Here is a 115,343-nt window from a genome sequence, read left to right on the forward strand (position 1 = left end):
TGTGCGCCCGTGTGCGTACGCTGCTGCGGCGGGTGCAGAAATTCTCTGCTCCTTCATCGACGACGCGTTGCGGCGATTTTGAACTTAATGAGCTGGCCGCGCAGATTACCTGGTTAGGCAGGCCGTTAAACCTGACGCGCTATGAATTTCTGTTACTGAAAACGTTGCTGTTGTCGCCGGGGCGCATTTACTCACGCCAGCAGTTGATGGATTTAGTCTGGGCCGATGCACAGGACACCTTTGACAGAACGGTCGATACTCACATCAAAACGCTGCGCGCCAAGTTGAGGGCGATCAACCCTGAGCTTTCCCCCATCAATACGCATCGCGGTATGGGATATAGCCTGAGGAGCGTCTGATGCGCATTGGCATGCGTTTGTTGCTCGGCTATTTTCTGATTGTTGCCGTCGCCGCCTGGTTCGTTTTGTCGATCTTTGTACAGGAAATTAAACCAGGCGTCCGCCGGGCAACCGAAGGCACTTTGATTGATACCGCCACGCTGCTGGCTGCGCTGGCGCGCGATGACTTGCTCTCTGACTCTCCCGCCAACGGCAAGCTGGCGCAGGCATTTTCGCAACTGCATAACCGCCCATTCAGCGCCAATATCAGCGGCATTAACAAAGTCCGTAATGAATACCATGTCTACATGACGGACGCGCAGGGTAAAGTGTTGTTTGATTCCGCAAACCAGGCTGTCGGTCAGGACTATTCTCGCTGGAACGACGTGTGGTTAACCCTGCGTGGGCAATATGGCGCCCGCAGCACGCCGCAAAACCCGAACGATCCGGAAAGTTCAGTGATGTACGTGGCCGCGCCGATCGTAGACGGCGGACGTATTATCGGAGTGCTTAGCGTCGGTAAACCGAACGCGGCGATGGCGCCGGTGATTAAACGCAGTGAACGGCGGATGCTGTGGGCCAGCGCCGTATTGCTGGGCATTGCCTTAGTGATTGGCATCGGGATGGTATGGTGGATAAACCGCTCCATCGCCCGGCTGGCGCGCTATGCCGACTCCGTTACCGAGAATCGTCCTGTCCCACTGCCTGATTTAGGCAGCAGCGAGCTACGTAAACTGGCGCAGGCGCTGGAAAGTATGCGACTGAAGCTGGAGGGCAAAAACTACATTGAGCAGTATGTTTATGCGTTAACGCATGAACTGAAAAGTCCGCTGGCGGCCATTCGCGGCGCGGCTGAGATTTTGCGCGAAGGTCCGCCGCCGAACGTGGTTGCGCGCTTTACCGATAATATTCTGACGCAAAATGCGCGTATGCAGGCGCTGGTCGAAACCCTGTTACGCCAGGCGCGACTGGAGAATCGACAGGACATTACGTTGACGGCAGTGGCGGTAGATGCGCTGTTTGCTCAGCTCAAAGAGGCGCGTAGCGTGCAACTGGCGGCAAAAAACATCACGCTTACCATTATGCCTTCATCGCTTAGCGTCGCCGCCGATCCTGCGTTACTGGAGCAGGCAGTGGGGAATTTGCTCGACAACGCTATCGACTTCACGCCACAGGACGGGACGATTACGCTGAGCGCGCATCAGCAGGATGAACTGGTCACGTTGCAGATAATCGACAGCGGCAGCGGGATCCCCGACTTCGCGTTGCCGCGTATTTTTGAGCGTTTCTATTCGCTGCCCCGTGAAAATGGGCATAAGAGCAGCGGTTTAGGGCTGGCGTTTGTCAGTGAGGTTGCGCGACTGCACGAGGGGACGGTGACATTGTGCAACCGACCACAAGGCGGCGCACAGGCCTCGTTTACGCTTCACGCTCACTTCACATAACTTCAAATTCTCCGCACATAGCTGTTCTACCTTGCTGATATTGCAAAGGAGAACGCTATGTTTAAATCCCCCCTGTTTTGGAAAATAGTCACCTTAGGTGGCGCAATACTGCTGCTGTTAATCCCGCTGACGATGGTCAGGCAGATCATCGTGGAGCGATCGGATTACCGCGATGAAGTCGAAGATGCTATCCGACAGAGCACCAGCGGGCCGCAAAAGATGGTAGGACCGTTGATAGCCATTCCGGTAACGGAACTTTACACCTCACTGGAGGATGGCAAAGAAATCCAGCGTAAGCGTAGCTATATCCATTTCTGGCTGCCGGAGTCGTTGGTAGTTGAGGGGAATCAGAACGTTGAAGCGCGTAAAATCGGTATTTATGAGGGCCAGGTCTGGCACAATGATGTTTCGGTGAAGGCTGAGTTTAACGCCGAACGCTTGAGTGATTTAAATCATCCTAATATCAGCATCGGCAAACCGTTTATTGTGGTTGGCGTGGGGGACGCGCGCGGGATTGGCGTGGTAAAAGCGCCGCAGGTCAATGGAACGTCGCTGGCCGTTGAGCCTGGGACGGGGCTGGATGGACGTGCGCAGGGGATCCACATTCCGCTACCCGATGCGAGCTGGGCTGAGCAAAATCTGAGCATGGCGTTGTCGCTTAATTTGAGCGGAACCGGCGATTTCTCCGTCGTTCCGGTTGGGCGTAACAGTGAAATGACCTTAACCAGCAACTGGCCGCATCCCAACTTTCTTGGGGACTTCCTCCCGGCTAAGCGTGAAATTAGCGAATCAGGATTCAAGGCTCAGTGGCAAAGCAGCTGGTTTGCGAACAACCTCGGCGAGCGCTTTAACGACGAAAAGATTGGTTGGCTGGGCATGCCAGCGTTTAGCGTCGCCGTCGCCACGCCAGCAGATCAGTATCAGTTAACGGACAGGGCGACAAAGTATGCCATCCTGCTGATTGTGCTGACCTTTATGTCTTTCTTCGTCCTTGAAAGTATGACCAATCTGCGCCTGCACCCGATGCAGTATCTGCTGGTGGGGCTATCGCTGGTAATGTTTTATCTGCTGCTGCTGGCACTGTCGGAACACATTGGTTTTACGGCGGCGTGGATTACGGCAAGTCTGGTGGGGGCGTTGATGAACGGTGTGTATCTGCAGGCGATATTGCAGGGCTGGCGGAACAGTATTTTGTTCACCGTGGCGCTGCTGGGGTTGGATGGTGTGATGTGGGTGCTGCTACGTTCACAGGATAGCTCTTTACTGCTGGGAACCGGCGTGCTGTTGTTCGCGCTGTGTGGGGTAATGTTCCTGACGCGTCATCTTGACTGGCACTCGCTGGCACAGCCAAAAACAAAGCCAAAATCTACAGAACTTCCAGAGCTTCAGCCTGCGCAGAGCGAGGAATTTCGCTTGTGGAAATAGGGCAGTAGGGGAAATGAAAAACGGCGCATAAAGCGCCGTTTTTATACCAGTGAGGATTGAATTAATCCTGCAGGTCGCCGCAGAAACGGTAGCCTTCACCGTGAATGGTGGCGATGATTTCTGGCGTATCCGGCGTTGATTCGAAATGCTTACGAATGCGGCGGATCGTCACGTCAACGGTACGGTCATGCGGCTTCAGTTCGCGACCGGTCATTTTTTTCAACAGTTCTGCGCGAGACTGGATTTTGCCCGGATTCTCACAGAAGTGAAGCATGGCGCGGAATTCGCTGCGTGGCAGTTTATACTGCTCACCGTCAGGACCAATCAGAGAGCGGCTGTTGATGTCCAGCTCCCAGCCATTGAACTTGTAGCTTTCAACGCTACGGCGTTCTTCGCTGACAGTACCCAGGTTCATGGTACGGGACAGCAGGTTACGAGCACGGATAGTCAGTTCGCGCGGGTTAAACGGCTTGGTGATGTAATCGTCTGCGCCGATTTCGAGGCCGAGAATTTTATCGACTTCGTTATCACGGCCCGTCAGGAACATCAGCGCAACGTTAGCTTGTTCGCGAAGTTCGCGCGCTAACAGCAGGCCATTTTTCCCAGGCAGATTGATATCCATAATCACAAGGTTGATATCATATTCAGAGAGAATCTGATGCATTTCCGCGCCATCTGTCGCTTCGAATACATCATAGCCTTCTGCTTCGAAAATGCTTTTCAACGTGTTGCGTGTTACTAACTCGTCTTCAACGATAAGAATGTGCGGGGTCTGCATGTTTGCTACCTAAATTGCCAACTAAATCGAAACAGGAAGTACAAAAGTCCCTGACCTGCCTGATGCATGCCGTAAATTAACATGATCGGCGTAACATGACTAAAGTACGTAATTGCGTTCTTGATGCACTTTCCATCAACGTCAACAACATCATTAGCTTGGTCGTGGGTAGTTTCCCTCTGGACCCGACAGTGTCAAAAACGGCTGTCATCCTAACCATTTTAACAGCAACATAACAGGCTAAGACATGCCGGACACCCAATAAAACTACGCTTCGTTGACATATATCAAGTTCAATTGTAGCACGTTAACAGTTTGATGAAATCAACGTATCCAAATGTTTGCTTTCATCACAAAATTGCAATATTACAACTAGTTGCACGAGCAAATTAATAAATGTAATGAATCCAACCGGTGCGATCCATTTTAAATTAAATTATCATGGATAAACAGAGGGATATGCAACTTTTGTTAACATAAAAAGCAATAGTACACCCGGGAAATAGTTTAGCATTTTTTAATGGATGCGAAATGCTTTTTCAGTGATTTCTGTTAAAAATATGTAAATTCGCACTGCGTAATATGTTGAAGCACGTCACATTTTTCCTTGCAGACTGGCCAAAAAGAGTATCGAAATGCGTTTAACAATTATTCTGGTTGCCCCCGCCAGAGCGGAAAATATTGGTGCGGCTGCCCGCGCTATGAAGACCATGGGGTTCACCCAATTACGCATCGTTGACAGCGAAGCCCACCTGGAACCCGCCACGCGATGGGTCGCGCATGGTTCTGGCGATATTATTGATAATATTAGCGTTTTTTCAACATTGGCGGAGGCGCTGCATGACGTAGATTTTACCGTCGCGACCACTGCGCGTAGTCGGGCGAAGTTCCATTACTACGCTACCCCGGTCGAACTGGTTCCGCTGCTGCAGGAAAAATCAACGTGGATGGATCACGCCGCGCTGGTTTTTGGTCGTGAAGATTCAGGGCTGACCAACGAAGAATTGGCCCTGGCGGATGTACTCACCGGTGTACCTATGGTGGCTGACTATCCTTCACTCAATTTGGGGCAGGCGGTGATGGTGTATTGCTATCAATTAGCAGGTTTAATACAACAACCCGTCAAAAACATTGAGGTGACGGATGAGCTTCAGCTACAGGCATTGCGCGCGCGCGTTTTGCGTTTATTAGCCACGCTGAACGTTTCTGACGACATCAAGTTGACGGACTGGTTGCAACAGCGAATGGGTCTGTTAGGGCAGCGAGATACAGCAATGTTGCACCGTTTTTTACATGATATAGAAAAAAGCATCACGAAATAAAGTATTGAACTGTTTTTATTGTGTGGTGTTTTATTCTGGATTCAAGTAGGGGTGACATACTGAATTGGTCGAAACTAAAAGGGCAAGCAGTCGCTCGTGAACAAGTTTCGGAATGTGACCAATTTAAAAATTTATTGACTTAGATCAGCAGATACTTTAACCCTAAAAGAATACAGGGCAGATAATAAATAATTACAGAGCACACAACATCATGAAACGCATCAGCATCACCATTACCACAACCATCACCATTACCACAGGTAACGGTGCGGGCTGACGCGTACAGGAAACACAAGAAAAAGCCCGCACCTAAACAGTGCGGGCTTTTTTTTCGACCAAAGGCAATGAGGTAAACCATGCGAGTGTTGAAGTTCGGCGGTACATCAGTGGCAAATGCAGAGCGCTTTCTGCGGGTTGCCGATATTCTGGAAAGCAATGCCAGACAGGGGCAGGTCGCGACCGTTCTTTCTGCCCCCGCAAAAATTACCAACCATCTGGTGGCGATGATTGAGAAGACCATCGGTGGTCAGGATGCTTTAGCCAATATCAGCGACGCCGAACGCATTTTCTCTGAGCTGTTGGTGGGTCTTGCCGCCGCGCAACCGGGTTTCCCGCAGGCTCCGCTCAAAGCCTTTGTTGAACAAGAGTTTGCACAGATTAAGCACGTCCTGCACGGTATCAGCCTGCTGGGTCAGTGCCCGGACAGCATCAATGCTGCGCTTATTTGCCGTGGTGAAAAAATGTCGATCGCCATCATGGCTGGCCTGCTGGAAGCGCGCGGGCACAACGTGACGGTCATCGACCCGGTAGAGAAATTGCTGGCGGTAGGCCATTACCTCGAATCTACCGTTGATATTGCCGAATCTACGCGCCGCATTGCCGCCAGCCGTATTCCTGCGGACCATATGGTTCTGATGGCAGGATTTACCGCCGGGAATGAGAAAGGAGAGTTAGTGGTGCTGGGGCGTAATGGCTCTGACTACTCTGCCGCCGTACTGGCCGCCTGTTTGCGCGCCGATTGTTGTGAGATCTGGACCGATGTCGATGGCGTATATACCTGCGATCCGCGCCAGGTACCCGACGCCCGACTGCTGAAGTCGATGTCTTATCAGGAAGCGATGGAGCTTTCTTACTTCGGCGCTAAAGTGCTGCACCCGCGCACCATTACCCCTATTGCCCAGTTCCAGATCCCGTGCCTGATTAAAAATACCGGCAATCCACAAGCGCCCGGCACGCTTATCGGTGCCTGCAGTGATGATGACGATTTGCCGGTAAAAGGGATTTCTAACCTCAATAACATGGCGATGTTTAGCGTCTCCGGCCCTAGGATGAAAGGCATGGTGGGGATGGCGGCGCGAGTTTTTGCCGTGATGTCGCGCGCGGGCATCTCGGTGGTGCTGATCACCCAATCCTCTTCTGAATACAGCATCAGCTTCTGCGTCCCGCAGGGCGACTGCGCGCGTGCGCAACGCGCCATGCAGGATGAATTCTATCTCGAACTGAAAGAAGGCTTGCTGGAGCCGCTGGCGGTGACTGAGCGTCTGGCGATCATCTCGGTCGTTGGCGATGGTATGCGCACGTTGCGTGGCATCTCGGCGAAATTTTTTGCCGCGCTGGCTCGCGCGAACATTAATATCGTGGCAATCGCCCAGGGCTCGTCTGAGCGTTCCATTTCGGTAGTGGTGAACAACGACGACGCGACCACTGGCGTGCGTGTGACCCATCAGATGCTGTTCAACACCGATCAGGTGATTGAAGTATTTGTCATTGGTGTTGGCGGCGTGGGCGGTGCGCTGCTGGAGCAGCTTAAACGTCAGCAAACCTGGCTTAAAAAGAAGCATATCGATTTGCGCGTGTGCGGTGTGGCGAACTCGAAGGCCCTGCTGACCAACGTCCATGGTCTGAATCTGGAAAACTGGCAGTCGGAGCTGGAAAGCGCGAAAGAGCCTTTCAACCTGGGGCGCTTAATTCGTCTGGTGAAAGAATATCATCTGCTCAATCCGGTGATTGTCGACTGTACGTCAAGTCAGGCGGTCGCGGATCAGTATGCGGATTTCCTGCGCGAAGGCTTCCATGTGGTCACGCCGAACAAAAAGGCCAACACGTCGTCGATGGATTACTACCATCAGCTGCGTTTTGCTGCGGCGAAGTCTCGTCGTAAATTCCTGTACGACACCAACGTAGGCGCGGGCTTGCCGGTAATTGAGAACCTGCAAAATCTGCTCAGCGCGGGCGATGAACTGCAACGTTTCTCCGGTATTCTTTCTGGTTCGCTGTCGTTTATTTTCGGCAAGCTGGATGAAGGCATGAGCTTCTCCGAGGCCACCACCATGGCGCGTGAGCTGGGCTATACCGAACCCGATCCGCGTGACGATCTATCCGGTACGGACGTGGCGCGTAAGCTGCTGATCCTGGCCCGTGAAACCGGTCGTGAGCTGGAGCTTTCTGACATTGTCATTGAGCCGGTCCTGCCAAAAGAGTTTGATGATTCCGGTGATGTTTCCGCGTTTATGGCGAAATTGTCGCAGCTGGATGACGCCTTTGCCGCGCGTGTGGCGAAAGCCCGTGATGAGGGGAAAGTATTACGCTATGTTGGCAATATTGAAGAGGATGGCGTCTGTCGCGTGAAAATAGAGGCAGTAGACGGCAACGATCCGCTGTTCAAAGTGAAAAACGGTGAAAACGCGTTGGCGTTTTACAGCCACTATTATCAGCCGCTACCGTTGGTTCTGCGCGGATACGGCGCGGGTAACGACGTGACGGCGGCGGGCGTATTTGCTGACCTGCTACGCACCCTTTCATGGAAGTTAGGAGTCTGACATGGTGAGAGTTTATGCCCCGGCTTCCAGCGCCAATATGAGCGTCGGGTTTGATGTGCTCGGAGCGGCGGTAACCCCGGTGGACGGTTCGCTGTTAGGCGATGTGGTATCCGTTGAGGCGGCTGACCATTTCAGCCTTAACAACCTTGGTCGCTTTGCCAATAAGCTGCCGCCTGAGCCGCGAGAAAATATTGTCTACCAGTGCTGGGAGCGATTCTGTCAGGAGCTGGGTAAAAGCGTTCCGGTGGCGATGACGCTGGAAAAAAATATGCCGATTGGCTCCGGGTTAGGCTCCAGCGCGTGTTCCGTTGTAGCGGCGCTGGTCGCCATGAACGAGCATTGCGGTAAACCGCTCAACGATACGCGCCTGTTGGCGATAATGGGTGAGCTGGAAGGGCGTATCTCCGGCAGTATTCATTACGATAACGTCGCCCCGTGCTTTTTGGGCGGCATGCAGTTAATGATCGAAGAAAACGGCATTATCAGCCAGCAGGTGCCAGGCTTTGATGAGTGGCTGTGGGTCCTCGCGTATCCGGGGATTAAAGTGTCGACGGCAGAAGCGCGGGCGATTTTACCTGCGCAGTATCGCCGTCAGGACTGTATCGCCCACGGGCGGCATCTGGCTGGGTTTATCCATGCCTGCTATTCCCGTCAGCCAGGGCTTGCCGCGAAGCTGATGAAAGATGTCATTGCTGAGCCGTACCGTACCCGCCTGCTGCCAGGCTTTAGCCAGGCGCGTCAGGCGGTAGCGGAAATCGGGGCGCTGGCCAGCGGCATCTCCGGTTCGGGGCCGACGCTGTTCGCTTTGTGCGACAAGCCGGATACGGCGCAGCGTGTAGCAGACTGGCTGGGTAAAAATTATCTGCAAAATCAGGAAGGCTTTGTTCATATTTGCCGGTTGGACACGGCGGGCGCACGGGTACTGGGATAATCAATGAAACTGTATAATCTGAAAGATCATAACGAACAGGTCAGCTTTGCACAGGCCGTCACACAAGGGCTTGGCAAGAATCAGGGATTGTTTTTTCCGCACGATTTGCCGGAATTCAATCTGTCAGAAGTCGATGAGATGTTGAACCAGGATTTCGTTAGCCGCAGCGCGAAGATCCTTTCCGCATTTATCGGTGATGAAATCCCACAGGAGATTCTGGAACAGCGCGTGCGTGCGGCGTTTGCCTTCCCGGCGCCGGTTGCTCAGGTTGCCGCGGATATCGGCTGTCTGGAGCTGTTCCACGGCCCAACGCTTGCATTTAAAGACTTTGGCGGGCGCTTTATGGCGCAGATGCTGACGCATATCAGCGGCGACAAACCGGTCACCATTCTGACGGCGACCTCTGGAGACACTGGTGCGGCAGTCGCACATGCCTTTTATGGCCTGAAAAATGTGCGCGTGGTGATCCTTTATCCGAACGGCAAGATTAGCCCATTACAGGAAAAACTGTTCTGTACACTGGGTGGCAATATTGAAACCGTGGCGATTGATGGCGATTTTGATGCCTGTCAGGCGCTGGTGAAACAGGCGTTTGATGACGAAGAGCTGAAGGTAGCTTTGGGGCTGAATTCGGCTAACTCAATCAACATCAGCCGTCTGCTGGCGCAAATCTGTTACTACTTTGAGGCCGTGGCTCAACTGCCGCAAGAGGCGCGTAATCAACTGGTTATTTCCGTTCCTAGCGGCAACTTTGGCGATCTGACTGCCGGGCTGCTGGCAAAATCACTGGGCTTGCCGGTGAAGCGTTTTATCGCAGCGACCAACGTCAACGATACGGTTCCACGCTTTCTTGCACAAGGTGAATGGGTGCCGAAAGCGACACAGGCGACGTTGTCGAATGCGATGGATGTCAGCCAGCCAAATAACTGGCCGCGGGTGGAAGAACTGTTCCGCCGTAAGATCTGGCGTCTGAATGAGCTGGGTTATGCCGCTGTTGACGATGCCACTACTCAGGACACGATGCGTGAGCTGCATGAGATGGGGTACACCTCAGAACCGCATGCGGCGGTGGCTTACCGTGCGCTGCGTGACCAACTGAACCCTGGCGAGTACGGCCTGTTCCTCGGCACTGCGCATCCGGCCAAGTTTAAAGAAAGCGTTGAAGAGATTCTTGACCTGACGCTGGCTCTGCCAAAAGCGCTGGCGGAACGCGCGGACCTGCCGCTGCTTTCTCATCACCTGCCTGCTGATTTTGCTGAATTGCGCAAGCTGATGATGACCCGCGGTTAACGGTTGTGCCCGCTGGCGCTTTGCTTAGCGGGCCTACAAAACCTGTCGGCCGGATCGGGCGTTCGCCGCCATCCGGCCTTTTTACTACTGCTCCTGGCGTTTAAACACCAGTTCGCCATTTCCTGACGCTTCTTCATCAAAGAAATAGCCTTCGCTGTTAAAGGCGGTCAGCTGTTCTGGCTGCGTTAAGCGGTTCTCAATAATGTAGCGACTCATCAGGCCGCGCGCTTTTTTGGCATAGAAGCTGATGACTTTGAACTTGCCGTTCTTCTCGTCGAGGAAGACCGGTTTGATAAGCTCCGCATTGAGCTTTTTCGGCTTCACGGATTTAAAATACTCATCCGAGGCGAGGTTAATCACTACGCTGTCGCCTTGCGCTTCCAGCGCTTCGTTGAGTTTATCGGTGATGGTATCTCCCCAGAACTGGTAGAGATCTTTACCTTTCGCATTGGCCAGACGAATACCCATCTCCAGACGGTAAGGCTGCATCAAATCCAGCGGACGCAAAACGCCGTACAGCCCGGACAACATCCGTAAGTGTTGCTGAGCGAAGTCGAAATCCGCTTCGCTGAAGGTTTCAGCCTGCAGTCCGGTATACACGTCGCCTTTAAATGCCAGAATGGCCTGGCGCGCGTTTTCCGGCGTGAAGTCAGGCTGCCAGTCATGAAAACGCGTGGCGTTCAGATCCGCCAGCTTGTCGCTAATTCCCATCAGCTTGCCAATTTGCGGAGCAGAGAGTTGGCGCGCCACGTGAATAAGCTGCTGAGAGTGATCCAGCAGTTCGGGCAATGTATGACGTGTCGTTGCCAGCGGACTTTGGTAGTCGAGCGTTTTTGCAGGTGAAATCAGAATCAGCATATCCAGTCCTTGCAGGAAATTTACTGCGACTTTAGCAAAAAAAACGACAGAATTGATCGATGGTTGCGATTGCCGCGCTATCCGCGCGGCGTCTCATCCCAGCTTTCGGGCGCAAGTTGTTGTCTGATATCAGGATAACGGCGCGGATCGAATTCTGGGCGCACCCCGAGTTTGCGTTGGCGTAGATAGTCGCAGGCGATAGTCTGCACAACCGGTGAAAGCAGCAGAATCGCCGTCAGGTTAGTGATGGCCATACACGCCATAATGATGTCCGCCAACTGCCAGACCAGCGGAACGCTGACTAACGTTCCGCCGATAACGGTGCTAACGGTGGCGATCCTTAATAGCCAGATGACGCGGATATTGTCCAGCTTCAGGAAAACGAGGTTATTTTCCGCATAGATGTAGTTGGCTACGATAGAGCTAAAGGCAAACAGAATCACAATTAACGCCACGAATCCGGCACCCCATTCTCCCGTTACTGAAACCATCGCTTTCTGGAGTAACTGGATGCCTTCCATCGGTACATAGCTGGCGTCATTACCCGCCAACAGAACAATCATCGCGCTGGCCGTACAGAGAATCAGCGTATCAACTAATACTCCGATCATTTGCACAATGCCTTGTGCCGCAGGATGCGGAGGCCAGGATGCTGCCGACGCGGCCGCGTTCGGAGTTGATCCCATTCCGGCCTCATTAGAAAACATACCGCGTTGAAAGCCGCTGGCAATGGCCTGGCTTAGTGTATACCCGGCGGCACCGGCTGCGGCTTCCTGCCAGCCAAAGGCACTTTTTATAATGGTCATGATAATGCCGGGGAGCTGTCCGAAATGCCACAGACAGATGACGATGCTGCAACCGACCCACAACAGCGCCATCATCGGAACGAACCATTGCATCAGGCGGGCAACGCCTTTAATGCCGCCAATGATTGCCAATAATGACACTATTGCCAGTGCGATACCGGTAAAGAGGGGAGGGATATCAAAAGCAAAGGTCAGCGCATGAGAGACCGAATTTGCCTGAACGCTGTTAAAAATCAGACCATAAGCAATGAGTAAAAAGATGGCAAAAAGAACGCCCATCCAGCGCATGCCCAGCCCACGCTCCATATACCACGCAGGACCGCCGCGAAACTGTCCCTTGCTGTCGCGCTCTTTATACAGTTGGGCAAGAGAGCTCTCGGCAAATGACGTCGCCATACCAATGATCGCCGAGACCCACATCCAGAACACGGCTCCCGCGCCGCCAGCGGCAATCGCCAACGCCACGCCCGCCAGATTTCCGCTACCGATACGTGCGGCAAGACTGGTGCATAAAGCCTGAAAGGAAGTTAAACCGCCCGGCTGCGGGCTGATGCTGTTTTTAAGACTTTTGCCAAACTGGCGAATATAGCGAAACTGAATAAACCCTGTACGCCAGGTGAACCAACATCCTGCGCCAAGCAGGAGGTAGATCATCACCGATCCCCAGAGTATTTCATTAATAAATGAGAAAAAATCAGGCATTAACATCCCTCTTGTTGATGCCGGTAAGCGCGAATATTCCCGTGTAAGCGCTACCAATAATCGACCAGTATATACCTTATAAGGTGATTGATTGCGGGAGTTTATCATAACAATCGTTATATCCCTTAATTGCGCATCACAGGCTTGGCGATGCGTAATCAGGGCTGAGCGGCTGGTCGGACAATCCAGGCGGTTGCGCTGAGAGTGCGTCGTGCTATCATCAGGGAAGATCGGTTACATCCCCCTAACAAGCTGTTTAAAGAGAATCGCTATCATGACGGACAAATTGACCTCCCTTCGTCAGTTCACCACAGTAGTGGCCGACACCGGAGACATCGCGGCAATGAAGCTGTATCAGCCTCAGGATGCCACAACTAACCCTTCTCTCATTCTTAACGCAGCGCAGATCCCGGAATACCGCAAGCTGATTGATGACGCTGTAGCCTGGGCTAAGCAGCAGAGCAACGACCGTGCGCAGCAGGTCGTCGACGCGACCGACAAGCTGGCAGTAAATATCGGTCTGGAGATCCTGAAACTGGTCCCAGGTCGTATCTCCACTGAAGTTGACGCTCGTCTGTCCTACGACACCGACGCGTCCATCGCTAAAGCAAAACGCCTGATCAAAATGTACAACGATGCTGGCATCAGCAACGATCGCATCCTGATTAAACTGGCTTCAACCTGGCAGGGCATCCGTGCCGCTGAGCAGCTGGAAAAAGAAGGCATCAACTGTAACCTGACTCTGCTGTTCTCCTTCGCGCAGGCACGTGCATGTGCAGAAGCTGGCGTATATCTGATTTCTCCGTTCGTTGGCCGTATTCTTGACTGGTACAAAGCCAATACCGACAAGAAAGAGTATGCACCGGCAGAAGATCCGGGAGTGGTTTCCGTAACGGAAATCTACGAGTACTACAAACAGCACGGTTACGAAACCGTAGTTATGGGTGCGAGCTTCCGTAACATCGGCGAAATCATTGAGCTGGCAGGCTGCGATCGTCTGACGATTGCTCCGGCACTGCTGAAAGAACTGGCGGAAAGCGAAGGTGCTATCGAACGTAAACTGTCTTTCTCCGGCGAAGTGAAAGCGCGCCCTGCACGCATCACCGAAGCTGAGTTTCTGTGGCAGCATAACCAGGATCCGATGGCTGTAGACAAACTGGCGGACGGTATCCGTAAGTTTGCTGTAGACCAGGGTAAACTGGAAAAAATGATCGGCGATCTGCTGTAATCATTAGTGCGTGGCCCTGATATGGGTCACGCTACCTCTTCTGAAACCTGTCTGTCCTTCCCTTCGCAGTGTATCATTCTGTTTAACGAGACTGTTTAAACGGAATAATCATGAATACTTTACGCATTGGCCTGGTTTCCATTTCTGACCGTGCTTCCAGCGGCGTTTACCAGGATAAAGGTATCCCGGCCCTTGAAGAGTGGCTGGCGTCTGCCCTTACCACCCCTTTTGAGCTGCAAACGCGGTTGATCCCGGATGAACAGGCGATCATCGAACAGACCTTATGCGAGCTGGTAGACGAAATGAGTTGTCATCTGGTGCTGACTACCGGCGGAACGGGTCCGGCCCGTCGTGACGTAACGCCTGATGCGACGCTTGCCGTAGCCGACCGTCAGATGCCGGGCTTTGGTGAACAGATGCGCCAGATAAGCCTGCACTTTGTGCCAACGGCGATTCTTTCCCGTCAGGTTGGCGTGATTCGCAAGCAGGCGTTGATCCTGAATCTGCCTGGGCAGCCAAAATCGATCAAAGAGACGCTGGAAGGCGTGAAAGATGCCGACGGTAAGGTTATCGTGCCGGGTATTTTTGCAAGTGTACCGTATTGTATACAGCTATTGGATGGGCCGTATGTGGAAACCGCACCGACTGTTGTAGCATCTTTTCGTCCTAAAAGCGCAATACGCGAAACAAATACCTGAAAGTAGCCCGATCGTGGCATAAGTACCAATGACAGTGGAGTATTGAATTGTTTACGATATAGTAATTTTTTCTTTACATATATCAACGAACAGATTCAATTACTTCACTGACTCATGGTTTGCTATGTCACAACACACTCGACCGCTGAATCGCCAGGATTATAAAACCCTTACGCTTGCTGCCCTTGGTGGTGCGCTTGAGTTTTATGATTTCATTATCTTTGTCTTCTTTGCCGCTGTTGTTGGCGAGCTCTTCTTCCCTGCAGACATCCCTGAATGGCTACGTCAGGTGCAAACCTTCGGCATTTTTGCCGCCGGCTATCTGGCGCGTCCGCTGGGGGGCATCATCATGGCGCACTTTGGCGATCTGGTCGGGCGCAAGAAAATGTTCACCCTGAGCATTTTGCTGATGGCGATACCGACGCTGGCGATTGGCCTGTTGCCTACTTACGCCTCAATGGGGATCCTCGCGCCGCTGCTGTTGCTGCTGATGCGTATTTTGCAAGGCGCTGCCATCGGCGGAGAAGTTCCGGGCGCGTGGGTGTTCGTGGCGGAGCATGTACCGGAGCGTCGCATCGGCATTGCCTGCGGAACGCTGACTGCCGGCCTGACGGTGGGAATTCTGCTGGGGTCGGTGGTTGCGACGCTGGTGAACACCAGCCTGACGCAGCAGGCGGTGCATGATTACGGCTGGCGTATTCCTTTCCTGCTGGGGGGCGTGTTTGGGCTGGTGGCGATGTACCTGCGTCGCTGGCTGCAGGAGACACCCATATTTCTCGAAATGCAGCAGCGTAAAGCGTTGGCGCAAGAGCTACCGGTGAAGTCAGTGGTGAGCAAACATAAAAAAGCGGTGGTTATTTCAATGCTGCTGACCTGGCTGCTTTCAGCCGGGATTGTGGTGGTGATCCTGATGTCACCAGTCTGGTTGCAGAAGCAGTATGGCTTTGCGCCGGCGCTAACGTTGCAAGCCAACAGTGTCGCTACCATTATGCTGTGCGTCGGTTGTCTGCTGGCCGGGTTTATTGTCGACCGGGTCGGCGCCAGCAAAACCTTTATTGTCGGCAGCCTGATGCTGGCCTGTTCAAGCTGGTTTTTCTATCACCTGACCGGCAGCCATCCCCAGCATTTGTTCCTGTTATACGGGCTGGTGGGGTTATGCGTTGGCGTGGTGGGTGCTGTGCCTTATGTGATGGTGCGGGCGTTTCCGGCGGAAGTCCGCTTTACCGGAATATCCTTTTCTTACAACGTGTCGTACGCCATTTTTGGTGGTCTGACGCCAATCGCCGTCACGATGTTAATGAGCGTGTCGCCAATGGCTCCGGCCTGGTATGTGCTGGCGTTATCGCTGGTAGGGCTAGGTTTGGGGATTTGGCTGCGACAGGATCTTTATCATCGCGATTCGAGCGTACAGGCAGAGTTACAGCGCTTGTAAGGAATATCCCCCCGTCAGGGGGGATAGCATCAGATTAGTGCGCTTCACCAATCGGCAGGATGGTACGGCCAAACTGTTCGTTCAGCACTTCACCCATCGCCAGGTAAATGGCGCTTGCGCCACACACTAAGCCTACCCAGCCAGCAACGTGAATGATCGCTTCGTTACCCGCAATGTTGCCCACGGCCAGCAGGGCGAACAGCACTGTCAGGCTCAGGAACACGAACTGCAGCATGCGCGCGGCTTTCAGCGTACCGAAGAACATGAACAGAGTGAACACGCCCCACAGACCGAGGTAAGCGCCCAGGAACTGACCATTGGTTGCATCCGCCAGGCCCATTTTCGGCATCAGCAGGATCGCAACCAGCGTCAGCCAGAACGAACCGTAGGAGGTAAAGGCGGTTAAACCGAAGGTGTTGCCTTTTTTATATTCCAGCAGTCCGGCAAAAATTTGCGCGATACCGCCGTAGAAAATGCCCATCGCCAGAATAATAACGTCCAGAGCGAAGAAACCCGCGTTGTGCAGGTTAAGCAGAATGGTGGTCATGCCAAAGCCCATCAGGCCCAGCGGTGCCGGATTAGCCAACTTAGTGTTGCCCATAATTCCTCAAAATCATCATTGATTGAATGGTGAAATAGTTTCCCCGAATAACGATCGCTGTCTTCGGGGCGCGGCATGATAATCAGGGGAGAAGGCACTGTCTATGATCTAACGAAGGGAAAATGAATTATTTTCCCTGTGATGGGCATCACGCTTGCCAGTTACGGCGGTGCTGCTCAGCAGAAGGCCCATAAGCAGGCTGGCGGAAAGGGTTAACACAGATTTCATGGAGTTTCTCTTTGACGGCTGCAAAAGTGTGTGACTTCAGACCATATTACCGTCGTCATAAAAACGATTCATGCTCGTAATCTTTTCTTTTTATTACAATTTTTATGTGAATAACTTTCCTGATTTAATTGCTTGTATGAATTAATTCTGGTTGGCGACTATTCATTTTTATCTCTTTTTGCCTTTTTTCTGCGAATTTATTGCCACAAGGCTAAAAAAATTTTTCATGCCCCCCTTGATGACGTGGGTTACGACCCCATCTTGTAGACAACCGCAGTGGTGAGTCTGAAAAAAAACGATTCAGGGTAGTTGAAACCGCACGTTTCGCCCTTATTACAGATTCACAACCACATGATGACCGAATTTTTAGTGGAGACGTTTAGATGGGTAAAATTATTGGTATCGACCTGGGTACTACCAACTCTTGTGTAGCGATTATGGATGGCACTACTGCACGTGTGCTGGAGAACGCCGAGGGCGATCGCACCACGCCTTCTATCATTGCTTATACCCAGGATGGTGAAACTCTGGTTGGTCAGCCGGCTAAACGTCAGGCAGTGACAAACCCGCAAAACACCCTGTTTGCGATTAAACGCCTGATTGGCCGCCGCTTCCAGGACGAAGAAGTGCAGCGTGATGAAGCCATCATGCCGTACAAAATCATCGGTGCTGACAACGGTGATGCATGGATTGATGTAAAAGGTCAGAAAATGGCACCGCCGCAGATTTCTGCTGAAGTGCTGAAAAAAATGAAGAAAACGGCTGAAGATTACTTGGGTGAACCGGTAACTGAAGCAGTTATCACCGTACCTGCATATTTTAACGATGCTCAGCGTCAGGCAACCAAAGACGCCGGCCGTATCGCAGGTCTGGAAGTAAAACGTATCATCAACGAACCAACCGCAGCTGCACTGGCTTACGGTCTGGATAAAGAAGTCGGCAACCGTACTATCGCGGTTTATGACCTGGGTGGTGGTACTTTCGATATCTCTATTATCGAAATCGACGAAGTTGACGGTGAAAAAACCTTCGAAGTTCTGGCAACCAACGGTGATACCCACCTGGGTGGTGAAGACTTCGATAGCCGTATGATCAACTACCTGGTTGACGAATTTAAGAAAGATCAGGGTATCGACCTGCGTAACGACCCGCTGGCGATGCAGCGTCTGAAAGAAGCCGCTGAGAAAGCGAAGATCGAACTGTCTTCCGCTCAGCAGACCGACGTGAACCTGCCGTACATCACTGCAGACGCGACTGGTCCGAAACACATGAACATCAAGGTGACCCGTGCGAAACTGGAAAGCCTGGTTGAAGACCTGGTTAACCGTTCTATCGAGCCGCTGAAAGTTGCTCTGCAGGATGCTGGTCTGTCTGTTTCCGACGTTCAGGACGTTATCCTGGTTGGTGGTCAGACTCGTATGCCGATGGTACAGAAGAAAGTTGCTGAGTTCTTCGGTAAAGAGCCGCGTAAAGACGTTAACCCGGACGAAGCTGTGGCAATCGGTGCTGCCGTTCAGGGTGGTGTATTGACCGGTGATGTGAAAGACGTGCTGCTGCTGGACGTTACCCCGCTGTCTCTGGGTATCGAAACCATGGGTGGCGTGATGACTGCACTGATCGCGAAAAACACCACTATCCCGACCAAGCACAGCCAGGTGTTCTCTACCGCTGAAGACAACCAGTCTGCGGTAACCATCCACGTGCTGCAGGGTGAACGTAAACGTGCCGCTGATAACAAAGATCTGGGTCAATTTAACCTGGATGGCATCAGCCCGGCTCCGCGCGGTATGCCGCAGATCGAAGTTACTTTTGACATCGATGCCGACGGTATCCTGCACGTTTCCGCGAAAGACAAAAATAGCGGTAAAGAGCAGAAGATCACCATCAAGGCTTCTTCTGGTCTGAACGAAGAAGAAATTCAGAAAATGGTTCGCGAAGCAGAAGCGAACGCAGAATCTGACCGTAAGTTTGAAGAGCTGGTTCAGACCCGTAACCAGGGTGACCATCTGCTGCACAGCACTCGCAAGCAGGTTGAAGAAGCAGGCGACAAACTGCCGGCTGATGACAAAACTGCCATCGAGTCTGCACTGACCGCGTTGGAAACTTCTCTGAAAGGCGAAGACAAAGCGGATATCGAAGCGAAAATGCAGGCGCTGGCACAGGTTTCCCAGAAACTGATGGAAATCGCTCAGCAGCAGCACGCACAGCAGCAGGCTGGCGCAGCAGGTGCTGATGCTTCTGCAAACAACGCGAAAGATGACGACGTTGTCGACGCTGAGTTTGAAGAAGTGAAAGACAAAAAATAATCGCCCTTTGAACGGGTAATTACTGGCACGGGCGAAGAGGTTTCCTCTCCGCCCGTGCACGCATGTTAGGGGCAGATAAAAAGAGATGGCTAAGCAAGACTATTACGAGATTTTAGGCGTTTCCAAATCAGCGGAAGAGCGTGAAATCAAAAAGGCCTACAAGCGCCTGGCCATGAAATATCACCCGGACCGCAACCAGGGTGATAAAGAGGCCGAAGCCAAGTTTAAAGAGATCAAAGAAGCGTACGAGATCCTCACCGATGCGCAAAAACGTGCGGCTTATGATCAGTACGGCCATGCAGCGTTTGAGCAAGGCGGTATGGGCGGTGGCGGCGGTTTTGGCGGCGGGGCCGACTTCAGCGATATCTTTGGTGACGTGTTTGGCGATATCTTTGGCGGCGGTCGCGGTCGTCAGCGCGCCTCACGTGGTGCTGATTTACGTTACAACATGGATCTCACTCTGGAAGAAGCCGTGCGTGGCGTCACCAAAGAGATCCGTATTCCGACGCTGGAAGAGTGTGATGTTTGCCACGGCAGCGGTGCGAAGGCGGGCACGCAACCCCAGACCTGTCCAACCTGTCACGGTTCTGGTCAGGTGCAGATGCGTCAGGGCTTTTTTGCCGTACAGCAGACCTGTCCACACTGTCAGGGCCGCGGTACGTTGATTAAAGACCCGTGCAACAAATGCCATGGTCATGGTCGCGTTGAGAAGAGCAAAACGCTGTCCGTTAAGATCCCGGCTGGGGTTGATACTGGCGACCGTATTCGTTTAGCGGGTGAAGGTGAAGCCGGTGAACATGGCGCGCCAGCAGGCGATTTGTACGTTCAGGTGCAGGTAAAACAGCACCCAATTTTCGAACGTGAAGGCAATAACCTGTACTGCGAAGTGCCGATTAACTTTGCGATGGCAGCGCTGGGCGGCGAGATTGAAGTGCCGACGCTGGATGGTCGCGTGAAGTTAAAAATCCCGGGCGAAACGCAAACCGGCAAACTGTTCCGCATGCGTGGTAAAGGCGTTAAGTCAGTACGCGGCGGCGCACAGGGCGATCTGCTGTGCCGTGTTGTGGTTGAAACCCCGGTAGGCCTCAACGACAAGCAGAAGCAGTTGCTGAAAGATTTGCAGGACAGCTTTGGCGGCCCGACCGGCGAGCAAAACAGTCCGCGCTCTAAAAGCTTCTTCGACGGTGTGAAGAAATTTTTTGACGATTTGACGCGCTAATTCTCGACTCAATTATCTTTGATAAAAAGCCTGGGACTGAAAAGTTTCAGGCTTTTTTATTTCTGTTTTCCGTTCGGAAAATCCTGAACGACTTTATTTTAATAGCTCGTTAAAACCGATTTATTCATCATGAATAATCTAATTTTAACGAGCTTTCTGAAGGTGTAAGATAGTATTTACGAAGTATTCACCCAATAGAGAGAATAAAAGTGAAACATCTGCATCGTTTTTTTAGTAGTGACGCCTCGGGGGGCATCATTCTGATCATCGCTGCCGTGGTTGCTATGCTGATGGCAAATATCGGGGTTACCAGTGGATGGTACCACGCCTTTCTGGAAACGCCCGTTCAACTGCGGGTTGGCGCGCTTGAGATCAACAAAAATATGCTGCTGTGGATCAATGACGCGTTGATGGCGGTGTTCTTCCTGTTGATCGGTTTGGAAGTGAAGCGTGAGTTAATGCAAGGTTCGCTGGCCAGTCTGCGCCAGGCTGCGTTTCCGATCATTGCCGCTATCGGGGGCATGATTGTCCCGGCGCTGCTGTATCTGGCATTCAACTATGCTGACCCTATCACCCGTGAGGGTTGGGCGATCCCGGCGGCAACGGATATCGCTTTTGCATTAGGCGTGCTGGCGCTGTTGGGCAGTCGTGTCCCGCTGGCGTTGAAAATCTTCCTGATGGCGCTGGCGATAATCGATGACCTCGGCGCTATTGTGATCATCGCGTTGTTCTACACCAGCGATCTCTCGCTGTTGTCGCTGGGCGTTGCCGCGTGCGCGATCCTTGTCCTGGCAGCATTGAATCTGTGCGGTGTAAGACGCACCGGTATTTATATTCTGGTTGGCGTAGTGCTGTGGACGGCCGTACTGAAGTCTGGCGTGCATGCAACTCTGGCGGGCGTGATCGTCGGTTTCTTCATTCCGCTGAAGGAAAAACACGGGCGTTCACCGGCGAAGCGTCTGGAGCATGTTCTGCACCCGTGGGTGGCATACCTGATCCTACCGTTGTTTGCCTTCGCTAACGCGGGTGTCTCACTGCAGGGCGTCACCATTGATGGACTGACCTCGGTGTTACCGCTGGGGATCATTGCTGGCCTGTTAATCGGGAAACCACTGGGTATCAGCCTCTTTTGCTGGCTGGCGTTACGCTTCAGGATGGCGCAATTGCCGGAGGGAACGAATTTCCAGCAAATTATGGCGGTCGGCATTCTGTGCGGCATTGGCTTTACGATGTCGATTTTCATCGCCAGCCTGGCGTTTGGGACCGTCGATCCTGAGCTGATTAACTGGGCGAAACTGGGGATCCTGATCGGTTCTTTGCTGTCGGCGGTAATAGGTTACTGCTGGTTACGCACCCGGTTGAACGCAGCAGCCTGACGGAATAACCCTTTCGTGACAATTTTCAGGGAGAGTGTATGTCTCATATAAACTACAACCACCTGTACTACTTTTGGCATGTATATAAAGAAGGATCGGTGGTTGGTGCAGCAGAGGCGCTTTATCTGACACCGCAAACCATTACCGGGCAGATTAAAGCGCTTGAGGAACGCTTACAGGGAAAGTTGTTCAAGCGGAAGGGGCGTGGACTGGAGCCCACTGAATTAGGCGAATTGGTTTTTCGTTATGCGGATAAGATGTTCACGTTAAGCCAGGAAATGCTGGATATCGTGAACTATCGCAAAGAGTCGAATTTACTGTTCGATGTCGGCGTAGCGGATGCGTTGTCCAAACAGCTGGTCAGCAGCGTGCTGAATGCCGCAGTCGTTGAAGATGAACAAATCCATCTGCGTTGTTTTGAATCAACGCACGAGATGCTGCTTGATCAGCTCAGCCAGCATAAACTGGATATGATTATCTCCGACTGCCCGATCGATTCTACGCAGCAGGAAGGGTTGTTCTCAGTGCGGATTGGCGAATGCAGCGTGAGCTTTTGGTGCACCCAGCCATTGCCTGAGAAACCATTTCCGGCCTGCCTCGAAGAGCGTCGATTGCTGATCCCTGGGCGCCGTTCGATGCTCGGGCGTAAGCTGCTGAACTGGATTAACTCACAAGGGCTGAACGTTGAAATCCTTGGCGAGTTTGATGACGCCGCGCTGATGAAAGCGTTCGGCGCAACGCATAATGCTATTTTTGTTGCGCCTACGCTTTATTCCCACAATTTCTATGCCGATGATTCAATTGTTGAAATTGGACGCGTAGAGAATGTAATGGAGGAGTATCACGCCATATTTGCGGAAAGAATGATCCAGCATCCAGCGGTGCAGCGTATTTGCAATGCGGACTACTCGGCATTATTTAAGCTGCAATCAACCTGATCGTCGTAATGCTTCCGGCTGCGGTGGTTGCCTACAGCCGGAAGGATTCTACAGCTTTAATAAATTCCGGTATTTACCACTTTCGCGGATAAATACCGGAATTCTGTTCCGTGGCCAGCCGTTTTCACGCATCTCCCGATATCTCTTGGGGCGGTTATCCACCTTCGGCCAGACAGAGACTATTAGCTCAATGCCTAGTGAATGACGGTTGCTGTCGAATCCGGCTGCAAACGACGGGCATAAAAAAACCCGCTTACGCGGGTTTTTTCACAAAGCGACAACAAGCAGGCGATTAAGCCAGTTTGTTGATCTGTGCAGTCAGGTTTGCTTTATGACGTGCAGCTTTGTTTTTGTGGATCAGACCTTTAGCAGCCTGACGGTCCACGATCGGTTGCATTTCGTTAAATGCTTTCAGTGCAGTAGCTTTGTCGCCAGCTTCGATAGCTGCGTATACTTTCTTGATGAAAGTACGCATCATAGAGCGACGGCTAGCGTTGTGCTTGCGGGCCTTTTCAGACTGAACGGCGCGCTTCTTAGCTGATTTGATATTAGCCAAGGTCCAACTCCCAAATGTGTTCTATATGGACAATTCAAAGGCCGAGGAATATGCCCTTTTAGCCTTCTTTTGTCAATGGATTTGTGCAAATAAGCGCCGTTTAAATTGCAGCACTCGTTGCGTAGTGATGGCGCAGGATTCTACCAGCTTGCGGGGCGTGAATACAGCCTTTCCACGAGAAAAATTGCATTGGTGTGCCCGTGAAGGGCGTCAATTTGTTTCATAACGATGAAAACCATCCTCTTTCTGTTTCGTAGAAACAATCGCCGGTTAACGTTGAACGCGGTACAGGGTATACTTTCACGATTTTCACTGTTTTGAGCCAGACATGAAGCTGATACGAGGCATACATAATCTCAGTCAGGCCCCGCATGGGTGTGTGCTGACTATTGGTAATTTCGACGGCGTGCACCGTGGCCATCGTGCGTTGCTGCAGGGCTTACGGGAAGAAGGGCGCAAACGCAATTTACCGGTGATGGTGATGATTTTCGAGCCGCAGCCGCTGGAGCTGTTTGCGACGGACAAGTCACCTGCGCGCCTCACCCGTCTGCGGGAAAAACTGCGTTATCTGGCGGAGTGCGGCGTTGATTACGTGCTGTGCGTGCGTTTTGACAGGCGCTTCGCGGCATTAACGGCGCAGACCTTCATCAGCGATCTGCTGGTGAAGCGCCTTGGTGTACAATTTCTTGCCGTTGGTGATGATTTCCGCTTTGGCGCTAGCCGTGCGGGCGATTTCTTGTTATTACAGGAAGCGGGCGCTGAGTATGGTTTTGATATCACCAGCACCCAAACCTTCTGTGAAGGCGGTGTGCGCATCAGCAGCACCGCGGTACGTCAGGCGCTGGCGGAAGATAACCTGCAACTGGCCGAAAGCCTGCTTGGGCATCCTTTTACTATCTCAGGACGCGTAGTTCACGGTGACGAGTTAGGGCGCACTATCGGTTTTCCGACGGCAAACTTACCGCTTCGTCGCCAGGTTTCTCCGGTGAAAGGGGTTTATGCGGTTGAAGTAATGGGGCTGGGTGACAAACCTTTACCCGGCGTCGCCAACATCGGCACACGCCCGACGGTAGCAGGCGTACGCCAACAGTTGGAAGTGCATCTATTGGACGTTGTAATGGACCTGTATGGTCGCCATATAGATGTAGTACTGCGTAAAAAAATACGCAGCGAACAGCGATTTGCCTCGCTGGATGAACTAAAAGCGCAGATTGCGCGTGATGAGTTGACTGCCCGTGAATTTTTTGGGCTAACAAAACCGGCTTAATGCCTATACGAGTTTTAAATACGGAACCGAGAATCTGATGAGTGACTATAAATCAACCCTGAATTTGCCGGAAACAGGGTTCCCGATGCGCGGCGATCTCGCCAAGCGTGAACCGGGAATGCTGGCGCGTTGGACTGATGATGACCTGTACGGCATCATTCGTGCGGCCAAAAAAGGCAAAAAAACCTTCATTCTGCATGATGGCCCTCCTTATGCGAATGGCAGCATTCATATTGGTCACTCGGTTAACAAGATTCTGAAAGACATTATCGTGAAGTCCAAAGGACTCACGGGATTCGACTCGCCTTACGTTCCGGGCTGGGACTGCCACGGTCTGCCTATCGAGCTGAAAGTAGAGCAGGAATACGGCAAGCCGGGCGAGAAGTTCACCGCCGCTGAGTTCCGCGCCAAATGCCGTGAATACGCAGCGACGCAGGTTGACGGTCAGCGTAAAGACTTTATCCGTCTTGGCGTGCTGGGCGACTGGTCGCATCCGTACCTGACCATGGACTTCAAAACTGAAGCCAACATCATTCGTGCGCTGGGTAAAATCATCGGTAACGGTCACCTGCACAAAGGTGCGAAGCCGGTGCACTGGTGCGTTGATTGCCGTTCCGCGCTGGCGGAAGCGGAAGTTGAGTATTATGACAAAACCTCCCCGTCCATCGACGTTGCGTTCCACGCCGTCGATCAGGACGCGGTAAAAGCGAAATTTGGCGTTTCTGACGTCAATGGCCCGATCTCACTGGTTATCTGGACTACCACCCCGTGGACGTTACCGGCGAACCGCGCAATCTCTCTGGCGCCTGATTTTGACTATGCGCTGGTGCAGATTGACGGGCAGGCTGTGATTCTGGCGAAGGATCTGGTTGAAAGCGTCATGCAGCGTATTGGTGCGGCTGAATACACTATTCTGGGCACCGTAAAAGGCGCCGAGCTGGAACTGCTGCGCTTTACCCATCCGTTTATGGGCTTTGACGTGCCGGCTATTCTTGGCGATCACGTTACGCTGGATGCGGGTACCGGTGCGGTCCATACCGCCGGCGGCCACGGTCCGGATGACTACGTCATTAGCCAGAAATACGGTCTGGAAATCGCTAACCCGGTTGGCCCGGACGGCGCATATCTGGCGGGTACCTATCCGGATCTGGACGGTGTGAACGTCTTTAAAGCCAACGACAAAATCGTTGCGCTGCTGAGCGATAAAGGCGCTCTGCTGCACGTTGAGAAGATGCAGCACAGCTACCCGTGCTGCTGGCGCCACAAATCGCCGATCATCTTCCGTGCGACTCCGCAGTGGTTCGTCAGCATGGATCAGAAAGGTCTGCGCGCGCAGTCGCTTAAAGAGATCAAAGGCGTGCAATGGATCCCGGATTGGGGCCAGGCACGTATTGAATCGATGGTTGCCAACCGTCCTGACTGGTGTATCTCCCGTCAGCGTACGTGGGGTGTGCCGATGTCTCTGTTTGTTCACAAAGACACCGAAGAGCTGCATCCGCGTGCTATCGAACTGATGGAAGAAGTGGCCAAACGCGTTGAAGTTGACGGCATCCAGGCGTGGTGGGATCTCGACCCGAAAGATATCCTTGGCGATGAAGCTGACCAGTATGTCAAAGTCCCGGATACGCTGGACGTGTGGTTCGACTCCGGTTCAACCCACTCATCCGTCGTGGACGTGCGTCCTGAGTTTGCAGGCCATGCGGCAGATATGTATCTGGAAGGTTCTGACCAGCACCGCGGCTGGTTCATGTCTTCTCTGATGATCTCCACTGCAATGAAGGGCAAAGCGCCATACCGTCAGGTACTGACCCACGGTTTCACCGTTGATGGTCAGGGTCGCAAAATGTCCAAGTCTATCGGTAACACCGTAAGCCCGCAGGACGTAATGAACAAACTGGGCGCGGATATTCTGCGTCTGTGGGTCGCTTCTACCGACTATACCGGCGAAATGGCCGTTTCTGACGAAATCCTGAAACGTGCTGCCGACAGCTATCGTCGTATCCGTAACACCGCACGCTTCCTGCTGGCGAACCTGAATGGGTTCGATCCGGTAAAAGATATGGTGAAACCGGAAGAGATGGTGGTGCTGGATCGCTGGGCGGTAGGTTGTGCACAAGCGGCGCAGGAAGAGATCCTGAAAGCTTATGAAGCCTATGACTTCCACGAAGTAGTACAGCGCCTGATGCGCTTCTGCTCCGTAGAAATGGGATCGTTCTACCTCGACATCATCAAAGACCGTCAGTACACCGCGAAAGCGGACAGTGTGGCGCGTCGTAGTTGCCAGACTGCGCTGTTCCATATTGCAGAAGCGCTGGTACGCTGGATGGCGCCGATCATGTCCTTCACCGCCGATGAAATCTGGGGTTACCTGCCGGGCGAGCGTGAGAAGTACGTCTTTACCGGTGAATGGTACGAAGGTCTGTTTGGCTTAGGCGAAACCGAAGCGATGAATGACGCCTACTGGGACGAGTTGCTGAAAGTGCGCGGCGAAGTGAACAAGGTCATCGAGCAGGCGCGTGCGGATAAGAAAGTCGGTGGTTCGCTGGAAGCGGCGGTTACCCTGTACTCTGAACCAGGGCTGGCGGCGAAACTGACCGCTCTGGGCGAAGAGTTGCGCTTTGTTCTGCTGACCTCCGGTGCGACGGTTGCGGATTATGCAGCGGCTCCTGCTGACGCTCAGCAGAGCGAACTGCTCAAAGGTCTGAAAATCGTACTGAGCAAAGCCGAAGGTGAGAAATGTCCGCGCTGCTGGCATTACACTACCGATGTCGGCCAGGTGGCGGAACATGCAGATATCTGCGGACGCTGTGTCAGCAACATCGCCGGTGATGGCGAACAACGTAAGTTTGCCTGATGAGTAAGCCTCTATGTTCAACAGGACTACGCTGGCTGTGGCTGGTGGTAGTCGTGCTGATTATCGATTTAGGCAGCAAATACCTGATCCTCCAGAATTTTGCTCTGGGGGATACGGTGTCGCTGTTCCCGTCGCTTAATCTGCACTATGCGCGTAACTATGGTGCGGCGTTTAGCTTCTTAGCCGACAGCGGTGGCTGGCAACGTTGGTTCTTTGCCGGTATCGCCATTGGTATCTGCGTTATCCTGATGGTGATGATGTATCGCTCGAAGGCGACGCAGAAGCTAAACAACATCGCGTATGCGTTAATCATTGGCGGTGCGCTGGGCAACCTGTTCGACCGCCTGTGGCACGGCTTCGTGGTTGATATGATTGACTTTTACGTCGGTGACTGGCATTTCGCGACATTCAACCTTGCTGATACGGCGATCTGTATCGGTGCGGCATTGATTGTCCTCGAAGGCTTCTTACCGTCGAAAGAGAAAAAAGCCGCATAAAAAAATGCCGGATGGCGCTATGCTAATCCGGCTTACAATATACTGCGATTCTTGTGGGCCCGGTAAGCGTAGCGCTATCGGGCAAACAGGCGGCAGCAATTTTAAAGAGCAACCTGCATGTCTAAATCAGTACAGAGTAACAGTGCGGTGCTGGTGCACTTCACCCTTAAGCTCGACGATGGCTCCACCGCGGAGTCAACCCGCAATAACGGCAAGCCTGCGCTGTTTCGCCTGGGCGACGGTTCTCTGTCTGAAGGACTGGAACAACACCTGCTGGGGTTAAAAGAAGGTGATAAAACCACTTTTGCTCTGGAGCCGGATGCCGCCTTCGGCGTGTCCAGCCCGGACTTAATTCAGTATTTCTCGCGTCGGGAATTTATGGACGCGGGCGAGCCAGAAATTGGCGCTATCATGCTCTTTACCGCAATGGACGGCAGTGAGATGCCTGGTGTGATCCGCGAAATCAACGGTGACTCGATCACGGTTGATTTCAACCATCCGCTGGCCGGGCATACCGTTCATTTTGATATTGAAGTGCTGGAAGTCGAACCGGCACTGGAGGCGTAAAATGCAGATCCTGTTGGCCAACCCGCGCGGTTTTTGCGCTGGCGTAGACCGCGCTATCAGCATTGTGGAAAACGCGCTGGCTATTTACGGCGCACCGATTTATGTCCGTCATGAAGTGGTGCATAACCGCTATGTGGTGGATAGCCTGCGCGAGCGCGGCGCTATTTTTATTGAGCAAATCAGCGAAGTACCGGATGGCGCGATCCTGATTTTCTCCGCTCATGGCGTGTCTCAGGCGGTGCGTAACGAAGCCAAAGGCCGCGACCTCACGGTTTTTGATGCGACCTGCCCGCTGGTAACGAAAGTGCATATGGAAGTTGCCCGCGCCAGCCGTCGCGGTGAAGAGTCAATTTTAATTGGTCACGCCGGGCATCCGGAAGTTGAAGGCACGATGGGCCAGTACAGTAACCCGCAGGGGGGAATGTATCTGGTCGAATCACCTGAAGATGTGCTGAAACTGAATGTAAAAAATGAAGGCAAATTGTCCTTCATGACGCAGACTACTCTCTCCGTTGATGACACCTCTGACGTCATTGACGCGCTGCGAAGCCGTTTCCCGAAAATTGTCGGGCCGCGCAAAGACGATATTTGTTATGCCACGACCAACCGCCAGGAAGCGGTCCGTGCGCTGGCAGAGCAGGCCGATGTTGTGCTGGTGGTCGGCTCGAAAAACTCTTCTAACTCCAACCGTCTTGCTGAACTGGCCCAACGAATGGGGAAAGCGGCGTATCTGATTGACGATGCGACCGATATCCAGGAAGCGTGGGTGAAAGAAGCCAGGTGCGTGGGCGTGACGGCCGGTGCCTCGGCGCCTGATATCCTGGTGCAAAATGTGATTGCTCGCCTGCAGGAGCTTGGCGGTGGGGAAGCTATTCCGCTGGAAGGGCGTGAAGAAAACATCGTTTTCGAAGTACCGAAAGAGCTGCGTGTGGATGTTCGTGAAGTAGAGTAAGTCTTTCCGGTTACGATTATGAGAAGATGCCAGACTTAACGTCTGGCATTTTTTTATGGAGAAACCATGCGCTTACCGATCATTCTTGATACCGATCCCGGCATTGATGATGCTGCCGCTATTGCCGCCGCGCTGTTTGCCCCTGAGCTGGATCTACAACTGATGACCACGGTAGCAGGTAATGTGTCGGTGGAAAAAACCACCCGTAATGCATTGCAACTGCTGCACTTCTGGAATGCGGATATTCCACTGGCGCAGGGGGCATCGATGCCGCTGGTGAGACCGCTACGAGATGCCGCTTCCGTACACGGTGAATCAGGTATGGAAGGGTATGAATTTGTCGAACACGACCGCCAGGTGATGGCAAAACCTGCCTTCCAGGCCATTCGCGATGCGTTGATGCATGCCCCGCAGCCTGTGACGCTGGTGGCAATTGGCCCCCTGACCAACATTGCGCTGCTGCTGACTCATTATCCTGAATGCATATTCAACATTCACCGTCTGGTGATTATGGGCGGTTCTGCCGGGCGCGGGAACTTCACGCCAAACGCCGAGTTTAATATTGCTATTGATCCCGAGGCCGCCGCAAAAGTCTTCCAGAGCGGGCTGGAGATTGTGATGTGCGGGCTGGATGTCACTAATCAGGCCATGCTCACCCCTGACTACCTGGCGACGTTGCCGCAGCTTAACCAGACGGGAAAAATGCTGCACGCGCTGTTTAGCCATTACCGTAGCGGCAGTATGAATACGGGGCTACGAATGCACGACCTGTGCGCTATTGCCTGGCTGGTGCGCCCGGAACTGTTTACCCTGCAGCCGTGCTTCGTGGCGGTTGAAACCCAGGGGGAATATACCTCGGGTACGACGGTGGTGGACATTGAAGGACGTTTAGGGCATCCGGCAAATGCCCAGGTCGCGCTGGGGCTGGACGTTGAGGGGTTCCAGCAGTGGGTGGCAGAAGTACTGACGCTGGCACCTTGAGGCTGTGATCTGGCCCGCAATATGCAGATAGCGATAGCAGGTTAATCGATTAATCTGCTAATCTGATCCTGTTGTTCTCCTCGGGCCGGAGACACATATGAACCTTTCTTTTATCCAGCCACCGCAGGTGGCGTGGGCAAGCGGCGCTTTAGCTGATGGCCTGTTATTGCGTAAATCCACCCGTATTGAGGATCTTCCAGACGTTTTTGCCGATGAACACGCCCGTCAACAGCTGGTTGGCGAGCAGGTCGTGTATGACGTCGAGATGCTGGATACCTCTCCCGCTGAAGGTGAACTCTACACCGGTGTTACCCATCTTTACCCTGGCCGGGTCGGCTGTGAGTATTTTATGACCCGCGGGCATTTCCATGCGCGCCGCGAACAGGGGGAAGTCTATTTTGGTCTGCGTGGCACCGGTTTGCTGCTGTTGCAAACTGAGCAGGGCGACGCGAGGCTGGAAAAAGTATTTGCGGGATCTGTCCACATTATCCCCGGCTTTACCGCGCATCGGTTAATCAACACCGGGGAAGAGGTTCTGTCGGCGCTCGCCGTATGGCCAGGGATTGCGGGTCATGATTATGCAGCGCTCGCCAGCGGCTTCAGAATAAGGGTCTTTGAGGAAAATAAGACGGTTCAGGCGAAGGAGGTACAGAATGGGTGACTTAGCGCATTCTTACGGCCTGGATATGACGGTCCATCATCACCCGCTTGGTTTTAGCTATGGGGATGAGGTTACCGGGCCGATGCCGGAGATTCGTCAACTCGACCAGATTCGCGCCTCGCTGCGCGATCCGCACTGTGAAGGGCCGCAAGAAGTGTATGCCATAGCGATGGATGTGGCGCGAATGCAGGATCGCGAAGAGTTGAAAAAGCGGATGCTGTTGTTTGGCGTGGTGACCTATGCGGCGGGACGGCTGGGAGAAGAGCCGGTGCGTAGTCAGGGACATATTCATCGTATTAGTCAGCACAGCGGCTGGTCTCCGCCAGAGCTTTATGAAATCTGGCAGGGAAAAGCGATCATTTATATGCAGGAATATGTTGAGGATGACCCAGGCCGCTGTTTTGCTGTAATTGCCGGACCCGGTGAGAAAGTGTTGGTACCACCCGGTTGGGGGCATGCGACTATATCCGCAGACCCGGATGTACCGTTAACCTTTGGCGCGTGGTGCGATCGTGAATATGGTTTTGAGTACGACGCCGTGCGTGCGCATAAAGGACTGGCATGGTATCCGCTGCTGCAGGGCAACAACGTTATCTGGCAGCATAATCCGCGTTACATCCCTGGACGACTGCAGGCCGTTACGCCCAGACAATATACGGAATTCTCGATTACCTCCGCACCTGTTTATCAACAATTCATCGAGGACCCGGCGCGTTTCCAATTTATCTCACGCCCGGACAAGCACCCCGAGATATGGCAAAACTTTCATCCATAAAAAAACCGGGGCATAGCCCCGGTTCTACCGTTTTCTGTGTGTTATCCCGCAAACAGGCCCGTGGCAACGCCGAGGGCGGCCAGTATCAACAGTAAAATCATCGCTTTCACTGGTGATACACCGCGCTTGGCCATCAGATACCAGGTACCAAGCACCACAATCAGCGGCAGTAACTGCGGGAAGATACCGTCCAGCATCTGTTGAACATGGATATTCACCCCATCTTTGGTAATAAACTCCAGCCCGGTGCCAAGCTTAACGTAGCTGGCCGCCACGCCCCCCATGACAAACACACCCAGCAGCGATAACGCTTCACGCAGACGGGCAGACTTGCTGCTCACCAGCATTTCCACCGAGCCAGAACCCATTTTGTAGCCTTTCAGGAACAAGAACCACGAACCGGGAATGATGATGGCCAACCAGGCAACGGTATAAAACAGCGGCCCCAGAATGTTACCGCCGGCCGCCAGGGCCATGCCGATGCTGAGCAGGATAGGGATCAGCATGCCTGGGATCATTGAATCGCCGATCCCGGCAATAGGGCCCATCAGGCCAACCTTCAGGGTATTGATGGTCTCCCCATCGATCGGTTCACCGTTCGCTTTTTTCTCCTCCAGCCCCAGCACCATGCCGTTTACGATCGCGCCTATCTGGGGTTCCGTATTATAGAATGAGGCATGACGGCGCAGCATTTCAGTACGTTGGGCTGCGTCGGGATAGAGCTTTTTCGCCACCGGAAGCATACTCAGACAAAAGCCAAAAGATTCCAGACGTTCAAAACTCATCGATGACAAGTTGTGCATCATCCATGCGCGCCAGCAGCGGCGAAGATCTTTACGCGTAAGTGTACGTTCTTCCATCAGAATTCATCCTCATCATCATCGGCTACCGACTTTGCATTCGCGGCCTGCGGCGGTTCCGGTTTGTAGTTGTAATGGATCAACGCCAACAGCGAACCGACGATCACCAGCGCGACCATGTTGAGTTTTAAAAATACGATGCAGACAAAACCGACGAGGAAGTAGATCAGCATGGTGTAGTTTTTGATGATCTGCTTCAGCAAAATCGCGATCCCGACGGCGGGTAAAATGCCGCCCAGTACGTTCATCGTTGACAGAACTATTTTCGGCAAGCTGTCCATAAAACCGCTGATGTATTGCGCGCCGAAGTAAACCGCAATAAAAGTTGGCACAAAACGCAGGACAAAGTTTGTCACCTGTGGCCAGATGGCGCTGTTCAGGTAAATACCGCGTTCGTCACCCCGTTCCAGCGCCACATCTGCCCGGTGATTCCAGAAAGAGTTCAGTACCATCATCGCGTTAAACAAAATGGTTCCGGCGATACCGATGGTCGCAGCCAGCGCGACCGCGACCTCGGGGCCTTTTCCTGAAAGGATCCCTAGGGCGATTGCGGGGTAAGCAACAAAGTTGAGATCGGCCGGCATCGAACCGCCAGGCGTTACCATCGCGATATACACCGCCTGAACCGCGACGCCAATCATGATCCCGGTTTTAATGTCGCCGAGAATAATCCCGACCAGCATTCCAGAAATCAGCGGGCGGGTGATCAGATACCAGCCGCCGGTCAGCCCCAGAAGCCAGGGACTGCTGAGGGCGCCGAGATAGCAAAGTATGCCAATCAACGTAGCTTCGATAATCATCGTGCGCTCCTTATTTCAGCTTCTGACGTGCGTCCTGCCAGCTGTAGCAACTGGCATCAGGAACCAGGCGAAACTCAACCAGGTGCCCATGTTGCGTCAGCCAGTCAAAGGCGGCAATTTCATCCCCGTTGACCGACTGATTCGGGCCGATGGTGGTGGTATCAGCACGCGCGCTCATCGGACCTACATTAATCTTGCCGTTGGCATTTTTCAGGCTGATACCTGCTTCTTCAATGCGTTTGAGCGTGACGGGGGATTTGCCAATGACGAAATAACGTTTCTCGCTGGCAATGACTTTTGGCAATTTTTCAATCGCGGTGGCCGTATCAAACAACCAAACTTTGGTGTCCTGTACGGCGCCTTTCATCACCGAAGAGAGCAAAGGGTCGGCCGCGACGGCGTCGTCTATAGCGACGATCCCATCACAGGGCAGCTCTTTGGCCCAACGTGTCACGAGCTGCCCATGGATTACGCGGTCATCGATACGTACAAAAGAAATACTCATAGTGGTTTCCTTTAAAAATCGTCGGACTGAACGGATAAAACCGGGGCGGCTTTAATCAGCGTGGGTATCGTCAGCGCCAACAGCTCGACGGCTGCGGCGTGAACATCCGTTAAATGGCAAATCTCCTCGCTTTGTAACAGCATCGGGAAATTGACCCCCGCTACGACGGCAACGGGAGGAACCGTTTGTGAAGAAAAAGCATGATGGCAGGCGACATTCCACGGCGTACCGCTTTGTATGTCACACAGCACCAGTACGCCGTCAGCGTCTTTTCCGGCACTGGTGAGAACCTGAGAGAACGTCTCTTTAAACCCTTCGATACCTGCCTGTTCACTCAGCGTGACGGGGTAAACATGCGGTAATTCTCCATAAACCATACGACCGCTGGCGAGAAGCGCGTCCGCCAGGGGACCATGGGTGGCAACAATTACGTTAATCATGCGCTTATCCTCTAACCCAGGCTTTAATCGTGGCGAGCTGTTGACCGACGCCTTTGCCAAACGGTGAAATACGATATTCTCCGACGGCGGCAGGGATGATAAAGGTCTCTGCATAGTTGACGACAAACGGGGGAAACGCGCCGCTCGGGCTTTCAACAACGGCCTGCGCACCTTCGACCAGGTTCAGGACGTTGACGCCGCCATGGGTATGGTGAGTGACCGGTGCCGTAAACCAATGGCGACGCGTTTCGATAAATTCGCGTTCGTGCATTCCGGTTCTTTCTTCCCGCCAACCCTCTCCTTCAGCCAGGGGTTCAATACGGTTGACGAGGTTGTCGTGCACCCATTGCGTGTCGCGCTGCCAGTCAATAACCTGCTGACCGTGATCCAGATGCACCGGACGCGGTAAGCCGTCTAACCCTAAGCGGCCCCAATCCCACAGCTTGAAGGTGAAGATATAGGGCGTTGCGCTGATCTCCAGCACCATGGTTCCTGCACCCGAGCAGTGTACGGTTCCGGCGGGGATCAGGAAGTGATCGTGTTTATGTGCGGGGATCTGGTTAACGAATCGTTCATCATCAAAGGTTTTTTCGCCACGACCCGCGGCCCGGAGGTCGTCGAGCATATCCTGCGGTGCGATCCCGGTTTTGGTCCCGAGATACACCACGGCGTCCGGCTCGGCTTCGAGAATGTAGTAACTCTCATCCTGGGTATAGTGCATACCAAACTGCTGTTGAATGTACTCAGTGAGCGGATGAACCTGAAAGCTCAAATTCTGGCCGCCAATAGTGTCGAGGAAGTCAAAACGGATCGGGAATTCCGCGCCAAAGCGTGCGTGAACTTTTTCACCCAGCAGGGGGCGGGGACAGGTCAGCACCAGATCCTGAGAGGGGATCTCGATCCGCACGTTGCCAAAACGCAGTAACAGGCTGTTTTCCTCGGGCACGCAATCAAAACACCACGCGTAATTGGGGGCTGAGGGATCGAGATCGAAGCGTTGTTTCATCCATTGCCCGCCCCAGACGCCTGGGTCAAAGAAAGGGGCAACGCGAAACGGTTGTTCGGTGGTTTGTTGCAGACCGGCGCGTAACGCGTCGCCGCTGACCATCGCGGGACTATTTTCTACCGTGGTATCGAGCAAATAATCGGCGCGTTTGAGTAACGGCGTTTTGTGTTTGTCGAATACCCGCCATTCAATGAAAAAAGCACGTTTGTAACGACGAAGAATATCTTCATCCTGGTTTTCTGCACCCCAGTTACCCAGCCCGTTATGACGCATACGCTGTTGAATTTCCCAGCGCGGAAGATCGGCATAAACCAGTACGTCACCAGGGTGTGCCAGCGCAGCGCCCGAGCCGTACACGACAACCAGCCCTGTGGTAACGGCATCAATCTGTTGGCGGAGTTGGCTGAGTTTGTCGCTATCAAAAAATTCATCCAGGTGATGACAGGAGAGAACGCCGAATACGCGATCGTCGGTAAGGTTACGCGCCAGTAAATCATGCAGGGCCTGCTCATCGCGGCGGGCGGATTCAATATTCAGCACCAGTGCGGTATCTAATGTCGTAACAAGCTGTTGCTCCAGCTCGTCAAGCCGCACGCCCGGATAGCAATCCACGATCAATACGGTTTTGGCGGCGGTAGAAACCCTGGTGTTAAGCACTGAATGAATTGACGACCAACCCTGCCAGGCGTGGTTGTCATAGCCCTGAACGTTAACCTCAGGGAATTTATTATAGGTTGTACGCATATTCTGTCTCCGTGTTGGCTTATTTAAGATTAATCGATTAACCTTATTTTCATAGTGTGGTTAACGCGATTAACCCGCCATAATCAGAATCCAGTGCGGTGAAATGCACGTTAGCGTGATGTGAATCACACGTAAAAAGGCAATATTTCGGTTATTCGATTAACCTTCGAAATAAACAGGAGAGGTCATGACTACAGTCACGCTGGCGCAGGTTGCTGAACGCGCGGGAGTCTCCACGGCAACCGTTTCAATGGTGTTGCGTAACCGGGGGCGCATTTCTCAGGCCACACGTGACAGGGTGCTCAAAGCGCTGGATGATGCCGGCTACGTTTATAATCAAACCGCCGCCAACCTGCGTAACCGGAGCAGTAATCAGGTCGGATTGTTGTTACACGATATCACTAACCCTTTTTACGGTGAGATGACTGCAGGGCTAAGCCATGAGATGGAGCGGCATGACCTGCTTCTGTTTCTGGCAAACAGTGAAGAGTCAGGAGAAAGGCAGCAAAAATTTGTCGACTCGTTGATGCGCAATAATGCCTGCGGCATGGTGCTCTGCGCGGCGCGCGAAACACCGACCTCCTTCTTCGAGGCGCTGAAAAGGCGCAATATTCCCGCCATCATGGTGGTTCGCCCTCTTAGCGACCCTGATTTTGATTTTGTGGGAACCGACAACTTTCTCGGTACGCAAATGGCCACCACCCATTTAGTCAAAATGGGGCATAAGAATATTGCGTTTATCGGTGGTAGCCCAAGTTCCGGGAGCCGGGCACAGCGTATCGGTGGATTCACCAGCACGTTGCTGGAGCAGGGAATATCGCCGAATCCGCAATGGATAGTGGCGACACAGGCCAGCCAAATTGACGGCGCAAAAGTGGCAGAGTCGCTTCTTATGCGGTTCCCGGAAATTACCGCCGCCGTTTGTTATCAGGATATTGTGGCGCTTGGGGTTATGCAGGCATTACGTAAAATGGGGCGTGAACCAGGGCGCGATTTTGCGCTGGTGGGGTTCGATGACATCACTGAAGCGGCGCTGGTACAACCTGCGCTCACCACCGTGTCGGTGGCCGCAAAAGAGATAGGTCGCAAGGCTGGAGAGCTACTTTATAGTCGCATTCAGGGAAATGACGAACCTCCGAAACGCATTATTCTGCCGCCTGCGCTGGTGGTCAGAGAATCATGTGGTTTTCGCTGATCGTCATGCCTTTTACTGATATCTCTCCCTGTTTATCATTAAATTCTAATTATCGACGTTTTCGGCTGGCGGCGCAGCGATGTGCTGGTTAATCTGAAAACGATTTACGTAAAATTAACAAAAGAGAATAGCTATGCATGATGCACAAATCCGCGTTGCCATCGCGGGAGCCGGAGGGCGCATGGGGCGTCAGTTGATTCAGGCCACTCTTGGCATGGATGGCGTACAGCTCGGCGCGGCGCTGGAGCGCGAAGGTTCTTCTTTGCTGGGAAGCGATGCCGGAGAATTAGCGGGAGCCGGTAAAACGGGCGTTACCGTGCAAAGTAGTCTTGAGGCGGTGAAAGATGATTTTGATGTTTTCATCGATTTTACTCGCCCGGAAGGCACGCTGGCGCATCTGGCGTTTTGCCGCCAGCACGGTAAAGGGATGGTGATTGGCACCACTGGCTTTGATGACGCGGGCAAACAGGCTATTCGTGATGCTGCGCAGGACATTGCTATCGTTTTCGCCGCGAACTTTAGCGTTGGCGTTAACGTTATGCTTAAGCTGCTGGAGAAGGCGGCGAAAGTGATGGGTGATTACACCGATATTGAGATTATTGAAGCCCATCACCGTCATAAAGTGGATGCGCCGTCAGGCACTGCGCTGGCGATGGGGGAGGCGATTGCCGGGGCGCTGGATAAAGATTTAAAAGAGTGTGCCGTCTATTCGCGTGAAGGTTACACCGGTGAGCGCGTACCCGGTACGATCGGTTTTGCCACGGTGCGGGCGGGAGATATCGTTGGTGAGCATACCGCGATGTTTGCCGATATTGGCGAGCGCATTGAGATCACGCATAAAGCCTCCAGCCGCATGACCTTTGCCAATGGCGCAGTACGATCGGCAATTTGGCTGAAATCAAAGTCAAACGGTCTTTTTGATATGAAAGATGTGCTTGATTTACGCAGTTTATAACTTTTATTACCCTTCGTGATGTGGTTATTGTAATCATAACTATTTGATTACATAGGGCAATATTTTATTGCCCTTTTATTTTTCGCTTTTTAATTTGATTTTTTATTTAATGGCCTGTTTATTGGTGTTTTACTGGATTATTTTGTTATCTCAATGTAAATTTTGACCAAATGGTCCACTTTTATCTATCGCGCTTCCTGTTTTTACACTCTTTATCTTCCGCAAGCGTTTTCCACCCCAAGTTAGCTGATCTTTTTGCCTGTTAAATCGTGTGTTTTATCCCAGTGGCGTAAAATAATAATAAAAAATGCCCTTTTGGGTAGACTTTTACGTGGGCTATCTCTAGAATGCCGCCGTTTGCCAGAAATCCATAGGTAAGCAAATTTGCATTGATTCATGAGGTGTTAATGAATTAATATGCAAATAAAGTGAGTGAATATTCTCTGGAGGGTGTTTTGATTAAGTCAGCGCTATTGGTTCTGGAAGACGGAACCCAGTTTCACGGTCGGGCCATAGGGGCAACAGGTTCGGCGGTTGGGGAAGTCGTTTTCAATACTTCAATGACCGGTTATCAAGAAATCCTCACTGATCCTTCCTATTCCCGCCAAATCGTCACTCTTACTTATCCTCATATCGGTAATGTCGGCACTAATGAAGCCGATGCAGAATCTTCTCAAGTACATGCGCAAGGCCTGGTCATCCGCGACCTGCCGCTGATTGCCAGCAACTTCCGCGATACCGAAGATCTCTCTTCTTACCTCAAACGCCATAATATTGTGGCAATTGCCGATATCGATACCCGTAAGCTGACGCGTTTGCTGCGTGAAAAGGGCGCACAGAACGGCTGCATTATCGCGGGTGATAACCCGGATGCGGCGCTGGCGCTGGAAAAAGCGAAAGCCTTCCCGGGTCTGAACGGCATGGATCTGGCGAAAGAAGTGACCACCGCGGAGCCTTATAGCTGGACGCAAGGTAGCTGGACGCTGGCCGGTGACCTGCCGGAAGCTAAATCCGCCGATGAACTGCCGTTCCACGTAGTGGCCTACGATTTCGGCGCTAAACGTAACATTCTGCGTATGTTAGCGGATCGCGGCTGCCGCCTGACGGTTGTGCCGGCGAAAACCTCTGCTGAAGATGTTCTGAAGATGAATCCGGACGGTATCTTCCTGTCCAACGGTCCTGGCGATCCGGCGCCGTGCGACTACGCGATTACCGCGATTCAGAAATTCCTCGAAACCGATATTCCGGTATTTGGCATCTGCCTCGGCCATCAACTGCTGGCGCTGGCAAGCGGTGCGAAGACCATTAAGATGAAGTTTGGCCACCACGGCGGCAACCATCCGGTAAAAGATATTGATAACAACACCGTGATGATCACCGCTCAGAACCACGGTTTTGCGGTCGATGAGGCCTCCATGCCTGCCAACCTGCGCGTGACCCACAAGTCGCTGTTTGACGGCACCCTGCAGGGGATTCATCGTACCGACAAACCGGCGTTCAGCTTCCAGGGGCACCCTGAAGCAAGCCCGGGTCCACACGACGCTGCGCCGCTGTTCGACCACTTTATCGAGTTAATTGAGCAATACCGTCAGTCCGCGAAATAATCAGGAGTAAAAGAGCCATGCCAAAACGTACAGACATAAAAAGTATCCTGATTCTGGGCGCGGGTCCGATCGTTATCGGTCAGGCGTGTGAGTTTGACTATTCCGGCGCGCAGGCGTGTAAAGCCCTGCGCGAAGAGGGTTATCGCGTTATTCTGGTGAACTCCAACCCGGCGACCATCATGACCGACCCGGAAATGGCCGATGCCACCTACATCGAGCCGATTCACTGGGAAGTGGTACGCAAAATCATTGAGAAAGAGCGCCCGGATGCGGTGCTGCCAACCATGGGCGGTCAGACGGCGTTGAACTGTGCGCTGGAGCTGGAACGTCAGGGCGTACTGGCTGAGTTCGGCGTGACCATGATTGGCGCGACGGCGGATGCTATTGATAAAGCGGAAGACCGTCGTCGCTTCGACATCGCGATGAAAAAAATCGGTCTCGATACCGCACGTTCAGGCATCGCTCACACCATGGAAGAAGCGCTGGCGGTTGCCGCTGACGTCGGCTTCCCGTGCATTATCCGTCCGTCTTTCACCATGGGTGGCACCGGCGGCGGTATCGCCTACAACCGCGAAGAGTTTGAAGAAATTTGCGAACGCGGTCTGGATCTTTCCCCAACTAACGAACTGCTGATTGATGAATCGCTGATTGGCTGGAAAGAGTACGAGATGGAAGTGGTGCGTGATAAAAACGACAACTGCATCATCGTCTGCTCCATCGAAAACTTCGACGCGATGGGCATCCATACCGGTGACTCCATCACCGTTGCGCCAGCCCAGACGCTGACTGACAAAGAATATCAAATCATGCGTAACGCCTCGATGGCGGTGCTGCGTGAAATCGGCGTTGAAACCGGTGGTTCTAACGTCCAGTTTGCGGTAAACCCGAAAAACGGCCGACTGATTGTTATCGAGATGAACCCGCGCGTCTCCCGCTCCTCGGCGCTGGCGTCCAAAGCAACCGGCTTCCCGATTGCTAAAGTCGCAGCCAAGCTGGCGGTAGGTTACACCCTCGACGAACTGATGAACGACATCACCGGCGGGCGGACTCCGGCTTCGTTTGAGCCGTCCATCGACTACGTTGTGACGAAAATTCCACGCTTCAATTTCGAGAAATTTGTTGGCGCTAACGACCGTCTGACCACCCAGATGAAATCTGTCGGTGAAGTGATGGCGATTGGCCGCACCCAGCAGGAGTCTCTGCAAAAAGCGCTGCGCGGTCTGGAAGTGGGCGCGACCGGCTTCGACCCGAAAGTAAGTCTGGATGACCCGGAAGCGCTGACCAAAATCCGCCGCGAGCTGAAAGACGCGGGCGCCGAGCGTATCTGGTACATCGCCGATGCTTTCCGTGCTGGTCTGTCCGTCGATGGCGTGTTCAACCTGACCAACATCGACCGCTGGTTCCTGGTGCAGATTGAAGAACTGGTGCGCCTGGAAGAAAAAGTCACAGACCTTGGCATCAACGGCCTCGACGCTGACTTCTTGCGCGTACTGAAGCGCAAAGGTTTCGCCGATGCGCGTTTGGCGAAACTGGCCGGCGTACGCGAAGCGGAAATCCGCAAGCTGCGTGACCAATATAACCTGCACCCGGTCTACAAGCGCGTGGATACCTGCGCGGCAGAATTTGCCACCGACACCGCTTACATGTACTCCACTTATGAAGACGAGTGCGAAGCGAATCCAACTCAGGATCGCGACAAGATTATGGTGCTGGGCGGTGGTCCAAACCGTATCGGTCAGGGCATTGAATTCGACTACTGCTGCGTACACGCCTCGCTGGCGCTGCGCGAAGACGGTTACGAGACCATCATGGTCAACTGTAACCCAGAAACCGTTTCTACCGACTACGATACCTCCGACCGTCTGTACTTCGAGCCGGTAACGCTGGAAGACGTGCTGGAAATCGTGCGCATCGAGAAGCCGAAAGGCGTTATCGTGCAGTACGGCGGCCAGACTCCGCTGAAGCTGGCGCGTGCGCTGGAAGCGGCAGGCGTGCCGGTTATCGGCACCAGCCCGGATGCTATCGACCGTGCGGAAGACCGTGAACGCTTCCAGCAGGCGGTTGACCGTCTGAAGCTGAAACAACCGGCGAACGCCACCGTGACCGCCATTGAAATGGCGGTTGAGAAGGCGAAAGAGATTGGTTACCCGCTGGTGGTGCGTCCGTCCTACGTTCTCGGCGGCCGCGCGATGGAAATCGTCTACGACGAAGCCGACCTGCGTCGCTACTTCCAGACCGCGGTCAGCGTTTCTAACGATGCGCCGGTACTGCTGGACCGTTTCCTTGATGACGCGGTAGAAGTGGACGTGGACGCCATCTGCGACGGCGAAATGGTGCTGATTGGCGGTATCATGGAGCACATCGAACAGGCGGGCGTGCACTCCGGTGACTCCGCATGTTCTCTGCCTGCGTATACCCTGAGCCAGGAAATTCAGGATGTGATGCGCCAGCAGGTGCAGAAACTGGCCTTCGAACTGCAGGTTCGCGGTCTGATGAACGTCCAGTTTGCGGTGAAGAATAACGAAGTTTACCTGATTGAAGTGAACCCGCGTGCGGCGCGTACCGTTCCGTTCGTCTCCAAGGCAACGGGCGTACCGCTGGCGAAAGTCGCGGCGCGCGTGATGGCCGGGAAAACGCTGGCACAGCAGGGCGTCACCAAAGAAGTTATCCCGCCGTACTACTCGGTAAAAGAAGTGGTGCTGCCGTTCAACAAGTTCCCGGGCGTTGATCCGCTGTTAGGGCCAGAAATGCGCTCTACTGGTGAGGTGATGGGCGTGGGCCGTACCTTCGCGGAAGCGTTCGCCAAGGCACAGCTCGGCAGCAGCTCCACCATGAAAAAACAGGGGCGTGCGCTGCTCTCCGTTCGCGAAGGCGATAAAGAGCGCGTGGTTGACCTGGCGGCGAAGCTGCTGAAGTTTGGTTTCGAGTTGGATGCGACGCACGGCACCGCGATTGTGCTGGGCGAAGCGGGTATCAATCCACGTCTGGTGAACAAGGTGCATGAAGGCCGTCCGCACATTCAGGACCGTATCAAGAATGGTGAGTACACTTACATCATCAACACTACAGAAGGCCGTCAGGCGATTGAAGACTCCAAGCTGATTCGCCGCAGCGCACTGCAGTACAAAGTGCATTATGACACCACCCTGAACGGTGGTTTCGCAACGGCGATGGCGCTGAATGCCGATGCTACCGAGAAGGTGACCTCGGTTCAGGAAATGCACGCGCAGATCAAAAAGTCATAAAAAAAAGGCCCGGTGATAATTGCGCTAACCGGGCCTGCAATATAATTGGGAAAGGGTTTCTGTAAAGAAACCCTTTTTTATCTCTCATAAGGTCATTCCTGGCCAACCGCGCTTTCATAACCACATTTTCAATGTAATAAGCACGATATTGCTCACACTAATCAACATTCAAGTCGCATACTATCCATTATATCCACAATTTTAATATGGCTTAGTTTTTATTAATTTGGACAGGCCGTAGCCAGATTTTTAATTTGTGAAATGGTGTGCTTATGTGTGAAAAATATGTTGAAAGACCGCTTTATTTGTTAATTGCTGACTGGATGATGGCTGAAGATCGTTGGATCACAGCAAAGGAAATTTCCCGCCATTTTGATATTGAACACTGCAAAGCAATTAATACGCTCTCTTATATTCTGTCGGAAGTGGGAGAAATTGTTTGTGAAGTTAAGATGATCCCTAATCAAATTGCAGGCCGCGGCTGCCAGTGCCAGCGTTTGGTGAAAGTCATTAGTATTGATTCTCATCTCTACAGACGATTGAATCACAATTTGCAGGAAAAAAAGGTGAGTGTGGCGAAAACGCCGCGACTGCCAGCGGTTCCCCCAACAGAGCTTAACCGTGAGCAGAAATGGCAGATGATGCTCTCCAAGAGCATGCGTCGATAATGGTGATTTGCCGGATCGGCGTGAGCGCTTCTCCGGCATAAATTACCGTGCTGATTTTGGCTTTACGTCCGTCGTGCCTTTCAGGCGCGGCCGGTTTTTTTCGACCTGCGTTAATGGCAAGGTTTCGTGTAGTCCTGTTTGGCAGCGGATTGCAAGGTCCTGATATTCTTTGGTGTTCAGCCGTTTCCAGTCCAGCTCCTGGTCCGTGACTTCACGCAGTACGCGAACCGGTGAACCAACCAGCATCTGCCTTGCCTCTCCCTGAAATCCGGCTTTGACAAAGCTCATGGCAGCGACAATGCTCTCTTCGCCAATCACCGCGCCGTCCATAATCACGCTGTTCATGCCAATCAGCGCATCTCTGCCCACCACGCAGCCGTGCAGAATTGCGCCATGGCCGATGTGTCCATTCTCATGCACGATAGTGTCGGTGTCGCAGTAGCCGTGCATGATGCAGCCATCCTGCAGGTTAGAACCGGCTTCCAGAATCAGGCGACCATAGTCACCGCGCAATGAGGCGTGTGGACCAATATAAACCCCGGCCCCCACAATGACATCGCCAATCAGCACAGCGCTGGGATGGACATAGGCATCCGGATGTACCACCGGAATCAGGCCCTCAAAGGCGTAATAGCTCATTGTCTTATCTCGGTTTTATTGCCGGATTGCGGCGTAAATACCTTATCCGGCATAGGCACATTAACGACCTTTCCATACCGGATCGCGTTTTTCCGCAAATGCCTGTGGTCCTTCGAGTGCATCTTCCGAGTGCAGCACCGATGGATAGTGCTTCAGCACACCGCTGCGGATGTACCGGTAGCCTTCTTCCACCGGCATTTCGCTGGTTGCACGGTAAATCTCTTTCAGCGCGGCGATAGCCAGCGGGGCGCTATTCACCAACTGCTGTGCCAGTTCGCGCGCGCTATCCATCAGTTCACTCTGGCTGACAACGCGGTTGACGATGCCCCAGCGCAGTGCTTCTTCGGCGCTCATTCGTCTGCCGGTCATCACCATTTCGTTGACGATAGCTGGTGGCAGCAGTTTAGGTAGACGCAGTACGCCGCCGCTGTCAGGCACGATCCCGAGTTTTGCTTCCGGCAGCGCGAAGCTGGCATTTTCCGCACAGACGATAAAATCCGCCGCCAGCGCCAGCTCAAAACCGCCGCCAAACGCGTAGCCGTTTACCGCGGCGATGACCGGCTTATCGAGGTCGAAAATTTCGGTTAAACCGGCGAAGCCGCCTGGGCCAAAATCGGCATCTGGCGCTTCACCTTCGGCCGCCGCTTTTAAGTCCCAGCCCGCAGAAAAGAATTTCTCTCCGCCGCCGGTGATAATTGCTACGCGTAATTCCGGGTCATCACGAAAATTAAGAAAAGCTTCCCCCATTGCAAAGCTGGTTTTAGCGTCAATGGCATTGGCTTTAGGCCGGTCAAGGGTAATTTCCAGGATCGGGCCGTTACGGGTCAGATGTAATGATTCACTCATAGTTCATCTCCAGATAATTAGGTTTCCCGGCCGGAGGAATTCCGACCGGAAGGGTTATTTCAGATTTTTTTTGATTATTTTTCCTGAACAATTGCGCGGCAGGTCGGTTCTTATCTCCATAAAAGAAGGAACCTTGAATTTCGCCATATTGTTTTCGCAGAAGCTAAAGAACTCAGCTTCGCTTAATGTTTCACCCTCATTAAGGACGATAAAAGCTTTAATGGCTTCATCACGGATCGAGTCTTTAATACCGACAATCACAATGTCCTGAATTTTCGGATGCGCAGAAATAATATTTTCCAGCTCGACGCAGGAGACATTTTCCCCACCGCGTTTAATCATGTTGCAGCGTCTGTCGACGAAATAAAAAAAACCGTCCGCATCCTGGTAACCCGAATCACCGGTATGTAACCACCCTTCAGGTTCCAGCGCTTTGGCAGTAGCGTCGGGTTGCGCGTAGTACTCTTTGAAGATTGTTTTTCCCGGCACGCCTTTAATGCAGATTTCGCCAATTTCTCCGGCGGGCAGGGGACGGTTGTGATCGTCACGGATTTCGGCTTCATAGCTAAAACCCACGCGACCAATAGAAGGCCAGCGCCGTTTGTCTCCAGGGCGATCGCCAATAATGCCCACGATGGTTTCGGTCATGCCGTAGGAGGTCAGCAGTCTGACGCCAAAGCGGTCGATAAAGGCATCTTTTTCCTGTTCGGATAAATTGAGATAGAACATCACTTCGCGTAGGTGATGCTGTCTGTCCGTTGGGGCTGCGGGTTGGACCATCAGCGTTCTGATCATCATCGGGATGCATTCGGTGACCGTCGCCTGATATCTACGCACCTGATCCCAGAACGCCCTGGCGCTGTACTTCTCCACCAGCACAAAGGTGCTGCCTGCGGAGAATGCGGCCATGGCAGCCGTACACTGACAGTCGATATGAAAAGCGGGCATCACCGTCATATAGACGTCATCATCGCGCAGAGCGATTTGCCAGGAGGTGTAGTAGCCCGCAAAGCGCAGGTTGTAGTGGGTAATCACCACCCCTTTAGGCCGTGAGGTGGTGCCTGAGGTAAACAGAATTTCCGCCGTATCGTCAGTGGATAACGCAGGCGTATAGCACAGATTAGTCGACTGGCGGGCTTGCAGTTGGGTAAAGTGGCTCACGCCGTCGTCAACCGGAAGCTGCTCGCCAATCAGACAGATATGATTAAGCGGAGTGGTATTTTCCAGCCGTATCTGGCGGTACATAGGATAAAACTCGGCACTGGTGACCAGCAGGCTCACATGGCTGTTTTGCAGGATCCAGGCGCTCTCTTCGCCCAGCAAGCGGGCATTAATCGGCACCATAATGGCGCCAATTTTTGCCAGTCCAAACCAGCAAAAGATAAATTCCGGACAGTTATCCAGATGCAATGCGACCTTGTCGCCCTTGCGGATCCCTAAGGAATGGAAAAGGTTCGCCGTGCGGTTTATCTCTTCATTGAGCGAGGCATAGCTATACTGCCGAACGATTCCTTCGCAGGATTCGAAAATTAACGCCGTTTTATCTCCGTACACCCCGGCCAGGTCGTCCCACATCTGACGTAAGTTTTGTCCGCCAACGATATCCATAATGCTTTATCCACTGAAATCAGGCGTGAGCGCTAACCAACCAGCGGGTCAGCGCGTCGCGTTTATTCCTCAACTCTGGCCAGGCCTTTGCCGACCAGCTCATTTATGTCTGCTTCGCTATAACCAATGTTTTTCAGAATGGCGGTGGTATCCATGCCGTGTGACGGCATGCCACGCCAGATTTTCCCCGGGTTGTTTTTAAATTTCGGCATGATGTTCGGCCCTTTGCAGGTGCGGCCGTCCATCGTTTGCCACTGAGTAATGGATTCACGGGCAACGTACTGCGGGTTGCCTTCCAGTTCAGGAATGGTCAGTACCTTCGCGCAGGCGATATTCAGCTCAGCAAAGCGCGCCTGGACTTCGGCGATGGTGTGCGTTGCCAGCCAGGCGTCCAGTTTCTCTTCCACAAGCGGGCCGTAAGGGCATTCCACGCGATGGATAAGCTGGGTACCTTCCGGGACTTCCGGTGTGCCAAGAATGTGGGCGAGGCCAATATCATTGAAGCACTCGTTGATTTGCGTGATGCCGACCAGCTCCATGACGATATAGCCATCGGCGCATTTATAGAGACCGCAGCCAGCGTAATACGGGTCTTTGCCTTTGGTCATGCGTGGACAAATTTCGCCGCCGTTGAAGTAGTCCATCATGAAGTACTGACCCATACGCAGCATCACTTCGTACATGGCGATATCAATGCTTTCACCCTTACCCGTTTCGCGTACTTTGTGCAGGGCTGCCAGCGCTGCTGTCGTTGCGGTCATCCCGGAGAAGTAATCGGCGGTGTACGGGAAGGCCGGCATCGGCTGATCAACATCACCGTTTTGGATCAAATAGCCGCTGAACGCCTGCGCGATGGTGTTATATGCCGGAAGATTGGTGTACTCCTCGGTACCAAACTGGCCGAAGCCGGAAAGGTGGGCGATAACCAGTTTCGGGTTATGTTCCCACAGCACGTCATCGGTAATGCCGCGGCGAGCAAAGGCGGGGCCTTTACTGGCTTCAATGAAAATATCGGTGGTTTCCATGAGCTTCAGAAACGCTTCCCGGCCTTCATCTTTGAAAATATTCAGCGACAGGGCGTGCAGGTTGCGGCGTGAGAGCTGTGGATAGTTAGGTTGCACGCGGATGGTATCGGCCCATGCGACGTTTTCAATCCAGATAACCTCAGCACCCCATTCGGCGAACATCTGTCCGGCGAACGGGCCGGCAATTTCGATCCCTGAAAAAACCACGCGTAACCCGGCAAGTGGGCCAAAGGTGGGCATTGGTAAATGATTCATAATTTTGCTCCTGGCATTTTTTGTAGGCCCGGTAAGCGCAGCGCCACCGGGCATGTTGCCGGATGGCGGCGTAAACGCCTTATCCGGCCTACGAATCGTGCTGAATTAGCGGTATTGCTTGAGTACCGCACGACCCAACGTCAGGATCTGCATTTCATCAGAGCCACCAGAAACACGGTCAACGCGCAGATCGCGCCAGAAACGCGTGATGCGATGGTTACCCGCGATACCTACACCGCCCAGCACCTGCATGGCGGTATCGACCACTTCAAACGCGGCGTTGGCGCAGAAGTATTTGCACATTGCCGCATCGCCCGAAGTGATGGTGCCGTTATCCGCTTTCCATGCCGCTTCAAGCAGCATGTTTTTCATGGAATTCAGTTTGATCGCCATATGCGCGAACTTCTCCTGAATCAGCTGGAAGCGGCCGATCGTTTCGCCAAACTGCACGCGCTGATTGGCGTAGCGCGCGGCGTCTTCAAAAGCGCACATTGCCGTACCGTAGTTGGTCAGCGCGACGAGGAAACGTTCGTGATCGAACTCTTCTTTCACGCGGTTGAAACCATTACCTTCCCGACCGAACATGTCTTTCTCGTCCAGTTCAACGTCGTCAAAGGTGATTTCACAGCAGCTATCCATGCGCAGACCGAGTTTCTCCAGCTTGTTGACCTTGATACCCGCTTTGCTCATGTCAACGAACCACTCGGTGTAAACAGGTTTATCCGGCGATGCACCATCTCTCGCCATAACCACGATGTACGGGGTATAGGCGCTACTGGTGATAAAGCACTTACTGCCATTAAGATAAACCTTACCATTTTTACGTGTATAAGTGGTTTTCAGGCTGCCAACATCCGATCCCGCTCCCGGTTCGGTGATGGCAGAGTTCCACATCTGCTTACCGGTGCCCTGGAACGCCATGATTTTATCGATTTGTTCCTGAGTCCCTTCACGCAGGAACGTGTTAAAACCGCCCGGTAACTGGTACAGCACGTAGGTTGGTGCGCCCAGGCGTCCGAGTTCCATCCAGACTGCAGCGACGGTAACAAAACCCGCTTCCAGTCCACCGTGTTCTTCAGGAATCAACAGGCTATCGATGCCCATATCCGCCAGTGCTTTAACAAAACGCTCAGGGTAGACGCTGTCGCGATCGCACTCGGCAAAATAAGCTTCCCAGTTCTCACTGGCCATCAGTTCACGAATACCGGCGACAAACAGCTCCTGCTCGTCATTTAAGTTGAAATCCATCTTTCAGCCTCTTGATCAATTGGGTTAATAAGAATTACTTGTCTTTCCAGTGCACTTTGGCGTCTTTAATAAAGGACAGCGTCACCATGATGTTGACGAAGAACAGCGGACATCCTCCGGCGATAATCGCGGTCTGAATCGGCTTCAGCCCACCCAGCGCCAACAGAACGATACCGATGATGCCGACCAGAACGGACCAGCCGATACGCACTAACAGCGGCGGTTCTTCACCATCGCGGACTTCACGACAGGTGGACATCGCCAGGGTGTAAGAGCAGGCGTTAATCAGCGTCACGGTGGCAATAAAGCAGAGGATGAAGAATCCCCACATGGTGGCGGTGCTGAGCGGTAGAGCAGCCCAAGTTTCGATAATGGCGCGCGCCACACCGTGTTGTTCAATCAGCTGCGGGATATTGAGAACGTTTTTATCCATCAGCAGCAGCGTGTTGCTGCCAAGGACTGTCCACAGGATCCAGGTCGACGCGGTCAGGCCCAGCACCATCCCGAAGCACAGTTCACGGACGGTACGACCACGCGAAATACGGGCCAGGAAGATACTCATCTGGATGGCGTAAATGACCCACCACGCCCAGTAGAAGACGGTCCAGCCCTGTGGGAAGCCGCCTTTACCGATGGCATCGGTATAGAACAGCATGCGCGGCAGATACATCAACAGCATGCCGACGGAGTCGGTGAAGTAGTTCATGATGAAGCTGGCGCCGCTGACGATAAACACCCAGCCCAGCATCAGGAAGCTCAGATAGCTACGCACGTCGCTGGCGATCTTGACCCCTTTTTGCAGGCCGCAGGCCACGCAAATGGCGTTCAATATGATCCAGCAGGTAATGATGATTGCGTCTAGTTGCAGCGTATGCGGAATACCGAACAGATACTGCATGCACTCGGTTACCAGCGGAGTGGCCAGACCGAGGCTGGTACCCATCGCGAAGATCAGCGCCACCAGATAGAAGTTATCGACGATGGTGCCGAACAGCCCTTTCGCATGCTTCTCGCCCACTAACGGTACCAGCGTGGAGCTGGGACGGATGACGTCCATCTTGCGCACAAAGAAGAAGTAGGCGAAAGCCACAGAAAGGAAACTGTAGGTTGCCCACGGCAACGGTCCCCAGTGGAACAGGCTGTACGCCAGGCCCAGCTCTTTCGCAGCCGTAGAGTTAGGCGCGAGAGCAAACGGCGGGGTGGAAATGTAGTAGTAGATCTCGATGGAACCCCAGAACAGCACCGCGGCGGATGTACAGGAAGCGAACATCATAAAAATCCAGCTGGTGGTACTAAACTCTGGTTTTTCGTCGCCTAATTTCTTTTTGGCATACGGGCCAAAGACCAACCAGAACCAGCCGAAGAGCATGACGACCATATACCATTCAAATGCCCAGCCCCAGACATTGGTGACATAACTGAATACCGCATTAATAACGACGTTAGCGGCATCAAGATCTCTTACAGTTAGCCAACAAAGTATCCCAACTATTATTAATGGCGGAAAAAAAACCTTCGGTTCAATTCCCGATTTTCTCTTTTCATTTTTCATAAGTGAATTCCAGTGTGAAAACGAAACTTATTTAGCGTGCCCGTGCATGATCGTTTGTTTATTTATTATTAATGATTTGTTGATAACTTTTTAACCTCTGGGAGCGCCTCAGTGAGTAACCCATAATGAGTATTCATATCGGGTGGTTCTGTTATCTTCGTCACACTTTTTTATGCTGAGTAATTAGCTCAAAAATTTGATATTTTTTGTTTATAATCAATTTGTTGTCTGTGGTTTTTTAACTTTTTTAAGTGACTGGCGTTCAATATTGTTGAACCCGCAGACAATATTGAAAATTTTCATATTTGACGTGATTCTTTCAATATTGGTGAGGTGCATAACACTATTGAAAGTTACGAATTTCAATGTGTGACATTTTCAATATTGGTGATTAAGGTTTTATTTCCGAATTAAAGAGCGTGATATCTGTATTTAACACTGCCGATATAAATACGTTTCCTTCATGATTTCTGGAGATGCAATGAAGATAATTACTTGCTACAAATGCGTACCTGATGAACAGGATATTGCGATTAATAATGCTGACGGTTCACTCGATTTCAGCAAAGCGGATGGCAAAATAAGCCAGTATGATCTGAATGCGATCGAAGCTGCTTGTCAGTTGAAACAACAGTCAGGAGAGGCCCAGGTTGTGGCCATGAGCGTCGGCGGCAAAGCGCTGACCAATGCAAAAGGGCGAAAAGATGTGCTTTCCCGTGGCCCAGATGAACTGATTGTTGTTATTGACGATCAATTTGAGCAGGCGCTGCCGCAACAAACTGCCAGCGCGCTGGCTGCCGCCGCGCAAAAAGCAGGTTTCGATCTGCTTATTTGCGGTGACGGTTCTTCCGATCTTTATGCTCAGCAGGTTGGTCTGCTGGTGGGAGAAGCGCTGAACATTCCGGCGATTAACGGCGTGAGTAAAATCCTCTCTCTTACCGACAGCACTCTGACGGTAGAGCGTGAACTGGAAGATGAAGTCGAAACTCTGAGCATTCCGCTTCCGGCGGTGATCGCGGTCTCAACGGACATCAACACCCCACAAATCCCTTCCATGAAAGCCATTCTTGGCGCAGCGAAAAAACCGGTTCAGGTCTGGTCGCCGGCAGATATTGGCCTTAACAGCGCGCAGGCATATTCCGAACAACACGTTGCTGCACCGAAGCAGCGCGAGCGTCAGCGCGTTGTAATTGAAGGTGACGGTGAAGAACAGATTGCCGCGTTTGTCGAGAATCTTCGCAAAATCATTTAATTATCAGGGGATGTTATGAACAAATTTTCCAGTATCTGGGTATTCAGCGATACCCCTTCTCGTCTGCCGGAACTGATGAATGGTGCGCAGGCTTTAGGTGAAAAAGTTAACACGTTTGTGCTGAGTGAAGCGGACTGCGCGACGGCATGCCATTTAGGCGCAGATGATGTCTGGTTACTCAGCGGTAAACCAGAAGAGCGTATGGTCGAAGACTACGCTGATGTGATGGCCGAAACTATTCGTCAGCACAGCGAGGGCGGGGCGGTGCTGCTGCCAAATACGCGTCGCGGCAAGCTGTTAGCGGCAAAACTGGGTTTTCGCTTGTCGGCAGCGGTCTCCAACGACGCCAGTGCAGTCGCCGTGCAGGACGGAAAAGCGGCGGTAAAACATATGGTCTACGGCGGCCTGGCGATGGGGGCAGAAACAATCGCTTCGCCGTTCGCCGTGATAACGCTCAGCAGTGGAACGTTTGACGCGCAGCAACCGGATACCGCCCGCAGCGGCGAGGTGCACACTGTGTCATGGCAGGCTCCGGCTGTAGCCGTTACTCGTACGGCAACTCAGGCACGTCAGAGCAATAGCGTCGATCTCGACAAAGCCCGTCTGGTGGTTAGCGTGGGACGCGGGATCGGCAGCAAAGAAAATATCTCGCTGGCGGAGGCGCTGTGCCAGACGATTGGTGCCGAGCTGGCGTGCTCCCGTCCGGTGGCGGAAAACGAGAAGTGGATGGAACACGAACGCTACGTCGGCATCTCCAACCTGATGCTCAAGCCTGAACTGTATCTGGCCGTGGGGATCTCCGGGCAGATCCAACATATGGTCGGCGCCAACGGTGCGCAGACGATTTTCGCCATCAACAAAGATAAAAATGCGCCGATTTTCCAGTATGCGGATTTTGGCATCGTTGGCGATGCACTGAAGATCCTGCCTGCGCTGACGGCTGCTTTAGCGCGTTAAACCATTTCGGGCAGGATGCGAAGGTGTCCTGCCGCTGACAGGAGTACGTATGTCCGAAGATATCTTTGATGCCATCATCGTGGGTGCAGGTCTGGCGGGTTCGGTTGCGGCGCTGGTGCTGGCTCGGGAGGGCGCACAGGTGCTGGTTATCGAGCGCGGCAATTCTGCTGGCGCGAAGAATGTCACCGGTGGGCGCATGTATGCGCATAGCCTGGAGAACATCATTCCCGGTTTTGCTGAGCAGGCCCCCATTGAACGCATCATCACCCACGAAAAACTCGCCTTTATGACCGACAAAGGGGCGATGACCATCGACTATTGCAACGGCGAAGACGCCAAATCGTCGCAGGTTTCTTACTCTGTCTTACGCAGTAAATTTGACGCCTGGCTGATGGAACAGGCCGAAGAAGCTGGCGCTCAGCTCATCACTGGTATCCGCGTGGATAACGTTGTGCAGCGCGAGGGCAAAGTCGTGGGCGTGGAAGCCGATGGCGATATTCTGGAAGCCAAAGTGGTGATCCTTGCCGACGGAGTGAATTCTCTGTTGGCTGAAAAGTTGGGTATGGCAAAGCGCGTCGAGGCATCGCATGTTGCTGTCGGCGTAAAAGAGCTGATCGAGTTGCCGAAATCGGTAATTGAAGATCGTTTCCAGTTACAAGGGAACGAAGGGGCTGCCTGTCTGTTTGCCGGATCGCCCACCGATGGGTTGATGGGCGGTGGCTTTCTCTATACGAATGAAACGACCCTTTCTCTGGGACTGGTCTGCGGCCTTCATCATCTGAAAGATGCGAAAAAATCGGTTCCGCAAATGCTGGAAGATTTCAAACAACATCCGGCGGTTGCCCCGCTGATCGCCGGTGGCAAGCTGGTGGAATATGCCGCGCACGTCGTACCGGAAGCCGGTATCAACATGCAGCCAGAACTGGTGGGGGACGGCGTACTGATTGCTGGTGACGCTGCCGGAATGTGTATGAACCTCGGCTTTACCATTCGCGGTATGGATCTCGCCATATCCGCAGGTGAAGCGGCGGCGAAAACGGTACTTTCCGCAATGAAGCGCGACGATTTTAGCAAGCAGTCGCTGGAGGAATACCGTCAGCATCTGGACGAAGGCCCGATGCGCGATATGCGCATGTATCAAAAGCTACCCGCTTTTCTTGATAACCCACGCATGTTTACCGCTTATCCGGAAATGGCGGTCAGTATTGCGCGCGACCTGTTCACCGTGGATGGTTCGGCACCGGTGCCAATGCGTAAAAAAATCCTGCGCCATGCGAAGAAAGTGGGCTTCATCAACCTGATGAAAGATGGCCTGAAAGGAGTGACCGTATTATGACATCTCCCGTCAACGTGGACGTCAAACTGGGCGTCAATAAGTTCAATGTGGATGAAGACAGTCCGCATATCATTCTCAAAACCGATCCTGATAAACAGGCGCTGGAGGTGCTGATTAAGGCCTGTCCGGCTGGCCTGTATAAAAAGCAGGATGACGGTAGCGTACGTTTTGATTATGCCGGATGCCTGGAATGCGGAACGTGCCGCATTCTCGGACTGGATACAGCGCTGGAAAAATGGGAATACCCGCGTGGGACGTTTGGCGTGGAGTTCCGCTACGGCTAAACCTGGTGCCGGATGGCGGCTTCGCCTTATCCGGCCTACAGGAACAATGCGTAGGCCTGATAAGCGTAACGTCATCAGGCATTAAGTTAAAATAAAACAGGACATAACCATGCAGCAGCCCAGGAACTTTGATGACATCAAATTCACCTCTATTCACCGCCGGATAATGCTGTGGGGAAGCGGTGGGCCGTTTCTGGATGGTTATGTGCTGGTGATGATTGGCGTGGCATTGGAACAGCTCACGCCAGCATTGAAACTGGATGCGCAGTGGATTGGTCTGCTGGGCGCCGGTACGCTCGCGGGGCTGTTTGTGGGGACGTCGCTGTTTGGCTACATTTCCGACAAGGTCGGGCGGCGCAAAATGTTCATTATCGATATTATCGCCATTGGCGTGATATCGGCGGCAACCATGTTTGTCTCCTCGCCCGTTGAGTTGTTGGTAATGCGCGTGCTGATCGGCATTGTGATTGGTGCCGACTACCCGATCGCCACCTCGATGATCACCGAGTTCTCCAATACCCGCCAGCGCGCTTTCTCCATCGGTTTTATCGCCGCTATGTGGTATGTCGGCGCCACCTGTGCCGATCTGGTCGGCTACTGGTTGTATGATGTTGAGGGCGGATGGCGCTGGATGTTGGGCAGCGCGGTGATCCCCTGCATTTTGATCCTGATTGGGCGTTTCGATCTTCCTGAATCGCCGCGCTGGCTGCTGCGTAAAGGTCGGGTGAAAGAGTGTGAGGAGATGATGATCAAACTGTTCGGCGAACCGGTGGTGTTCGACGAAGAAGCGCCGCAGGAGACGCGCTTTCTTCAGCTATTTAATCGCCGTCATTTCCCGTTTGTACTGTTTGTCGCCGCTATCTGGACTTGTCAGGTGATCCCGATGTTTGCCATTTATACCTTTGGTCCGCAGATTGTGGGGCTGCTGGGGCTTGGTGCCGGGAAAAGCGCCGCGTTAGGAAATGTGGTAATCAGCTTATGCTTTATGTTGGGGTGCATTCCTCCCATGTTCTGGCTTAATAGCGCGGGCCGACGACCGCTGTTAATTGGCAGCTTCATTATGATGACGCTGGCGCTGGCCGTGCTGGGGTTAATCCCTGATATGGGCGCGTGGCTGGTGGTGCTGGCGTTTGCCGTATACGCGTTTTTCTCTGGGGGACCAGGAAACCTGCAATGGCTATACCCTAACGAACTGTTTCCCACCGATATTCGTGCGTCTGCCGTCGGGGTGATTATGTCCTTAAGCCGTATCGGCACCATTGTTTCAACCTGGGCGCTGCCGGTGTTCATCACCAAATACGGGATCAGTAATGTCATGCTGATGGGGGCGGGCATTTCGCTGATTGGCCTGCTCGTGTCCATCGCTTTCGCCCCGGAAACGCGAGGTCTGACGCTGGCGCAAACCAGCCAAATGACGATCCGCAGTAAGCCCGTGACCAAGGCGGGTTATTAGGAGTGTTCTGTATTTTCCCTGCAACTCAGTCAGTTAGCCTACAGTTAACGGGTATATCACTGAAAACGACTGAAAAGCAGGGAGAACACCATGCAAAAACATATTCTGATCACCTCTATTTTTACCGCAGCAGCACTGTTCACCGTAGCCGGTTGCTCCTCGAACCAGGCGGTTAAAACGACCGATGGCAAAACAATCGTGACCGACGGCAAACCGCAAGTTGATGATGATACAGGCCTGGTGTCGTACAAAAATGCGCAAACGGGTAAGACGGAACAAATTAACCGCGATCAGGTTAAAGATATGAGCGAACTGGATAACTAGTTCAGTTTTCTCCATTCAACCACTCAATAATATTGACTGTTAGCCTGCGGATTAACTGACTAAACTCACTGTTATTACAATAATGCAGTGAAACAGGCTAATCATGATCCTCATCATTTATGCGCATCCCTATCCGCAGCACTCGCATGCGAATAAGCGGATGCTTGAACAGGCAAGGACGCTGGAGGGCGTGGAGATCCGCTCGCTCTACCAGCTTTACCCCGACTTCAATATCGATATTGCCGCTGAACAGGATGCGCTGGCGCGCGCTGATTTGATTATCTGGCAGCATCCTATGCAATGGTATAGCACACCTCCCTTACTCAAGCTGTGGATGGACAAGGTCCTTTCGCACGGTTGGGCATATGGCCACGGCGGGACTGCGCTCCACGGTAAACATCTGCTGTGGGCAGTGACGACCGGCGGCGGCGAAAACCACTTTGATATTGGCTCCCACCCCGGATTTGATGTGCTTTCCCAGCCCTTACAGGCAACGGCGCTCTACTGTGGGCTCAAATGGCTGCCGCCGTTTGCGATGCACTGTACGTTTATCTGTGATGATGAAACTCTGCAGGCGCAGGCGCGTCATTACAAACAGCGTCTGTTGGAGTGGCAGGAGGTTCATCATGGATAACCATACGCTAATACAGGCGCTGATTTATCTCGGATCGGCGGCGCTGATTGTCCCCATTGCCGTGCGACTGGGACTAGGGTCAGTGCTGGGGTATCTCATCGCAGGGTGCATTATTGGACCCTGGGGCCTGAGGATGGTGACCGACGCTGAATCAATCCTGCATTTTGCCGAGATCGGCGTGGTGCTGATGCTGTTTGTCATCGGTCTGGAGCTGGATCCGCAACGTTTGTGGAAACTGCGGGCCTCGGTGTTCGGTGGTGGTGCGCTGCAGATGGTGGTATGCGGCGGTCTGATTGGTTTGTTCTGTATGTTCCTCGGCCTGCGCTGGCAGGTAGCGGAACTGATCGGCATGACGCTGGCGCTTTCCTCCACGGCTATTGCTATGCAGGCGATGAATGAACGGAACCTGATGGTTTCGCAAATGGGACGCAGCGCGTTTGCCGTGCTGCTGTTCCAGGATATCGCCGCTATTCCTCTGGTGGCGATGATCCCATTACTTGCGGCGAGCGGCGCATCGACAACGCTTGGGGCGTTTGCGCTCTCCGCCCTTAAGGTGGCGAGCGCCCTGGTGCTGGTGGTGTTGCTGGGGCGTTATGTGACGCGTCCAGCCTTGCGTTTTGTCGCTCGCTCTGGCCTGCGGGAAGTATTCAGTGCCGTTGCGCTGTTCCTCGTTTTTGGCTTCGGTCTGTTGTTGGAAGAGGTTGGACTGTCGATGGCGATGGGGGCGTTCCTGGCCGGTGTGCTGCTGGCAAGCTCTGAGTATCGTCACGCGCTGGAAAGCGATATTGAGCCATTTAAAGGGCTGCTGCTGGGACTGTTTTTCATCGGTGTCGGGATGTCTATCGACTTTGGTACGCTGATTGATAATCCCTTGCGCATTATCATTCTGTTGGTCGGTTTCCTGGTTATCAAAACCGTCATGCTGTGGCTGATAGCGAAACCCTTACAGGTGCCGAACAAGCAGCGCAGATGGTTTGCCGTGTTATTAGGGCAGGGCAGTGAGTTTGCCTTCGTGGTGTTTGGCGCGGCGCAAATGGCAAACGTGCTTGATCCTGATTGGGCGAAATCTCTGACGCTGGCGGTGGCGCTGTCGATGGCGGCGACGCCGATTTTACTGGTAATTCTGACGCGTCTGGAAAAATCGGCGACCGGTGAAGAGCGGGAAGCAGATGAAATCGACGAGGAACAACCTCGGGTGATCATCGCCGGGTTTGGGCGATTTGGTCAGATAACCGGTCGTCTGTTGTTGTCGAGCGGGGTCAAAATGGTGGTTCTTGATCATGACCCGGACCATATCGAAACGCTGCGTAAATTCGGCATGAAGGTTTTCTATGGCGATGCGACGCGGATGGATCTGCTGGAGTCTGCCGGGGCGGCTAAAGCTGAAGTTATTATTAACGCCATTGACGATCCGCAAACCAGCCTGCAACTGACCGAAATGGTGAAACAGTATTTCCCGCATCTGCAAATTATTGCCCGTGCGCGCGACGTGGATCATTACATCCGCTTGCGCCAGGCTGGCGTGGAGATGCCGGAACGTGAAACCTTTGAGGGCGCGCTGAAGACCGGACGTTTGGCACTGGAAGGTCTTGGGCTTGGACGCTATGAAGCGCGTGAGCGGGCCGATGTATTCCGCCGCTTCAACACGCTGATGGTTGAGGAGATGGTGAAAGGGGAAAATGACGCAACGTCCCGCGCGGCGGTATATAAACGCACCAGCGAAATGCTGAGTGAAATTATTGCGGAAGATCGTCAGCACTTATCATTAATTCAACGCCATGGCTGGCAAGGCACGGATGAAGGTAAGCATACGGGCGACGTCGCCGATGAGCCGGAAGTGAAACCGTCAGCATAGGGTAAAAAATGTGATGTTCTGCAAACTTTACTGCTAATTGGCTGTTTTTGAACTACTGTAATGCTGGCGTACCACCTTAAATAGGTCGGTTCGCCAGCAGAACGGAAAATTTTCATGCTCATCCTCTTTCCGCCAGTCGACGAAAGATTGCGCTTTCCGTATAGTGGCGACAATTTTTTTGTATCCGGGAAACATTCAATGATCAGTCTGATTGCGGCGTTAGCGGTAGATCGCGTCATCGGTATGGAAAATGCCATGCCATGGAACCTACCTGCCGATCTCGCCTGGTTTAAACGTAACACCTTAAACAAGCCGGTTGTTATGGGACGCCACACGTGGGAATCCATCGGGCGACCGTTGCCAGGGCGTAAAAATATCGTCATCAGCAGCAAGCCTGGCACCGACGATCGCGTGCAGTGGGTGAAGTCTGTTGAGGAAGCGATCGCGGCCTGTGGCGATGAACCTGAAATCATGGTTATTGGCGGTGGGCGTGTGTATGAGCAGTTCCTGCCGAAAGCGCAGAAACTGTATCTGACACACATTGATGCGGAAGTTGAAGGGGATACGCATTTCCCGGACTACGAACCGGATGACTGGGAATCGGTGTTCAGTGAATTCCACGATGCTGACGCGCAAAACTCCCACAGCTACTGCTTCGAGATTTTGGAACGTCGTTAATGTGGATGCCTGATGGCGTTGCGCTAATCAGGCCTACAGATTGCACATTCGTCTGCCGGATTAGGTGTAAGCACCGCCATCCGGCAGACGGCTATCAGGCGTTGACGGCCTCGCCGGGATCCAGATTCAGATGGCGATTTGATGGCTGTACAAAGTACTGTTTGTCTTCCCAGCGCAGACAGGTGAGATCCCCGCCCCAGCAACACCCCGTATCTAACGCGTAAATACCTTCTGGCGTGCCTTTGCCCTCCAGCGATGCCCAGTGCCCGAATGCAATGCTATAGGCTTCACTGACCGGTCCGGGAATGGCAAACCACGGCTTCAGCGGGGCAGGCGCATCTTCTGGCGACTCTTTGCTGTACATGTCCAACTGACCGTTGGGGAAGCAGTAACGCATGCGGGTAAACGCGTTGGTAATAAAACGCAGGCGCGCCAGCCCCGTCAGTTCCGGGGTCCAGTTATTTGGCATGTCGCCGTACATGGCATCAAGGAAGAATGGATAAGAATCGCTCGACAGCACGGCTTCAACATCGCGAGCACAGTCCTTCGCCGTCTGCAGATCCCACTGTGGGGTAATCCCTGCATGCGCCATGACCAGTTTCTTCTCTTCATCAACCTGCAACAGCGGCTGGCGACGTAGCCAGTTAAGCAGCGTGTCAGCATCCGGTGCCTCAAGCAGCGGCGTGAGCCGGTCTTTTGGTTTATTACGGCTGATGCCAGCAAACACGGCCAGCAGGTGTAAATCGTGATTACCGAGGACTAACCGTACGCTGTCGCCCAGCGATTTAACGTAGCGCAAAACGTCTAACGACCCTGGCCCACGCGCGACCAGATCGCCGGTGAGCCATAAGGTGTCTTGTTCTGGATTAAAGTCAACCTGGTGCAGCAAGGCTACCAGTTCATCGTAACAACCGTGAACGTCGCCAATGAGGTATGTTGCCATAGCTATTGTTTTAATGAATGAGTGTAGGAACGGCGAGTCGGAACACGGGAATGTCGATAGTAAAGGCGATCCCTTGTTCATCGATCATTTCGTAATGACCCTGCATGGTGCCCAGCGGTGTTTCAATCACCGCACCGCTGGTGTACTGGTACTCTTCGCCAGGTTCAATGTGGGGCTGAACGCCAACCACGCCTTCGCCCTGAACTTCGGTTTCACGGCCATGACCATTGGTGATCAACCAATAACGCCCCAACAGCTGCACAGGCGCTCGCCCCAAATTGCGGATAGTCACGGTATAAGCAAAAACGTAACGTTCATCATCAGGTGAGGATTGCGCCTCAATGTAGACGCTTTGTACCTGAATGCACACTCGGGGCGAATTGATCATGTTTAACTCTCCTTCGATGGCGCGTTTTCTGACAGATAGTTAGCCATCCGGCAGTATTGCGCGACAGAGATATTTTCCGCTCGCATCGCCGGATCAACGCCCAGCTCTGTTAGTACTTCAACGCTAAACAGGTTACCGAGACTATTACGTACCGTTTTGCGACGCTGATTAAACGCTTCAGTGGTAATACGGCTCAGCACACGAACATCTTTAACGGGGTACGGCATTGTCGCGTGAGGGACCAGACGTACCACGGCGGAATCGACTTTAGGCGCAGGCGTAAATGCGGATGGCGGCACTTCAAGTACCGGGATCACATTGCAGTAATACTGCGCCATGACGCTTAATCGACCATACGCTTTACTGTTTGGCCCTGCAACCAGACGGTTGACCACCTCTTTTTGCAACATGAAATGCATGTCGGCGATGGCATCAGTATAGAAAAAAAGATGGAACATGAGCGGCGTGGAGATGTTGTACGGCAGGTTGCCGAATACGCGCAGCGGCTGACCCATCGTTTGTGCGAGTTCGCCGAAGTTCATGGTCATGGCATCTTGCTGATAAATCGTCAGCTTCGGCCCTAAAAACGGGTGTGTTTGCAGGCGGGCGGCGAGATCGCGGTCCAGCTCAATGACCGTGAGCTTGTCCAGGCGTTCGCCTACAGGTTCGGTCAACGCTGCCAGGCCCGGGCCGATTTCGACCATAGCCTGACCTTTCTGCGGGTTGATAGCAGAGACAATACTTTCGATCACAAACTGATCGTTGAGGAAGTTTTGCCCGAAACGTTTACGGGCTAAGTGGCCCTGATGGACTCGATTATTCATTGGTATTAACAATCATTTTGATGGCGAGATTAAGCGCCGTAATAAAACTGCCGACATCTGCTTGCCCACGACCCGCAAGTTCAAGCGCGGTGCCGTGATCGACGGATGTGCGAATAAAGGGCAGGCCCAGCGTGATATTCACACCGCGACCAAATCCCTGGTATTTTAGCACGGGGAGACCCTGATCGTGGTACATTGCCAGCACGGCATCCGCGTGGTCGAGATATTTGGGCTGAAACAGCGTATCTGCGGGCAGCGGGCCGTTTAATTTCATCCCCTGCGCACGCAGTTCATCAAGGACCGGAATGAGGGTGTCTATCTCTTCCGTTCCCATATGACCACCTTCACCGGCATGCGGGTTAAGACCGCACACCAGAATATGCGGATCGGCAATGCCAAACTTGGTGCGCAAATCATGATGCAAAATACCGATCACTTCCTTAAGCAGAGCAGGCGTAATGGCGTCGGCAACGGCTCTGAGCGGCAAATGAGTGGTTGCCAGGGCAACGCGCAGCGCTTCAGTCGCCAGCATCATGACGACTTTCTTCGCCTGTGAGCGCTCTTCAAAAAACTCGGTATGTCCGGTAAACGGGACGCCTGCGTCATTGATTACGCCCTTGTGTACCGGACCGGTAATCAGCGCCGCAAACTCACCTTGCAGACAACCATCGCAGGCGCGAGCCAGCGTATCCACCACATATTGTCCGTTCTCTACCGCCAACTGACCCGCGATAACAGGCGCCCGCAGAGCAATCGGCAACAGCGTCAACGTACCTGCTGATTGCGGTCTGGCTGGGGTATCTGGAGAGTATGGGAGGAGTGAAAGCGGTAAACCGAGCATTGCTGCCCGGTCACTGAGGAGTGCGGCATCCGCACAGACAACGAGTTCTACAGGCCACTCACGCTGGGCGAGCTGAACCACCAGGTCCGGGCCAATCCCGGCGGGTTCGCCGGGAGTGATCACAACGCGTTGAATACGAGTCATTAGTTGCTCAGAACTTTAACGTAGGCGCTGGCGCGCTGTTCCTGCATCCAGGTCGCAGCTTCTTCCGAGAATTTACGGTTCATCAGCATACGATAAGCTCTGTCTTTCTGCGCCGCGTCAGTTTTATCAACGTTACGCGTGTCCAGCAGCTCGATCAGATGCCACCCGAAAGAGGAGTGCACCGGGGTACTCATCTGGCCTTTCTGAAGTTTGGTCAGCGCATCGCGGAAAGCGGGATCGAAAATATCCGCTGCAGCCCAGCCCAGATCGCCGCCCTGGTTGGCAGAACCCGGATCCTGAGAAAACTCTTTAGCCGCTGCCGCGAAGGTTGTTTTACCGCTCTTAATATCAGCTGCGATTTGTTCCAGCTTCAGACGCGCCTGTTGATCGGTCATGATCGGCGATGGCTTGAGCAGAATATGGCGGGCATGAACTTCAGTCACGGAGATGCTCTGGCTTTGACCACGCATATCGTTAACTTTCAGGATGTGGAAGCCGACACCAGAACGAATTGGGCCGATGATATCGCCTTTTTTCGCGGTGCTTAGCGCCTGGGCAAAGATGCCCGGCAGCTCCTGAATACGTCCCCAACCCATCTGGCCGCCTTTCAGCGCCTGCTGGTCAGCGGAATAGGTGATAGCCAGTTTGCCGAAATCACTACCGTTACGCGCTTCATCAACAACAGAGCGCGCCTGACTTTCAGCCGCGTTAACCTGGTCAGAAGTTGGGTTTTCCGGTAATGGGATCAGAATGTGGCTCAGGTTCAGCTCGGTGCTGGCATCGTTTTGGTTGCCGACCTGCTGCGCCAGGGCATCCACTTCCTGAGGCAGGATAGTAACGCGACGGCGAACTTCGTTGTTACGCACTTCAGAGATGGTCATCTCTTTGCGGATCTGGTTACGATAGGTCGAATAGCTTAAGCCATCCTGTGCCAGACGGCTGCGCATCTGATCCAGCGTCATGTTGTTTTGCTTGGCGATGTTGGCAATCGCCTGATCCAGTTGCTCGTCAGAGATTTTAACACCCATCTTCTGACCCATCTGCAGGAGGATTTGATCCATGATCAAACGTTCCAGGATCTGATGACGCAGCGTGGCGTCGTCCGGTAATTGTTGACCAGCCTGACCCGCATTAAGTTTTACTGACTGCATTAAGCCATCGACGTCGCTTTCCAGTACGACGCCGTTATTGACGACGGCTGCGACTTTATCGACTACCTGCGGGGCAGCGAAACTGGTATTCGCGATCATGGCGATACCGAGAAGCAGCGTTTTCCAGTTCTTCATACTTTTTCCATTTCAATTAACCGCAAAGCGGATTACGTTGTAAATCAATCAGATCATAAAGAGCTTTGATACGGTAAAATGTTCGAACGTAACATTTGGTTGGTGCCGAGACCGTAGTTGGAACTCAGGCCGCGTAGTTCGATATTAAAGCCGATCGTGTTGTCATAAACTGCATGTTTCTGAGTGTCATCCCAGCCGTTCAGCTTACGTTCGTAGCCGAAGCGAATGGCGTAACAGCAGGAGTTGTACTGCAGACCCAGCATGGAATCCGCTTCTTTGTTCACGTTGGTATCAAAGTAGTAAGCCCCGACAATCGACCAGCGGTCGGCGATCGGGAAGCTTGCTACCGCACCCACCTGTGAAATCCCGTTTTTATACTGCTCTGCTGTAGAGTAGTAAGACGGCAGGGTTGCCTGGATATATTCAGAGCTGGCATAACGGTAGTTCAGCTGCAGCATACGGTTTTCGTCGCGGCGGTATTCGATACTGCTGCTGCTGGTTGCAACGCTGTCCAGACGCGTGTCGTACTGGATCCCACTGCGTAAACCCCAGCGATCGGAGATGCGCCAGTAGGTGTCACCAGCCCATACCAGTGAGCCCGTTTTGTCGTCATTCTCCCATTTAATGTTGTCATCGCCAGTGCGAGACTCGGTGAAATAGTAGATTTGACCCACAGAAATATTAAAACGTTCAACGGCCGCGTCATCATAAACGCGAGATGTGACCCCGGTCGTGACCTGGTTGGCAGATGCGATGCGGTCCAGACCGCCATAGGTGCGATCGCGGAACAGGCCGCTGTAGTCAGATTGCAGCAGGGACGAGTCATAGTTAAAAATATTACTTTGATCGCGATACGGTACGTACAGGTACTGCGCTCGCGGCTCCAGCGTCTGGGTATATCCCGGGGCCAGCATTTCCATATCGCGTTCGAAGACCAGTTTACCGTCAACTTTAAACTGCGGCATGACGCGGTTGACGGAATCTTCCAGGGAATTCGCCGCGTTAAGGGTATTTAAATTATCCGGATTAGGATTGTTACGATAATTATTTCTTGCGAATGCTTGATACTCGCTGATGTTGTTTTGCTGATAGTGCGTTGCCAACAGCTTCAGCTCAGTGTTGATACTTCCCCAATTATTCGACAATGGTAGATTGATGGTCGGTTCAAGGTGTAAACGAGTTGCTTCCGGCCTGTTGTCGTTGGTATTAACGAAATGGACTGCCTGACCATAAATCCGGGTGTCAAACGGACCCACATCATTCTGGTAGTAGTTGACGTCTAACTGCGGCTGCGCAGAGTAACTGTTACTGTTTTGTGCGTCGAAGACCTGGAACTGCTTGGTCGAAACCGTCGCGTCAAAGTTTTGTACCGCATAGCCGACGCTGAATTTTTGCGTGGCGTAGCCGTCGGTACTGGAACCGTACTTGTTGTCAAAGTCGTTAAAGTAGCTGGTGTCGCTGACCTTGGTGTAGTCAACGTTGAAACGCCACACCTGATCCATCACACCAGAGTGTTGCCAGTAGAACAGCCAGCGGCGGGAATTGTCATCCTTCGGATGTTCATCCTCGTACACTTTATCGGAATTCAGATAGTCGAACTCCATCAGACCTGCACCCGCCTGGGTGAGGTAGCGGAATTCGTTCTCCCACATGATACCGCCACGACGGTGCATATAATGCGGCGTGATGGTGGCGTCCATATTGGGCGCAATGTTCCAATAATACGGGAGATAGAACTCAAAATAGTTGTTGGTAGAGTATTTTGCGTTCGGGATCAGGAAACCAGAGCGACGCTTATCGCCGACGGGTAACTGTAAATAAGGACTGTAAAAGACCGGAACCGGACCCAGTTTAAAACGGGCGTTCCAGATCTCTGCGACCTGTTCTTCACGGTCGTGAATGACTTCGCTACCGACGACGCTCCAGGTATTGGAACCTGGCAGACAGGAGGTGAAGCTACCGTTTTCCAGAATGGTATAGCGGTTTTCCCCACGCTGCTTCATCAGATCGGCTTTTCCGCGCCCCTGACGGCCTACCATCTGATAATCACCTTCCCAGATGTTGGTATCTTTGGTATTCAGATTAGACCAGCCCTTCGGCCCCTTCAGAATAACCTGATTGTCATCATAATGGACATTGCCCAGCGCATCGACGGTACGAACTGGCTCCGGCTGGCCTTCTGCCTGCTTCTGATGAAGCTGCACTTCGTCGGCCTGCAGGCGGCTGTTACCCTGTGCGATGTCCACATTGCCGGTAAACACCGCGTCATCCGGGTAATTCCCTTTCGCGTTGTCAGCAGTGATGGTGACGGGTAATTCATTAGTCTCGCCCTGTACCAGAGGACGGTCATAGCTTGGCACGCCCAGCATACACTGTGAGGCGAGATCGGCTGCCAGACCCTGATGGCTATAGAGGGCGCTGGCAATCATGGTGGCCAGAAGAGTGGGAATACGTTTTTTCATACGTTGTATTTATTGTTCCATCATCAGTAGCGTCGCGCGTGACAAACGGTCACAGCCTAACTTATCTCATCTTCACTTCGCTAGTATTAATCCTGCCCATTTTATCCCGCCACCTTTCAAGCTGCATCTTCGTTCCAGACGAATTGGTCACTGCGTTGCCGCCTTGTTGCAACTCGAAATCCAACGGGTATAGCGTTTGTGGTGTTAGGCACGGCATAGAATGACAGGTATGATAATGCAAATTATAGGCGATGTCCCACAATTGACCGCAGCCGTAAATCGGTAAAAGCACCTTATATTGTGGGACATATCCTGGCTGAGAGCAGAAAGATTTGGGGAGTCTATGCAGTATTGGGGAAAGATAATTGGTGTCGCCGTGGCCTTAATGATGGGCGGCGGCTTCTGGGGTGTGGTTCTGGGCCTGTTAGTTGGCCACATGTTCGACAAAGCCCGCATGCGCAAAATGGCGTGGTTTGCCAACCAGCGTGAACGCCAGGCGCTGTTTTTTGCCACCACTTTTGAGGTGATGGGGCATCTGACCAAATCCAAAGGTCGCGTCACGGAAGCCGATATCCATATCGCCAGTCAATTGATGGATCGAATGAATTTGCACGGTGACTCGCGTACCGCCGCGCAACATGCCTTCCGGGTGGGAAAATCGGACAATTACCCATTACGTGAAAAAATGCGTCAGTTTCGCAGCGTCTGTTTTGGTCGCTTCGATCTGATCCGCATGTTTCTGGAGATTCAGATCCAGGCGGCTTTTGCCGATGGGTCGTTGCATCCGAACGAGCGTGAAGTGCTGTATGTGATTGCTGAAGAGTTGGGGATCTCACGTACCCAGTTTGATCAGTTTCTGCGCATGATGCAGGGCGGCGCCCAGTTTGGCGGCGGATATCAGCAGCAGTCCGGCGGCGGTGGCTGGCAGCAGACGCAACGCGGTCCGACGCTGGAAGACGCCTGCAATGTGCTGGGTGTGAAAGCGACCGATGATGCGACCACTATTAAGCGTGCATACCGTAAGCTGATGAGCGAGCACCATCCGGACAAACTGGTGGCGAAAGGCCTGCCGCCAGAAATGATGGAAATGGCGAAGCAAAAAGCGCAGGAAATTCAAAAAGCTTACGAGCTAATTAAAGAACAGAAAGGTTTTAAATAATTGTTATGCCGGGTGGCAGCTAGCGCCTTATCCGGCCTACGTTAATGAATGTAGGCCGGGCAAGCGAAGCACCCGGCCTAAATGGGTCCTGCGTTTAAAAATCTGCTGGAACTTTAAACGTCATACTGTTGCCGTATTCGGGATGCGTGATAGTTAACATCTCTGCATGCAGCAGCAGGCGCGGCGCTAACGCCAGGGCCTGTGGCGGGGCGTAGAAGCGGTCGCCCAGGATCGGATGCCCTAATGCCAGCATATGCACACGTAACTGGTGGGAGCGTCCGGTAATGGGTTTGAGCACGACCCGGGCGGTGTTATCTTCCGCGAACTCCACCACTTCATACTCGGTCTGCGCCGATTTTCCGGTCTCATAACACACTTTCTGCTTTGGCCGATTCGGCCAGTCGCAAATCAGCGGTAAATCAACCAGCCCCTCGGCCGGAGCGGGATGTCCCCAGACGCGTGCGACATACTGTTTCTTCGGCTCGCGTTCGCGAAACTGGCGCTTTAGCTCGCGCTCTGCCGCTTTAGTTAGCGCCACTACAATCACGCCGCTGGTTGCCATATCCAGACGATGTACGGATTCAGCCTGAGGATAATCGCGCTGAATACGCGTCATCACGCTGTCTTTGTGTTCATCCAGACGACCCGGCACGGACAACAAGCCGCTCGGCTTGTTGACCACCATAATGTGCTCATCCTGATACAGGATAACCAGCCAGGGTTCTTGCGGCGGATTATAGTTTTCCATCCCCATGTCAGGCTCCGTTACTGATGCGTCACGACGATCAGGCGCAGGGCATCCAGACGCCATCCCGCCTGATCCAGGCTTTCCATCACCTGCTGACGATTGCTTTCAATGGCGCTGAGTTCGTCATCACGGATGTTCGGGTTAACGGCACGCAGCGCTTCCAGACGGGAGAGTTCAGCCGTCAGCTTCTCGTCCGCTTCTTTGCGCGCCGCGTCGATCAGCGCGCGGGCCGATTTTTCTACCTGCGCTTCACCGAGTTGCAGAATGGCATGCACATCCTGCTGTACGGCGTTGACCAGTTTACTGCCGGTGTGGCGGTTAACGGCGCTGAGCTGACGGTTAAAGGTTTCGAATTCAACCTGCGCGGCAAGGTTGTTGCCGTTTTTGTCCAGCAGCATGCGTACCGGGGTTGGCGGCAGGAAGCGGTTTAACTGCAGCTGTTTTGGCGCTTGCGCTTCAACGACGTAGACCAGTTCAACCAGCAGAGTACCGACTGGTAATGCTTTGTTTTTCAGCAAAGAAATGGTGCTGCTTCCGGTGTCGCCGGAGAGGATCAGATCCAGACCATTACGGATCAGCGGATGCTCCCAGGTAATAAACTGCGCGTCTTCACGCGACAGGGCAACATCACGCTCAAACGTAATGGTGCAGCCATCTTCCGGCAGCCCAGGGAAATCCGGCACCAGCATATGATCGGACGGTGTCAGCACGATCAAATTGTCGCCACGGTCATCCTGATTAATACCAACGATATCAAACAGGTTCATGGCGAAGGCGATCAGGCTGGTATCGTCGTCCTGTTCTTCAATACTCTCAGCCAGCGCCAGCGCTTTTTCGCCGCCGTTAGAGTGGATCTCCAGCAGGCGATCGCGACCTTGCTCCAGCTGTGCTTTCAGCGCGTCATGCTGTTCGCGACAGGTTTTGATCAGATCGTCAAAGCCATCGGTGTTTTCTGGCTCAGCCAGGTAGCCGATCAGATTGTTATATACCGTGTCATAGATGGTACGTCCGGTCGGGCAAGTGTGTTCGAACGCATCCAGACCTTCGTGGTACCAACGCACCAGCACGGATTGCGCGGTTTTTTCCAGGTATGGAACGTGGATCTGGATATCATGCACCTGACCAATACGGTCCAGACGGCCAATACGCTGTTCCAGCAGGTCCGGATTGAACGGCAGATCAAACATCACCAGATGGCTGGCGAACTGGAAGTTACGCCCTTCGGAGCCGATTTCAGAGCACAGCATCACCTGGGCGCCGCTATCTTCTTCGCTAAACCAGGCCGCAGCGCGGTCACGTTCAATGATCGACATCCCTTCATGGAACACGGCGGCGCGGATACCTTCGCGCTCGCGCAGAACCTGCTCCAGCTGAAGCGCAGTGGTGGCTTTCGCGCAGATGACCAGAACTTTTTGCGAGCGGTGGCTGGTCAGGTAGCCCATCAGCCATTCCACGCGCGGGTCAAAGTTCCACCAGGTGCCGGTGTCGCCTTCGAATTCCTGATAAATCTGCTCCGGGTAGAGCATGTCGCGCGCGCGGTCTTCCGCACTCTTACGCGCGCCCATAATGCCGGAGACTTTAATGGCCGTCTGGTATTGGGTTGGCAACGGCAATTTGATGGTATGCAGCTCGCGTTTAGGGAAGCCTTTCACACCGTTACGGGTATTTCGGAACAGCACGCGGCTGGTGCCGTGGCGGTCCATCAGCATTGAAACCAGCTCCTGACGCGCGCTCTGGGCGTCTTCGCTGTCGCTGTTTGCCGCCTGCAATAACGGCTCAATGTCCTGTTCGCCAATCATGTCACCTAACATGTTCAGCTCATTGTTACTCAGCTTGTTGCCAGCCAGTAACATGGCGACGGCGTCGGCGACCGGACGGTAATTTTTCTGTTCTTCAACAAACTGGGCGAAATCGTGGAAGCGGCTTGGATCCAGTAGACGCAGGCGCGCAAAGTGGCTTTCCAGGCCCAGCTGTTCCGGCGTTGCGGTCAGCAGCAGGATGCCTGGTACGCGCTCTGCCAGCTGTTCAACGGCCATATATTCACGGCTGGGCGCGTCTTCGCTCCACACCAGGTGATGGGCTTCATCGACAATCAGCAGATCCCATTCGGCATCACACAGGTGCTCCAGACGCTGTTTACTGCGACGGGCAAAGTCCAGCGAACAGATAACCAACTGTTCGGTTTCAAACGGGTTGTAGGCATCGTGCTGCGCTTCGGCATAACGCTCATCATCAAACAGCGCAAAGCGCAGGTTGAAACGACGCAGCATTTCGACCAGCCACTGGTGCTGTAACGTCTCCGGGACGATGATCAGCACGCGCTCCGCGGCGCCTGACAGCAGCTGTTGATGCAGGATCATCCCAGCTTCAATGGTTTTACCTAAACCCACTTCGTCTGCCAGCAACACGCGAGGGGCATGACGACGGCCGACATCATGGGCAATGTTGAGCTGGTGGGGGATCAAGCTGGTACGTTGGCCACGCAAACCACTCCACGGCATACGGTACTGTTCGCTCTGAAATTTACGTGCGCGATAGCGCAGCGCAAAGCGGTCCATACGGTCAATCTGGCCGGCAAACAGGCGATCCTGGGGTTTACTGAAAACCAGTTTGCTGTCGAGCAGCACTTCACGCAGCGTTACATCGGTTTCTTCGGTATCAAGGCGGGTTCCGATATAGGCAAGCAGGCCATTTTCTTCTTTTACTTCATCGACATGCAGTTGCCAGCCTTCATGGCTCGTGATCGTGTCGCCAGGGTTGAACATCACGCGGGTCACGGGGGAATCACTGCGCGCATACAGACGGTTTTCACCCGTCGATGAGAAAAGTAAAGTGACGGTTCGCGCATCCATGGCGACAACAGTACCAAGTCCCAATTCGCTTTCTGTATCGCTGATCCAGCGTTGACCAAGTGTAAAAGGCATATATGTTCGGCTCTATATCTTTAATTGCAGGCAATACTCGTCATTTTCCGGGCTAGTCCCCGTTATTGAGAGCATACGACCCCGCTACCAGGCTAATAAATCAGTGGTAGGGGTGTTAAATAGGTCCAGGAATGGAAAGGGCGCTATGGTACTGGATGGCGGCGGTTTCGTCACGCGTCAAAATAACCCCAGTTGTCCTGTGAGTAGTGTAGCAAAATTATCGTCAATAAAGGGAAGAATTCCCTCGGCAACCGGCTGGATCTGGCGGGTCAGATAATGCTCGTAATCAAGTGCAGATAGCTGATAATCAACAGGTTCAGGTCCATTTATCGTCCAGACATATTTAATCGTGCCACGATTCTGATACTGCTGCGGACGCCCCAGTTTGACGTTCTGCTCATCGGCGAGCCGCGCGGCGCGAACGTGCGGCGGAACATTCCGCTGGTATTCGCTCAACGGGCGGCGCAGGCGTTTGCGGTACACCAGGTGTTCATCCAGTTCACCCGCCATCAGACGGTCGATAGTCTCGCGAACAAACTCTTGATAAGGCTCGTTACGAAAAATTCGCAGGTACAGCTCCTGCTGAAACTGCTGGGCCAGCGGCGTCCAGTCGGTGCGTACCGTTTCCAGACCTTTAAATACCATGCGTTGCTCAGCACCTGACTGAATCATTCCGGCGTAGCGTTTTTTGCTGCCGGTATCTGCACCGCGAATGGTCGGCATCAGAAAGCGACAAAAGTGGGTTTCAAATTCCAGCTCCAGCGCGCTGGTCAGGTTTTGCTGCTGCAGCGATTGCGCCCACCAGTTGTTGACATAGCTCACCAGCTCCCGACCAATCCGGGCCGCATCGTCTTCCGAGTGCGCCTTTTTAAGCCAGACAAAGGTGGAGTCGGTGTCGCCATAGATGACGTCGTAACCCTGAGCCTCAATCAGCGCTTTGGTCTGACGCATGATCGCGTGACCGCGCATGGTGATAGACGAAGCCAGCCTCGGGTCGAAAAAGCGGCAGGCGGTGGTGCCAAGCACGCCGTAAAACGCGTTCATGATGATTTTCAGCGCCTGTGAGAGCGGCTTATTGCCGCGGCGTTTGGCTTCATCGCGCCCATGCCAGATCTGGGTAACAATTTCCGGCAGACAGTGCTTTTCGCGTGAGAACCAGGCGTCAAGGAACCCCTCGGTACTGTGTTCCCGATCCGGCTGTGCCATCCCTTCGATAAGTCCCACTGGATCGATCAAAAAAGTACGAATGATTGACGGGTACAGGCTTTTGTAATCCAGCACCAGCACGGAGTCGTACAAACCCGGGCGCGAGTCCATCACGTAGCCACCGGGGCTGGCGTGCGCGGGAACTTCCCCCAGATTCGGTGCCACATAGCCCGCCCGGTGCATTCGCGGTAGGTAGAGATGGCCGAAGGCGGCAACGGAACCGCCGTGCCGGTCGACCGGCAGGCCGTTTACCGTTGATCGTTCCAGCAAAAATGGCATGATCTCGGTTTTATGAAAAATACGCGTGACCAGCTCACAGTCTTTGAGATTGTAGGTGGCAAGCGCGGGCTTATCCTGGGCAAACCGGCGATCTATTTCGTCCATCCTGTCCCAGGGATTATCTATCGACTTCCCTTCGCCCAGCAGCTCCTGTGACACCGTTTCCAGCGAAAAGGATGAGAAATTCCAGAATGCGGATTTAAGCGCCTCAATGCCGTCGATAATCAGGCGACCTTTAGCCTGCGCGAAGAATACGCCGTTTTTGAAGCCATGTTCGCGCCACTCCAGCTCGCTATTGTCACGGCCAAAACGCAGGGGAATGCGGTAACGTTCAGCATGCTTTTGCAGGACGCGTAAATCGAATTGCACGACGTTCCAGCCGATTACCACATCAGGATCGTGACGGGCAATCCAGTCGTTGAGCTTTTCCAGTAACTGCGGGCGGCTTGCGACGTATTCAAGTTCAAAATCCAGCGCTGAGGCATCGCCGTTTGCCGGGCCGAGCATGTAGACAATACGCTGCCCACAGCCTTCAAGGCCGATACAGTAGAGTTCGCCGTGGCGCGTGGTTTCGATATCCAGCGAGACCCATTTCAGCGGCGGTCGATAGTCAGGGTTCGGCTTCAACCGGGCATTAACCAGCGTACCGTTATGTCTGTCGCCTTCAACCCAAACAGGTGAGGTGATAAAACGCTCCATCAGATACCGTTCCGGCGGACGCACGTCGGCCTCGTAGACGGTAATTGCGTTTTCACGCAGCAGCTTTTCAAGCCGCATAAGCTGGCGATGTGAGCGGCAATACAGGCCGGAAACAGGCTGGCGGTGGAAGTCTTGCAATTGCAGCGGCGTCAGACGATAGCCGTTTTCATTGCGTAATAATGACGCTACGCGAGGAACCTGACTGACAGGAATAAACGCGACCGACTCCTGAGGCGCGAGCGTGACCTGTAGCGGCCCGTCGTCCGTAGCCAGCCAGAATGTGACCTCAGTTCCCTGCGGGGTGTCCCGCCAGTGCCGGGTTAAAATAAAGCCTGCCTGCGCCACGCTGCGTACCCATTAAAAAACCAGGCATTATTATAGCCTGGTTTACACGATTGTACTGTTATTTTGTACAGTTAAAAATGAGAGCTGCGGGCAGTTATTGTGACAGTAACAGTAAAATGCCCTCCGCAGTAAAAGTGTTACAGGATAGAGTTTGGTATTTAATAAATGAATGCCTTAATTGAAAACTCTTCCTTGAATTATTTTATTGGCCTGTCATGGCTATTTGTATCTATTATTCTTTTGTAATTATATTTGTTTCATAAATTGGAAGTCCGTTTCAGGATTTTTATGTCATTTTCGGAATCGTGCTCGTACGGTTTTGTTACTCATCCCTCGGTTCAGGAAAAATGGTTATTTTTTTTATTTGTTTTTATTCATGGTTAGTGTAACTATTTTAATCAAACACTCGGGTTACCAGGTTGAATATAATATATTTTTATGGCTTGCTATTGTCTGGATAAAAACGGATTTTCGGTTCGATTTCGTCGGGAATATCTCTCTGTATAATTTGATTTTTATCGCTGAATATAATTTTATTCATCAGATAGCTCGGGTGTTTTATATCAATAGCTTGGGTGCGTAGTGTTATGGAGGCCTATTATGGATATTTATACTCAGGCGTTACAGGTAGGATATGATCACTATTTATTTGTTAATACTCAGGTATCTAACCCTACAATTAAATCAGTAAGTCAATATATTGAGTATAGAACATGGTCAGGTCAAATTTGGCGTACTGAGATTATTGAACGTGGGAATGCTTTCTTTCACTGGCAAGGGCATGACAGAATAAATGGTCATCGTGATACGGTGATTAATTATCTGTTGAATGGACAGCGCTGGCAGTCAACGATTACAGATTACATTTTCTTTCATTCACTGGATGGTGAAGAGGCGCAGGGACATTATGACAACGTGATTAAATACGTTTGTGCTAATAACTGTGTGTATCGAAGTGCGTTTGCGGAATATATAAAGGAATAACCAGAGAGCGCGCCACCGAGATTTCGGGCGCGCTCAGATTGTTTTCACTGGCCGTAGTAGGCTTTTGCGCCGTGTTTACGCAGGTAGTGTTTATCTAACAGGGTTTGCTGCATATCCGGCAATTGCGGCGCGAGCTGGCGACAGAAGATCCCCATGTAGGCGACTTCTTCCAGCACGATGGCGTTGTGTACCGCATCTTCGGCGTTTTTTCCCCAGGCAAACGGACCGTGAGAGTGCACCAGCACGCCAGGCATCTGCGAAGCGTCAATGCCTTGTTTCTCAAAGGTTTCAACGATCACGTTACCGGTTTCCCACTCATATTCGCCGTTGATTTCTTCCTCGGTCATTTTCCGTGTGCAGGGAATCGATCCGTAGAAATAGTCCGCATGAGTGGTACCCGTGGCTGGAATCGACTGGCCCGCCTGCGCCCAGATGGTTGCATGACGCGAATGGGTATGAACAATGCCGCCAATGGTCGGGAATGCCTGATACAGCAGACGGTGCGTTGGGGTATCGGAGGAGGGTTTCTTCGCACCTTCTACAACCTCACCGGTGGCGATACTGACTACGACCATATCTTCTGCGGTCATAACGCTGTAATCGACCCCGGATGGTTTAATCACAAACACGCCGCGCTCGCGATCGACGGCACTCACGTTCCCCCAGGTCAAGGTGACCAGGTGGTGCTTAGGCAACGCCAGATTGGCTTCCAGCACCTGACGTTTGAGATCTTCTAACATGTTGATTCCTCTGTGCCGGATGGCGGGCAAGCGCAGAGCCATCCGGCAACAACATAATTAACGTTTAAAACCGTAATAGACGTCGTTCCAGCGCAGCGCGTCCTTAAAGGCCGGCAGGCGGGTATCGTTGTCGATCACGGCGATCTCGATATCGTGCATTTCAGCGAACTGGCGCATATCGTTTAGATCCAGCGCGTGGCTGAAGACGGTGTGGTGCGCGCCACCGGCCAGGATCCAAGCTTCAGAGGCGGTTGGCAGATCAGGCTGGGCTTTCCACAATGCGTTAGCCACCGGCAGTTTCGGCAGGGAGTGCGGTGTTTGAACCGTGTCGATGCAGTTAACCAGCAGGCGATAGCGATCGCCAAGATCGATCAGGCTGGCAACGACTGCCGAACCAGTTTTGGTGTTGAAGATCAGACGAGCGGGATCGTCTTTACCACCAATGCCGAGATGCTGAACGTCGAGGATCGGTTTATCTTCCACCGCGATAGACGGGCACACTTCCAGCATGTGCGAGCCGAGCACCAGATCGTTGCCTTTCTCGAAGTGGTAGGTGTAATCCTCCATAAATGAGGTGCCGCCCTGCAGACCGGTTGACATCACCTTCATGATGCGAAGCAGAGCGGCGGTTTTCCAGTCGCCTTCGCCCGCAAAGCCGTAGCCTTGCTGCATCAGACGCTGTACGGCCAGACCCGGGAGCTGTTTCAGGCCGTGTAAATCTTCAAATGTCGTGGTAAAGGCGTGGAATCCGCCCTGTTCCAGGAAACGCTTCATCCCCAGTTCAATACGGGCCGCTTCCAGTACGTTCTGACGTTTCTCACCGTGGACTTGCGTTGCCGCCGTCATGGTGTAGGTGCTTTCATACTCATCGATTAGCGCGTTGATTTCGCCGTCGCTAATGGAGTTCACTACCTGCACCAGATCGCCTACGGCCCAGGTATTTACCGAGAAGCCGAATTTGATCTGCGCAGCGACTTTATCGCCATCGGTGACCGCGACTTCACGCATGTTGTCGCCAAAACGGCAGACTTTCAGATGGCGGGTATCCTGTTTGGACACGGCCTGGCGCATCCAGGAGCCGATGCGTTCGTGCGCTTGTTTGTCCTGCCAGTGACCGGTGACCACGGCGTGCTGCTGACGCATACGTGCGCCGATGAAGCCGAATTCACGGCCGCCGTGCGCGGTCTGGTTCAGGTTCATAAAGTCCATATCAATGCTGTCCCACGGCAGGGCGGCGTTGAACTGGGTATGGAATTGCATCAGCGGCTTGTTGAGGATAGTCAGACCGTTAATCCACATTTTGGCCGGAGAGAAAGTGTGCAGCCAGACCACCAGACCTGCGCAGCGATCGTCGTAGTTAGCGTCACGACAAATAGCGGTAATCTCGTCAGGTGAAGTACCCAGCGGTTTTAAAACCAGTTTGCAGGGCAGTTTAGCTTCAGTATTCAGCGCGTTAACGACGTGCTCGGCATGTTGGGTTACCTGACGCAGGGTTTCAGGGCCATACAGATGCTGGCTACCAATTACAAACCACACTTCATAGTTATCAAAAATCGTCATTGTCGTGTCCTTAATGTGTCAGGGTTGCCTGGTCTACCGGGGTTTGTTGCGCCGGAGCGGCAGTCGGAAGATATTGTTGTTCAGCGCTAACCGCCCACTGCTGGTAGCGGCGGTAAAGCTGTTCAAAACGTTGAGCCTGCTCTGGTCGAGGTTGCAGCGTGTTTTCCACGGCGCTTGCCATCTGTTGCTGAGCGGCTGGGATATCGGTGTGTACTTTCGCGGCAACGGCGGCAAAGATAGCCGCACCGAGTGCGCAGCACTGGTCTGAAGCGACAATCTGTAGCGGACGGTTGAGCACGTCACAACAGGCCTGCATGATGACCGGGTTTTTACGGGCGATGCCGCCTAGCGCCATTACGTTGTTAACCGCAATGCCTTGTTCGGTGAAGCATTCCATGATGGCGCGTGCACCAAAGGCGGTGGCGGCAATCAGACCGCCGAACAGCGCTGGCGCGTCGGTTGCCAGATTCAGATCGGTAATCACTCCTTTCAGACGCTGGTTGGCATTGGGCGTACGGCGACCGTTGAACCAGTCGAGCACCACCGGCAGGTGATCCAGCGACGGATTTCTCGCCCAGGCTTCGGTTAGCGCTGGAAGCAGCTGTTTTTGGCTGGCTTTAATCTGGGTCTTCAGCTCCGGGTGTTGCGTGGCAAGCTGCTCCAGCGGCCAGCTCAGCACACGGCTAAACCAGGCATAGATATCGCCGAACGCGGACTGGCCTGCCTCGAGGCCAATAAAATGCGGCACCACGCTGCCATCAACCTGGCCGCAAATGCCTTTCACCGCGCGCTCGCCGACGCTGTGTTTGTCAGCAATCAGAATGTCGCAGGTCGACGTGCCAATGACTTTCACCAGCGTATTGGGCTGTGCGCCCGCGCCGACCGCGCCCATATGGCAGTCAAAAGCGCCGCCTGCAATCACCACGCTTTCAGGTAGCCCCAGACGCTGCGCCCACTCGGCGCACAGGGTGCCAACCGGCAGGTCGGCTGTGAAGGTATCGGTAAACATCGGGTATTGCAGATGGCGGTTGAGGATGGGGTCGAGTTCGTCAAAGAAACTGGCTGGCGGTAGACCACCCCAGCTTTCATGCCACAGGGATTTATGCCCGGCGCTGCAGCGACCGCGACGAATATCCTGTGGACGTACGGTATTAGAGAGCAGGGCCGGAATCCAGTCACACAGTTCAATCCACGAAACCGCGGCCTCGGCAACCGCGTGGTCCTGACGGGTCACATGCAGGATTTTGGCCCAGAACCATTCGCTGGAATAAATACCGCCGATATAGCGGGAGTAATCGATCTTGCCCGGTGTGTGGCACAGACGGGTAATTTCTTCAGCTTCTTCTACTGAGGTGTGATCTTTCCACAGGACAAACATTGCATTTGGGTTTTCAGCGAACTCCGGACGCAACGCCAGTACGTTGCCGTCGGCATCGATGGGGGCCGGGGTTGAACCGGTGCTGTCAACGCCAATCCCGACCACTTCCGCACGCTGTTTAACGCTCAGTTCGGCCAGCACGGTTTTCAGCGCCGCTTCCATTGATTCAATGTAGTCGCGTGGATGATGGCGAAACTGGTTGTTTGGGCCATCGCAATACTGTCCTTCCTGCCAACGTGGGTACCACTCTACGCTGGTGGCGATTTCTTCACCGGTGGCACATTCCACTGCCAAAGCGCGTACTGAATCACTGCCAAAATCGAGGCCAATTGCAATCGCCATCGTCTTACTCCATCCAAAAATACGGGTATGGATAAACAGTAGTTAGTAGGGATAAAAACCGTCAGGCAGGATTCGCTAATCTTATGGACTAAAATGCTGTGGCATCACAAAGTGTGACGCCGTGCAAATAATCAATGTGGACATTTCTGCCGTAGTTATAGACACTTTTGTTAGCCGATTTTAACGTTGGCGCAGTACATATTTTTTACAAAGTGCTTTTCACAAGCGGGGTTGATGGTCCATTACCGCAAACACAGCGGCCCGCAGGGGCGATGGCAATGATGTCTGGCGTAATATGGACAAATTGTTTCTTAGCAGAACATAGGGAGTATTGAAATTATGGCTGAAACGCAAAACGATCCCCTGCTGCCAGGCTATTCGTTTAACGCGCATTTGGTGGCCGGATTAACCCCCATCGAGGCGAACGGATACCTGGATTTTTTTATCGACAGGCCGCTGGGTATGAAGGGCTATATCCTCAATCTCACTATCCGTGGCGAAGGGGTTATCAATAATCAGGGCAAACAATTTGTCTGTCGGCCTGGCGATATTTTGCTGTTTCCGCCCGGAGAAATTCACCACTACGGACGCCATCCTGATGCCAGCGAGTGGTATCACCAGTGGGTTTACTTTCGCCCACGCGCCTACTGGCAGGAGTGGCTGACCTGGCCGGCCATTTTTGCCCAGACTGGATTCTTTCGTCCGGATGAAGCACATCAGCCGCATTTTAACGAACTGTTTGGGCAGATAATTAACGCCGGGCAGGGAGAAGGTCGCTATTCCGAACTGCTGGCGATTAATTTACTGGAACAGTTATTGCTCCGCCGTATGGAAGCCATTAATGAATCGCTGCATCCCCCCATGGACAACCGCGTGCGCGACGCTTGCCAGTACATCAGCGATCACCTGGCGGACAGTAATTTTGATATTGCCAGCGTCGCACAGCACGTCTGCCTGTCGCCTTCCCGTTTGTCGCATCTGTTCCGTCAGCAGTTGGGTATCAGCGTATTAAGCTGGCGCGAGGATCAGCGTATCAGCCAGGCCAAGCTATTGCTGAGTACCACTCGTATGCCCATTGCTACGGTGGGGCGCAATGTTGGCTTTGACGATCAGCTCTATTTTTCTCGCGTTTTCAAAAAATGTACCGGTGCCAGTCCGAGCGAGTTTCGCGCCGGATGTGAATAAAAAGTGAATGATGTGTCCTGAAAGTTGTCATAACTCGCAATCTATTCAGACAATTGATGGCTTGACGAAGTTGAGACGGGTTATCAAAATCCCTGCTTCGTAAATCTGACGGACACATTATGCAAGCATTGCTGGAACACTTTATTCTTCAGTCCGCCCTGTACTCCCTGATCGCCGTACTGCTGGTGGCCTTTCTGGAGTCACTGGCGCTGGTTGGCCTGATTCTGCCCGGTACCGTGATGATGGCGGGACTGGGGGCGCTGATTGGCAGTGGCGAACTGAACTTCTGGCATGCCTGGCTTGCGGGCATCATTGGTTGCCTGTTAGGGGACTGGATCTCTTTCTGGTTGGGCTGGCGCTTTAAAAAGCCGCTGCACCGTTGGTCGTTCATGAAAAAGAACAAGGCGTTGCTGGATAAAACCGAGCACGCGCTGCATCAGCACAGCATGTTTACCATTCTGGTGGGGCGTTTTGTGGGACCGACGCGTCCGCTGGTGCCAATGGTGGCGGGCATGCTGGATCTGCCTGTCGCTAAATTTATCGTCCCGAATATTATTGGTTGCATACTGTGGCCGCCGTTCTACTTCCTGCCGGGGATCCTGGCGGGGGCGGCAATTGATATTCCTTCTGAGATGCAGAGCGGGGATTTCAAATGGTTGCTGCTGGCGACGGCGCTGTTGCTATGGGTAGGGGGCTGGTTATGCTGGCGACTGTGGCGTAGCGGCAAAGCGGCAGTCGATCGCTTAACCGCGTATTTCCCCCGCAGCCGTTTACTGTATCTGGCGCCGTTGACGCTTGGGATCGGCGTGGTTGCGCTGGTGGCGTTACTGCGCCATCCGCTGATGCCGGTGTATATTGATATTCTGCGTAAAGTCGTGGGGTTCTGACGATTCTTTTGCCGGATGGCGCTGACGCTTATCCGGCCTACACAATCAATCACTCGGCTTTGATGCCCAAGAGCGTCGAGGCGCTGGCCTGACCGCTTAATAACTCATCCGTTTTGCCCTGCCAGGCGATGCGCCCGTCGGCGACCACAATCGAACGGGACGCAATTCGCGCCGCATCTTCTACGCTGTGGGATACCATCAGCAACGTAAGCTGTTTATCGCGACAGACCTCGGCAACCAGCGTTAACATCTCCTGGCGCAGGGCGGGATCGAGCGCAGAGAACGGTTCATCAAGCAGCAAAATGGGTTGTTCCCGCACCAGGCAACGCGCCAGCGCTACGCGCTGTCGCTGACCGCCGGAAAGCTCACCGGGGAGGCGCTCCAGCAGTGAGTCGATCCCCATTTGCTGGGCGATGTGATGCATTTTCTCCCGCTGCGATGCATTCAGCTTCAATCCCGGGTTAAGGCCCAGGCCGATGTTTTGTTGCACGCTCAGGTGGCTGAACAGGTTATTTTCCTGAAACAGCATCGAAACGGGGCGACGTGAGGGAGGCGTGGCGGTGTGATCTTCACCTTCAATCAACATGGTACCGCTGGCAGGCGTGAGAAAGCCGGCGATCAGATTCAGCAGCGTACTTTTCCCGGCGCCGCTGGGCCCGAGGATCGCGACCTGCTCACCGCGTGCGATCGACAGCGTAAAGCGCATCGGCAAATGGTGATAAAGCCATGTGATATCAATCAGTTTTAACATTTCGACCCGGCAATTTCTCAATAACGGTAAACAGCGTAAAGCACAGGATCAGCAGCAATAACGCCGTAACTGCGCCATCCTGACTGCGATAAGAGCCAATCTGCTGATATAAATAAAACGGCAGGGTGCGGAAATCCTCATTACCAAATAGCGCGACCACGCCAAAATCGCCAATCGACAGCACGCAGGCAAAAGCCATCGCCTGCGCCAGCGGGCGCTTCAGGGCGCGCAGTTCAACCACTTTCAGGCGCGACCATCCCTCAATTCCCAACGACTGGCACAACATACTGTAGCGGGTGGTGACGTCCCGCATTGGGTTTTCCAGCACCTTCAGCGCGTAAGGGATCGCCATCAGCGCATTGGTAAAAATGACAATCCCGTCGGCTGATTCGGGGAGTCCAATGGTGTTATTGAGCAGCAGAAAGAAGCCGGTTGCCAGCACGATGCCCGGCATCGCGAGGATCATCATGCCGCTAAGTTCCAGCATCTGACCTGCCAGCACCTGCTGTCGGGCACGCAGTTCACGACTGCTCCATAACAGCATCATGGTGAGAACTACGCACAACGCACCTGCCGCCAGCGCAATGCGCAGCGAGGTTCCCAGTGCGTGCCACAATACAGGTTGCTTAAGAACATCCAGCATATGGCGGTTAAAACCATCGACAATTACCGCCAGCAGCGGCGGCAGCAGTAGCAGCAGGGCCAGAATAATCAGCAGTGCGTCTGCCAGGCGGCTGTGCAGACGATCGTCGGGATCGCGCCAGCCCTGAACCAGCGTGGTACCGGGGGCGATGGCGCGGCTCAGACGTTGGCTGAAGAGCACCAGCGCTAAACAACAAACCATCTGGATCAACGCCAGCATGGCGGCGCGGGCGGGATCGTAATCAAAGTTCAGCGCCTGATAAATCGCCAGCTCGATGGTAGTGGCCTGCGGTCCACCGCCCAGCGACAAAACGGTGGCGAAGCTGGCGAAACAGAGCATAAAGATGAGCGCCGCGACGGGAAGGATTTGCCGACGCAGCCACGGCCATTCAACAAAGCGGAAGAAATGCCAGCCGCGCAGACCCAACTGAGCGGCTAACTGTCGCTGTTCGCCGGGAATATTCTCCAGCGACTGCAACAGCAGACGACTGGCCATCGGCAGATTGAAAAAGACGTGCGCCAGCAGAATGCCCTGCAGACCGTACGGCGAAAACGTCCATTCCAGCCCGAATGTATGCCAGATCGAGGCCAACCAGCCCTGACGACCGTACACGCTAAGAATACCGAAGACCGCGACCAGCACTGGCAGGATTAACGTCATCGCGCACAGGCGCAGCAGCGCCAGTCGTCCTGGAAAACGGCGGCGATAGAGCGCTCTGGCAAGGAAAATCGCCGGGATGACCGACAGCACTGCGGATAAAAAAGCCTGCCAGAAAGAAAAGCGCACCACGTGCCACAGGTAGTCGTCTTGCCACAGTGAGAGCCACTCCCCCCGTGGGGCGTTAAACCACAGCGCCAGAAACGCGGCCAGGGCAACGGCCACCATCAGCGTGGCGGCGGTAAGCCCCGGAACCAGCCAGCCGGGAATTAACGGCTGACGGCGCGTTGCCATTCGCTAATCCATGCCTGGCGTTGAGCCGCAACCTGCTGCGGCGTAAATTCCAGCGCGGTGGCTGGCTTATTCAGTTGCTCGAATCCAGACGGTAGGGCGACCTGGGTTACCGGATACATCCAGTTGCCGGTCGGAATCGCATTCTGGAAGGCTGGAGACACCATAAACTTGAGGAATTTCTCGGCCAGTTCCGGCTGTTTGCTGGCCGCAGTACGGGCGGCGACTTCTACCTGCAAATAGTGGCCTTCGCTAAAGTTGGCTGCGGCGTAGTTGTCTTTTTTCTCGGCGATGATGTGATAGGCCGGAGAGGTGGTGTAGCTGAGTACCAGGTCGCTTTCGCCTTTCAGGAACAGGCCGTAGGCTTCACTCCAGCCCTTGGTGACCGTGACGGTTTTTGCCGAAAGCGCGCGCCAGGCCTCCGGCGCCTTATCGCCATAGACTTTCTGCATCCATAGCAGCAGGCCTAGCCCCGGCGTGCTGGTACGCGGGTCCTGATAAATGACGCGCCATTTTTGATCGCTCTCTACCAGTTCTTTCAGGCTTTTGGGCGGATTCTTCAGCTTGTTCTTATCATAAACGAAGGCGAAATAGCCGTAATCAAACGGAACGAAGGTATCGTTTTTCCAGCCGCCGGGCACGTTTACGGCTTCACTTGCTACACCGCTTTTGGCAAACAGTTTAGTTTGGGTGGCGGCTTCCAGAAGGTTGTTATCGAGGCCCAGTACGACGTCAGCTTTACTGTTTTTTCCTTCCATGCGCAGGCGGTTAAGCAGCGAGACACCATCTTCCAGCGCGACCAGTTTCAGTTCACAGTTGCAGTCAGCTTCAAAGGCTTTTTTTATTGTCGGGCCCGGGCCCCAGTCAGCTGCGAACGAGTCGTAGGTATATACGGTCAGTACAGGTTTGGCGAAAGCAGGCGCTGCGCACAGCAGTAAAAGCGGAAGACATTTTTTAAACACTTTGCACCTCATAAAGTTGGGTGGCAAAGGACTTGAGTTGCAGCCTCAAATCCCTTCGCCGGCATTATCCGGATCAGGTTCGACGGGTATCTCTCAGCCCATACACTTCATCATTCACGCTGCCTCTGTGTTGGCTGCGTTACTCGGCCCATCTCCGGGCCTCGCCCCTTCGGGGCCGCTGCAAGCAGCGTTCAAATCTGCTCCCGGCAGATTTGTCGCTCACCCCAGTCACATAGTTATCTATGCTCCTGGGGACTCACTCGCTTGCCGCCTTGATGCAGCGTGAATGATTTTGTGTATGTTTTTATTTAGCACCCCGTTGAGAACGGCGTTAGTGTAATGATTTTGTTGCTATGCGGCAATCAAGAGCCGGATCTAAGGATCCGGTGGTGCAAACCACGCTGATTTAAAATCAAACCAGCCGAGGGTGTTCATGCGTAATCCGCGCATACTGCGCTGTCCTTGAATGATCAGCCAGTGGTGGATCAGCGGCACAATGGCCTTTGTGGCGAGCAGCTGTTGGCACCATGCAGCCAGGCTCATTTCGCCCGTTCGCCAGCGGGCCGCATCGTTTTCCCAGTCCCGCGAGATACAGTTTTGCAGCAACGGGACTTCGCACAAATGGGCGAACAGCGAGAAATCCAGCGGTAGGGTAAAGTTGGCGCTGTTGAGCCAGATATCGCTGACGATTTCACCCGCATGCCATTGATCGTAGTCGATCTCCTGAATATTTAACTGTACCTGATGCTCTGCCAGCAACGTCTTCATGATCTGCGCGATAATCCGATGTTCGATGTGATCGCGATAGTAGGTGATCGTCAGCGTTTCCAGTCCGGCGGGTTTTTCACCATGGCCGGGTTTGGCATGGTGCCAGCGGGGGAGCAAACCGTAGGCGGGAAACCACAGTCGCTGGAACTGTTCGTCGGCGTGGCAGATGAGATGGGTTGGCGAAAGAACGCGGCTAACCCAATCGCGAACCTCCTGATTAGCGCCACGGTGGGTGCGCGCATCAAACAGCAGGTAGTAGCATCCTTCCTCGAGGCGGCTTTCGATCGCCTTTTCATCCTCCGTGGGGCCTTTTAGCGTCAACCCACCGCCAGGCTCTTCGCCGATATCGGGTAACACCCAAACGTTAACTTCGTCGATCAGCGCCCGGTAGCCAAAATAATCATCAAATGCATGAATTTTCAGTTGGTTATTGGTATTGCGCATCACCGCATAGGGACCAGTGCCAATTGGGTGGCTGGAGAAGTTGCTGAGCGTCTCCCATTCTCGCGGCAGGATCATGGCGGGGACTTGCCCCAATAGCCAGGGAAGCCAGCGGTCGGGTTGGGCGAGATGGATATCCAGCGTCCAGGCCGTGGGAGAAACGATCTGCGTGATGTGCGAGTACAGCGGCAGGGCGTTAATGCGCATCAGCGAGGTGATGACATCTTCCATTTCCAGTTCGCGGCCATGATGAAAATGAATCCCCGGACGCAGGAAGAATCGCCAGTGTAAAGGTGAAATCTGCTGCCAGTGATGGGCGATGTCCGCTTCCAGTTCCCCATTTTCCTCATTTACCCGAATTAAGGCGCTGAAGATTTGCCGGGCGATATGAGTTTCTGAACGGCGTAGCGCCGTACCGGGAAGCAGGTTGTGCATGGGACGATAATAGAGAACGCGCATGATGTGCCGCCCCTGGCGAAAACTGCGCCCCAAGTGAGAAACCAGCATCTGTCGTACGGCCGTTTTGTCACCGACCAACTGCACCAGTTGATCGATGCGATCCTGTTCCAGCAGGTCTTCTGCCCGCTGCTGCTGGAGTGCCAGCCCGGTATAGAGGAAAGTCAGGCGCGAGCGTTTACCTCGCCCCACTTCGGCTTCCCACGTTAACCAGCCGCGTTCCTGCATGGTATTGAGCAGGGTACGCATATGGCGGCGCGAACAACTCAGCAGCTCCGCCAGTTCGTTCAGCGTCGTGTCTTGCGTTTTGCCGTCACAGCATTGCCACAGACGGATGAACTGTTGTTGCAGACGACCAGAAGACATAAAAGGGGAACTCCTGCGAAAAACTCAGCAATTTTATTATCCCTATATTAAGCCAATAATAGATTCCGATGAAGCGATGAGACAACGAAGGGGTCATCTATGCGTCAGTTCTGGTTGAAATACTTTACCGCGACGGAAAAATCGTCCTGGTTGGCTTGCCTGAGCGCACCGCAGCGCTTAAAGATGCTCGAAGAACTGATGCAGTGGGAGGTGACAGCCTGACTCCTGAATTGGGAATTGCAGACATCATGTGTGACTGAGTATTGGTGTTAATCGCCGCGCCAGCAGATAATCACTGCTGGCTTTTTTTGTTTCTGCTGCGCTAAAAGGAACTGTAATGCTCTGGATTATGACCATGGGACGGCGCCTCAACGGCGTTTACGCGGCATTTATGCTGGTCGCTTTTATGATGGGCGTAGCAGGTGCATTGCAGGCACCCACGCTGAGCTTGTTCCTGAGCCGTGAAGTCGGGGCGCAGCCGTTTTGGGTCGGGCTGTTTTATACCGTCAATGCGATTGTCGGGATCGTTGTCAGCCTTGGCCTCGCGAAACGATCCGACAGCCAGGGCGACAGGCGCAAGCTGATCATGTTTTGCTGCCTGATGGCAATTGGAAACGCGCTGCTGTTTGCGTTTAATCGCCACTATCTCACGCTTATCACCTGCGGTGTACTGCTGGCCTCGCTGGCGAATACCGCCATGCCGCAACTGTTTGCGCTGGCGCGGGAATACGCTGATAACTCCGCGCGTGAAGTGGTGATGTTTAGCTCGGTGATGCGTGCGCAGCTTTCGCTGGCCTGGGTAATTGGACCGCCGCTGGCCTTCATGCTGGCGCTGAATTACGGCTTTACGGCGATGTTTTCCATTGCCGCAGGGATTTTCGCCATTAGCCTGGTGCTGATTGCGCTGATACTGCCGTCAGTCACACGGGTGGAGCAACCTGTTGACGTACCGCTGGAACAGACCGGTGGTTGGCAGGACAAAAATGTGCGCATGTTGTTTATTGCCTCCACGCTGATGTGGACCTGCAATACCATGTACATCATCGATATGCCGCTGTGGATAAGCCTTGAGCTGGGGTTACCGGACAAGCTGGCCGGTATCCTGATGGGGACGGCGGCTGGGCTGGAAATTCCGGCGATGATCCTGGCGGGCTACTATGTGAAGCGCTTTGGCAAACGGCGAATGATGATCGCGGCCGTCGCGGCGGGCGTACTGTTTTATCTTGGTTTGATCTTCTTTCACAGCCGCACGGCGCTGCTGGTGCTGCAATTATTTAATGCAGTATTTATCGGTATCATCGCCGGGATAGGAATGCTGTGGTTTCAGGATCTTATGCCCGGGCGTGCGGGGTCAGCGACCACATTATTTACCAACAGTATTTCAACGGGGGTCATTCTCGCGGGAGTGATTCAGGGGGCTATTGCGCAAAGCTACGGTCACTTTGCCGTCTATTGGGTGATTGCGGCGATTTCTGTGGTCACGCTGGTGATGACCGGGCGGGTAAAGGACGTTTGATTTTTGGAGTGCCGGATGCGCTGCGCTTATCCGGCACCACAAGGACTAGCGCATAAACGCTGGCTGCTTGTCTTCGTACTCGGTGATGGCTGCTTCATGCTGCAGCGTCAGCCCGATGCTGTCCAGACCGTTCAGCATGCAGTGGCGGCGGAAGTCGTCGATTTTAAAGCTGTAGGACTTATCGCCCGCTTTCACCACCTGCGCTTGCAGATCCACTTCAAATTTAATGCCCGGATTGGCTTTCACCAGGGCGAACATTTCATCTACCTGCGCGTCGCTCAGGGTCACCGGCAGCAGTTGGTTATTGAAGCTGTTGCCGTAGAAGATGTCGGCGAAGCTTGGCGCGATCACTACTTTAAAGCCGTAATCGGTCAGCGCCCATGGCGCATGTTCACGGGAAGAGCCGCAGCCAAAGTTTTCCCGCGCCAGCAGAATTGACGCGCCTTTATATTCCGGGAAGTTCAGTACGAACTCTGGGTTAGGCTGTTGCCCTTTTTCATCCAGAAAACGCCAGTCGTTAAACAGATGAGCGCCAAAACCGGTGCGCGTAACCTTCTGCAAAAACTGTTTGGGAATAATCGCGTCGGTATCCACGTTGGCGGCATCCAGTGGGACAACCAGGCCGGTATGTTGGGTAAATTTCTCTGCCATGGTAGTTTCCTTATTTGATGCTGCGAATGTCGGCAAAATGACCGGTAACGGCGGCAGCGGCGGCCATGGCCGGGCTGACTAAGTGCGTGCGACCACCGCGGCCCTGGCGGCCTTCAAAGTTACGGTTGCTGGTGGATGCACAGCGCTCGCCTGGGTTCAGGCGGTCATTGTTCATGGCCAGACACATGGAACAGCCCGGTAAACGCCATTCAAACCCGGCTTCGATGAAGATCTTGTCCAGACCTTCCGCTTCAGCCTGCGCTTTCACCGGACCAGAACCCGGCACAACCAGCGCCTGTACGCCTGGCGCAACTTTGCGCCCTTTGGCGATTTGGGCCGCAGCGCGTAAATCTTCAATACGCGAGTTGGTACAGGAACCGATAAACACTTTATCAATAGCCACTTCTGTTAACGGAATACCCGGTTTCAGCCCCATATATGCCAGCGCTTTTTCAGCCGATGCGCGCTCAACGGGATCGGAAAATGACGCCGGGTCGGGAATATTATCGTTCACCGAGATGACCTGACCCGGGTTCGTACCCCAAGTGACCTGCGGTGCGATTTCTTCTGCCTGCAGGGTAACGACGGTATCAAACGTCGCGTTGTCGTCGGTTTTCAGCGTTTTCCAGTACGCAACCGCGTTGGTAAAATTCTCACCCTTCGGTGCGTGTAAACGCCCCTGCACATAGTTAAAGGTGGTTTCATCCGGTGCGACCAGACCCGCTTTGGCGCCCATTTCAATGGCCATGTTGCACAGGGTCATACGGCCTTCCATGCTCAGCGCACGGATGGCTTCGCCACAAAATTCAACGACGTGTCCGGTACCGCCTGCACTACCGGTTTTACCGATAATCGCCAGCACGATATCTTTGGCGGTAATGCCAGGTGCTGCTGTGCCGCTAACTTCAATCTTCATGGTTTTGGCACGCCCCTGTTTCAGGGTCTGCGTCGCCAGAACGTGTTCAACTTCAGAGGTGCCAATACCAAAGGCCAGCGCGCCAAACGCGCCGTGTGTGGCGGTGTGGGAGTCGCCGCAAACGATGGTCATACCCGGCAACGTTACGCCTTGCTCAGGCCCCATCACGTGAACGATCCCCTGGTACGGGTGGTTCAGGTCGTACAGTTCGACGCCAAACTCATTGCAGTTTTTGATCAATTCCTGCATCTGAATGCGCGCCATTTCGCCGGAAGCGTTAATGTCTTTGGTTTGCGTGGAGACGTTATGGTCCATGGTGGCAAAGGTTTTACCCGGCTGGCGCACCTGACGGCCATGCGCACGCAGGCCATCAAACGCCTGCGGAGAGGTCACTTCATGCACCAGATGTCTGTCGATATACAACAGCGGGGTTTCGTTATGCGCTTCGTAGACGACGTGCGCATCGAACAATTTTTCGTATAACGTTTTGGCCATGATTACACCCCTTCTGCGACGTAACGGGCAATAATGTCACCCATTTCATCGGTACCGACTGCGGCAGCGCCACGGGCTAAGTCACCGGTGCGAATGCCTTCTTCTAATGCGCGGTTGATGGCGCTCTCAATTGCGGTTGCCGCATCATTGGCGTCCAGGCTGTAGCGCAGCAGCAGCGCCAGCGAAAGGATTTGGGCGATAGGGTTAGCAATGTTTTTCCCGGCGATGTCTGGAGCGGAGCCGCCAGCGGGCTCGTACAGACCAAAGCCCTGCTCATTCAGGCTGGCGGACGGTAACATCCCCATTGATCCGGTAATCATGGCGCATTCGTCAGACAGAATGTCGCCAAACAGGTTGGAGCACAGCAGCACGTCGAACTGGGATGGATCTTTGATCAACTGCATCGTCGCGTTGTCGATGTACATATGCGCCAGCTCAACGTCCGGATATTCATTAGCAATTTCATTGACGATTTGGCGCCACAGAATAGACGTTTGCAGTACGTTGGCTTTATCAATCGACGTGACTTTGCGGCGACGCTGGCGAGCAGATTCAAACGCGATACGTGCGATACGCTCGATCTCGAAACGGTGATAAACCTCGGTATCAAAGGCTTTTTCATGTTGTCCGCTGCCTTCGCGGCCTTTTGGCTGACCGAAGTAGATACCGCCGGTCAGTTCGCGCACGCACAGGATGTCGAAACCGTTCGCGGCAATATCTGCGCGCAGAGGGCAAAATGCTTCCAGCCCCTGGTACAGCTTAGCCGGGCGCAGGTTGCTGAATAATTTGAAGTGTTTACGCAACGGCAGCAGCGCGCCGCGTTCAGGCTGCTGATTGGGTGGCAGATTTTCCCATTTCGGACCGCCAACGGAGCCAAACAGAATGGCGTCAGCTTGCTCACAGCCTTCAACCGTCGCTGGCGGCAGCGGCTGACCATGGTTATCGATAGCGGCACCCCCCACGTCGTAGTGGCTGGTGGTAATGCGCATGTTAAAACGGTTGCGGATTGCGTCCAGTACCTTCAGGGCTTGCGCCATCACTTCCGGGCCAATACCGTCGCCCGGCAAAACAGCAATATGATAATTCTTCGACATCACACGGTTTCCTTGTTGTTCTCGTTGTTCTGAGCTTTGCGTTGCAATTCTTTTTCGACTTCTTCGGCGCGCCAAATGTTGTTCAGCACATGAACCATCGCTTTCGCGGACGATTCGACGATATCTGTTGCCAGACCGACGCCGTGGAAGCGGCGACCGTTATAATTAGCAACGATATCCACCTGGCCCAGCGCATCTTTACCGTGCCCTTTGGCGGTCAGGCTGTATTTCACCAGTTCGATGTTGTACTCGGTCACACGGTTGATGGCCTGATAAATGGCATCGACCGGACCGTTACCGTTCGCCGCTTCGGCTTTGACTTCTTCACCGCAGGCCAGCTTGACGGAGGCGGTGGCGATGTCATTTGAGCCGGACTGCACGCTGAAGTAATCCAGACGGAAATGCTCCGGCTCTTCCTGCTGTTTATTAATAAAGGCCAGCGCTTCCAGGTCGTAATCAAATACCTGACCCTTTTTATCCGCCAGCTTCAGGAATGCGTCGTACAGGTTGTCCAGGTTGTATTCGTTCTCTTTATATCCCATCTCGTCCATACGGTGTTTCACCGCGGCGCGTCCGGAACGGGAAGTCAGGTTCAACTGCACCTGGTTCAGACCGATGGATTCAGGCGTCATGATTTCGTAGTTTTCACGATTTTTCAGTACGCCGTCCTGATGGATGCCAGAGGAGTGGGCAAAGGCGCCGCTACCGACAATGGCTTTGTTGGCCGGAATGGGCATGTTGCAGATTTGGCTGACTAACTGACTGGTACGCCAGATTTCCTGGTGATTAATGCGGGTCTGTACGTTCAGGATATCTTTGCGCACTTTGATCGCCATGATCACTTCTTCCAGTGAGCAGTTACCGGCGCGTTCGCCGATACCGTTCATCGCGCCTTCCACCTGGCGAGCGCCGGCGTGGACGGCCGCCAACGCGTTGCCAACGCCCAGACCTAAATCATCATGGGTGTGCACGGAGATGATGGCTTTATCGATATTCGGTACGCGTTCATACAGACCAGAAATGATTGCTCCGAATTCGAAAGGCATGGTGTAGCCAACGGTATCGGGGATATTGATGGTTTTGGCTCCCGCATTAATCGCGGCTTCGACCACGCGGGCCAGATCGGCAATAGGGGTACGGCCAGCATCCTCGCATGAGAACTCCACGTCATCCGTATAATTACGCGCACGCTTCACCATGTAGACTGCTCGCTCGATCACTTCATCCAACGTGCTGCGCAATTTCGTCGCGATATGCATCGGCGAGGTGGCGATGAACGTATGAATGCGGAAAGCCTCAGCGACCTTCAGAGATTCTGCGGCAACGTCGATATCTTTTTCTACGCAGCGGGCTAAGGCGCAAACGCGGCTGTTCTTAACCTGACGAGCGATGGTTTGTACGGACTCAAAGTCACCCGGTGAAGAGACCGGAAAACCGACCTCCATCACGTCAACGCCCATACGCTCGAGGGCCAGCGCAATCTGCAGTTTTTCTTTCACACTCAGGCTCGCCTGTAACGCCTGTTCACCGTCACGTAAGGTGGTATCGAAAATAATGACTTGCTGGCTCATGGTTTAGGTCCTTGGTCTTTAGGGCGCCTTGCTTCGAGCATAAAAAAACCCGCGCAACGGCGCGGGTTTTTTGTCTTAACTGGAGCTGACTTAATGCTGAATGTCGTCCACCAGTCTACCGCGCAATGAGAATGCGTTTAGTAGTAGTAGACCGATAAAACGAGCAATGTAAGTCATCAATCAAGCTCCAGGCGAATGCGATATGCTTTTAGTGGTACTGGATATGAAGACTGATGTCAACCCCATTCCCTGCAAATGCTCCCGTTAAGGGGGGGAAGTTTATGATAAACTTAAGCGAATTGTGCTGAATTTCTCAGGGTATATTAAATTAATCATCTGATCGTTGAACATGTTTTTCACGGTTTGACATATTTAAGCATATTTATTTGCATTTATGGTCACGAAGAACTGAAGATAACGCCTCGTTTGGGATTCCATATCTTTATGATTTATCAGAATTTATAGCTATTCTGAATGGATTGAATCAATGTGCCACCCTATAATTGATAAATTAATGTTAACTTTTAATGTGTTAATAATAGAAATGTTTAATTAAAACTTAAAAACGTATTCACTGTGCGCATGATTGTGTATTCGCCACGCTTATGGTTATATTGTTTTCGAAATTTAAACATATGAATCATCGCGCAGTGACATCTGCCACACTACGTTTGTAGTGTTTTTTTGTACATTTAGATTTGTGCCTTTATGTTTTCCTAATTTTAATGTTTTTCCTTTTTCTTATTTTATATGCATGGTAAATCATATTAACGGAGATTATTTCTGCACTCCGTCTGGGAAAAGGGAGTTTAGAGTGACAGTGGAGTTAAATATGCCAGAAGTAAAAATAATAGATAAATCTAATCTCATAGAGATGGGGAAGCCACAGCTTCGCATGGTTGATCTTAATTTATTAACTGTTTTTGATGCGGTGATGCAGGAACAAAATATTACGCGTGCTGCACATACGCTGGGGATGTCGCAACCCGCTGTCAGTAATGCGGTCGCACGCCTGAAAGTCATGTTTAACGATGAGCTTTTTGTTCGTTATGGCCGTGGAATCCAGCCGACAGCAAGAGCCTTCCAGCTGTTTGGCTCCGTTCGTCAGGCTTTACAATTAGTGCAGAATGAACTGCCTGGTTCCGGCTTTGAACCTACCAGCAGCGAGCGTGTATTCAATCTTTGCGTATGCAGTCCATTGGATAATATTCTTACTTCGTTGATTTATAATCGGGTTGAGCAAGTCGCACCGAACATCAATGTCGTTTTTAAATCCTCACTAAATCTAAATACCGAGCACCAATTACGTTATCAGGAAACTGAGTTTGTTATTAGCTATGAAGAATTCCGTCGTCCGGAATTTACCAGTGTTCCGTTATTCAATGACGAAATGGTGTTAGTGGCAAGTAAAAAACATCCGCGCATTAGTGGCCCATTGCTGGAAAGCAATCTCTATCATGAACAGCATGCCGTGGTTTCGCTTGATCGCTTCGCCTCATTCAGCCAGCCGTGGTATGACACACCGGATAAACAATCCTGCGTGGCTTATCAGGGAATGGCATTAATCAGCGTGCTTAATATTGTGTCGCAAACGCACCTGGTCTCTATTGCGCCGCGTTGGTTGGCGGAAGAGTTCGCCGATTCTTTAGAACTGCAGATATTGCCTTTACCTTTAAAATTGAATAGCCGCACATGTTATCTTTCCTGGCATGAGGCTGCGGGGCGCGATAAAGGACATCAATGGATGGAAGAACTGTTGGTCTCCGTCTGTAAGAAGTAGCCGCTGGCAGAATAAATCGGGGAATACATCTGGTTTATTCTGCTTTTATCTTTATATCTAAAATTTTGTGCTGAACTCGACTTTTTACGTATGTCCGAAAGTGTAAAAAAATAGACTAATTGCTGTAAGTCCCCATTTTTAAGCGATTATTTATCATATCAATTGCTTATGCTGGTTTAATTCTCCATTTATTCAATTCTTACCTCCGTTTTATTCTTATTTACTCCAGTGCCACCCCTTCGGAGTCAATTGCCATGCGTCATCGTCAGCGGTTAATGTGTTGTTAAACCGTAATTCATTATAAGAGTGAGGCAAGCCATGGAGATGTTGTCTGGAGCCGAGATGGTCGTCCGATCGCTTATCGATCAGGGTGTGAAGCAGGTATTCGGTTATCCCGGGGGGGCCGTCCTCGATATTTATGATGCATTGCATACGGTCGGCGGTATTGATCATGTGTTAGTCCGTCATGAGCAAGCCGCGGTACATATGGCTGATGGCCTGGCGCGTGCCACAGGAGAAGTGGGCGTCGTTTTGGTCACTTCCGGACCAGGAGCAACCAATGCGATCACCGGGATTGCAACGGCATATATGGATTCCATTCCGCTGGTGATCCTCTCTGGCCAGGTCGCCACTTCCCTGATTGGCTACGATGCCTTCCAGGAGTGCGACATGGTGGGTATATCCCGCCCGGTGGTAAAACACAGTTTTCTGGTTAAACAAACGGAAGATATCCCGCAGGTGCTGAAAAAAGCCTTCTGGCTGGCGGCAAGCGGTCGTCCGGGGCCGGTGGTGGTGGATTTGCCGAAAGATATTCTGAATCCGGCGAAAAAACTGCCTTATAGCTGGCCGGAGTCGGTGAGTATGCGTTCGTATAACCCGACAACGACCGGGCACAAAGGACAGATAAAACGTGCTTTGCAGACGCTGGTCGCGGCGAAGAAACCGGTTGTCTATGTTGGTGGTGGCGCGGTGAATGCCGCCTGTCACGAACAACTGGGGCAAATTGCCGAAGCACTTAATCTGCCGGTTGTCTCCTCGCTGATGGGGTTAGGCGCGTTTCCGGCCACGCATCGCCAGGCGCTGGGAATGTTGGGCATGCATGGTACTTACGAAGCGAATATGACCATGCATCATTCTGATGTGATCTTTGCCGTCGGCGTTCGTTTTGACGATCGAACGACCAATAACCTGGCAAAATATTGCCCGAATGCGACCGTGCTGCATATCGACATCGATCCGACCTCTATTTCAAAAACCGTCACTGCGGATATTCCGATTGTGGGCGATGCTCGCCTGGTGCTGGATCAGATGCTTGAACTGCTGCCGCAGGAGAAATCGCAGCAGCCGCTGGATGATAACCGTGACTGGTGGCAACAGATCGAACACTGGCGCGCTCGTCAGTGCCTGAAATACGACACGCAAAGTGAAAGTATTAAACCGCAGGCGGTGATTGAAACCATCTGGCGTCTGACGAAAGGGGATGCATACGTGACCTCTGACGTTGGCCAGCATCAAATGTTTGCCGCACTTTACTATCCGTTCGATAAACCACGCCGCTGGATTAACTCAGGCGGCCTCGGCACCATGGGATTCGGTTTACCCGCGGCGTTAGGGGTGAAAATGGCGCTGCCGGATGAAACGGTGGTGTGCGTTACCGGGGATGGCAGCATTCAGATGAACATCCAGGAACTGTCGACGGCGCTGCAATATGAGCTACCGGTACTGGTGCTCAACCTTAACAACCGCTATCTCGGCATGGTCAAACAGTGGCAGGACATGATTTACTCCGGGCGTCACTCCCAGTCTTACATGCAGTCGCTACCCGATTTTGTGCGCCTTGCTGAAGCTTATGGGCATATCGGTATCCAGATTAATCATCCAGGCGAACTGGAGAGCAAGCTGGGCGAAGCGCTGGAACATGTGCGTAATCATCGCCTGGTGTTTGTTGATGTCACCGTCGACGGCAGTGAGCATGTCTACCCGATGCAGATTCGTGGGGGCGGGATGGACGAAATGTGGTTAAGTAAAACGGAGAGGACCTGATTATGCGCCGGATATTATCAGTATTGCTGGAAAACGAGTCGGGTGCATTGTCACGTGTGATTGGCCTCTTCGCCCAGCGCGGATACAACATTGAAAGCCTGACCGTCGCGCCGACTGACGACCCGACCTTATCGCGGATGACGATTCAAACGGTTGGGGATGAGAAAGTCCTGGAGCAGATCGAAAAGCAGCTACACAAACTGGTGGATGTTCTGCGCGTCAGCGAACTGGGGCAGGGCGCCCACGTTGAACGAGAAATCATGCTGGTGAAAATCCAGGCCAGCGGCTATGGCCGGGAAGAGGTGAAACGCAACACGGAGATATTCCGTGGGCAAATCATCGATGTTACGCCGTCGATCTACACCGTACAGCTGGCGGGCACCAGCGATAAGCTGGATGCGTTTCTGGCAACGCTACGGGAAGTCGCCAAAATCGTGGAAGTAGCCCGTTCCGGCGTGGTGGGGCTTTCCCGCGGCGATAAAATTATGCGCTAACGCTTACCTGACCTACGCGAGATGCCTTGGCTATCGGTTGCTTTTTTTTGCGAAATCAGCAGTAACCAGAGACAAAAGCGGTTGCCGCAGTCATTATTCTGCGCTTAGATGTTAAGAAGTTTAACCCATGCCATCTTAAAGGTTATGGTTTGTACATTTTACGCAAGGGGCAATTGTGAAACTGGATGAAATCGCTCGGTTGGCCGGCGTTTCGCGAACGACTGCAAGCTACGTTATTAACGGCAAAGCAAAGCAATACCGCGTAAGCGACAAAACGGTTGAAAAAGTCATGGCGGTGGTGCGTGAGCATAATTACCACCCGAATGCCGTGGCGGCCGGGCTGCGTGCTGGACGCACACGTTCTATCGGGCTGGTGATCCCGGATCTCGAGAACACGAGCTATACCCGGATCGCAAACTATCTGGAGCGCCAGGCGCGTCAGCGCGGGTATCAACTACTGATTGCCTGCTCTGAAGATCAGCCTGATAACGAAATGCGCTGTATTGAGCATCTTTTACAACGTCAGGTTGATGCCATTATCGTTTCGACTTCCTTGCCGCCTGAACATCCGTTTTATCAGCGCTGGGCGAACAGTTCATTCCCGATTGTGGCGCTGGATCGCGCGCTGGATCGTGAACATTTCACCAGCGTGGTGGGCGCAGACCAGGATGATGCGCAGATGCTGGCGGAGGAGTTACGTAAATTCCCTGCTGAAACCGTGCTCTATCTGGGGGCGCTTCCTGAATTGTCCGTCAGTTTCCTGCGCGAACAGGGTTTCCGTACCGCGTGGAAGGACGATCCGCGTGAAGTGCATTTTCTCTATGCCAACAGCTATGAGCGGGAGGCGGCCGCGCAGTTATTTGATAAATGGCTGGAAACGCATCCAATGCCTCAGGCGCTGTTTACCACGTCGTTTGCCCTGTTGCAGGGGGTGATGGATGTGACCCTGCGCCGCGACGGGCAGTTACCGTCTGATTTAGCGATTGCGACTTTTGGCGACCACGAGCTGCTCGACTTCCTGCAGTGCCCGGTACTGGCGGTGGCGCAGCGCCATCGAGATGTCGCGGAACGCGTGCTGGAGATTGTGTTGGCAAGTCTGGATGAGCCACGTAAACCCAAACCAGGTTTAACGCGTATACGGCGTAATCTGTACCGTCGCGGTATTCTAAGCCGTAACTAAGTTGCCTCAATTGATGATGTCGGCGGATAAGCCTCTGACATCATCAATTATCCCATTCTCGGAAATAACCGCATTATAATTAAGAATATTCTTTAGAATTATCTGAAATTGATTCTTCTATTATGCCGAATTAAAACTGCAACTATCCATTTTTGGGTTATTGAGACGTAACGATGCGTTACGGTTGTATTATTTTGTTACAAGCATGTAGGGATTTGCCGAATTAACAAACACTTTACTGGTGTGTTGCGGCAATCTCGCCCTTATCTCGCTCCTGTGCGGCGTACAGACTGATTAACTGGTACTGTTATCTCGCTGCATATTGTCCTAAAATGCCGCTCGCGTCGCAAACTGACACTTTATATTTTTCTTTTGATGATATTCAGTTGTTTTAAACAATCATGAGTTGTTGGATTTTTTTCTTACAAATATTCATGACGTTAATTTGCTTCGTTTGCTGTACGGAATTTGTTCAACGCTGATATTAGCCGTAAACAATGGGTTTTTTGCTCCGCTAAGCGCCGTGACTTGCTTGACAAGGTTTTCCTCCGCTCCGTAAACTCCTTTAAGTGGGAATTTGTGGGATAAAGTGGTAATCGGGGGTGAGGCTGGCATGTTCCGGGGAGCAACGTTAGTTAATCTCGACAGTAAAGGGCGCTTATCTGTGCCTACCCGTTATCGGGATCAACTGCTCGAGAGCGCTACCGGTCAAATGGTTTGCACCATTGACATCCATCACCCGTGCCTGCTGCTGTACCCCCTGCCTGAATGGGAAATTATCGAGCAGAAGTTATCGCGTCTGTCGAGCATGAATCCAGTTGAGCGTCGCGTACAGCGCCTGTTGTTGGGTCATGCTAGCGAATGTCAGATGGATAGCGCTGGTCGATTATTGATAGCGCCCATTCTGCGGCAACACGCAGGGCTAACGAAAGAAGTGATGCTGGTTGGGCAGTTCAATAAGTTTGAGCTGTGGGATGAAACGACCTGGTATCAACAGGTCAAGGAAGATATCGACGCTGAGCAGTCTGTTACCGGCGCGCTGTCGGAACGATTGCAGGATTTGTCTCTATAAAATGATGGAAAATTATAAACATACAACGGTGTTGCTGGATGAAGCCGTAAACGGCCTGAATATTCGTCCAGACGGCATCTACATTGACGGGACATTTGGTCGCGGTGGTCACTCACGTCTGATCCTCTCGCAACTTGGCGAAGAGGGGCGTTTACTGGCCATCGATCGCGATCCGCAGGCGATTGCCGTTGCAAAGACGATTACCGATCCCCGTTTTTCCATCGTCCATGGTCCTTTTTCTGCGCTGGCTGACTATGTCGCCGAGCGCGGACTTACCGGTAAGATCGACGGGATTCTTCTCGATCTTGGGGTGTCTTCTCCACAGCTTGATGATGCTGAGCGCGGATTCTCATTTATGCGTGACGGTCCGTTAGATATGCGTATGGACCCAACACGCGGTCAGTCAGCGGCCGAATGGCTGCAAACCGCCGATGAAGCAGACATTGCCTGGGTGATTAAAACCTTTGGCGAAGAGCGCTTCGGCAAACGTATTGCTCGCGCCATCGTAGAGCGCAACCGCATCGAACCGATGACCCGCACTAAAGAGCTGGCGGAAGTGATTGCGGCGGCAATGCCGGTGAAAGACAAATTCAAACATCCCGCGACCCGTACCTTCCAGGCGGTGCGCATTTGGGTGAACAGTGAACTGGAGGAGATAGAGCAGGCGCTAAAAAGCTCGCTCAGCGTGCTGGCACCAGGTGGTCGCCTTTCGGTAATCAGTTTCCATTCGCTTGAAGATCGCATTGTGAAACGCTTTATGCGCGAACAAAGCCGTGGTCCTCAGGTTCCGGCTGGAATACCGATGACTGAAGCGCAGATCAAAAAGCTGGGCGGCCGTGAGTTAAGAGCACTAGGCAAGATGATGCCGGGTGAAGAAGAGGTAGCTGAAAATCCTCGTGCCCGTAGTTCAGTTCTGCGTATTGCAGAGAGGACGAACGCATGATCAGCAGAGTGACAGAAGCCCTCAGCAAAGTTAAAGGATCGATAGGAAGCAACGAGCGCCATGCCTTGCCTGGCGTGATCGGTGACGATCTTTTGCGGTATGGGAAGCTGCCACTCTGCCTGTTCATTTGCATTATTTTGACGGCGGTTACCGTCGTGACAACAGCACACCATACGCGGTTACTGACCGCGCAGCGTGAGCAGCTGGTTCTGGAGCGAGATGCGCTGGATATCGAATGGCGCAACTTGATCCTTGAGGAGAACGCGCTCGGCGACCATAGCCGTGTTGAACGGATCGCAACGGAAAAGCTGCAAATGCAGCATGTTGATCCCTCACAAGAAAATATCGTAGTACAAAAATAAGGATAAACGCGACGCATGAAAGCAGCGGCAAAAACGCACAAGCCAAAACGCCAGGAAGAACAAGCCAACTTTATCAGTTGGCGTTTTGCGTTACTGTGCGGCTGTATTTTGCTGGCACTGGGTTTTCTGCTGGGGCGCGTTGCCTGGCTGCAAATCATCGCGCCGGACATGCTGGTGCGTCAGGGCGACATGCGCTCTCTGCGCGTACAGGAAGTGTCCACATCGCGCGGGATGATTACTGACCGTTCAGGTCGTCCGCTGGCGGTGAGCGTTCCGGTTAAGGCGATTTGGGCCGACCCAAAAGAGGTGCATGACGCAGGAGGCGTAAGCGTTGGTGAACGCTGGAGAGCGCTGTCGACCGCGCTGAATCTCCCGCTCGATCAACTGGCTTCCCGCATTAACGCCAACCCGAAAGGGCGCTTTATCTATCTGGCGCGTCAGGTAAACCCTGACATGGCTGACTACATCAAAAAACTGAAGCTGCCAGGCATTCACCTGCGCGAAGAATCCCGCCGTTACTATCCTTCCGGAGAAGTGACCGCTCACCTTATCGGTTTTACTAACGTCGACAGCCAGGGGATTGAAGGCGTTGAGAAGAGCTTCGATAAATGGCTCACCGGGCAACCGGGCGAACGCATTGTACGTAAAGACCGTTATGGCCGCGTCATTGAGGATATTTCCTCTACCGACAGCCAGGCGGCGCATAATCTTGCGCTAAGTATCGATGAACGTTTACAGGCGCTGGTCTACCGTGAACTGAATAACGCCGTGGCGTTTAACAAGGCGGAGTCAGGCAGTGCGGTATTGGTGGATGTGAACACTGGTGAAGTGCTGGCGATGGCCAACAGCCCGTCCTACAACCCGAACAATCTCACCGGTACGCCGAAGGATGCGATGCGTAACCGTACGATTACCGACGTGTTTGAACCGGGTTCCACCGTTAAACCGATGGTGGTGATGACGGCGCTGCAGCGTGGCGTGGTTCGCGAAAATACCGTACTTAACACTATCCCTTACCGAATTAATGGCCATGAAATCAAAGACGTGGCGCGTTATAGCGAATTGACCCTCACCGGGGTTTTGCAGAAGTCGAGTAACGTCGGTGTTTCCAAGCTGGCGTTAGCGATGCCGTCCTCAGCGTTAGTAGACACTTACTCACGTTTTGGGCTGGGAAAAGCGACCAATTTGGGGTTGGTCGGAGAACGCAGTGGCTTATATCCTCAAAAACAACGGTGGTCTGACATAGAGAGGGCCACCTTCTCTTTCGGCTATGGGCTAATGGTAACGCCGTTACAGTTAGCGCGAGTCTATGCAACGATCGGCAGCTATGGCGTTTATCGGCCACTGTCGATCACCAAAGTTGACCCTCCTGTTCCGGGCGAGCGTATCTTCCCGGAATCAACCGTGCGTACCGTAGTGCACATGATGGAAAGTGTGGCGCTGCCCGGCGGCGGCGGCGTGAAGGCGGCGATTAAAGGCTATCGTATCGCCATTAAAACCGGTACGGCGAAGAAAGTAGGGCCGGATGGCCGCTACATCAACAAATACATTGCTTATACCGCAGGCGTTGCGCCTGCGAGTCAGCCGCGCTTCGCGCTGGTTGTTGTTATCAACGATCCGCAGGCGGGTAAATACTACGGTGGCGCCGTTTCCGCGCCGGTCTTTGGTGCCATCATGGGCGGCGTACTGCGCACCATGAACATCGAGCCGGATGCGCTGACAACGGGCGATAAAAATGAATTTGTGAATAATCAAGGCGAGGCAACAGGTGGCAGATCGTAATTTGCGCGACCTTCTTGCTCTATGGGTGCCGGGTGCACCGGAGCGAGCACTGCGGGAGATGACGCTCGACAGCCGTATGGCTGCATCGGGCGATCTCTTTGTCGCAGTATTGGGTCATCAGGCGGACGGGCGTCGGTATATCCCGCAGGCGATAGCGCAAGGTGTGGCTGCCATTATTGCAGAAGCAAAAGATGAAGCTACTGACGGTGAAATCCGTGAAATGCACGGCGTTCCAGTTATCTATCTCAGTCAGCTTAACGAACGTTTATCTGCACTGGCGGGCCGCTTTTACCACGAGCCTTCTGAAAAAATGCGACTGGTCGGCGTGACCGGGACCAACGGTAAAACCACCACCACCCAATTGCTGGCACAGTGGAGCCAACTGCTTGGCGAAACCAGCGCGGTGATGGGAACAGTCGGCAATGGCCTGCTGGGCAAAGTGATCCCGACGGAAAATACCACCGGCTCAGCCGTAGATGTCCAGCATGTGCTGGCAGGGCTGGTTGCACAAGGCGCAACGGTTGGCGCAATGGAAGTGTCTTCACACGGTCTGGTTCAGCATCGCGTGGCGGCGCTGAAGTTTGCCGCATCAGTATTTACTAACTTAAGCCGCGACCATCTTGATTACCACGGCGACATGGAACATTACGAAGCCGCGAAATGGCTGCTGTATTCCACGCACCATTGCGGCCAGGCCATCGTTAATGCGGATGATGAAGTCGGTCGTCGCTGGTTGGCCAAACTTCCGGATGCGGTTGCCGTATCGATGGAGGACCACATCAACCCGAACTGTCACGGTCGTTGGTTAAAGGCGATTGACGTGAATTATCACGACAGCGGGGCAACGATTCGTTTTACCTCCTCATGGGGTGATGGCGAAATTGAAAGTCGCCTGATGGGCGCGTTTAACGTCAGCAATCTGCTGTTGGCACTGGCAACGCTGCTGGCGTTGGGATATCCGTTAGCTGATTTACTGAAAACGGCAACACAATTACAGCCAGTTTGTGGGCGCATGGAAGTGTTCAGCGCGCCGGGTAAAACCACCGTTGTGGTTGATTATGCCCATACGCCAGATGCGCTGGAAAAAGCGCTGCAGGCGGCACGTTTGCACTGTACTGGCAAACTGTGGTGCGTCTTTGGCTGCGGCGGCGATCGCGACAAAGGCAAACGTCCGTTGATGGGCGCGATTGCCGAGCAGTTTGCTGATGTTGTCGTGGTGACCGATGACAACCCGCGTACCGAAGAGCCGCGCGCCATTATTAACGACATTCTGGCGGGTATGCTGGATGCCGGACAGGCGAAAGTGATGGAAGGTCGTGCAGAGGCTGTGACAAACGCCATTATGCAGGCGAAAGAAAACGACGTGGTGCTGGTGGCCGGGAAAGGTCACGAAGACTACCAGATCGTTGGCTCGCAGCGCCTCGACTATTCTGACCGCGTCACGGCAGCGCGTCTGCTGGGAGTAATCGCATGATTAGCGTAACGCTCAGCCAACTGGCGGAGATCCTCCGTGGCGAACTGAAAGGAGTCGATCTGACTCTTGATGCGGTGACAACCGATACGCGTAAAGTTACGCCGGGCTGCCTGTTTGTCGCGCTGAAAGGTGAGCGCTTCGACGCCCACGATTTTGCTGATAAGGCAAAAGAGGGGGGAGCAGGTGCGCTGTTGGTCAGTCGTCCGCTGGATATCGATCTGCCGCAACTGATTGTGAAAGATACACGCCTCGCGTTTGGCGAGCTGGCGGCATGGGTACGCGCCCAGGTTCCAGCGCGCGTTGTCGCGCTGACCGGCTCTTCCGGTAAAACGTCCGTCAAAGAGATGACCGCATCCATTCTGAGTCAGTGTGGCAACACCTTATATACCGCGGGCAACCTGAATAACGACATCGGCGTACCGATGACGCTGTTGCGCTTAAACAACGATTACGACTATGCCGTGATTGAGCTTGGCGCTAATCATCAGGGCGAAATCGCCTGGACCGTTGGTCTGACGCATCCGGAAGCGGCGCTGGTGAATAACCTGGCGGCCGCGCATCTGGAAGGCTTTGGTTCACTGGCGGGCGTTGCGAAGGCAAAAGGTGAGATTTTTACCGGCCTGCCAGCGAACGGAATCGCCATTATGAATGCCGACAATAACGACTGGCTGAACTGGCAGAGCATTATCGGCGATCGCAAAGTCTGGCGCTTCTCCCCGAATGCGGCCAACAGCGATTTTTCGGCGGCCAATGTTCATTTGACTTCACACGGCACAGAGTTTTCTCTGCAAACGCCAACCGGAAGCATTGATGTTCTGCTGCCGCTGCCGGGTCGTCACAACATTGCTAACGCCCTGGCGGCGGCTGCGCTCTCTATGGCGGTAGGCGCGACGCACGAAGCGATTAAAGCGGGTCTGAAGGAACTGCAAGCGGTACCGGGGCGTCTGTTCCCGATTCAACTGGCAGAAAATCAGCTACTGCTGGATGACTCCTATAACGCAAATGTCGGGTCAATGACCGCAGCGGTAAACGTGCTGTCCGAAATGCCGGGCTACCGCGTGCTGGTCGTTGGCGATATGGCAGAGCTTGGCGCGGAAAGCGAAGCATGCCACGTACAGGTGGGTGAAGCTGCGAAGGCTGCAGGTATCGACCGTGTGCTGAGTACAGGGAAACTGAGTCAGGCAATTAGCCATGCCAGCGGTGTGGGTGGGCATTTTGCGGATAAAACCGCGTTGACCGCGCATCTTAAAGCGTTGATTGCAGAACATCAGATTATGACGATTTTGGTGAAGGGTTCACGTAGTGCCGCCATGGAAGAGGTAGTACGCGCATTACAGGAGAATGGGACATGTTAGTTTGGCTGGCCGAACATTTGGTCAAATATTATTCCGGCTTTAACGTCTTTTCCTATCTGACGTTTCGCGCCATCGTCAGCCTGCTGACCGCGCTGTTCATCTCTTTGTGGATGGGCCCGCGCATGATCGCCCGCTTGCAAAAAATGTCCTTTGGACAGGTCGTGCGTAACGACGGTCCGGAATCACACTTCAGTAAACGCGGTACGCCGACCATGGGCGGGATTATGATCCTTACCGCGATTGTTATCTCCGTACTGCTGTGGGCATACCCGTCGAACCCGTACGTATGGTGCGTGCTGGTGGTATTGGTCGGTTACGGCATTATCGGTTTTGTCGATGACTACCGCAAAGTGGTACGCAAAGACACCAAGGGCCTGATCGCGCGCTGGAAATACTTCTGGATGTCGGTGATTGCGCTGGGGGTGGCCTTTGCCCTGTATCTGGCTGGTAAAGATACCCCGGCCACTGAGCTGGTGGTGCCGTTCTTTAAAGACGTGATGCCGCAGTTGGGGCTGTTCTACGTGCTGCTGGCGTACTTCGTGATTGTGGGTACTGGCAACGCGGTCAACCTCACCGATGGTCTGGATGGTCTGGCGATTATGCCGACCGTGTTTGTGGCCGCAGGTTTTGCGTTGGTGGCGTGGGCGACCGGTAACATGAACTTCGCCAACTATCTGCATATTCCCTATTTACGTCATGCCGGCGAATTGGTGATCGTTTGTACGGCAATTGTTGGCGCGGGTTTAGGCTTCTTGTGGTTTAACACCTATCCGGCGCAGGTCTTTATGGGCGACGTCGGATCGCTGGCGCTGGGCGGCGCGCTGGGCATTATTGCCGTGCTCCTGCGTCAGGAGTTCCTGCTGGTGATCATGGGCGGTGTATTCGTCGTAGAAACACTGTCGGTCATTTTGCAGGTTGGCTCCTTTAAGCTGCGCGGACAGCGCATCTTCCGTATGGCGCCGATCCACCATCACTATGAACTGAAAGGCTGGCCGGAACCGCGCGTAATTGTACGCTTCTGGATTATTTCGCTGATGCTGGTGCTGATTGGCCTGGCAACGCTGAAGGTACGTTAATCATGGCTGATTACCAGGGTAAAAAAGTCGTCATTATCGGTCTGGGTTTGACCGGGCTGTCCTGCGTGGATTTCTTCCTGGCGCGTGGCGTGACGCCGCGCGTAATGGATACCCGCGCGACGCCGCCGGGCCTGGACAAATTACCGGAAGCGGTTGAGCGTCATGTTGGCAGCCTGAATGATGACTGGCTGCTGGCCGCTGATCTTATTGTTGCCAGCCCTGGTATTGCCCTGGCGCATCCTTCGTTGAGCGCTGCCGCCGATGCGGGAATTGAAATTGTCGGCGACATTGAGCTGTTCTGTCGCGAAGCACAGGCACCGATCGTCGCGATCACCGGTTCCAACGGGAAAAGCACAGTCACTACGCTGGTAGGTGATATGGCGAAAGCGGCCGGTGTGAACGTGGGGGTTGGCGGTAATATTGGCCTGCCCGCGCTGATGCTGCTGGATGACGAACGTGAGCTGTATGTTCTGGAACTGTCGAGCTTCCAACTGGAAACGACCTCCAGCTTACAAGCCGTAGCCGCTACCATTTTGAACGTCACCGAAGACCATATGGACAGATATCCGTTTGGCTTGCAGCAGTACCGTGCGGCCAAACTGCGCGTCTATGAAAACGCGAAAGTGTGTGTGGTCAACGCTGATGATGCGCTGACCATGCCGGTTCGCGGAGCGGATGAGCGTTGCGTGAGCTTTGGCATCAACATGGGTGACTATCACCTGAACCGTCAGCAGGGCGAAACCTGGCTGCGAGTGAAGGGTGAAAAAGTTCTTAACGTGAAAGAGATGACGCTTTCCGGTCAGCATAACTATACCAACGCCCTGGCTGCGCTGGCGCTGGCGGATGCCGCAGGTCTGCCGCGGGCGTCGAGCCTGAAAGCGCTCACCACGTTTACCGGTCTGGCGCACCGTTTCCAGACTGTGCTTGAGCACAACGGCGTGCGCTGGATTAACGATTCTAAAGCCACCAACGTCGGCAGCACTGAAGCCGCGCTGAATGGCCTGCACGTTGACGGTACGTTGCACCTGTTGCTGGGGGGAGACGGGAAATCCGCTGACTTTACGCCGCTGCAACGATACCTGACCGGCGACAACGTTCGTCTGTATTGCTTTGGTCGCGATGGCGCGCAGCTTGCCGCTCTGCGACCTGACGTTACGGAACAAACTGAAACCATGGAGCAGGCAATGCGTCTGCTCGCACCGCGCGTGAAGTCGGGCGATATGGTGCTGTTGTCGCCCGCCTGTGCCAGCCTCGACCAGTTCAAGAACTTTGAGCAACGTGGTGACGTCTTTACCCGCCTGGCGAAGGAGTTGGGTTGATGCGCTTATCTCTCCCTCGTCTGAGAATGCCGCGCTTACCGGGACTGGGTATCCTGGCGTGGATCTTCGCGGCACTTAAAGGCTGGGTGATGGCTTCGCGTGATAAAGACGCGGACAGCCTGATCATGTATGACCGCATGCTGCTGTGGTTGACCTTTGGTCTGGCAGCGATCGGTTTTGTGATGGTGACATCGGCATCGATGCCCGTAGGGCAACGCCTGGCGGGCGATCCTTTCCTGTTTGCTAAGCGTGACGCACTGTACATCTTCCTCGCCTTCTGCCTGGCGATGGTGACGCTGCGTCTGCCGATGGAGTTCTGGCAAAAGTACAGTACGACGATGCTGATAGCCTCGATCATCATGCTGCTGATTGTGCTGGTGGTGGGGAGCTCCGTTAACGGGGCGTCGCGCTGGATTGCGCTGGGGCCGCTGCGTATTCAGCCTGCGGAATTTACCAAGCTGTCGCTGTTCTGTTACCTCGCCAACTACCTGGTGCGTAAAGTTGATGAAGTGCGTAACAACCTGCGCGGTTTCTTAAAACCGATGGGCGTGATTCTGGTACTGGCTATTTTACTGCTGGCACAGCCTGACCTTGGTACGGTGGTGGTGCTGTTCGTCACTACTCTGGCGATGCTGTTTCTCGCCGGAGCGAAACTGTGGCAGTTCATTGCCATTATCGGCATGGGGATTTCAGCGGTCGTGCTGCTGATCCTTGCCGAACCGTATCGTATTCGCCGCGTAACCTCTTTCTGGAACCCATGGGAAGATCCGTTCGGCAGTGGCTACCAGCTGACGCAATCCCTGATGGCCTTTGGTCGCGGTGAGGTTTGGGGGCAGGGCTTAGGTAATTCAGTCCAAAAACTGGAGTATTTACCAGAAGCGCACACCGACTTCATCTTCGCCATCATTGGGGAAGAGCTGGGTTATATCGGTGTGGTATTGGCACTTTTAATGGTATTCTTCGTCGCTTTTCGCGCGATGTCGATTGGCCGTAAGGCGTTGGAAATTGACCACCGTTTTTCAGGCTTTTTAGCCTGCTCAATCGGGATCTGGTTTAGCTTCCAGGCACTGGTAAACGTCGGTGCGGCGGCGGGTATGCTGCCAACCAAAGGTCTGACGCTGCCGCTGATCAGTTATGGTGGTTCAAGTTTGTTGATTATGTCGACGGCCATCATGTTTTTGTTACGTATTGATTATGAAACGCGTCTGGAAAAAGCCCAGGCGTTTACACGAGGTGCACGATGAGTGGTCAACCGAAGCGGTTAATGGTGATGGCAGGCGGTACCGGCGGGCATGTGTTCCCGGGGCTGGCGGTCGCGCACCATTTAATGGCCCAGGGCTGGCAGGTTCGTTGGCTGGGCACCGCCGATCGTATGGAAGCGGACTTAGTGCCAAAACACGGCATTGAAATTGACTTTATTCGCATCTCCGGTTTGCGTGGCAAAGGCGTCAATGCGCTGCTGGCTGCACCTGTGCGTATTTTTAATGCCTGGCGTCAGGCGCGCGCCATCATGAAGCAGTTTAAACCCGATGTGGTGCTGGGTATGGGCGGCTACGTGTCTGGCCCTGGCGGTCTGGCGGCCTGGTCATTAGGTATTCCGGTTGTACTGCATGAGCAGAACGGCATTGCGGGATTAACTAACAAATGGCTGGCGAAGATTGCCACTACGGTGATGCAGGCTTTTCCTGGTGCTTTCCCGAATGCGGAAGTGGTAGGTAACCCGGTGCGCACTGACGTGCTGGCGCTGCCGTTGCCAAAAGTGCGCCTGGCCGGGCGTGAAGGTCCGGTTCGTGTATTGGTCGTCGGGGGATCTCAGGGCGCACGCGTACTGAACCAGACGATGCCGCAGGTTGCCGGAAAGCTTGGCGACGCGGTGACTATCTGGCATCAGAGCGGCAAAGGCGCGCAGCAGACCGTTGAACAGGCGTATGCCGACGCGGGACAACCGCAGCACAAGGTCACTGAGTTTATTGATGATATGGCAGCGGCCTACGCGTGGGCTGATGTCGTGGTTTGTCGCTCAGGCGCGCTGACGGTGAGCGAAATTGCCGCCGCGGGTTTGCCTGCGCTGTTTGTGCCGTTCCAGCACAAAGACAGACAGCAGTATTGGAATGCGCTGCCGCTGGAGAAAGCGGGCGCCGCCAAAATTCTGGAGCAGCCGCAGTTTACTGTGGATGCCGTCGCCAGCACCCTTGCCGGGTGGTCGCGAGAAACGTTATTAACCATGGCAGAACGTGCGCGCGCCGCATCCATACCGGATGCCACAGAGCGCGTTGCAAATGAAGTGAGCCGGGCTGCCCGGGCGTAATTGTGGTGATGCCTTTTGCATCGCATGAACTAAGAAGTTAATGGCTAAAGAATGAATACACAACAACTGGCAAAACTGCGTTCCATCGTGCCCGAAATGCGTCGCGTTCGGCACATTCACTTTGTCGGCATCGGTGGTGCTGGTATGGGCGGTATTGCCGAAGTTTTGGCCAATGAAGGTTATCAGATCAGCGGTTCTGACTTAGCGCCGAATCCTGTGACGCAGCAGTTGACGAATCTGGGGGCCACGATTTTCTTCAACCATCGCCCGGAAAACGTGCGCGATGCGAGCGTGGTGGTGGTATCCAGCGCTATTTCTGCGGATAACCCGGAAATTGTTGCAGCGCATGAAGCACGTATTCCGGTGATTCGTCGTGCTGAAATGCTGGCGGAGTTAATGCGTTTTCGTCACGGTATTGCTATTGCCGGGACGCACGGTAAAACCACGACTACGGCAATGGTCTCCAGCATCTACGCGGAAGCGGGTCTGGATCCCACTTTTGTCAACGGCGGTCTGGTGAAGGCTGCAGGCGTGCATGCGCGCCTGGGTCATAGCCGTTATTTGATTGCTGAAGCGGATGAGAGCGACGCGTCGTTCCTGCATTTGCAGCCGATGGTGGCGATTGTCACCAATATCGAAGCTGACCACATGGATACCTACCATGGCGACTTCGAAAATTTAAAGCAGACGTTTATTAATTTCCTGCATAACTTGCCGTTTTATGGTCGTGCCGTGATGTGCGTTGACGATCCGGTTATCCGCGAACTGTTACCGCGAGTTGGCCGTCAAACCACAACCTATGGTTTCAGTGATGATGCCGATGTGCGCGTTGAAGATTACCAGCAGATTGGTCCACAAGGACACTTCACGCTGGTACGTCAGGGGATGGCCGATTTACGTGTTACGTTAAACGCGCCGGGTCGTCACAATGCACTGAACGCGGCAGCAGCAGTGGCGGTCGCGACGGAAGAAGGTATTGAAGACGACGCTATTCTGCGCGCGCTGGAAAGTTTCCAGGGTACCGGACGTCGTTTTGACTTCCTCGGCGAATTCCCGCTTGAGCCGGTGAACGGTAAAGCCGGGACCGCGATGCTGGTTGATGATTATGGCCACCACCCAACGGAAGTGGACGCTACGATTAAAGCCGCGCGCGCGGGTTGGCCGGACAAAAACCTGGTGATGCTGTTCCAGCCGCACCGTTTTACGCGTACTCGCGATCTGTACGACGACTTTGCCAACGTGCTGACCCAGGTCGATGCGCTGTTGATGCTGGATGTGTATGCCGCGGGCGAAGCCGCGATTCCGGGTGCCGACAGCCGCTCGTTGTGCCGTACGATTCGTGGCCGCGGTAAGATCGATCCGATTCTGGTATCCGATCCGGCCCAGGTGGCAGAAATGCTGGCACCCGTATTAACCGGCAACGATCTGATTTTGGTGCAGGGCGCTGGAAATATCGGCAAAATCGCGCGTTCCTTAGCTGAAATCAAACTGAAGCCGCAAAACCCGGAGGAAGAACAACATGGCTGATAAAATCGCGGTCCTGTTAGGGGGAACCTCCGCTGAGCGTGAAGTATCGCTGAATTCAGGCGCGGCCGTATTGGCAGGGTTACGCGAAGGTGGTGTAGATGCCCATCCGGTTGACCCTAAAGAGGTCGATGTCACTCTTCTGAAATCTATGGGGTTTCAGAAGGTGTTTATTGCGCTGCACGGTCGTGGCGGTGAAGATGGCACATTGCAGGGCATGCTGGAGCTGATTGGCCTGCCGTATACCGGCAGCGGCGTCATGGCTTCCGCGATTTCAATGGACAAACTGCGCAGCAAGTTGCTGTGGCAGGGCGCAGGTTTACCCGTCGCCCCATGGGTTGCGCTGACCCGCGCTGAGTTCGAAAAAGGTCTTAGCGATGAAGCAGTTACAAAAATTTCTGCGTTAGGCTTGCCGTTGATTGTAAAGCCAAGCCGTGAAGGTTCCAGCGTAGGGATGTCAAAAGTTGAAGAAGAAAATGCTTTGCAGGGTGCATTAGCATTGGCTTTTCAGCATGATGAAGAAGTACTGATTGAAAAATGGCTCAGTGGCCCGGAATTTACAGTTGCGATACTTGGCGAAGAAATTTTACCGTCAATACGTATCCAACCCGCGGGAACCTTCTATGATTATGAGGCGAAGTATCTCTCTGATGAGACACAATATTTCTGCCCTGCTGGTCTGGAAGTCGAACAAGAGGCCCTTTTACAGGAATTAGTCCTGAAAGCGTGGACTGCATTGGGCTGTAAAGGTTGGGGTCGCATTGACGTCATGCTGGACAGCGATGGCCAGTTTTATCTGCTGGAAGCGAATACCTCTCCGGGTATGACCAGCCACAGCCTGGTGCCGATGGCGGCGCGTCAGGCGGGCCTGAGCTTCTCGCAGTTGGTGGTAAGAATTCTGGAGTTGGCGGACTGATATGTCGCAGGCTGCGCTGAACACGCGAAACGGTGATGAAGAAGAAGTAAACTCCTCACGCCGCAATAATGGAACGCGTCTTGCAGGAATACTGTTCCTGCTGACAGTGCTGTGCACCGTGTTTGTCAGCGGCTGGGTAGTGTTGGGATGGATGGAAGATGCGCAGCGCCTGCCATTGTCAAAACTGGTGTTAACCGGTGAACGGCATTACACGCGCAATGATGATATCCGTCAGTCCATCCTGGCGCTGGGCGCTCCGGGAACATTTATGACTCAGGATGTGAACATCATCCAGAGTCAGATTGAACGCCTCCCCTGGATCAAACAGGCGAGCGTCAGAAAGCAATGGCCTGATGAATTGAAGATTCATCTGGTTGAATATGTGCCAATAGCGCGTTGGAATGACCAACATATGGTGGATGCCGAAGGAAATACCTTCAGTGTCCCAACCGGTCGGGCCAATAAGCAGGTATTACCTATGTTGTACGGACCGGAAGGCAGCGCAAGTGAAGTGCTGCAAGGGTTCCGCGATATGGGGCAGGTGCTGGCTAAGGACAGATTCACCCTGAAGGAAGCGGCAATGACCGCTCGTCGTTCCTGGCAGTTGACGCTGAATAACGATATTAAGCTGAATCTGGGCAGGGGCGATACGATAAAACGTTTGGCTCGCTTTGTGGAACTCTACCCGGTTTTACAGCAGCAGGCGCAAACCGATGGCAAACGGATTAGCTACGTTGATTTGCGTTATGACTCAGGAGCGGCAGTAGGCTGGGTTCCCTTGCCTCCTGAGGAATCTAATCAGCAACAGAATCAGGCACAGGCAGAACAACAATGATCAAGGCGACGGACAGAAAACTGGTAGTTGGACTGGAGATTGGCACCGCGAAGGTAGCCGCTTTAGTAGGGGAAGTTCTGCCCGACGGTATGGTCAATATCATTGGCGTGGGCAGTTGCCCATCGCGAGGTATGGATAAAGGCGGGGTGAATGACCTTGAGTCAGTGGTGAAGTGCGTACAGCGCGCCATTGACCAGGCTGAACTGATGGCAGATTGCCAGATCTCTTCAGTGTATCTGGCGCTTTCCGGTAAACATATTAGCTGTCAGAATGAAATTGGTATGGTGCCCATTTCCGAAGAGGAAGTGACGCAGGAAGATGTGGAAAACGTGGTACATACGGCAAAATCCGTACGCGTTCGCGATGAACATCGTGTTCTGCACGTCATCCCGCAGGAATACGCCATCGACTACCAGGAAGGTATCAAAAATCCGGTCGGTCTTTCCGGTGTGCGTATGCAGGCAAAAGTCCACCTTATTACCTGCCACAACGACATGGCGAAGAATATTGTCAAAGCCGTTGAACGTTGTGGTCTGAAAGTTGACCAACTGATTTTTGCCGGGTTGGCAGCCAGTTATTCCGTATTGACGGAAGATGAACGTGAACTGGGTGTCTGCGTGGTGGATATTGGTGGTGGTACAATGGACATCGCCGTTTATACTGGCGGGGCGTTGCGCCACACTAAAGTTATCCCTTATGCAGGGAATGTCGTGACCAGCGATATCGCGTATGCCTTTGGTACGCCGCCGAGCGATGCTGAAGCCATCAAAGTGCGTCATGGCTGCGCACTGGGTTCCATCGTGGGTAAAGACGAGAGCGTTGAAGTGCCAAGCGTTGGTGGTCGTCCGCCGCGTAGCCTGCAACGTCAGACTCTGGCAGAGGTCATTGAGCCGCGTTATACCGAGCTGCTCAACCTGGTCAACGAGGAAATTTTGCAATTACAAGAACAACTTCGCCAGCAGGGTGTGAAACATCATCTGGCGGCGGGGATTGTGTTAACCGGCGGTGCTGCGCAAATTGAAGGTCTTGCGGCCTGCGCACAGCGCGTGTTCCATACACAAGTACGTATTGGCGCACCGCTGAATATTACCGGTCTGACGGATTATGCCCAGGAGCCGTATTATTCAACGGCGGTGGGGCTGCTGCACTACGGGAAAGAATCCCATTTAAGTGGTGAGGCTGAAGTAGAAAAGCGCGTAACTGCCTCGGTCGGATCGTGGATCAAGCGACTGAATAGCTGGTTACGTAAAGAGTTTTAATTTTTAAAGAGACCGACGCAAATTAACGGTCTCAGGCGACAGGCACTACACAAAGTCATTCAAGTTGCATCGCGGCGGCAACTGAGCGAATCTCCTGGAGCATAGTTTACTATGTCACGGGAGTGAGTGAAGGCAGCCAACAACGAGGCGGCTTGAAGGATGAAGTGTAAAACGGAGAGAGAAACTATGTTTGAACCTATGGAACTAACCAACGACGCGGTGATTAAAGTCATCGGCGTCGGTGGCGGCGGCGGTAATGCCGTTGAACACATGGTGCGTGAGCGCATCGAAGGTGTTGAATTCTTCGCGGTGAATACCGACGCTCAGGCGTTGCGTAAAACGGCGGTTGGACAGACCATTCAGATTGGTAGCGGCATCACCAAAGGTCTGGGCGCGGGTGCAAACCCGGAAGTCGGTCGTAATGCGGCAGACGAAGATCGCGAAGCTCTGCGCGCAGCGCTTGACGGCGCAGACATGGTGTTTATCGCAGCTGGCATGGGCGGCGGTACCGGTACCGGTGCAGCGCCAGTGGTAGCTGAAGTCGCAAAAGATTTAGGTATCCTGACAGTTGCTGTCGTGACTAAGCCTTTCAACTTTGAAGGCAAGAAGCGTATGGCATTCGCGGAGCAGGGTATCACCGAGCTGTCCAAACACGTGGACTCTCTGATCACTATCCCGAACGACAAGCTGCTGAAAGTACTGGGCCGTGGTATCTCCCTGCTGGATGCATTTGGCGCAGCGAACGACGTGCTGAAAGGCGCAGTCCAGGGTATCGCTGAACTGATTACTCGTCCGGGCCTGATGAACGTCGACTTTGCAGACGTGCGCACCGTGATGTCCGAAATGGGCTACGCGATGATGGGTTCTGGCGTGGCGAGCGGTGAAGACCGTGCAGAAGAAG

100 protein-coding genes, 2 pseudogenes and 1 other annotated feature (2 of these 103 only partly in view) are annotated in these 115,343 nt (G+C 53.3%); of the genes and pseudogenes, 64 read left to right on the forward strand and 38 right to left on the reverse strand.

Going from position 1 to position 115,343, the window contains the following annotated elements:
* The 3 genes in view from creB to creD are tightly spaced (at most 57 nt apart) and all read left to right on the forward strand, a layout consistent with a single transcriptional unit that may run on beyond the window.
* Positions 1-359, forward strand: partial view of a two-component system response regulator CreB gene (gene creB, locus OGV65_RS01190; protein ID WP_286454513.1) — the 3' portion only. Its footprint begins 331 nt before the window's first position; only the last 359 of its 690 coding nucleotides appear in the window; the start codon falls outside the window, past its left edge; its stop codon occupies positions 357-359.
* A complete protein-coding gene (gene creC, locus OGV65_RS01195) occupies positions 359-1,783 on the forward strand; it encodes a two-component system sensor histidine kinase CreC (RefSeq protein ID WP_200080207.1) in 1,425 nt (474 codons plus the stop codon). Before creB ends, creC begins: the two co-directional genes overlap by 1 nt.
* 57 nt (positions 1,784-1,840) lie before the next feature.
* Positions 1,841-3,208, forward strand: coding sequence for a cell envelope integrity protein CreD (gene creD / locus OGV65_RS01200; RefSeq protein ID WP_103766852.1), 1,368 nt, complete (start codon positions 1,841-1,843; stop codon positions 3,206-3,208).
* A gap of 61 nt (positions 3,209-3,269) precedes the next feature.
* On the opposite strand, the gene arcA is transcribed toward creD, so the two are convergent.
* A complete protein-coding gene (gene arcA / locus OGV65_RS01205) occupies positions 3,270-3,986 on the reverse strand; it encodes a two-component system response regulator ArcA (RefSeq protein WP_001194359.1) in 717 nt (238 codons plus the stop codon).
* Positions 3,987-4,081: 95 nt separating this feature from the next.
* Between arcA and yjjY the strand changes: the two genes are divergently transcribed.
* The 6 genes from yjjY to thrC all read left to right on the forward strand — a co-directional run bounded on the left by yjjY (position 4,082) and on the right by thrC (position 10,348).
* Positions 4,082-4,222: a YjjY family protein gene (gene yjjY / locus OGV65_RS01210; RefSeq protein WP_042998021.1), complete on the forward strand. Its 141-nt coding sequence runs from the start codon at positions 4,082-4,084 to the stop codon at positions 4,220-4,222.
* A 399-nt stretch (positions 4,223-4,621) separates the two neighbouring features.
* Positions 4,622-5,308 carry a tRNA/rRNA methyltransferase gene (locus tag OGV65_RS01215; protein WP_016155643.1) on the forward strand — a complete coding sequence of 229 codons (687 nt, stop codon included), beginning with the start codon at positions 4,622-4,624 and terminating at the stop codon, positions 5,306-5,308.
* A 206-nt stretch (positions 5,309-5,514) separates the two neighbouring features.
* Positions 5,515-5,641, forward strand: a sequence feature (Thr leader region).
* Positions 5,520-5,585, forward strand: coding sequence for a thr operon leader peptide (thrL, locus tag OGV65_RS01220; RefSeq protein ID WP_032337689.1), 66 nt, complete (start codon positions 5,520-5,522; stop codon positions 5,583-5,585). Its footprint overlaps the feature before it by 66 nt.
* Positions 5,642-5,664: 23 nt before the next feature.
* The gene (gene thrA / locus OGV65_RS01225; protein WP_286454514.1) at positions 5,665-8,127 is read left to right on the forward strand and encodes a bifunctional aspartate kinase/homoserine dehydrogenase I; all 2,463 of its coding nucleotides are present in this window, start codon (positions 5,665-5,667) and stop codon (positions 8,125-8,127) included.
* A gap of 1 nt (position 8,128) precedes the next feature.
* Positions 8,129-9,058, forward strand: coding sequence for a homoserine kinase (thrB, locus tag OGV65_RS01230; RefSeq protein WP_016155645.1), 930 nt, complete (start codon positions 8,129-8,131; stop codon positions 9,056-9,058).
* A 3-nt stretch (positions 9,059-9,061) separates the two neighbouring features.
* Positions 9,062-10,348 carry a threonine synthase gene (gene thrC / locus OGV65_RS01235; protein WP_016151628.1) on the forward strand — a complete coding sequence of 429 codons (1,287 nt, stop codon included), beginning with the start codon at positions 9,062-9,064 and terminating at the stop codon, positions 10,346-10,348.
* An 84-nt stretch (positions 10,349-10,432) separates the two neighbouring features.
* Here thrC and yaaA read toward each other — a convergent pair whose 3' ends face one another.
* On the reverse strand, positions 10,433-11,206 hold the full coding sequence (yaaA, locus tag OGV65_RS01240; protein ID WP_016155647.1) for a peroxide stress protein YaaA: 774 nt from the start codon (positions 11,204-11,206) through the stop codon (positions 10,433-10,435).
* A 77-nt stretch (positions 11,207-11,283) separates the two neighbouring features.
* On the reverse strand, positions 11,284-12,714 hold the full coding sequence (locus tag OGV65_RS01245; RefSeq protein WP_103928888.1) for an alanine/glycine:cation symporter family protein: 1,431 nt from the start codon (positions 12,712-12,714) through the stop codon (positions 11,284-11,286).
* A gap of 274 nt (positions 12,715-12,988) precedes the next feature.
* Here OGV65_RS01245 and tal point away from each other — a divergent pair, with 274 nt between their 5' ends.
* The 3 genes from tal (at position 12,989) to OGV65_RS01260 (ending at position 16,072) form a co-directional block, all read left to right on the forward strand.
* The gene (gene tal / locus OGV65_RS01250) at positions 12,989-13,942 is read left to right on the forward strand and encodes a transaldolase (protein ID WP_016151631.1); all 954 of its coding nucleotides are present in this window, start codon (positions 12,989-12,991) and stop codon (positions 13,940-13,942) included.
* Positions 13,943-14,052: 110 nt separating this feature from the next.
* The gene (mog, locus tag OGV65_RS01255) at positions 14,053-14,640 is read left to right on the forward strand and encodes a molybdopterin adenylyltransferase (protein ID WP_047414486.1); all 588 of its coding nucleotides are present in this window, start codon (positions 14,053-14,055) and stop codon (positions 14,638-14,640) included.
* A gap of 124 nt (positions 14,641-14,764) precedes the next feature.
* The gene (locus tag OGV65_RS01260) at positions 14,765-16,072 is read left to right on the forward strand and encodes an MFS transporter (protein WP_047500141.1); all 1,308 of its coding nucleotides are present in this window, start codon (positions 14,765-14,767) and stop codon (positions 16,070-16,072) included.
* Between the two features lie 34 nt (positions 16,073-16,106).
* Here OGV65_RS01260 and satP read toward each other — a convergent pair whose 3' ends face one another.
* Entirely contained in the window at positions 16,107-16,673 is a 567-nt protein-coding gene (gene satP, locus OGV65_RS01265) for an acetate uptake transporter (RefSeq protein WP_003018969.1), read from the reverse strand.
* 611 nt (positions 16,674-17,284) lie between these two features.
* Between satP and dnaK the strand changes: the two genes are divergently transcribed.
* The 4 genes from dnaK (at position 17,285) to nhaR (ending at position 22,740) form a co-directional block, all read left to right on the forward strand.
* Positions 17,285-19,207 carry a molecular chaperone DnaK gene (gene dnaK / locus OGV65_RS01270; RefSeq protein WP_016151634.1) on the forward strand — a complete coding sequence of 641 codons (1,923 nt, stop codon included), beginning with the start codon at positions 17,285-17,287 and terminating at the stop codon, positions 19,205-19,207.
* Positions 19,208-19,292: 85 nt separating this feature from the next.
* The gene (gene dnaJ / locus OGV65_RS01275; protein WP_008786151.1) at positions 19,293-20,426 is read left to right on the forward strand and encodes a molecular chaperone DnaJ; all 1,134 of its coding nucleotides are present in this window, start codon (positions 19,293-19,295) and stop codon (positions 20,424-20,426) included.
* Positions 20,427-20,635: 209 nt separating this feature from the next.
* Positions 20,636-21,802: a Na+/H+ antiporter NhaA gene (gene nhaA / locus OGV65_RS01280; protein WP_016151635.1), complete on the forward strand. Its 1,167-nt coding sequence runs from the start codon at positions 20,636-20,638 to the stop codon at positions 21,800-21,802.
* Positions 21,803-21,840: 38 nt separating this feature from the next.
* Positions 21,841-22,740: a transcriptional activator NhaR gene (gene nhaR / locus OGV65_RS01285; protein WP_049281592.1), complete on the forward strand. Its 900-nt coding sequence runs from the start codon at positions 21,841-21,843 to the stop codon at positions 22,738-22,740.
* Between the two features lie 114 nt (positions 22,741-22,854).
* Here the strand turns inward: nhaR and OGV65_RS25460 are convergent.
* Positions 22,855-22,941: pseudogene (locus tag OGV65_RS25460) on the reverse strand (hypothetical protein); the annotation flags it as partial.
* A gap of 91 nt (positions 22,942-23,032) precedes the next feature.
* Positions 23,033-23,296: a 30S ribosomal protein S20 gene (rpsT, locus tag OGV65_RS01290; RefSeq protein WP_003018940.1), complete on the reverse strand. Its 264-nt coding sequence runs from the start codon at positions 23,294-23,296 to the stop codon at positions 23,033-23,035.
* Positions 23,297-23,401: 105 nt separating this feature from the next.
* Between rpsT and OGV65_RS01295 the strand changes: the two are divergent.
* The 9 genes and pseudogenes from OGV65_RS01295 (at position 23,402) to OGV65_RS01335 (ending at position 31,850) form a co-directional block, all read left to right on the forward strand.
* Positions 23,402-23,617, forward strand: a pseudogene (locus OGV65_RS01295) (DUF2575 domain-containing protein).
* Between the two features lie 7 nt (positions 23,618-23,624).
* Positions 23,625-24,563, forward strand: a complete 939-nt coding sequence (gene ribF / locus OGV65_RS01300; protein ID WP_003829725.1) for a bifunctional riboflavin kinase/FAD synthetase — start codon at positions 23,625-23,627, stop codon at positions 24,561-24,563.
* A 37-nt stretch (positions 24,564-24,600) separates the two neighbouring features.
* Positions 24,601-27,417 (forward strand): isoleucine--tRNA ligase, encoded by a 2,817-nt coding sequence (gene ileS / locus OGV65_RS01305; RefSeq protein WP_286454515.1) that lies wholly within the window; start codon positions 24,601-24,603, stop codon positions 27,415-27,417.
* Entirely contained in the window at positions 27,417-27,914 is a 498-nt protein-coding gene (lspA, locus tag OGV65_RS01310) for a signal peptidase II (RefSeq protein WP_003018932.1), read from the forward strand. Before ileS ends, lspA begins: the two co-directional genes overlap by 1 nt.
* A gap of 117 nt (positions 27,915-28,031) precedes the next feature.
* Positions 28,032-28,481 carry an FKBP-type peptidyl-prolyl cis-trans isomerase gene (fkpB, locus tag OGV65_RS01315; protein ID WP_003018929.1) on the forward strand — a complete coding sequence of 150 codons (450 nt, stop codon included), beginning with the start codon at positions 28,032-28,034 and terminating at the stop codon, positions 28,479-28,481.
* A gap of 1 nt (position 28,482) precedes the next feature.
* On the forward strand, positions 28,483-29,433 hold the full coding sequence (gene ispH, locus OGV65_RS01320; protein WP_047500149.1) for a 4-hydroxy-3-methylbut-2-enyl diphosphate reductase: 951 nt from the start codon (positions 28,483-28,485) through the stop codon (positions 29,431-29,433).
* Positions 29,434-29,499: 66 nt separating this feature from the next.
* Positions 29,500-30,414, forward strand: a complete 915-nt coding sequence (gene rihC / locus OGV65_RS01325; protein WP_016155659.1) for a ribonucleoside hydrolase RihC — start codon at positions 29,500-29,502, stop codon at positions 30,412-30,414.
* A 97-nt stretch (positions 30,415-30,511) separates the two neighbouring features.
* Complete coding sequence (locus OGV65_RS01330) at positions 30,512-31,075, forward strand: glucose-6-phosphate isomerase family protein (RefSeq protein WP_047414460.1); 564 nt, start codon at positions 30,512-30,514, stop codon at positions 31,073-31,075.
* Complete coding sequence (locus OGV65_RS01335) at positions 31,068-31,850, forward strand: glucose-6-phosphate isomerase family protein (RefSeq protein WP_049281589.1); 783 nt, start codon at positions 31,068-31,070, stop codon at positions 31,848-31,850. The genes OGV65_RS01330 and OGV65_RS01335 overlap by 8 nt, the downstream gene beginning before the upstream one ends.
* 41 nt (positions 31,851-31,891) lie before the next feature.
* Here the strand turns inward: OGV65_RS01335 and OGV65_RS01340 are convergent, their stop codons facing one another.
* Genes OGV65_RS01340 through OGV65_RS01360 form a run of 5 tightly spaced genes read right to left on the reverse strand, consistent with a single transcriptional unit; the run spans position 31,892 to position 36,205 of the window.
* The gene (locus tag OGV65_RS01340) at positions 31,892-32,710 is read right to left on the reverse strand and encodes a PTS system mannose/fructose/sorbose family transporter subunit IID (RefSeq protein ID WP_016151643.1); all 819 of its coding nucleotides are present in this window, start codon (positions 32,708-32,710) and stop codon (positions 31,892-31,894) included.
* Positions 32,710-33,510: a PTS mannose/fructose/sorbose/N-acetylgalactosamine transporter subunit IIC gene (locus OGV65_RS01345; protein WP_016151644.1), complete on the reverse strand. Its 801-nt coding sequence runs from the start codon at positions 33,508-33,510 to the stop codon at positions 32,710-32,712. Before OGV65_RS01345 ends, OGV65_RS01340 begins: the two co-directional genes overlap by 1 nt.
* Positions 33,511-33,520: 10 nt before the next feature.
* Positions 33,521-34,015: a PTS sugar transporter subunit IIB gene (locus OGV65_RS01350; protein ID WP_003837349.1), complete on the reverse strand. Its 495-nt coding sequence runs from the start codon at positions 34,013-34,015 to the stop codon at positions 33,521-33,523.
* Between the two features lie 11 nt (positions 34,016-34,026).
* On the reverse strand, positions 34,027-34,455 hold the full coding sequence (locus OGV65_RS01355; protein WP_286454517.1) for a PTS sugar transporter subunit IIA: 429 nt from the start codon (positions 34,453-34,455) through the stop codon (positions 34,027-34,029).
* A 4-nt stretch (positions 34,456-34,459) separates the two neighbouring features.
* Positions 34,460-36,205: a class I mannose-6-phosphate isomerase gene (locus OGV65_RS01360; protein ID WP_016155664.1), complete on the reverse strand. Its 1,746-nt coding sequence runs from the start codon at positions 36,203-36,205 to the stop codon at positions 34,460-34,462.
* Between the two features lie 187 nt (positions 36,206-36,392).
* On the opposite strand from OGV65_RS01360, the gene OGV65_RS01365 reads away from it, so the two are divergent.
* From OGV65_RS01365 to caiF, 5 genes are all read left to right on the forward strand, one after another.
* Positions 36,393-37,400, forward strand: coding sequence for a LacI family DNA-binding transcriptional regulator (locus tag OGV65_RS01365; RefSeq protein WP_016151647.1), 1,008 nt, complete (start codon positions 36,393-36,395; stop codon positions 37,398-37,400).
* Positions 37,401-37,533: 133 nt separating this feature from the next.
* Positions 37,534-38,355, forward strand: coding sequence for a 4-hydroxy-tetrahydrodipicolinate reductase (gene dapB / locus OGV65_RS01370; protein WP_016151648.1), 822 nt, complete (start codon positions 37,534-37,536; stop codon positions 38,353-38,355).
* A gap of 455 nt (positions 38,356-38,810) precedes the next feature.
* Positions 38,811-39,959 carry a glutamine-hydrolyzing carbamoyl-phosphate synthase small subunit gene (gene carA, locus OGV65_RS01375; protein ID WP_003018918.1) on the forward strand — a complete coding sequence of 383 codons (1,149 nt, stop codon included), beginning with the start codon at positions 38,811-38,813 and terminating at the stop codon, positions 39,957-39,959.
* A gap of 17 nt (positions 39,960-39,976) precedes the next feature.
* The gene (gene carB, locus OGV65_RS01380; protein ID WP_047498316.1) at positions 39,977-43,204 is read left to right on the forward strand and encodes a carbamoyl-phosphate synthase large subunit; all 3,228 of its coding nucleotides are present in this window, start codon (positions 39,977-39,979) and stop codon (positions 43,202-43,204) included.
* A 272-nt stretch (positions 43,205-43,476) separates the two neighbouring features.
* Positions 43,477-43,872 (forward strand): carnitine metabolism transcriptional regulator CaiF, encoded by a 396-nt coding sequence (gene caiF / locus OGV65_RS01385; protein ID WP_016151651.1) that lies wholly within the window; start codon positions 43,477-43,479, stop codon positions 43,870-43,872.
* Between the two features lie 42 nt (positions 43,873-43,914).
* On the opposite strand, the gene caiE is transcribed toward caiF, so the two are convergent.
* The 6 genes from caiE to caiT form a co-directional block, all read right to left on the reverse strand.
* Positions 43,915-44,511, reverse strand: coding sequence for a carnitine operon protein CaiE (gene caiE / locus OGV65_RS01390; RefSeq protein ID WP_094760786.1), 597 nt, complete (start codon positions 44,509-44,511; stop codon positions 43,915-43,917).
* Between the two features lie 60 nt (positions 44,512-44,571).
* Entirely contained in the window at positions 44,572-45,357 is a 786-nt protein-coding gene (caiD, locus tag OGV65_RS01395; protein ID WP_000004376.1) for a crotonobetainyl-CoA hydratase, read from the reverse strand.
* 54 nt (positions 45,358-45,411) lie between these two features.
* On the reverse strand, positions 45,412-46,965 hold the full coding sequence (gene caiC, locus OGV65_RS01400) for a crotonobetaine/carnitine-CoA ligase (protein WP_286454518.1): 1,554 nt from the start codon (positions 46,963-46,965) through the stop codon (positions 45,412-45,414).
* A gap of 62 nt (positions 46,966-47,027) precedes the next feature.
* Entirely contained in the window at positions 47,028-48,245 is a 1,218-nt protein-coding gene (gene caiB / locus OGV65_RS01405; protein ID WP_286454519.1) for an L-carnitine CoA-transferase, read from the reverse strand.
* 105 nt (positions 48,246-48,350) lie between these two features.
* Positions 48,351-49,493: a crotonobetainyl-CoA dehydrogenase gene (gene caiA, locus OGV65_RS01410; protein WP_003018898.1), complete on the reverse strand. Its 1,143-nt coding sequence runs from the start codon at positions 49,491-49,493 to the stop codon at positions 48,351-48,353.
* A 34-nt stretch (positions 49,494-49,527) separates the two neighbouring features.
* Positions 49,528-51,045, reverse strand: coding sequence for an L-carnitine/gamma-butyrobetaine antiporter (gene caiT / locus OGV65_RS01415; RefSeq protein WP_047498325.1), 1,518 nt, complete (start codon positions 51,043-51,045; stop codon positions 49,528-49,530).
* A gap of 481 nt (positions 51,046-51,526) precedes the next feature.
* Here caiT and OGV65_RS01420 point away from each other — a divergent pair, with 481 nt between their 5' ends.
* The 9 genes from OGV65_RS01420 (at position 51,527) to folA (ending at position 59,818) form a co-directional block, all read left to right on the forward strand.
* A complete protein-coding gene (locus OGV65_RS01420; protein WP_047498327.1) occupies positions 51,527-52,297 on the forward strand; it encodes an electron transfer flavoprotein FixA in 771 nt (256 codons plus the stop codon).
* A 15-nt stretch (positions 52,298-52,312) separates the two neighbouring features.
* On the forward strand, positions 52,313-53,254 hold the full coding sequence (locus OGV65_RS01425; protein ID WP_094760783.1) for an electron transfer flavoprotein subunit alpha/FixB family protein: 942 nt from the start codon (positions 52,313-52,315) through the stop codon (positions 53,252-53,254).
* A 49-nt stretch (positions 53,255-53,303) separates the two neighbouring features.
* Positions 53,304-54,590 carry an FAD-dependent oxidoreductase gene (locus OGV65_RS01430; RefSeq protein ID WP_016151658.1) on the forward strand — a complete coding sequence of 429 codons (1,287 nt, stop codon included), beginning with the start codon at positions 53,304-53,306 and terminating at the stop codon, positions 54,588-54,590.
* Entirely contained in the window at positions 54,587-54,874 is a 288-nt protein-coding gene (gene fixX, locus OGV65_RS01435; protein ID WP_000203736.1) for a ferredoxin-like protein FixX, read from the forward strand. Before OGV65_RS01430 ends, fixX begins: the two co-directional genes overlap by 4 nt.
* Before the next feature lie 109 nt (positions 54,875-54,983).
* Positions 54,984-56,327: an MFS transporter gene (locus OGV65_RS01440; RefSeq protein ID WP_103848062.1), complete on the forward strand. Its 1,344-nt coding sequence runs from the start codon at positions 54,984-54,986 to the stop codon at positions 56,325-56,327.
* Positions 56,328-56,417: 90 nt separating this feature from the next.
* Positions 56,418-56,651, forward strand: coding sequence for a YgdI/YgdR family lipoprotein (locus OGV65_RS01445; protein WP_003018880.1), 234 nt, complete (start codon positions 56,418-56,420; stop codon positions 56,649-56,651).
* 103 nt (positions 56,652-56,754) lie between these two features.
* Entirely contained in the window at positions 56,755-57,285 is a 531-nt protein-coding gene (kefF, locus tag OGV65_RS01450; protein WP_006686662.1) for a glutathione-regulated potassium-efflux system oxidoreductase KefF, read from the forward strand.
* The gene (gene kefC, locus OGV65_RS01455) at positions 57,278-59,140 is read left to right on the forward strand and encodes a glutathione-regulated potassium-efflux system protein KefC (RefSeq protein ID WP_016151661.1); all 1,863 of its coding nucleotides are present in this window, start codon (positions 57,278-57,280) and stop codon (positions 59,138-59,140) included. The genes kefF and kefC overlap by 8 nt, the downstream gene beginning before the upstream one ends.
* A 198-nt stretch (positions 59,141-59,338) precedes the next feature.
* Positions 59,339-59,818: a type 3 dihydrofolate reductase gene (gene folA, locus OGV65_RS01460; RefSeq protein ID WP_016151662.1), complete on the forward strand. Its 480-nt coding sequence runs from the start codon at positions 59,339-59,341 to the stop codon at positions 59,816-59,818.
* Between the two features lie 94 nt (positions 59,819-59,912).
* Here folA and apaH read toward each other — a convergent pair whose 3' ends face one another.
* Genes apaH through lptD form a run of 6 tightly spaced genes read right to left on the reverse strand, consistent with a single transcriptional unit; the run spans position 59,913 to position 66,706 of the window.
* Positions 59,913-60,761 (reverse strand): bis(5'-nucleosyl)-tetraphosphatase (symmetrical) ApaH, encoded by an 849-nt coding sequence (apaH, locus tag OGV65_RS01465; protein WP_016151663.1) that lies wholly within the window; start codon positions 60,759-60,761, stop codon positions 59,913-59,915.
* A 10-nt stretch (positions 60,762-60,771) separates the two neighbouring features.
* Positions 60,772-61,149: a Co2+/Mg2+ efflux facilitator ApaG/CorD gene (gene apaG / locus OGV65_RS01470; RefSeq protein WP_003018867.1), complete on the reverse strand. Its 378-nt coding sequence runs from the start codon at positions 61,147-61,149 to the stop codon at positions 60,772-60,774.
* A 2-nt stretch (positions 61,150-61,151) separates the two neighbouring features.
* A complete protein-coding gene (gene rsmA / locus OGV65_RS01475; RefSeq protein ID WP_286454520.1) occupies positions 61,152-61,973 on the reverse strand; it encodes a 16S rRNA (adenine(1518)-N(6)/adenine(1519)-N(6))-dimethyltransferase RsmA in 822 nt (273 codons plus the stop codon).
* Positions 61,966-62,958 (reverse strand): 4-hydroxythreonine-4-phosphate dehydrogenase PdxA, encoded by a 993-nt coding sequence (gene pdxA, locus OGV65_RS01480; RefSeq protein WP_016151664.1) that lies wholly within the window; start codon positions 62,956-62,958, stop codon positions 61,966-61,968. The genes rsmA and pdxA overlap by 8 nt, the downstream gene beginning before the upstream one ends.
* Positions 62,958-64,244 (reverse strand): peptidylprolyl isomerase SurA, encoded by a 1,287-nt coding sequence (gene surA / locus OGV65_RS01485; protein WP_049281584.1) that lies wholly within the window; start codon positions 64,242-64,244, stop codon positions 62,958-62,960. Before surA ends, pdxA begins: the two co-directional genes overlap by 1 nt.
* 53 nt (positions 64,245-64,297) lie before the next feature.
* Positions 64,298-66,706 carry an LPS assembly protein LptD gene (lptD, locus tag OGV65_RS01490; protein ID WP_235117052.1) on the reverse strand — a complete coding sequence of 803 codons (2,409 nt, stop codon included), beginning with the start codon at positions 66,704-66,706 and terminating at the stop codon, positions 64,298-64,300.
* Positions 66,707-67,049: 343 nt separating this feature from the next.
* Between lptD and djlA the strand changes: the two genes are divergently transcribed.
* Positions 67,050-67,865 carry a co-chaperone DjlA gene (gene djlA, locus OGV65_RS01495; protein WP_046276044.1) on the forward strand — a complete coding sequence of 272 codons (816 nt, stop codon included), beginning with the start codon at positions 67,050-67,052 and terminating at the stop codon, positions 67,863-67,865.
* A 94-nt stretch (positions 67,866-67,959) separates the two neighbouring features.
* Here djlA and rluA read toward each other — a convergent pair whose 3' ends face one another.
* The 3 genes from rluA to polB form a co-directional block, all read right to left on the reverse strand.
* Positions 67,960-68,619 carry a bifunctional tRNA pseudouridine(32) synthase/23S rRNA pseudouridine(746) synthase RluA gene (gene rluA / locus OGV65_RS01500; protein ID WP_016151668.1) on the reverse strand — a complete coding sequence of 220 codons (660 nt, stop codon included), beginning with the start codon at positions 68,617-68,619 and terminating at the stop codon, positions 67,960-67,962.
* A gap of 11 nt (positions 68,620-68,630) precedes the next feature.
* Positions 68,631-71,537 (reverse strand): RNA polymerase-associated protein RapA, encoded by a 2,907-nt coding sequence (rapA, locus tag OGV65_RS01505; RefSeq protein ID WP_286454522.1) that lies wholly within the window; start codon positions 71,535-71,537, stop codon positions 68,631-68,633.
* 177 nt (positions 71,538-71,714) lie between these two features.
* Positions 71,715-74,066 carry a DNA polymerase II gene (gene polB, locus OGV65_RS01510; protein WP_286454523.1) on the reverse strand — a complete coding sequence of 784 codons (2,352 nt, stop codon included), beginning with the start codon at positions 74,064-74,066 and terminating at the stop codon, positions 71,715-71,717.
* A gap of 600 nt (positions 74,067-74,666) precedes the next feature.
* Here polB and OGV65_RS01515 point away from each other — a divergent pair.
* Entirely contained in the window at positions 74,667-75,050 is a 384-nt protein-coding gene (locus tag OGV65_RS01515; RefSeq protein ID WP_200080195.1) for a DUF4751 family protein, read from the forward strand.
* Positions 75,051-75,094: 44 nt separating this feature from the next.
* Here the strand turns inward: OGV65_RS01515 and araD are convergent, their stop codons facing one another.
* The 3 genes from araD to araB are packed head-to-tail and all read right to left on the reverse strand — an operon-like array spanning position 75,095 to position 79,070.
* Positions 75,095-75,790: an L-ribulose-5-phosphate 4-epimerase gene (gene araD / locus OGV65_RS01520; protein WP_047498360.1), complete on the reverse strand. Its 696-nt coding sequence runs from the start codon at positions 75,788-75,790 to the stop codon at positions 75,095-75,097.
* Between the two features lie 57 nt (positions 75,791-75,847).
* Positions 75,848-77,350, reverse strand: a complete 1,503-nt coding sequence (gene araA, locus OGV65_RS01525; RefSeq protein ID WP_200080194.1) for an L-arabinose isomerase — start codon at positions 77,348-77,350, stop codon at positions 75,848-75,850.
* 10 nt (positions 77,351-77,360) lie between these two features.
* On the reverse strand, positions 77,361-79,070 hold the full coding sequence (gene araB, locus OGV65_RS01530) for a ribulokinase (protein WP_286454524.1): 1,710 nt from the start codon (positions 79,068-79,070) through the stop codon (positions 77,361-77,363).
* 339 nt (positions 79,071-79,409) lie between these two features.
* On the opposite strand from araB, the gene araC reads away from it, so the two are divergent.
* On the forward strand, positions 79,410-80,255 hold the full coding sequence (araC, locus tag OGV65_RS01535) for an arabinose operon transcriptional regulator AraC (RefSeq protein WP_003018834.1): 846 nt from the start codon (positions 79,410-79,412) through the stop codon (positions 80,253-80,255).
* A gap of 119 nt (positions 80,256-80,374) precedes the next feature.
* Positions 80,375-81,142, forward strand: a complete 768-nt coding sequence (locus tag OGV65_RS01540; RefSeq protein ID WP_286454525.1) for a DedA family protein — start codon at positions 80,375-80,377, stop codon at positions 81,140-81,142.
* Positions 81,143-81,191: 49 nt separating this feature from the next.
* Here OGV65_RS01540 and thiQ read toward each other — a convergent pair whose 3' ends face one another.
* The 4 genes from thiQ to sgrR form a co-directional block, all read right to left on the reverse strand.
* Positions 81,192-81,893 (reverse strand): thiamine ABC transporter ATP-binding protein ThiQ, encoded by a 702-nt coding sequence (gene thiQ, locus OGV65_RS01545; RefSeq protein WP_016151677.1) that lies wholly within the window; start codon positions 81,891-81,893, stop codon positions 81,192-81,194.
* Positions 81,877-83,487: a thiamine/thiamine pyrophosphate ABC transporter permease ThiP gene (gene thiP, locus OGV65_RS01550; RefSeq protein ID WP_286454526.1), complete on the reverse strand. Its 1,611-nt coding sequence runs from the start codon at positions 83,485-83,487 to the stop codon at positions 81,877-81,879. Before thiP ends, thiQ begins: the two co-directional genes overlap by 17 nt.
* On the reverse strand, positions 83,463-84,446 hold the full coding sequence (gene thiB / locus OGV65_RS01555; protein WP_016151679.1) for a thiamine ABC transporter substrate binding subunit: 984 nt from the start codon (positions 84,444-84,446) through the stop codon (positions 83,463-83,465). Before thiB ends, thiP begins: the two co-directional genes overlap by 25 nt.
* Before the next feature lie 375 nt (positions 84,447-84,821).
* Positions 84,822-86,477, reverse strand: coding sequence for an HTH-type transcriptional regulator SgrR (gene sgrR, locus OGV65_RS01560; RefSeq protein WP_016155682.1), 1,656 nt, complete (start codon positions 86,475-86,477; stop codon positions 84,822-84,824).
* Between the two features lie 99 nt (positions 86,478-86,576).
* Between sgrR and sgrT the strand changes: the two genes are divergently transcribed.
* Together sgrT and OGV65_RS01570 are read left to right on the forward strand one after the other, a co-directional pair.
* Positions 86,577-86,699 carry a glucose uptake inhibitor SgrT gene (gene sgrT / locus OGV65_RS01565; RefSeq protein ID WP_016151681.1) on the forward strand — a complete coding sequence of 41 codons (123 nt, stop codon included), beginning with the start codon at positions 86,577-86,579 and terminating at the stop codon, positions 86,697-86,699.
* Between the two features lie 115 nt (positions 86,700-86,814).
* Positions 86,815-87,993 carry a sugar efflux transporter gene (locus OGV65_RS01570; RefSeq protein WP_200046639.1) on the forward strand — a complete coding sequence of 393 codons (1,179 nt, stop codon included), beginning with the start codon at positions 86,815-86,817 and terminating at the stop codon, positions 87,991-87,993.
* A 45-nt stretch (positions 87,994-88,038) separates the two neighbouring features.
* Here the strand turns inward: OGV65_RS01570 and leuD are convergent, their stop codons facing one another.
* The 5 genes from leuD to leuL form a co-directional block, all read right to left on the reverse strand.
* Positions 88,039-88,644: a 3-isopropylmalate dehydratase small subunit gene (gene leuD / locus OGV65_RS01575; RefSeq protein ID WP_016155684.1), complete on the reverse strand. Its 606-nt coding sequence runs from the start codon at positions 88,642-88,644 to the stop codon at positions 88,039-88,041.
* 10 nt (positions 88,645-88,654) lie between these two features.
* Positions 88,655-90,055, reverse strand: a complete 1,401-nt coding sequence (leuC, locus tag OGV65_RS01580) for a 3-isopropylmalate dehydratase large subunit (protein ID WP_286454527.1) — start codon at positions 90,053-90,055, stop codon at positions 88,655-88,657.
* A 2-nt stretch (positions 90,056-90,057) separates the two neighbouring features.
* On the reverse strand, positions 90,058-91,149 hold the full coding sequence (gene leuB / locus OGV65_RS01585; protein WP_016155686.1) for a 3-isopropylmalate dehydrogenase: 1,092 nt from the start codon (positions 91,147-91,149) through the stop codon (positions 90,058-90,060).
* Entirely contained in the window at positions 91,149-92,720 is a 1,572-nt protein-coding gene (gene leuA / locus OGV65_RS01590; protein WP_016151686.1) for a 2-isopropylmalate synthase, read from the reverse strand. Before leuA ends, leuB begins: the two co-directional genes overlap by 1 nt.
* Before the next feature lie 90 nt (positions 92,721-92,810).
* Positions 92,811-92,897 (reverse strand): leu operon leader peptide, encoded by an 87-nt coding sequence (leuL, locus tag OGV65_RS25375; RefSeq protein ID WP_049269161.1) that lies wholly within the window; start codon positions 92,895-92,897, stop codon positions 92,811-92,813.
* 655 nt (positions 92,898-93,552) lie between these two features.
* Here leuL and leuO point away from each other — a divergent pair.
* The 19 genes from leuO to ftsZ all read left to right on the forward strand — a co-directional run.
* Positions 93,553-94,500, forward strand: coding sequence for a transcriptional regulator LeuO (leuO, locus tag OGV65_RS01595; protein ID WP_016151687.1), 948 nt, complete (start codon positions 93,553-93,555; stop codon positions 94,498-94,500).
* 318 nt (positions 94,501-94,818) lie between these two features.
* Complete coding sequence (ilvI, locus tag OGV65_RS01600) at positions 94,819-96,543, forward strand: acetolactate synthase 3 large subunit (protein ID WP_016151688.1); 1,725 nt, start codon at positions 94,819-94,821, stop codon at positions 96,541-96,543.
* Positions 96,544-96,545: 2 nt separating this feature from the next.
* A complete protein-coding gene (gene ilvN, locus OGV65_RS01605) occupies positions 96,546-97,037 on the forward strand; it encodes an acetolactate synthase small subunit (RefSeq protein ID WP_003829566.1) in 492 nt (163 codons plus the stop codon).
* Between the two features lie 175 nt (positions 97,038-97,212).
* Positions 97,213-98,217 (forward strand): catabolite repressor/activator, encoded by a 1,005-nt coding sequence (gene cra / locus OGV65_RS01610; RefSeq protein ID WP_016151689.1) that lies wholly within the window; start codon positions 97,213-97,215, stop codon positions 98,215-98,217.
* A 613-nt stretch (positions 98,218-98,830) separates the two neighbouring features.
* Positions 98,831-99,289, forward strand: a complete 459-nt coding sequence (gene mraZ / locus OGV65_RS01615; protein ID WP_005124560.1) for a division/cell wall cluster transcriptional repressor MraZ — start codon at positions 98,831-98,833, stop codon at positions 99,287-99,289.
* Between the two features lies 1 nt (position 99,290).
* A complete protein-coding gene (rsmH, locus tag OGV65_RS01620) occupies positions 99,291-100,232 on the forward strand; it encodes a 16S rRNA (cytosine(1402)-N(4))-methyltransferase RsmH (RefSeq protein ID WP_016151690.1) in 942 nt (313 codons plus the stop codon).
* Complete coding sequence (gene ftsL / locus OGV65_RS01625; protein WP_006686695.1) at positions 100,229-100,594, forward strand: cell division protein FtsL; 366 nt, start codon at positions 100,229-100,231, stop codon at positions 100,592-100,594. The genes rsmH and ftsL overlap by 4 nt, the downstream gene beginning before the upstream one ends.
* A 15-nt stretch (positions 100,595-100,609) precedes the next feature.
* Entirely contained in the window at positions 100,610-102,376 is a 1,767-nt protein-coding gene (ftsI, locus tag OGV65_RS01630; protein WP_016151691.1) for a peptidoglycan glycosyltransferase FtsI, read from the forward strand.
* Positions 102,363-103,850, forward strand: coding sequence for a UDP-N-acetylmuramoyl-L-alanyl-D-glutamate--2,6-diaminopimelate ligase (gene murE / locus OGV65_RS01635; RefSeq protein WP_286454528.1), 1,488 nt, complete (start codon positions 102,363-102,365; stop codon positions 103,848-103,850). Before ftsI ends, murE begins: the two co-directional genes overlap by 14 nt.
* Complete coding sequence (gene murF / locus OGV65_RS01640; RefSeq protein ID WP_286454529.1) at positions 103,847-105,205, forward strand: UDP-N-acetylmuramoyl-tripeptide--D-alanyl-D-alanine ligase; 1,359 nt, start codon at positions 103,847-103,849, stop codon at positions 105,203-105,205. The genes murE and murF overlap by 4 nt, the downstream gene beginning before the upstream one ends.
* Positions 105,199-106,281: a phospho-N-acetylmuramoyl-pentapeptide-transferase gene (mraY, locus tag OGV65_RS01645; protein ID WP_016151694.1), complete on the forward strand. Its 1,083-nt coding sequence runs from the start codon at positions 105,199-105,201 to the stop codon at positions 106,279-106,281. Before murF ends, mraY begins: the two co-directional genes overlap by 7 nt.
* 2 nt (positions 106,282-106,283) lie before the next feature.
* Positions 106,284-107,600: a UDP-N-acetylmuramoyl-L-alanine--D-glutamate ligase gene (gene murD, locus OGV65_RS01650; RefSeq protein WP_286454530.1), complete on the forward strand. Its 1,317-nt coding sequence runs from the start codon at positions 106,284-106,286 to the stop codon at positions 107,598-107,600.
* Positions 107,600-108,844 (forward strand): cell division protein FtsW, encoded by a 1,245-nt coding sequence (ftsW, locus tag OGV65_RS01655; RefSeq protein WP_286454531.1) that lies wholly within the window; start codon positions 107,600-107,602, stop codon positions 108,842-108,844. The genes murD and ftsW overlap by 1 nt, the downstream gene beginning before the upstream one ends.
* Positions 108,841-109,908 (forward strand): undecaprenyldiphospho-muramoylpentapeptide beta-N-acetylglucosaminyltransferase, encoded by a 1,068-nt coding sequence (gene murG / locus OGV65_RS01660; protein ID WP_286454532.1) that lies wholly within the window; start codon positions 108,841-108,843, stop codon positions 109,906-109,908. The genes ftsW and murG overlap by 4 nt, the downstream gene beginning before the upstream one ends.
* A gap of 51 nt (positions 109,909-109,959) precedes the next feature.
* Positions 109,960-111,435 carry a UDP-N-acetylmuramate--L-alanine ligase gene (murC, locus tag OGV65_RS01665; RefSeq protein WP_016151698.1) on the forward strand — a complete coding sequence of 492 codons (1,476 nt, stop codon included), beginning with the start codon at positions 109,960-109,962 and terminating at the stop codon, positions 111,433-111,435.
* The gene (locus OGV65_RS01670; protein WP_103766831.1) at positions 111,428-112,348 is read left to right on the forward strand and encodes a D-alanine--D-alanine ligase; all 921 of its coding nucleotides are present in this window, start codon (positions 111,428-111,430) and stop codon (positions 112,346-112,348) included. Before murC ends, OGV65_RS01670 begins: the two co-directional genes overlap by 8 nt.
* A gap of 1 nt (position 112,349) precedes the next feature.
* Positions 112,350-113,183: a cell division protein FtsQ gene (ftsQ, locus tag OGV65_RS01675; RefSeq protein WP_003018758.1), complete on the forward strand. Its 834-nt coding sequence runs from the start codon at positions 112,350-112,352 to the stop codon at positions 113,181-113,183.
* Complete coding sequence (gene ftsA / locus OGV65_RS01680) at positions 113,180-114,442, forward strand: cell division protein FtsA (protein WP_003018755.1); 1,263 nt, start codon at positions 113,180-113,182, stop codon at positions 114,440-114,442. Before ftsQ ends, ftsA begins: the two co-directional genes overlap by 4 nt.
* 186 nt (positions 114,443-114,628) lie before the next feature.
* Positions 114,629-115,343, forward strand: partial view of a cell division protein FtsZ gene (gene ftsZ, locus OGV65_RS01685; protein ID WP_003018753.1) — the 5' portion only. The gene runs 437 nt beyond the window's last position; only the first 715 of its 1,152 coding nucleotides appear in the window; its start codon is at positions 114,629-114,631; the stop codon falls past the right edge of the window.

It is taken from the genome of Citrobacter sp. Cb004, from assembly GCF_030337065.1.
Lineage (GTDB): Bacteria > Pseudomonadota > Gammaproteobacteria > Enterobacterales > Enterobacteriaceae > Citrobacter > Citrobacter braakii.

Coding starts and splice junctions, on each gene's coding strand:
- creC (WP_200080207.1), top strand. CDS start 359: ATGCGCATTGGCATGCGTTTGTTGCTCGGCTATTTTCTGATTGTTGCC.
- creD (WP_103766852.1), top strand. CDS start 1,841: ATGTTTAAATCCCCCCTGTTTTGGAAAATAGTCACCTTAGGTGGCGCA.
- arcA (WP_001194359.1), bottom strand. CDS start 3,986: ATGCAGACCCCGCACATTCTTATCGTTGAAGACGAGTTAGTAACACGC.
- yjjY (WP_042998021.1), top strand. CDS start 4,082: ATGACTAAAGTACGTAATTGCGTTCTTGATGCACTTTCCATCAACGTC.
- OGV65_RS01215 (WP_016155643.1), top strand. CDS start 4,622: ATGCGTTTAACAATTATTCTGGTTGCCCCCGCCAGAGCGGAAAATATT.
- thrA (WP_286454514.1), top strand. CDS start 5,665: ATGCGAGTGTTGAAGTTCGGCGGTACATCAGTGGCAAATGCAGAGCGC.
- thrB (WP_016155645.1), top strand. CDS start 8,129: ATGGTGAGAGTTTATGCCCCGGCTTCCAGCGCCAATATGAGCGTCGGG.
- thrC (WP_016151628.1), top strand. CDS start 9,062: ATGAAACTGTATAATCTGAAAGATCATAACGAACAGGTCAGCTTTGCA.
- yaaA (WP_016155647.1), bottom strand. CDS start 11,206: ATGCTGATTCTGATTTCACCTGCAAAAACGCTCGACTACCAAAGTCCG.
- OGV65_RS01245 (WP_103928888.1), bottom strand. CDS start 12,714: ATGCCTGATTTTTTCTCATTTATTAATGAAATACTCTGGGGATCGGTG.
- tal (WP_016151631.1), top strand. CDS start 12,989: ATGACGGACAAATTGACCTCCCTTCGTCAGTTCACCACAGTAGTGGCC.
- mog (WP_047414486.1), top strand. CDS start 14,053: ATGAATACTTTACGCATTGGCCTGGTTTCCATTTCTGACCGTGCTTCC.
- OGV65_RS01260 (WP_047500141.1), top strand. CDS start 14,765: ATGTCACAACACACTCGACCGCTGAATCGCCAGGATTATAAAACCCTT.
- satP (WP_003018969.1), bottom strand. CDS start 16,673: ATGGGCAACACTAAGTTGGCTAATCCGGCACCGCTGGGCCTGATGGGC.
- dnaK (WP_016151634.1), top strand. CDS start 17,285: ATGGGTAAAATTATTGGTATCGACCTGGGTACTACCAACTCTTGTGTA.
- dnaJ (WP_008786151.1), top strand. CDS start 19,293: ATGGCTAAGCAAGACTATTACGAGATTTTAGGCGTTTCCAAATCAGCG.
- nhaR (WP_049281592.1), top strand. CDS start 21,841: ATGTCTCATATAAACTACAACCACCTGTACTACTTTTGGCATGTATAT.
- ribF (WP_003829725.1), top strand. CDS start 23,625: ATGAAGCTGATACGAGGCATACATAATCTCAGTCAGGCCCCGCATGGG.
- ileS (WP_286454515.1), top strand. CDS start 24,601: ATGAGTGACTATAAATCAACCCTGAATTTGCCGGAAACAGGGTTCCCG.
- lspA (WP_003018932.1), top strand. CDS start 27,417: ATGAGTAAGCCTCTATGTTCAACAGGACTACGCTGGCTGTGGCTGGTG.
- fkpB (WP_003018929.1), top strand. CDS start 28,032: ATGTCTAAATCAGTACAGAGTAACAGTGCGGTGCTGGTGCACTTCACC.
- ispH (WP_047500149.1), top strand. CDS start 28,483: ATGCAGATCCTGTTGGCCAACCCGCGCGGTTTTTGCGCTGGCGTAGAC.
- rihC (WP_016155659.1), top strand. CDS start 29,500: ATGCGCTTACCGATCATTCTTGATACCGATCCCGGCATTGATGATGCT.
- OGV65_RS01330 (WP_047414460.1), top strand. CDS start 30,512: ATGAACCTTTCTTTTATCCAGCCACCGCAGGTGGCGTGGGCAAGCGGC.
- OGV65_RS01335 (WP_049281589.1), top strand. CDS start 31,068: ATGGGTGACTTAGCGCATTCTTACGGCCTGGATATGACGGTCCATCAT.
- OGV65_RS01340 (WP_016151643.1), bottom strand. CDS start 32,710: ATGGAAGAACGTACACTTACGCGTAAAGATCTTCGCCGCTGCTGGCGC.
- OGV65_RS01345 (WP_016151644.1), bottom strand. CDS start 33,510: ATGATTATCGAAGCTACGTTGATTGGCATACTTTGCTATCTCGGCGCC.
- OGV65_RS01350 (WP_003837349.1), bottom strand. CDS start 34,015: ATGAGTATTTCTTTTGTACGTATCGATGACCGCGTAATCCATGGGCAG.
- OGV65_RS01355 (WP_286454517.1), bottom strand. CDS start 34,455: ATGATTAACGTAATTGTTGCCACCCATGGTCCCCTGGCGGACGCGCTT.
- OGV65_RS01360 (WP_016155664.1), bottom strand. CDS start 36,205: ATGCGTACAACCTATAATAAATTCCCTGAGGTTAACGTTCAGGGCTAT.
- OGV65_RS01365 (WP_016151647.1), top strand. CDS start 36,393: ATGACTACAGTCACGCTGGCGCAGGTTGCTGAACGCGCGGGAGTCTCC.
- dapB (WP_016151648.1), top strand. CDS start 37,534: ATGCATGATGCACAAATCCGCGTTGCCATCGCGGGAGCCGGAGGGCGC.
- carB (WP_047498316.1), top strand. CDS start 39,977: ATGCCAAAACGTACAGACATAAAAAGTATCCTGATTCTGGGCGCGGGT.
- caiF (WP_016151651.1), top strand. CDS start 43,477: ATGTGTGAAAAATATGTTGAAAGACCGCTTTATTTGTTAATTGCTGAC.
- caiE (WP_094760786.1), bottom strand. CDS start 44,511: ATGAGCTATTACGCCTTTGAGGGCCTGATTCCGGTGGTACATCCGGAT.
- caiD (WP_000004376.1), bottom strand. CDS start 45,357: ATGAGTGAATCATTACATCTGACCCGTAACGGCCCGATCCTGGAAATT.
- caiC (WP_286454518.1), bottom strand. CDS start 46,965: ATGGATATCGTTGGCGGACAAAACTTACGTCAGATGTGGGACGACCTG.
- caiB (WP_286454519.1), bottom strand. CDS start 48,245: ATGAATCATTTACCAATGCCCACCTTTGGCCCACTTGCCGGGTTACGC.
- caiA (WP_003018898.1), bottom strand. CDS start 49,493: ATGGATTTCAACTTAAATGACGAGCAGGAGCTGTTTGTCGCCGGTATT.
- caiT (WP_047498325.1), bottom strand. CDS start 51,045: ATGAAAAATGAAAAGAGAAAATCGGGAATTGAACCGAAGGTTTTTTTT.
- OGV65_RS01420 (WP_047498327.1), top strand. CDS start 51,527: ATGAAGATAATTACTTGCTACAAATGCGTACCTGATGAACAGGATATT.
- OGV65_RS01425 (WP_094760783.1), top strand. CDS start 52,313: ATGAACAAATTTTCCAGTATCTGGGTATTCAGCGATACCCCTTCTCGT.
- OGV65_RS01430 (WP_016151658.1), top strand. CDS start 53,304: ATGTCCGAAGATATCTTTGATGCCATCATCGTGGGTGCAGGTCTGGCG.
- fixX (WP_000203736.1), top strand. CDS start 54,587: ATGACATCTCCCGTCAACGTGGACGTCAAACTGGGCGTCAATAAGTTC.
- OGV65_RS01440 (WP_103848062.1), top strand. CDS start 54,984: ATGCAGCAGCCCAGGAACTTTGATGACATCAAATTCACCTCTATTCAC.
- OGV65_RS01445 (WP_003018880.1), top strand. CDS start 56,418: ATGCAAAAACATATTCTGATCACCTCTATTTTTACCGCAGCAGCACTG.
- kefF (WP_006686662.1), top strand. CDS start 56,755: ATGATCCTCATCATTTATGCGCATCCCTATCCGCAGCACTCGCATGCG.
- kefC (WP_016151661.1), top strand. CDS start 57,278: ATGGATAACCATACGCTAATACAGGCGCTGATTTATCTCGGATCGGCG.
- folA (WP_016151662.1), top strand. CDS start 59,339: ATGATCAGTCTGATTGCGGCGTTAGCGGTAGATCGCGTCATCGGTATG.
- apaH (WP_016151663.1), bottom strand. CDS start 60,761: ATGGCAACATACCTCATTGGCGACGTTCACGGTTGTTACGATGAACTG.
- apaG (WP_003018867.1), bottom strand. CDS start 61,149: ATGATCAATTCGCCCCGAGTGTGCATTCAGGTACAAAGCGTCTACATT.
- rsmA (WP_286454520.1), bottom strand. CDS start 61,973: ATGAATAATCGAGTCCATCAGGGCCACTTAGCCCGTAAACGTTTCGGG.
- pdxA (WP_016151664.1), bottom strand. CDS start 62,958: ATGACTCGTATTCAACGCGTTGTGATCACTCCCGGCGAACCCGCCGGG.
- surA (WP_049281584.1), bottom strand. CDS start 64,244: ATGAAGAACTGGAAAACGCTGCTTCTCGGTATCGCCATGATCGCGAAT.
- lptD (WP_235117052.1), bottom strand. CDS start 66,706: ATGAAAAAACGTATTCCCACTCTTCTGGCCACCATGATTGCCAGCGCC.
- djlA (WP_046276044.1), top strand. CDS start 67,050: ATGCAGTATTGGGGAAAGATAATTGGTGTCGCCGTGGCCTTAATGATG.
- rluA (WP_016151668.1), bottom strand. CDS start 68,619: ATGGGGATGGAAAACTATAATCCGCCGCAAGAACCCTGGCTGGTTATC.
- rapA (WP_286454522.1), bottom strand. CDS start 71,537: ATGCCTTTTACACTTGGTCAACGCTGGATCAGCGATACAGAAAGCGAA.
- OGV65_RS01515 (WP_200080195.1), top strand. CDS start 74,667: ATGGATATTTATACTCAGGCGTTACAGGTAGGATATGATCACTATTTA.
- araD (WP_047498360.1), bottom strand. CDS start 75,790: ATGTTAGAAGATCTCAAACGTCAGGTGCTGGAAGCCAATCTGGCGTTG.
- araA (WP_200080194.1), bottom strand. CDS start 77,350: ATGACGATTTTTGATAACTATGAAGTGTGGTTTGTAATTGGTAGCCAG.
- araB (WP_286454524.1), bottom strand. CDS start 79,070: ATGGCGATTGCAATTGGCCTCGATTTTGGCAGTGATTCAGTACGCGCT.
- araC (WP_003018834.1), top strand. CDS start 79,410: ATGGCTGAAACGCAAAACGATCCCCTGCTGCCAGGCTATTCGTTTAAC.
- OGV65_RS01540 (WP_286454525.1), top strand. CDS start 80,375: ATGCAAGCATTGCTGGAACACTTTATTCTTCAGTCCGCCCTGTACTCC.
- thiQ (WP_016151677.1), bottom strand. CDS start 81,893: ATGTTAAAACTGATTGATATCACATGGCTTTATCACCATTTGCCGATG.
- thiP (WP_286454526.1), bottom strand. CDS start 83,487: ATGGCAACGCGCCGTCAGCCGTTAATTCCCGGCTGGCTGGTTCCGGGG.
- sgrR (WP_016155682.1), bottom strand. CDS start 86,477: ATGTCTTCTGGTCGTCTGCAACAACAGTTCATCCGTCTGTGGCAATGC.
- sgrT (WP_016151681.1), top strand. CDS start 86,577: ATGCGTCAGTTCTGGTTGAAATACTTTACCGCGACGGAAAAATCGTCC.
- OGV65_RS01570 (WP_200046639.1), top strand. CDS start 86,815: ATGCTCTGGATTATGACCATGGGACGGCGCCTCAACGGCGTTTACGCG.
- leuD (WP_016155684.1), bottom strand. CDS start 88,644: ATGGCAGAGAAATTTACCCAACATACCGGCCTGGTTGTCCCACTGGAT.
- leuC (WP_286454527.1), bottom strand. CDS start 90,055: ATGGCCAAAACGTTATACGAAAAATTGTTCGATGCGCACGTCGTCTAC.
- leuB (WP_016155686.1), bottom strand. CDS start 91,149: ATGTCGAAGAATTATCATATTGCTGTTTTGCCGGGCGACGGTATTGGC.
- leuA (WP_016151686.1), bottom strand. CDS start 92,720: ATGAGCCAGCAAGTCATTATTTTCGATACCACCTTACGTGACGGTGAA.
- leuL (WP_049269161.1), bottom strand. CDS start 92,897: ATGACTTACATTGCTCGTTTTATCGGTCTACTACTACTAAACGCATTC.
- leuO (WP_016151687.1), top strand. CDS start 93,553: ATGCCAGAAGTAAAAATAATAGATAAATCTAATCTCATAGAGATGGGG.
- ilvI (WP_016151688.1), top strand. CDS start 94,819: ATGGAGATGTTGTCTGGAGCCGAGATGGTCGTCCGATCGCTTATCGAT.
- ilvN (WP_003829566.1), top strand. CDS start 96,546: ATGCGCCGGATATTATCAGTATTGCTGGAAAACGAGTCGGGTGCATTG.
- mraZ (WP_005124560.1), top strand. CDS start 98,831: ATGTTCCGGGGAGCAACGTTAGTTAATCTCGACAGTAAAGGGCGCTTA.
- rsmH (WP_016151690.1), top strand. CDS start 99,291: ATGATGGAAAATTATAAACATACAACGGTGTTGCTGGATGAAGCCGTA.
- ftsL (WP_006686695.1), top strand. CDS start 100,229: ATGATCAGCAGAGTGACAGAAGCCCTCAGCAAAGTTAAAGGATCGATA.
- ftsI (WP_016151691.1), top strand. CDS start 100,610: ATGAAAGCAGCGGCAAAAACGCACAAGCCAAAACGCCAGGAAGAACAA.
- murF (WP_286454529.1), top strand. CDS start 103,847: ATGATTAGCGTAACGCTCAGCCAACTGGCGGAGATCCTCCGTGGCGAA.
- mraY (WP_016151694.1), top strand. CDS start 105,199: ATGTTAGTTTGGCTGGCCGAACATTTGGTCAAATATTATTCCGGCTTT.
- murD (WP_286454530.1), top strand. CDS start 106,284: ATGGCTGATTACCAGGGTAAAAAAGTCGTCATTATCGGTCTGGGTTTG.
- ftsW (WP_286454531.1), top strand. CDS start 107,600: ATGCGCTTATCTCTCCCTCGTCTGAGAATGCCGCGCTTACCGGGACTG.
- murG (WP_286454532.1), top strand. CDS start 108,841: ATGAGTGGTCAACCGAAGCGGTTAATGGTGATGGCAGGCGGTACCGGC.
- murC (WP_016151698.1), top strand. CDS start 109,960: ATGAATACACAACAACTGGCAAAACTGCGTTCCATCGTGCCCGAAATG.
- OGV65_RS01670 (WP_103766831.1), top strand. CDS start 111,428: ATGGCTGATAAAATCGCGGTCCTGTTAGGGGGAACCTCCGCTGAGCGT.
- ftsQ (WP_003018758.1), top strand. CDS start 112,350: ATGTCGCAGGCTGCGCTGAACACGCGAAACGGTGATGAAGAAGAAGTA.
- ftsA (WP_003018755.1), top strand. CDS start 113,180: ATGATCAAGGCGACGGACAGAAAACTGGTAGTTGGACTGGAGATTGGC.